The sequence below is a fragment of the Maribacter aquivivus genome (assembly GCF_900142175.1).
Taxonomy (GTDB): Bacteria; Bacteroidota; Bacteroidia; order Flavobacteriales; family Flavobacteriaceae; genus Maribacter; species Maribacter aquivivus.
Genome location: NZ_FQZX01000003.1, coordinates 221,760 through 337,102 on the forward strand (window position 1 = coordinate 221,760; position 115,343 = coordinate 337,102).

The 115,343-nt window shown below is 33.4% G+C and carries 104 protein-coding genes and 1 tRNA gene (2 of these 105 cut by a window edge); 54 read left to right on the forward strand and 51 right to left on the reverse strand.

Annotated features, from left to right (window positions below):
* On the forward strand, positions 1 to 785 hold the 3' portion of the coding sequence (locus BUC31_RS16610) for an McrB family protein (RefSeq protein ID WP_073246359.1). Its footprint begins 1,558 nt before the window's first position; only the last 785 of its 2,343 coding nucleotides appear in the window; the start codon falls outside the window, past its left edge; it ends in the stop codon at positions 783 to 785.
* A gap of 4 nt (positions 786 to 789) precedes the next feature.
* Positions 790 to 2,073, forward strand: a complete 1,284-nt coding sequence (locus BUC31_RS16615; protein WP_073246361.1) for an McrC family protein — start codon at positions 790 to 792, stop codon at positions 2,071 to 2,073.
* Positions 2,074 to 2,207: 134 nt separating this feature from the next.
* On the opposite strand, the gene BUC31_RS16620 is transcribed toward BUC31_RS16615, so the two are convergent.
* From BUC31_RS16620 to BUC31_RS16640, 5 genes are read right to left on the reverse strand one after another with little or no spacing between them, the layout of a single operon-like run.
* On the reverse strand, positions 2,208 to 2,513 hold the full coding sequence (locus BUC31_RS16620; protein ID WP_073246363.1) for a DUF6804 family protein: 306 nt from the start codon (positions 2,511 to 2,513) through the stop codon (positions 2,208 to 2,210).
* Positions 2,514 to 2,519: 6 nt separating this feature from the next.
* Positions 2,520 to 4,136 carry a hypothetical protein gene (locus tag BUC31_RS16625; RefSeq protein ID WP_073246365.1) on the reverse strand — a complete coding sequence of 539 codons (1,617 nt, stop codon included), beginning with the start codon at positions 4,134 to 4,136 and terminating at the stop codon, positions 2,520 to 2,522.
* Positions 4,126 to 5,097 (reverse strand): DUF4407 domain-containing protein, encoded by a 972-nt coding sequence (locus tag BUC31_RS16630; RefSeq protein WP_073246367.1) that lies wholly within the window; start codon positions 5,095 to 5,097, stop codon positions 4,126 to 4,128. Before BUC31_RS16630 ends, BUC31_RS16625 begins: the two co-directional genes overlap by 11 nt.
* Positions 5,098 to 6,318 (reverse strand): DUF4407 domain-containing protein, encoded by a 1,221-nt coding sequence (locus BUC31_RS16635; RefSeq protein ID WP_073246369.1) that lies wholly within the window; start codon positions 6,316 to 6,318, stop codon positions 5,098 to 5,100.
* A gap of 21 nt (positions 6,319 to 6,339) precedes the next feature.
* Positions 6,340 to 6,957 (reverse strand): hypothetical protein, encoded by a 618-nt coding sequence (locus BUC31_RS16640; RefSeq protein ID WP_073246371.1) that lies wholly within the window; start codon positions 6,955 to 6,957, stop codon positions 6,340 to 6,342.
* A gap of 132 nt (positions 6,958 to 7,089) precedes the next feature.
* Here BUC31_RS16640 and BUC31_RS16645 point away from each other — a divergent pair, with 132 nt between their 5' ends.
* Positions 7,090 to 7,917 carry an endonuclease/exonuclease/phosphatase family protein gene (locus BUC31_RS16645; protein ID WP_073246882.1) on the forward strand — a complete coding sequence of 276 codons (828 nt, stop codon included), beginning with the start codon at positions 7,090 to 7,092 and terminating at the stop codon, positions 7,915 to 7,917.
* A 50-nt stretch (positions 7,918 to 7,967) separates the two neighbouring features.
* Here the strand turns inward: BUC31_RS16645 and BUC31_RS20370 are convergent, their stop codons facing one another.
* Positions 7,968 to 8,132 (reverse strand): hypothetical protein, encoded by a 165-nt coding sequence (locus BUC31_RS20370; RefSeq protein ID WP_170861976.1) that lies wholly within the window; start codon positions 8,130 to 8,132, stop codon positions 7,968 to 7,970.
* A 379-nt stretch (positions 8,133 to 8,511) separates the two neighbouring features.
* On the opposite strand from BUC31_RS20370, the gene BUC31_RS16650 reads away from it, so the two are divergent.
* Positions 8,512 to 9,210: a hypothetical protein gene (locus BUC31_RS16650; RefSeq protein WP_073246373.1), complete on the forward strand. Its 699-nt coding sequence runs from the start codon at positions 8,512 to 8,514 to the stop codon at positions 9,208 to 9,210.
* A gap of 223 nt (positions 9,211 to 9,433) precedes the next feature.
* Here BUC31_RS16650 and BUC31_RS16655 read toward each other — a convergent pair whose 3' ends face one another.
* The 7 genes from BUC31_RS16655 to mnmE form a co-directional block, all read right to left on the reverse strand.
* The gene (locus BUC31_RS16655) at positions 9,434 to 10,633 is read right to left on the reverse strand and encodes a primase-helicase family protein (protein ID WP_073246375.1); all 1,200 of its coding nucleotides are present in this window, start codon (positions 10,631 to 10,633) and stop codon (positions 9,434 to 9,436) included.
* Positions 10,630 to 10,959 (reverse strand): hypothetical protein, encoded by a 330-nt coding sequence (locus BUC31_RS16660; RefSeq protein WP_073246377.1) that lies wholly within the window; start codon positions 10,957 to 10,959, stop codon positions 10,630 to 10,632. The genes BUC31_RS16655 and BUC31_RS16660 overlap by 4 nt, the downstream gene beginning before the upstream one ends.
* A 2-nt stretch (positions 10,960 to 10,961) precedes the next feature.
* Positions 10,962 to 11,288, reverse strand: a complete 327-nt coding sequence (locus tag BUC31_RS16665; protein WP_073246379.1) for a helix-turn-helix domain-containing protein — start codon at positions 11,286 to 11,288, stop codon at positions 10,962 to 10,964.
* Between the two features lie 176 nt (positions 11,289 to 11,464).
* Positions 11,465 to 12,283: a hypothetical protein gene (locus BUC31_RS16670; protein ID WP_139251998.1), complete on the reverse strand. Its 819-nt coding sequence runs from the start codon at positions 12,281 to 12,283 to the stop codon at positions 11,465 to 11,467.
* 100 nt (positions 12,284 to 12,383) lie between these two features.
* Entirely contained in the window at positions 12,384 to 13,523 is a 1,140-nt protein-coding gene (locus BUC31_RS16675) for a tyrosine-type recombinase/integrase (protein ID WP_073246383.1), read from the reverse strand.
* A gap of 10 nt (positions 13,524 to 13,533) precedes the next feature.
* Entirely contained in the window at positions 13,534 to 13,893 is a 360-nt protein-coding gene (locus tag BUC31_RS16680; protein ID WP_073246385.1) for a helix-turn-helix domain-containing protein, read from the reverse strand.
* A 242-nt stretch (positions 13,894 to 14,135) separates the two neighbouring features.
* Entirely contained in the window at positions 14,136 to 15,533 is a 1,398-nt protein-coding gene (mnmE, locus tag BUC31_RS16685; protein ID WP_073246387.1) for a tRNA uridine-5-carboxymethylaminomethyl(34) synthesis GTPase MnmE, read from the reverse strand.
* A 111-nt stretch (positions 15,534 to 15,644) separates the two neighbouring features.
* Between mnmE and BUC31_RS16690 the strand changes: the two genes are divergently transcribed.
* Both BUC31_RS16690 and BUC31_RS16695 read left to right on the forward strand, forming a co-directional pair.
* Positions 15,645 to 16,073, forward strand: a complete 429-nt coding sequence (locus BUC31_RS16690) for a hypothetical protein (protein ID WP_139251999.1) — start codon at positions 15,645 to 15,647, stop codon at positions 16,071 to 16,073.
* Between the two features lie 73 nt (positions 16,074 to 16,146).
* Entirely contained in the window at positions 16,147 to 16,515 is a 369-nt protein-coding gene (locus BUC31_RS16695; RefSeq protein WP_073246391.1) for a DUF4870 domain-containing protein, read from the forward strand.
* A gap of 67 nt (positions 16,516 to 16,582) precedes the next feature.
* Here the strand turns inward: BUC31_RS16695 and dnaN are convergent, their stop codons facing one another.
* Both dnaN and BUC31_RS16705 read right to left on the reverse strand, forming a co-directional pair.
* Complete coding sequence (dnaN, locus tag BUC31_RS16700; protein ID WP_073246393.1) at positions 16,583 to 17,701, reverse strand: DNA polymerase III subunit beta; 1,119 nt, start codon at positions 17,699 to 17,701, stop codon at positions 16,583 to 16,585.
* Between the two features lie 277 nt (positions 17,702 to 17,978).
* Entirely contained in the window at positions 17,979 to 18,809 is an 831-nt protein-coding gene (locus BUC31_RS16705) for an SAM hydrolase/SAM-dependent halogenase family protein (RefSeq protein ID WP_073246395.1), read from the reverse strand.
* 129 nt (positions 18,810 to 18,938) lie between these two features.
* On the opposite strand from BUC31_RS16705, the gene BUC31_RS16710 reads away from it, so the two are divergent.
* Together BUC31_RS16710 and BUC31_RS16715 are read left to right on the forward strand one after the other, a co-directional pair.
* Positions 18,939 to 19,892: a PhoH family protein gene (locus BUC31_RS16710; RefSeq protein ID WP_073246397.1), complete on the forward strand. Its 954-nt coding sequence runs from the start codon at positions 18,939 to 18,941 to the stop codon at positions 19,890 to 19,892.
* 8 nt (positions 19,893 to 19,900) lie between these two features.
* Positions 19,901 to 20,857: a phosphoribosylaminoimidazolesuccinocarboxamide synthase gene (locus tag BUC31_RS16715; RefSeq protein ID WP_073246399.1), complete on the forward strand. Its 957-nt coding sequence runs from the start codon at positions 19,901 to 19,903 to the stop codon at positions 20,855 to 20,857.
* A 2-nt stretch (positions 20,858 to 20,859) separates the two neighbouring features.
* On the opposite strand, the gene BUC31_RS16720 is transcribed toward BUC31_RS16715, so the two are convergent.
* From BUC31_RS16720 to BUC31_RS16730, 3 genes are all read right to left on the reverse strand, one after another.
* On the reverse strand, positions 20,860 to 21,516 hold the full coding sequence (locus BUC31_RS16720) for a 3'-5' exonuclease (protein ID WP_073246401.1): 657 nt from the start codon (positions 21,514 to 21,516) through the stop codon (positions 20,860 to 20,862).
* Positions 21,516 to 23,435: a DUF294 nucleotidyltransferase-like domain-containing protein gene (locus BUC31_RS16725; protein WP_073246403.1), complete on the reverse strand. Its 1,920-nt coding sequence runs from the start codon at positions 23,433 to 23,435 to the stop codon at positions 21,516 to 21,518. Before BUC31_RS16725 ends, BUC31_RS16720 begins: the two co-directional genes overlap by 1 nt.
* A gap of 89 nt (positions 23,436 to 23,524) precedes the next feature.
* Positions 23,525 to 24,949 (reverse strand): L-serine ammonia-lyase, encoded by a 1,425-nt coding sequence (locus tag BUC31_RS16730; RefSeq protein WP_073246884.1) that lies wholly within the window; start codon positions 24,947 to 24,949, stop codon positions 23,525 to 23,527.
* A 186-nt stretch (positions 24,950 to 25,135) separates the two neighbouring features.
* On the opposite strand from BUC31_RS16730, the gene dnaK reads away from it, so the two are divergent.
* Positions 25,136 to 27,037, forward strand: a complete 1,902-nt coding sequence (gene dnaK, locus BUC31_RS16735; RefSeq protein WP_073246405.1) for a molecular chaperone DnaK — start codon at positions 25,136 to 25,138, stop codon at positions 27,035 to 27,037.
* 102 nt (positions 27,038 to 27,139) lie between these two features.
* Complete coding sequence (locus tag BUC31_RS16740) at positions 27,140 to 28,069, forward strand: hypothetical protein (protein WP_073246407.1); 930 nt, start codon at positions 27,140 to 27,142, stop codon at positions 28,067 to 28,069.
* A 2-nt stretch (positions 28,070 to 28,071) separates the two neighbouring features.
* On the opposite strand, the gene BUC31_RS16745 is transcribed toward BUC31_RS16740, so the two are convergent.
* Together BUC31_RS16745 and BUC31_RS16750 are read right to left on the reverse strand one after the other, a co-directional pair.
* Positions 28,072 to 28,629 (reverse strand): GNAT family N-acetyltransferase, encoded by a 558-nt coding sequence (locus BUC31_RS16745; RefSeq protein WP_073246408.1) that lies wholly within the window; start codon positions 28,627 to 28,629, stop codon positions 28,072 to 28,074.
* The gene (locus tag BUC31_RS16750; protein ID WP_073246410.1) at positions 28,626 to 29,270 is read right to left on the reverse strand and encodes an alpha/beta hydrolase; all 645 of its coding nucleotides are present in this window, start codon (positions 29,268 to 29,270) and stop codon (positions 28,626 to 28,628) included. The genes BUC31_RS16745 and BUC31_RS16750 overlap by 4 nt, the downstream gene beginning before the upstream one ends.
* A 64-nt stretch (positions 29,271 to 29,334) precedes the next feature.
* On the opposite strand from BUC31_RS16750, the gene BUC31_RS16755 reads away from it, so the two are divergent.
* The 9 genes from BUC31_RS16755 to BUC31_RS16795 all read left to right on the forward strand — a co-directional run bounded on the left by BUC31_RS16755 (position 29,335) and on the right by BUC31_RS16795 (position 38,840).
* Positions 29,335 to 29,757, forward strand: a complete 423-nt coding sequence (locus BUC31_RS16755) for a PaaI family thioesterase (RefSeq protein ID WP_073246413.1) — start codon at positions 29,335 to 29,337, stop codon at positions 29,755 to 29,757.
* Between the two features lies 1 nt (position 29,758).
* A complete protein-coding gene (locus BUC31_RS16760; protein ID WP_073246415.1) occupies positions 29,759 to 30,871 on the forward strand; it encodes a chorismate-binding protein in 1,113 nt (370 codons plus the stop codon).
* A 49-nt stretch (positions 30,872 to 30,920) separates the two neighbouring features.
* A complete protein-coding gene (menD, locus tag BUC31_RS16765) occupies positions 30,921 to 32,672 on the forward strand; it encodes a 2-succinyl-5-enolpyruvyl-6-hydroxy-3-cyclohexene-1-carboxylic-acid synthase (RefSeq protein WP_073246417.1) in 1,752 nt (583 codons plus the stop codon).
* A gap of 34 nt (positions 32,673 to 32,706) precedes the next feature.
* On the forward strand, positions 32,707 to 33,051 hold the full coding sequence (locus tag BUC31_RS16770; RefSeq protein WP_073246886.1) for a DUF2853 family protein: 345 nt from the start codon (positions 32,707 to 32,709) through the stop codon (positions 33,049 to 33,051).
* A gap of 95 nt (positions 33,052 to 33,146) precedes the next feature.
* Entirely contained in the window at positions 33,147 to 33,983 is an 837-nt protein-coding gene (locus tag BUC31_RS16775; protein ID WP_073246419.1) for a CvfB family protein, read from the forward strand.
* A gap of 169 nt (positions 33,984 to 34,152) precedes the next feature.
* The gene (locus BUC31_RS16780) at positions 34,153 to 34,761 is read left to right on the forward strand and encodes an SPOR domain-containing protein (protein ID WP_073246421.1); all 609 of its coding nucleotides are present in this window, start codon (positions 34,153 to 34,155) and stop codon (positions 34,759 to 34,761) included.
* Entirely contained in the window at positions 34,761 to 35,669 is a 909-nt protein-coding gene (gene menA, locus BUC31_RS16785; RefSeq protein ID WP_073246423.1) for a 1,4-dihydroxy-2-naphthoate octaprenyltransferase, read from the forward strand. The genes BUC31_RS16780 and menA overlap by 1 nt, the downstream gene beginning before the upstream one ends.
* A gap of 32 nt (positions 35,670 to 35,701) precedes the next feature.
* Positions 35,702 to 36,466, forward strand: coding sequence for a LytR/AlgR family response regulator transcription factor (locus tag BUC31_RS16790; protein WP_073246425.1), 765 nt, complete (start codon positions 35,702 to 35,704; stop codon positions 36,464 to 36,466).
* A 403-nt stretch (positions 36,467 to 36,869) separates the two neighbouring features.
* Positions 36,870 to 38,840, forward strand: coding sequence for a sensor histidine kinase (locus BUC31_RS16795; protein WP_073246427.1), 1,971 nt, complete (start codon positions 36,870 to 36,872; stop codon positions 38,838 to 38,840).
* Between the two features lie 2 nt (positions 38,841 to 38,842).
* On the opposite strand, the gene BUC31_RS16800 is transcribed toward BUC31_RS16795, so the two are convergent.
* A complete protein-coding gene (locus BUC31_RS16800) occupies positions 38,843 to 39,637 on the reverse strand; it encodes an SDR family oxidoreductase (RefSeq protein WP_073246429.1) in 795 nt (264 codons plus the stop codon).
* A gap of 45 nt (positions 39,638 to 39,682) precedes the next feature.
* Here BUC31_RS16800 and BUC31_RS16805 point away from each other — a divergent pair, with 45 nt between their 5' ends.
* The 8 genes from BUC31_RS16805 to BUC31_RS16840 all read left to right on the forward strand — a co-directional run bounded on the left by BUC31_RS16805 (position 39,683) and on the right by BUC31_RS16840 (position 52,885).
* Positions 39,683 to 40,735, forward strand: coding sequence for an o-succinylbenzoate synthase (locus BUC31_RS16805; RefSeq protein WP_170861977.1), 1,053 nt, complete (start codon positions 39,683 to 39,685; stop codon positions 40,733 to 40,735).
* Positions 40,726 to 41,646 (forward strand): CPBP family intramembrane glutamic endopeptidase, encoded by a 921-nt coding sequence (locus BUC31_RS16810; protein ID WP_073246431.1) that lies wholly within the window; start codon positions 40,726 to 40,728, stop codon positions 41,644 to 41,646. Before BUC31_RS16805 ends, BUC31_RS16810 begins: the two co-directional genes overlap by 10 nt.
* A gap of 4 nt (positions 41,647 to 41,650) precedes the next feature.
* Complete coding sequence (locus BUC31_RS16815) at positions 41,651 to 42,721, forward strand: AMP-binding protein (protein ID WP_073246433.1); 1,071 nt, start codon at positions 41,651 to 41,653, stop codon at positions 42,719 to 42,721.
* A gap of 93 nt (positions 42,722 to 42,814) precedes the next feature.
* On the forward strand, positions 42,815 to 44,896 hold the full coding sequence (locus tag BUC31_RS16820; RefSeq protein WP_073246435.1) for a vWA domain-containing protein: 2,082 nt from the start codon (positions 42,815 to 42,817) through the stop codon (positions 44,894 to 44,896).
* A 97-nt stretch (positions 44,897 to 44,993) separates the two neighbouring features.
* A complete protein-coding gene (locus BUC31_RS16825) occupies positions 44,994 to 46,340 on the forward strand; it encodes a M24 family metallopeptidase (protein WP_073246437.1) in 1,347 nt (448 codons plus the stop codon).
* Positions 46,341 to 46,470: 130 nt separating this feature from the next.
* On the forward strand, positions 46,471 to 49,146 hold the full coding sequence (locus tag BUC31_RS16830) for a carboxypeptidase-like regulatory domain-containing protein (protein ID WP_073246440.1): 2,676 nt from the start codon (positions 46,471 to 46,473) through the stop codon (positions 49,144 to 49,146).
* A gap of 87 nt (positions 49,147 to 49,233) precedes the next feature.
* Positions 49,234 to 50,976, forward strand: coding sequence for a tetratricopeptide repeat protein (locus tag BUC31_RS16835; RefSeq protein WP_073246443.1), 1,743 nt, complete (start codon positions 49,234 to 49,236; stop codon positions 50,974 to 50,976).
* A gap of 178 nt (positions 50,977 to 51,154) precedes the next feature.
* Positions 51,155 to 52,885: a hypothetical protein gene (locus BUC31_RS16840; protein WP_073246445.1), complete on the forward strand. Its 1,731-nt coding sequence runs from the start codon at positions 51,155 to 51,157 to the stop codon at positions 52,883 to 52,885.
* 3 nt (positions 52,886 to 52,888) lie between these two features.
* Here BUC31_RS16840 and BUC31_RS16845 read toward each other — a convergent pair whose 3' ends face one another.
* Positions 52,889 to 54,517, reverse strand: a complete 1,629-nt coding sequence (locus BUC31_RS16845; RefSeq protein WP_073246447.1) for an acyl-CoA carboxylase subunit beta — start codon at positions 54,515 to 54,517, stop codon at positions 52,889 to 52,891.
* A 72-nt stretch (positions 54,518 to 54,589) separates the two neighbouring features.
* Here BUC31_RS16845 and BUC31_RS16850 point away from each other — a divergent pair, with 72 nt between their 5' ends.
* From BUC31_RS16850 to ettA, 3 genes are all read left to right on the forward strand, one after another.
* The gene (locus BUC31_RS16850) at positions 54,590 to 55,561 is read left to right on the forward strand and encodes a Gfo/Idh/MocA family protein (RefSeq protein ID WP_073246449.1); all 972 of its coding nucleotides are present in this window, start codon (positions 54,590 to 54,592) and stop codon (positions 55,559 to 55,561) included.
* A 76-nt stretch (positions 55,562 to 55,637) separates the two neighbouring features.
* On the forward strand, positions 55,638 to 55,814 hold the full coding sequence (locus tag BUC31_RS20375) for a CAL67264 family membrane protein (RefSeq protein WP_091904100.1): 177 nt from the start codon (positions 55,638 to 55,640) through the stop codon (positions 55,812 to 55,814).
* A 66-nt stretch (positions 55,815 to 55,880) separates the two neighbouring features.
* A complete protein-coding gene (gene ettA, locus BUC31_RS16855) occupies positions 55,881 to 57,572 on the forward strand; it encodes an energy-dependent translational throttle protein EttA (protein ID WP_073246451.1) in 1,692 nt (563 codons plus the stop codon).
* Positions 57,573 to 57,685: 113 nt separating this feature from the next.
* Here the strand turns inward: ettA and BUC31_RS16860 are convergent, their stop codons facing one another.
* Complete coding sequence (locus BUC31_RS16860; RefSeq protein ID WP_073246453.1) at positions 57,686 to 58,507, reverse strand: MBL fold metallo-hydrolase; 822 nt, start codon at positions 58,505 to 58,507, stop codon at positions 57,686 to 57,688.
* 10 nt (positions 58,508 to 58,517) lie between these two features.
* Positions 58,518 to 58,976, reverse strand: a complete 459-nt coding sequence (locus BUC31_RS16865; RefSeq protein WP_073246455.1) for a GNAT family N-acetyltransferase — start codon at positions 58,974 to 58,976, stop codon at positions 58,518 to 58,520.
* Between the two features lie 153 nt (positions 58,977 to 59,129).
* On the opposite strand from BUC31_RS16865, the gene BUC31_RS16870 reads away from it, so the two are divergent.
* Positions 59,130 to 60,017 (forward strand): hypothetical protein, encoded by an 888-nt coding sequence (locus BUC31_RS16870; protein ID WP_073246456.1) that lies wholly within the window; start codon positions 59,130 to 59,132, stop codon positions 60,015 to 60,017.
* A 68-nt stretch (positions 60,018 to 60,085) separates the two neighbouring features.
* Here BUC31_RS16870 and fumC read toward each other — a convergent pair whose 3' ends face one another.
* A complete protein-coding gene (gene fumC, locus BUC31_RS16875; protein WP_073246458.1) occupies positions 60,086 to 61,486 on the reverse strand; it encodes a class II fumarate hydratase in 1,401 nt (466 codons plus the stop codon).
* Positions 61,487 to 61,656: 170 nt separating this feature from the next.
* Here fumC and BUC31_RS20380 point away from each other — a divergent pair, with 170 nt between their 5' ends.
* Positions 61,657 to 61,830, forward strand: a complete 174-nt coding sequence (locus tag BUC31_RS20380; RefSeq protein WP_091609002.1) for a hypothetical protein — start codon at positions 61,657 to 61,659, stop codon at positions 61,828 to 61,830.
* 64 nt (positions 61,831 to 61,894) lie between these two features.
* Here BUC31_RS20380 and BUC31_RS16880 read toward each other — a convergent pair whose 3' ends face one another.
* The 7 genes from BUC31_RS16880 to BUC31_RS16910 all read right to left on the reverse strand — a co-directional run bounded on the left by BUC31_RS16880 (position 61,895) and on the right by BUC31_RS16910 (position 69,864).
* Complete coding sequence (locus BUC31_RS16880; protein WP_073246460.1) at positions 61,895 to 64,387, reverse strand: TonB-dependent receptor; 2,493 nt, start codon at positions 64,385 to 64,387, stop codon at positions 61,895 to 61,897.
* Positions 64,388 to 64,903 (reverse strand): hypothetical protein, encoded by a 516-nt coding sequence (locus tag BUC31_RS16885; RefSeq protein ID WP_073246461.1) that lies wholly within the window; start codon positions 64,901 to 64,903, stop codon positions 64,388 to 64,390.
* Between the two features lie 87 nt (positions 64,904 to 64,990).
* Complete coding sequence (gene arsC, locus BUC31_RS16890) at positions 64,991 to 65,335, reverse strand: arsenate reductase (glutaredoxin) (protein ID WP_073246463.1); 345 nt, start codon at positions 65,333 to 65,335, stop codon at positions 64,991 to 64,993.
* A gap of 62 nt (positions 65,336 to 65,397) precedes the next feature.
* Positions 65,398 to 66,499, reverse strand: a protein-coding gene (gene prfB / locus BUC31_RS16895) for a peptide chain release factor 2 (RefSeq protein WP_244534070.1) whose coding sequence is annotated in 2 segments (ribosomal slippage) — positions 65,398 to 66,432 and positions 66,434 to 66,499 — 1,101 coding nt in all. Because the reading frame shifts where the segments join, the coding sequence is not laid out codon by codon here.
* Between the two features lie 64 nt (positions 66,500 to 66,563).
* On the reverse strand, positions 66,564 to 67,415 hold the full coding sequence (locus BUC31_RS16900) for a transglutaminase-like domain-containing protein (RefSeq protein WP_073246464.1): 852 nt from the start codon (positions 67,413 to 67,415) through the stop codon (positions 66,564 to 66,566).
* A gap of 28 nt (positions 67,416 to 67,443) precedes the next feature.
* Positions 67,444 to 68,391, reverse strand: a complete 948-nt coding sequence (locus BUC31_RS16905; RefSeq protein WP_073246466.1) for an alpha-E domain-containing protein — start codon at positions 68,389 to 68,391, stop codon at positions 67,444 to 67,446.
* A gap of 9 nt (positions 68,392 to 68,400) precedes the next feature.
* Positions 68,401 to 69,864, reverse strand: a complete 1,464-nt coding sequence (locus tag BUC31_RS16910) for a circularly permuted type 2 ATP-grasp protein (RefSeq protein WP_073246468.1) — start codon at positions 69,862 to 69,864, stop codon at positions 68,401 to 68,403.
* Between the two features lie 194 nt (positions 69,865 to 70,058).
* On the opposite strand from BUC31_RS16910, the gene BUC31_RS16915 reads away from it, so the two are divergent.
* Together BUC31_RS16915 and BUC31_RS16920 are read left to right on the forward strand one after the other, a co-directional pair.
* A complete protein-coding gene (locus BUC31_RS16915; RefSeq protein ID WP_073246469.1) occupies positions 70,059 to 72,467 on the forward strand; it encodes a zinc-dependent metalloprotease in 2,409 nt (802 codons plus the stop codon).
* A 20-nt stretch (positions 72,468 to 72,487) separates the two neighbouring features.
* The gene (locus tag BUC31_RS16920; protein ID WP_073246471.1) at positions 72,488 to 73,510 is read left to right on the forward strand and encodes a threonine aldolase family protein; all 1,023 of its coding nucleotides are present in this window, start codon (positions 72,488 to 72,490) and stop codon (positions 73,508 to 73,510) included.
* Here BUC31_RS16920 and BUC31_RS16925 read toward each other — a convergent pair.
* Entirely contained in the window at positions 73,503 to 73,817 is a 315-nt protein-coding gene (locus BUC31_RS16925; protein WP_073246472.1) for a YegP family protein, read from the reverse strand. The two genes, BUC31_RS16920 and BUC31_RS16925, sit on opposite strands and share 8 nt — an antisense overlap.
* 191 nt (positions 73,818 to 74,008) lie before the next feature.
* Between BUC31_RS16925 and BUC31_RS16930 the strand changes: the two genes are divergently transcribed.
* A complete protein-coding gene (locus BUC31_RS16930) occupies positions 74,009 to 75,109 on the forward strand; it encodes an OmpA family protein (protein WP_073246474.1) in 1,101 nt (366 codons plus the stop codon).
* A 450-nt stretch (positions 75,110 to 75,559) separates the two neighbouring features.
* Here BUC31_RS16930 and BUC31_RS16935 read toward each other — a convergent pair whose 3' ends face one another.
* Both BUC31_RS16935 and BUC31_RS16940 read right to left on the reverse strand, forming a co-directional pair.
* Positions 75,560 to 76,012 carry a thioredoxin family protein gene (locus BUC31_RS16935; RefSeq protein ID WP_073246476.1) on the reverse strand — a complete coding sequence of 151 codons (453 nt, stop codon included), beginning with the start codon at positions 76,010 to 76,012 and terminating at the stop codon, positions 75,560 to 75,562.
* 41 nt (positions 76,013 to 76,053) lie between these two features.
* Positions 76,054 to 76,380: a YbaB/EbfC family nucleoid-associated protein gene (locus tag BUC31_RS16940; RefSeq protein ID WP_073246478.1), complete on the reverse strand. Its 327-nt coding sequence runs from the start codon at positions 76,378 to 76,380 to the stop codon at positions 76,054 to 76,056.
* Between the two features lie 126 nt (positions 76,381 to 76,506).
* On the opposite strand from BUC31_RS16940, the gene BUC31_RS16945 reads away from it, so the two are divergent.
* From BUC31_RS16945 to BUC31_RS16955, 3 genes are all read left to right on the forward strand, one after another.
* A complete protein-coding gene (locus tag BUC31_RS16945; RefSeq protein ID WP_084135079.1) occupies positions 76,507 to 78,564 on the forward strand; it encodes a S9 family peptidase in 2,058 nt (685 codons plus the stop codon).
* Between the two features lie 79 nt (positions 78,565 to 78,643).
* Complete coding sequence (locus tag BUC31_RS16950; RefSeq protein ID WP_073246482.1) at positions 78,644 to 79,684, forward strand: cysteate synthase; 1,041 nt, start codon at positions 78,644 to 78,646, stop codon at positions 79,682 to 79,684.
* 119 nt (positions 79,685 to 79,803) lie between these two features.
* Positions 79,804 to 81,063 (forward strand): cysteate-C-fatty acyltransferase, encoded by a 1,260-nt coding sequence (locus tag BUC31_RS16955; RefSeq protein ID WP_073246484.1) that lies wholly within the window; start codon positions 79,804 to 79,806, stop codon positions 81,061 to 81,063.
* A 55-nt stretch (positions 81,064 to 81,118) separates the two neighbouring features.
* Here the strand turns inward: BUC31_RS16955 and BUC31_RS16960 are convergent, their stop codons facing one another.
* Together BUC31_RS16960 and BUC31_RS16965 are read right to left on the reverse strand one after the other, a co-directional pair.
* Positions 81,119 to 82,237, reverse strand: coding sequence for a GTP cyclohydrolase (locus BUC31_RS16960; RefSeq protein ID WP_073246486.1), 1,119 nt, complete (start codon positions 82,235 to 82,237; stop codon positions 81,119 to 81,121).
* Between the two features lie 88 nt (positions 82,238 to 82,325).
* Positions 82,326 to 83,411, reverse strand: a complete 1,086-nt coding sequence (locus tag BUC31_RS16965; RefSeq protein WP_073246488.1) for a transporter — start codon at positions 83,409 to 83,411, stop codon at positions 82,326 to 82,328.
* Positions 83,412 to 83,498: 87 nt separating this feature from the next.
* Here BUC31_RS16965 and BUC31_RS16970 point away from each other — a divergent pair, with 87 nt between their 5' ends.
* From BUC31_RS16970 to BUC31_RS16985, 4 genes are read left to right on the forward strand one after another with little or no spacing between them, the layout of a single operon-like run.
* Complete coding sequence (locus BUC31_RS16970) at positions 83,499 to 83,753, forward strand: DUF4834 domain-containing protein (RefSeq protein ID WP_073246489.1); 255 nt, start codon at positions 83,499 to 83,501, stop codon at positions 83,751 to 83,753.
* Positions 83,754 to 83,785: 32 nt separating this feature from the next.
* On the forward strand, positions 83,786 to 86,221 hold the full coding sequence (locus BUC31_RS16975; RefSeq protein ID WP_073246491.1) for a YfhO family protein: 2,436 nt from the start codon (positions 83,786 to 83,788) through the stop codon (positions 86,219 to 86,221).
* Complete coding sequence (locus BUC31_RS16980; RefSeq protein ID WP_073246492.1) at positions 86,221 to 87,492, forward strand: glycosyltransferase family 4 protein; 1,272 nt, start codon at positions 86,221 to 86,223, stop codon at positions 87,490 to 87,492. Before BUC31_RS16975 ends, BUC31_RS16980 begins: the two co-directional genes overlap by 1 nt.
* The gene (locus tag BUC31_RS16985) at positions 87,492 to 88,946 is read left to right on the forward strand and encodes an oligosaccharide flippase family protein (protein ID WP_073246494.1); all 1,455 of its coding nucleotides are present in this window, start codon (positions 87,492 to 87,494) and stop codon (positions 88,944 to 88,946) included. The genes BUC31_RS16980 and BUC31_RS16985 overlap by 1 nt, the downstream gene beginning before the upstream one ends.
* Here BUC31_RS16985 and BUC31_RS16990 read toward each other — a convergent pair whose 3' ends face one another.
* On the reverse strand, positions 88,947 to 89,984 hold the full coding sequence (locus BUC31_RS16990) for an AI-2E family transporter (RefSeq protein ID WP_073246495.1): 1,038 nt from the start codon (positions 89,982 to 89,984) through the stop codon (positions 88,947 to 88,949). It abuts the gene before it with no gap.
* 142 nt (positions 89,985 to 90,126) lie between these two features.
* Here BUC31_RS16990 and BUC31_RS16995 point away from each other — a divergent pair, with 142 nt between their 5' ends.
* Positions 90,127 to 90,999 (forward strand): RluA family pseudouridine synthase, encoded by an 873-nt coding sequence (locus BUC31_RS16995; RefSeq protein ID WP_073246497.1) that lies wholly within the window; start codon positions 90,127 to 90,129, stop codon positions 90,997 to 90,999.
* A 70-nt stretch (positions 91,000 to 91,069) separates the two neighbouring features.
* On the opposite strand, the gene BUC31_RS17000 is transcribed toward BUC31_RS16995, so the two are convergent.
* Positions 91,070 to 92,278, reverse strand: a complete 1,209-nt coding sequence (locus BUC31_RS17000; RefSeq protein WP_073246499.1) for a hypothetical protein — start codon at positions 92,276 to 92,278, stop codon at positions 91,070 to 91,072.
* Between the two features lie 162 nt (positions 92,279 to 92,440).
* Positions 92,441 to 95,221, reverse strand: a complete 2,781-nt coding sequence (gene uvrA / locus BUC31_RS17005) for an excinuclease ABC subunit UvrA (RefSeq protein WP_073246501.1) — start codon at positions 95,219 to 95,221, stop codon at positions 92,441 to 92,443.
* Between the two features lie 243 nt (positions 95,222 to 95,464).
* Here uvrA and BUC31_RS17010 point away from each other — a divergent pair, with 243 nt between their 5' ends.
* The 4 genes from BUC31_RS17010 to BUC31_RS20390 all read left to right on the forward strand — a co-directional run bounded on the left by BUC31_RS17010 (position 95,465) and on the right by BUC31_RS20390 (position 97,461).
* The gene (locus BUC31_RS17010) at positions 95,465 to 96,046 is read left to right on the forward strand and encodes an RNA polymerase sigma factor (protein ID WP_073246503.1); all 582 of its coding nucleotides are present in this window, start codon (positions 95,465 to 95,467) and stop codon (positions 96,044 to 96,046) included.
* Between the two features lie 74 nt (positions 96,047 to 96,120).
* Positions 96,121 to 96,264 carry a hypothetical protein gene (locus BUC31_RS20385; RefSeq protein WP_170861978.1) on the forward strand — a complete coding sequence of 48 codons (144 nt, stop codon included), beginning with the start codon at positions 96,121 to 96,123 and terminating at the stop codon, positions 96,262 to 96,264.
* 400 nt (positions 96,265 to 96,664) lie between these two features.
* Positions 96,665 to 97,246 carry an RNA polymerase sigma factor gene (locus BUC31_RS17015; RefSeq protein WP_027066572.1) on the forward strand — a complete coding sequence of 194 codons (582 nt, stop codon included), beginning with the start codon at positions 96,665 to 96,667 and terminating at the stop codon, positions 97,244 to 97,246.
* 71 nt (positions 97,247 to 97,317) lie between these two features.
* Positions 97,318 to 97,461: a hypothetical protein gene (locus BUC31_RS20390; protein WP_167342516.1), complete on the forward strand. Its 144-nt coding sequence runs from the start codon at positions 97,318 to 97,320 to the stop codon at positions 97,459 to 97,461.
* A gap of 15 nt (positions 97,462 to 97,476) precedes the next feature.
* On the opposite strand, the gene BUC31_RS17020 is transcribed toward BUC31_RS20390, so the two are convergent.
* Complete coding sequence (locus tag BUC31_RS17020) at positions 97,477 to 98,139, reverse strand: endonuclease III domain-containing protein (RefSeq protein WP_073246505.1); 663 nt, start codon at positions 98,137 to 98,139, stop codon at positions 97,477 to 97,479.
* Between the two features lie 55 nt (positions 98,140 to 98,194).
* On the opposite strand from BUC31_RS17020, the gene bcp reads away from it, so the two are divergent.
* Positions 98,195 to 98,647 (forward strand): thioredoxin-dependent thiol peroxidase, encoded by a 453-nt coding sequence (gene bcp, locus BUC31_RS17025; RefSeq protein ID WP_073246507.1) that lies wholly within the window; start codon positions 98,195 to 98,197, stop codon positions 98,645 to 98,647.
* Positions 98,648 to 98,724: 77 nt separating this feature from the next.
* Here the strand turns inward: bcp and BUC31_RS17030 are convergent, their stop codons facing one another.
* Positions 98,725 to 100,179 carry a nucleotidyl transferase family protein gene (locus tag BUC31_RS17030; protein WP_073246509.1) on the reverse strand — a complete coding sequence of 485 codons (1,455 nt, stop codon included), beginning with the start codon at positions 100,177 to 100,179 and terminating at the stop codon, positions 98,725 to 98,727.
* 171 nt (positions 100,180 to 100,350) lie between these two features.
* Between BUC31_RS17030 and BUC31_RS17035 the strand changes: the two genes are divergently transcribed.
* Together BUC31_RS17035 and BUC31_RS17040 are read left to right on the forward strand one after the other, a co-directional pair.
* Positions 100,351 to 101,127, forward strand: a complete 777-nt coding sequence (locus tag BUC31_RS17035) for an MBL fold metallo-hydrolase (protein WP_073246511.1) — start codon at positions 100,351 to 100,353, stop codon at positions 101,125 to 101,127.
* Between the two features lie 2 nt (positions 101,128 to 101,129).
* Positions 101,130 to 101,624 (forward strand): hydrolase, encoded by a 495-nt coding sequence (locus BUC31_RS17040; RefSeq protein ID WP_073246513.1) that lies wholly within the window; start codon positions 101,130 to 101,132, stop codon positions 101,622 to 101,624.
* Here the strand turns inward: BUC31_RS17040 and BUC31_RS17045 are convergent.
* The 5 genes from BUC31_RS17045 to BUC31_RS17065 form a co-directional block, all read right to left on the reverse strand.
* Positions 101,621 to 102,280, reverse strand: coding sequence for an alpha/beta hydrolase (locus tag BUC31_RS17045; protein WP_073246515.1), 660 nt, complete (start codon positions 102,278 to 102,280; stop codon positions 101,621 to 101,623). The genes BUC31_RS17040 and BUC31_RS17045 overlap by 4 nt on opposite strands.
* Positions 102,281 to 102,284: 4 nt before the next feature.
* Positions 102,285 to 102,614 carry a hypothetical protein gene (locus tag BUC31_RS17050; RefSeq protein WP_073246517.1) on the reverse strand — a complete coding sequence of 110 codons (330 nt, stop codon included), beginning with the start codon at positions 102,612 to 102,614 and terminating at the stop codon, positions 102,285 to 102,287.
* A gap of 1 nt (position 102,615) precedes the next feature.
* Positions 102,616 to 103,875, reverse strand: a complete 1,260-nt coding sequence (locus BUC31_RS17055; RefSeq protein WP_073246519.1) for a dihydroorotase — start codon at positions 103,873 to 103,875, stop codon at positions 102,616 to 102,618.
* Positions 103,876 to 103,901: 26 nt separating this feature from the next.
* The gene (locus tag BUC31_RS17060) at positions 103,902 to 105,818 is read right to left on the reverse strand and encodes a BatA domain-containing protein (RefSeq protein WP_073246521.1); all 1,917 of its coding nucleotides are present in this window, start codon (positions 105,816 to 105,818) and stop codon (positions 103,902 to 103,904) included.
* A gap of 82 nt (positions 105,819 to 105,900) precedes the next feature.
* A complete protein-coding gene (locus BUC31_RS17065) occupies positions 105,901 to 106,908 on the reverse strand; it encodes a glycosyltransferase family 2 protein (protein WP_073246523.1) in 1,008 nt (335 codons plus the stop codon).
* A 158-nt stretch (positions 106,909 to 107,066) separates the two neighbouring features.
* Here BUC31_RS17065 and BUC31_RS17070 point away from each other — a divergent pair.
* Positions 107,067 to 107,151: transfer RNA gene (locus BUC31_RS17070), tRNA-Ser, on the forward strand.
* Between the two features lie 105 nt (positions 107,152 to 107,256).
* Here BUC31_RS17070 and BUC31_RS17075 read toward each other — a convergent pair.
* The 4 genes from BUC31_RS17075 to BUC31_RS17090 form a co-directional block, all read right to left on the reverse strand.
* Positions 107,257 to 107,496: a hypothetical protein gene (locus tag BUC31_RS17075; protein ID WP_073246525.1), complete on the reverse strand. Its 240-nt coding sequence runs from the start codon at positions 107,494 to 107,496 to the stop codon at positions 107,257 to 107,259.
* Positions 107,497 to 107,531: 35 nt separating this feature from the next.
* Positions 107,532 to 108,137 (reverse strand): hypothetical protein, encoded by a 606-nt coding sequence (locus BUC31_RS17080; RefSeq protein WP_073246527.1) that lies wholly within the window; start codon positions 108,135 to 108,137, stop codon positions 107,532 to 107,534.
* Between the two features lie 122 nt (positions 108,138 to 108,259).
* Positions 108,260 to 110,761, reverse strand: coding sequence for a DUF4268 domain-containing protein (locus BUC31_RS17085; RefSeq protein ID WP_073246529.1), 2,502 nt, complete (start codon positions 110,759 to 110,761; stop codon positions 108,260 to 108,262).
* A 34-nt stretch (positions 110,762 to 110,795) separates the two neighbouring features.
* Entirely contained in the window at positions 110,796 to 111,671 is an 876-nt protein-coding gene (locus BUC31_RS17090) for a phospholipase D family protein (RefSeq protein ID WP_073246531.1), read from the reverse strand.
* A 965-nt stretch (positions 111,672 to 112,636) separates the two neighbouring features.
* Here BUC31_RS17090 and BUC31_RS17095 point away from each other — a divergent pair.
* From BUC31_RS17095 to BUC31_RS17105, 3 genes are all read left to right on the forward strand, one after another.
* Positions 112,637 to 113,665, forward strand: a complete 1,029-nt coding sequence (locus BUC31_RS17095) for a hypothetical protein (protein ID WP_073246532.1) — start codon at positions 112,637 to 112,639, stop codon at positions 113,663 to 113,665.
* Positions 113,666 to 113,892: 227 nt separating this feature from the next.
* Positions 113,893 to 114,975, forward strand: a complete 1,083-nt coding sequence (locus BUC31_RS17100; RefSeq protein WP_073246534.1) for an HNH endonuclease — start codon at positions 113,893 to 113,895, stop codon at positions 114,973 to 114,975.
* Positions 114,976 to 115,195: 220 nt separating this feature from the next.
* A protein-coding gene (locus BUC31_RS17105; RefSeq protein ID WP_139252001.1) for a hypothetical protein crosses the window boundary here: on the forward strand, positions 115,196 to 115,343 show its 5' end (the start). Its footprint extends 509 nt past the window's final position; the window shows 148 of its 657 coding nt (coding positions 1-148); its start codon is at positions 115,196 to 115,198; its stop codon lies beyond the right edge, outside the window.

A 115,343-nucleotide genomic window follows, 5' to 3' on the forward strand; every position in this document is an offset into this window, starting at 1 on the left:
ATCATAAACTACCAACGAAATGGGATAAGTACTTATTTGGATATGACAGTATTTATAAAGGTTTAGTAAAATACGTTACATCAAATGAAAAGAATAAAACACAGGCAATATTACCAAAGGTTCTAATAATTGATGAAATAAACAGAGGAAATGTTTCGGCTATATTTGGTGAATTAATAACCTTAATAGAGAAAGACAAAAGACTTGGTGGTGATGAAGCCTTAATGGTTAAGTTACCTTATAGTAAAGAGTATTTTGGTGTGCCTTCTAATCTATATATTATCGGTACCATGAATACTGCCGATAGAAGTGTAGAAGCTCTGGACTCTGCTCTTAGAAGAAGATTTAGTTTTAGTGAAACGCCACCAATACCAGAATATATAAAAGAGTATGGTCATGCACAAAACGGATTTATAGAAGAAATAGATTTGGTGAAACTTCTAAGTACTATTAATAAACGTATAGAGAAGCTTTTGGATAAAGACCACGCTATTGGGCACAGTTACTTTTTAAAGATTAACTCTATAAAAGGTTTGAAGGCAGTTATAGCTAATAAGGTTATTCCGTTGTTGCAAGAGTATTTTTATGGGGACTATGGTAAAATTGGTTTGGTAATGGGTCCGGGTTTTATAGTTTCTAATGAAGAGGCTTCAGGTGATGAGTTTTTTGCTCCTTTTGATTATGAAGCAAGCTCACTTTTGGAACGTCAAGTATACACTGTACAGAACGCTGTAGATATGAGCAATGAAGAATTTAAAAAAGCTTTATTTGAATTATTAGGATAAAGATTTGAACAAAGACAACCACCTTACAGTATTTGAGCATGAAGTTTTAAGAACCGATAGGGGAGATAAAAAGCTTACCGATGTTCAATTGAAATCCATGCAAGAATTTTATGGTGAGTCTGGTGTGCCATATTATTCACTGGTACATAATGGGGTTAAATTTTGTGAGTATGTTGGTGTTTTACAAATAGGAGATACCTTAATCGAGATTTTACCAAAGATTGATAAAGGTTTTTCCGGTTCAGAAGATAGCTGGCGTATAGTGTTAATTGACATGTTGCGAGCTGCAGGTGTGTTTGATTTAAAAGCACCTTCATCTGGAAATCTAAAATTAAAATCTAATTCTATATTACATCTATACTTTGAACTCTTTATAAAGGAGGTGAAGTATTTACTTAGGCAGGGCTTGGTGAAAAAATACCGTAGGGCAGAAGGTAATAATACGAGTCTAAAAGGCAACTTAAAATTTGGTAAACATATCAGCCAAAATTTGGTTCACCAAGAACGATTTTATATTCAACATACAGTATATGATTCTACCCACGAACTTCACAGTATCCTGTTCAAAGCTATAAAATTATTAGTTCGTATAAATACCAACCAAAATATACACGGACCTTTGAAATTATTGGAGTTAGAATTTCCGGAGATGCCAGATGTAAAAATTACTGAAGCAACTTTTAATAAGTTGACTTTGAACAGAAAGACCCAGCAGTACGAAAAGGCTATACAGATTGCACGCTTATTGCTTTTAAACTTTCACCCAGACGTTAGTAAGGGCTCAAATCATATTCTGGCACTAATGTTTGATATGAATTCACTATGGGAACAATTCGTGTACGTTAGCTTGCGAAAATATAAAGATGTAAATACAACTATTGCCGCTCAGAGCAGTATGAACTTCTGGAAACCATCTAGGGGTTATAATTCTACTATGAGACCAGATATTGTTTTAAATAAAGGTAAGGAGGACTGCGTAGTACTTGATACTAAATGGAAGCATATTAAAAACTATAACCCATCACCGCAAGACTTAAGGCAAATGTTTACGTATATGAAATATTATAAAGCAAAGAGGGTGGCGTTGTTGTATCCTGCAGTGACTTTTAGTAGAAATCACGGTCGTTATTATGACCATAATGAGCGCAATTTTCAAAGATTAGGTGAAGAAGAGTGTAGTGTGATTTCTCTACCGTACAATACTGATATTAGACAATGGCAAAAGGAAATCTCAATGCAAATAACTAATTGGGTAAAAGGAAATGACATAACTATTGTTGACTGTTGAAATGTTCTTAAATTTTGACTTTAGGTGCAATGTTTGCTATAGATTTTAACTGCAACACAATTTCAACAACCTGTCAACAATTCAATTGTTGACAATAAGTTGATGTAATGTTGAATGGTTAAACGCCCGGCGGTCTATTTATCTCTAACTGATTTTTTGTTTTTAATAAATATAGAAATCAGTAAACCAATACCAACCACCACATCTACCATATTCCATATTTCCCTTCCCAAAGCAATTTTATAAAAAGGTTGAAAGAGTAGGGCAAGGGCTATATAAATAAATACCTGTTCGCTTTTGTCTTCTTGATTAGCCTTGTACGCTAAAAATCCAAAACTTGCGAAGGCTACAAAACGTACCAATTCATAATAACCATAAGGCATATTTAGTAGGCATAGGAAGAATAGAAGGGCTAGTATTACTTTGATTATTTTTTCCATTATATTTTATTTCTCTAATTCACATAAACTACGCCCTTGTCTTTCAGCTTCAGGTACATTCATTTGATAAATACTACTAGTGCAACTATCTAATGCCTTACAATTTTGATTTAAATGATAGCGTTCACTTGTGTCGCCTTTACATATGTAAATATCACCTTCTTGAAAAACGGTTCCGGTCATTAATGGTCGTATTTTTGGTTCTTTTCCTCGTTTTGTAATTGCCAGTGTGTCAGTAGTATATATTGGTATTATGCCTTCGTTTGAATTCTTGTCGTTAGTTTCTTTGGTAGCTACATCAATATTAGTATTATTTTCATTCTGTTCGTTTACAATTTGCTTAGTACTAGAGTTAGGGGCGGCTAAATCATTTGTCTGCACTCTGTTTTCTTGTGGAATAGAGCTTACGTAGGTATCTGATTTTTGCGAGTTAGAAGTAGGGTTAGCTACTAAAGAGTCTTGTAAAATTTGATTGGGTTCACTTTCTACTTGATATTCTTGCGTATATACATTTTCGTTTTGGAAACTCTCAATAGAATCATTATACAGAGTAACAGTTTGATCAATTGGTATTTCATCAGGGTTTTGTGCAGATTTTTCTTCTTGGTCAAAATCTAAGTCATCAATTTTGAAATTATCGTTTTTATTATTTCTAATTATTTTAAACTCCTCATCAGAATTAGTATTTGGTTGATGATTGAAATGTTCTTTACCTTTTTTGTTGGTATCTGAAATTTCAGTTTTTGATTTATTTAAGTAATTGTCAGATTGTTTAAATAAATTTAGAAGTAGACCTATAATTAGAATACCTGTAAAAGCATAGAGTAATTGTCGCCAATGATAAGATAGTGCAGGAAAGAATCTAAAAAATGCACCAATAGCATAAAGCAATGCTAGAAAAAGACCAGCTAATATACCTGGCAGACCAAATGAGAATAAAAATATTAGACTAAATAGTAATCCAATGAATCCAAGGCAACCCAACCCAGATGTTTGAATTTCGTTCCATAATTTGGTCCTATTTTCTTTATTAAAAGCCCTAGGAATACTTTTCCAAAAAGGCTCTTGAGCAATTTCTTCATGGATAATATCAATTTCAGCAACATCTTCAAATACTACAGGGGTAAACTCTTTACATGTGCATTCTTCTAGTATTTGACCGCAATTATCGCAAGTCTCAACTGGCATTTCATTGAAAATCGTTTCAAATTCTAAAAGATAACCGCTCACTAAACATGCAAGAGTGCCAAAGGTTTTATTACCATTTTTTACGACATCATAAATTTGAACCGCTTCTAATTTTGGTTCGATTATTTCTAAACGTACACTGTCATAACCTTGAATTGTAGTATTTAGATTTATAAGAACATTTTCAAAACTTTTTTGTGTTAATTGTGTTTCTGATACTATGGCATTATAAATTGTTTTATCTATAATTGCAGGGTGCTCTTTATTGTTCTTAAGATTGCTTATCTCTCCTTCATAAATGTAAATGTCATAAAGTTCAGTATTGGAAAGAAGAATTTTATCATTTGCGATGCCGTGATATTTGCCCGTAAATTCACCTTGAACATAGGTTCTTTTTTGGACTTGGCGTGAAAATGTAAGAGTTTTATAGCCCATTTAAGTAGTTCATAAAATCTAATTCAGTCCCCGTTTTACGAGTAATTGTCCTAGGTATTTGATTAAATGGAGGGTCTTCAAAACGTTCTTCTAATTCAATTCTTTTACCTATACTATTTTGAAATAATAAAGGATATTGCTTCTTGAAATTATCGTATTCGTCTAAAATAATATCTCTGTTTAGCTCTGATCTTACAATGTCATATGAGCTTGATCTAGATATGAAGTATTTGAGAAATAAAGGTGTAAGAAATAATATTAAAAAACCAATAGAGATTATCCAAACCCAAGGAAATTTATAATTTAAGAGTATCAATCCTCTAACATAATGAGGTGAAGCATCTATTCTATTTTCTGTATCTACGATTAGTATTTTTTTATCTAATAGTAGTTTTGCTTTTTTTGCTTCTAATAGTTCAACCCTATTTGAGTTGTTTTTTATTCTTCCGTCGGCTAGAAGTTGTTTTTGTCTAATTAACTCTTGATTGTTAGATGCTATTTCATCATCAAAATAGGCTGCAGTTTGTATTGTTGCCTTTTTAATTTCGTCAACCTTCAGATGAGCTAATTCTATATTTAGCGTCCTCTTTAAAAGTAACGTCTCAATAGGTTTTATTATCGTTAGACCTAGTAATAGCAAAATAGAAATGCGAATTAAAAATGAGGTTATGTAACCAACTCCCTTTCTATTCGGATTGGCAGAAATTGTAATTAAGCTAAGTTTATAAATATTAAAGATCATCAATGAAAATAGCAAGCTCCAAACCCATGATACATTAGGGATATTGAATATTTGCGAAAAAGTGTGGTGATAAGAGATTACTGCTGTTATAAACAATAGAACAATTAAGAACCCGCTTAATGCAAAGCGTATTTGTAAATGTTTTTCAGATTCTCTAAGTATAATTTTATCTTCTCCTGCCAATTTCCAAAAAGGATGATATATTCTTGTTCGTGACATCTATACTTCAGATATATAGTTTTCTATGTTATCGTCTATTTTCTTCTTTTCATTCTCTTTCCATCTTTCAATGATATAATCGCTCAATTCTGATTGCGCCTTCATTAGTGCTATTTTTTCATCAATTTTTCGCTCTGCATGATGGCTGATAATTAGGTCTCTTTCTTGCCCTTCTTTGTCTTTGTAATAGTCATATTTTATTTGGATACCATTATCTGCTTTTAAGAGTTCTTGAATATTATCTCCCATAAAATCGTACGGGCTTTTAATCAGCATCATTTTAAAGAAAATGGGAGTTAGTTCGATTACAACAAATAGTAAAGTAATAAAGAAGGTAATCCACATCCCTGCGATTTTGTGAGCCAATTTTATTCGTTCTAATAATCCATCAAGACCATTGGCTACTTCCTCGTTTTTAGCAAGTTCTTTGTCAAGTTCTTCAGTAAGCTTTAATTTTTCGTTGTTTAATCGTTCTAGCGCTACTTGGTGCGACTGATCGTACCCGTTTAAATCCCTTTCAACTTTATCCATTTGTTGTTTCAATGCCTTTGAGAGCGGTCCTGCACCTGCTCCTGCACCTGCTCTACCTTGCAGTTGATCTGTGTATTCTTTCTCTGCAAGCTTCAATCTTCCTACAACATCATTTCTTTCTCTCTCTATTTTCACAAGATCTTCTTCGATTAAATCAAATCTTGAAATGTAATTTGCTTTTGTAGCTATTTCATATTCTTTACGTTTAACTAACTGTTCTTGATGAAGTTCTGCATCAATCTCAGACTTAAACATTCTAATTTCCATTGGTTTAGAAATTGTGATAGCAATAACAAGCCCCATAATTATTCTTGGTACAGAATTAACAAACTCGCCCCAAGTAATTGCTTCAGTACCATCACCTTTACCTGTAGCAGCAACAATAAATCTGTCAATATTAAATATGATAAGACCCCATATGATTCCAAAAGCGCTTGCCATAATTGCAGTTGTTGTATCAGTACCACCATCAAGAGCGGAGCCCTTAGGTTCAAAGATTGTATAGATAGCATAACCGCCGGCTACGGCAGCCATAAAACCTGTAGCTACTACAATGCCACCTAAACAAGCATACTTTACTTGATCAGAGTAGGTGCTTCTTTTTAAAATGTAACCATCTGAACCTGCAGCTTTCCATAAAAGCCTCATTATTAGACCAGGTTTAGGGCTTGTATAATATTCTCTTTTCATAATTAATGTATTTCGGTTGGTTTAGTTAAGGTCAGTTTCTAATTCTAGTTTTAAATTTTTCAGCTCTTCAATTGAATTGGTAAGTCTAATTTTAGCGGACGAGTTTTTTAGAAATGGTGATTGATTTAATTCAATTTGTAATTGCTTAGATTGTTTAGGTTGTTTTGTGTTCTGAAATGATATAGTGCAATTTTTTATTTGCTTACTGAGTTCGACTTTCTTTTTGTTGACGTCAATATTTTTTGAAATTGTTTCTACTTTAGAAAAGTCTTTTTTGTTAAGGGCTATTACTTTAATTTTTGTAAAAAGTTTAGTTTTCTTTCCAACACCATATGCGGTTAACTGAAATTCTTTCTGTCCCTTTTTTACTTTAAATAGAAGCTGACCCGAATTAAAAAAGAGTTGAGATGAATTGCTAACAGTTATAAAAACAGCATTTCGTATTTCCCAGCGTAATTGATTGATTGTGCCATCAACACAGTATTCTGAATCTGGTTGAAAACTAATACTTTCCATTTTTTGACCATTAAATAGAAGTTTTAAAAATCTGAAAATGATTTTTAAAGAATTGGTGGTCAGTTTTAGAATCAATAATCGTTGTCTTGATGAAGATTCTTTTTTATTTGCTTTGTTAGTCATATTCTAAATAACTAAATGGTTGTATTTGGTTTGTTGGAAGTAAAAGTATTTAAACCGTTTATTTATCTTTTACGGTATCCCGTAATCAGACAAAATCTATTTGTATTAATTTCGTTTTTATTAAAATCTACTATGTTTAAAAAGACCATTTTTCTACTCTTATTTCTATTTCATTTTTCGGTTTCTTCTCAAGAACAAATCAGTCTTATCTCTTGGAATATTAGAGATTTTGGCAAAACAAAGAATAGTGAAGAGCTAGATAGAATGGCTGAAATTGTTCGCGATGCAGATATTGTGGCCATACAAGAAGTAGTTACGGGTTATGGTGGTGCCCAGGCAGTTGCAAAGCTTGCAGATAACCTAAATAGAAAAGGAGCTAAATGGGATTATGTGATAAGTAACCCTACCAATAGCCCTAAATATGTAACGGAGCGTTATGCGTTTATTTGGAAAACAAAAAACATTAAAATAAAGAATAGGGGAGCGTTAATATCAGAATTGGATTCATTGGTTGATAGAGAACCCTTCTTTCTTGATTTTTATTTTAAAGGGCGAAAACTTTCTGTAATCAATTTTCACTCTAGACCACATGATAAAAACCCGGAAAGAGAAATATTGGCGATTACCGACTATCTGAAATCAGATGACTTTCAACACCCTATAATACTTGCTGGAGACTTTAATGTGGACCAAAAGGAGGAAGTTTTTATTGGTTTGAGAACGCAGGGTTATAATGCTACGGTTATTGATGCAAAGACTACTTTGAAGCAAAGTTGTGCTACTACTGATGGTTATTTGAATTATCCTATTGATAATATTTTCTATTCAAATAAAATTGTACTCAAGAGTGGTTATGTGATTGATTTTGTGAAAGCTTGTGAGAACATAAGCAAAGCAAGAGAATTATCTGATCACCTACCAGTTTTATTGAATTTTAGTATTAAAGAACTTACTGAATAAAAAAGAGGATTAAGCATGCATTAGCTCAATCCTCTTTATAGAATATTGTATTAATTAACCGGTGGATCTGGCGGTGGTGGTGGAGGTGGAATATCTCCACCGTCACCACAGCAGGCTTGAAGTTCAACTTCATTCTCAGATAGGTCTTGTGGGTCACATGATATAAAGACAGAATTGAGGATTATCGTAAATACAACTATATAAATTTTCTTCATTTTGTTTAAGATTTTTGGACATACCAATGGCTGACCGAATTAGAAATCAGTGAATTTTTGCGATAGAAATCGCGTATTAAAATGAAGGGACGTCTCCCAGGTTTGAGAAGTGGAAATCCAAATACGGTAGTGCTTAGCTACTTCTCAATCGGGCTAATCACCGACCGTATTTTAGATTTCCGAGAGACTGGTTTATTAATAAACTGTGGTAGCAAATCATAGTCTTAAATCAATCTGAAACAAAGAAAAGGGATGTTGATGGATAGGAGCTAGACATAACCTTGACTTGTGTTGGACATATATTAGACACCAATGATAGCAGCGGTTAGAAAGAATCTTTGCTAGGAAGTAATAAGAATAAAATTGTAATTTTAAAAGTATGAATGAGGTGATAATTAATGAAATAGTTCAAAAGGTTTTTGCAAAAGCAAAAACTGAATGTGCAATTCATACTAATAATGCACTTAATAATCATATTGATAGTTCTACGGCAATAAGCTATAAAACTGCAGAAAGACTTTGCCAAAAGTATATTGATAAAAAAGAAAACATAGGTAAGCAATCTGAGCACACTATTAATGTGCTATGTCAATATCTGGGTTACAAATCATTTGCTGATTACGTTAAGCAAAATTCTAAGGGAAAGATTAGTGTTGAAGTTAATAAAGTAGGTGAGAAAAAAAACTGGAAGGTAATAGCGTTTATAAGTTTAATAATAGTTGTCGGATTGATTCTTGGTTTAAGCGAGAAGAATAAGGGGACCTCATGTATGGTATGGAAAGTAGACCATTTTGAAAAGGTTGCATGTTCCGTAAGTCATAAGGAAAACATAGTTCCTCTAGATGAAGTGAGATTAAATACCTTAAAGAAAGTAGAAGTTGATTTAACTACTAATTTTTTTGATGAAACCACTCAGAAACCATTGATATGGTACTATAAGTCTGGAAATAAGATTGAGTATTATACAGCTCCAGGATTGCATCCTGTGAATGGAAAAACCTTGAAGGCTATAACGGAGTACATGGCTAATAAGACTGTACCTATGCATACCTTTGATGAGAGTTCTTTTACTGAATGAATATTATAGCTACTTTATGGGCAAGTGCAGAAGGAAATGGCATAACTGTTGTTGACTGTTGAAATGTTCTTAGATTTTGACTTTAGGTGCAGTGTTTGCAATAGTTTGTAGCTGCAACAGAAGTGCAACATAAGGTCAACAATTCAATTGTTGACAACAAGTTGATGTAATGTTGAATGGTTAAACACCCGCCGGCTGGGCATTTAAAACCATATGCAACAAGTCAACTGTTATTTTCCATCTTTTCTCTAGTGAATGTGTAATGTCTACCCTTATGATGGGTGGTTTCTACGAATGGTTTTCGTGTTTCACGTAATATTGACATGTGGTGCTTTTTATAGCTACTATTTGTAGTCTCCAGTCCCATGTGTACTTTAATAGCCTCCGTAACTTTCGAAGACGAAACTCTAATGTTATTTTCAGATAATTTTTTAACTAAATCTGCATTAGAGTATTTAAGAACATCTTGGTCGAACATATCGAACTCATCAAGTAAAATTTGTTCTAGTTCTTTATGAATAAAAGTTTTATTCGACTTCACTAGTTTATCCAATGCAGCAGTATGTATTTGTTCTTTTGTGAACCACATACGTGTAGTTTTTTTCGTTGATATTTTTCTGTTGGTCAATAGGTGAATGAAATGAGGAATTTCTTTTTCAAGTGCCTCCAACATATCAGGATTGTCGCCATTCTTAGCTAGTTTAGGGATTTTGCGTACCCAGTAACGTATTTCCTCATTATCCACATAAATGAAATTTTCTTCGTTGTTAGAGCATAGTATAAATTTACCGTAGAATGGTATTTCCACACGGTCCTTGCCCTTAGATTCACTTTTGTAACTCTTGGCAGTGGATAAATTCTTAATACGCTCACTGTCCTCTCGTTTGTCCAACAGAACTTCATCTACCGCTATGATTAATTTAGCAGCCCAGTCAGCATTAAACCTACTCCTGAAATCCTCATTATTATTAATGGTCATATTACTCTGGAATACCATTTTTAGCCAATTTAGAAATGTCGATTTACCTGTGTTTCGCTCTGTGCTTACCAAACATAGAATTGGTAGTGTCTGTGTTGGCTTTTGCCATAGTAAGGTGAGGTAATCTAACCCTAACTCATATTGCTCACCAAAAAAGTGTTTTATGAATTGGGTAGTTACTTTTAATTCTCCCGGTAGGGGTTCATGGTCAACTGCATGGTATTGATTTAAGAATCCATCTATCACCTGTTTGTGATTAGTGTGTGAGGGTATTAAGCAAAATCCATCATACTTAGGGATGTTTTCCAGATACTCTTTTCCAAAGTCAGTTATTATTTCGCCCTTGTTCCATTTTAATAAAACTTTCATTTTATCACCACTGTGTAGCGGTAGGTAGGACTCTTTATAGTAGTCCGTACCTGCTCTCATATATTGTTCGCTCATGATTTAGCAATTTTTACTATTAGTTCTCCCATTTTACCATAGTCTGTATTTTGACTTCTGTTCATAAAAAGAAGATTTATGAATATTCCGTGCATATCAGGGTCTTCTTTGCAAGCAGTAATAATTTTTTGCTCTATTTGATTCCACGGAATTTTTGGGTTAAAGTTTAAATATTCTATTAATGAATATGATTTTCCAATAACTGATCTAAGAGATTTTTCTACTATTAAATCATTATTAATAGTTCTTATTCCTTGTAAATCATGGATAATTTCCTCTGTCTGTAAATGTCCGTCTGGTAAATAAATTTTGTTTTTAGTTTCCATATCTACATCTGATTTTTAAGTAAATATTCATCTACCTCGTTTTGAACAGAGGTTTTGTCTTCTTGTTTTCCTGTTTTTAGCCAAGTGATTAATTCAGATTTGAAAAAATACAAGTGTTTTCCTCTTTTATGAAAGGGTATTTCGTTTCTAGAGACTTTGCCGTATAGTGTATACTTACTTTTTTTGACAAATACAGAAGCTTCGTTGATATCTACGGGTATCTCTTGTTCTGATTGTTTTTCGACCATAATACCGTCTTTCAATTGGTCGGAAATTAACTTTGCTAGGTACTTAATACCTTCATCTGTGAATTTAAATAATGAATCCATTATAAATAAAAATTTAATTAATATTGAATTCGAAGGTAGAAAGGTAGGTGTGTTTAAAACTTAGATTTATATACTGAGTATATAGTCTTTATATTTTGTATTTAATTGATTATGTGGGTGTTGTGTTTTTGTAAGTCAATTTTATTGAGAAGATTTTATATATAGATAATTGATAGTTACTTAGTTTTATTAGTAGTATACCACTCTGCAATTAACCTTTGTAATTGGTTGAAATTTAACGAATCTAATTTTTTAGTTAAAGAATTTAGAAACATTTTTGACTTACCTGAAGGTGCAAGCTTTATTCCTCTTCTTATTGATGTGTAGTAAGAAATACTATTTGGTTCGGCATAAAAGATTTTTTCATCATATACCGACTTTGTAATTTCTAAAGCCATAAGAAATTCTGTAAAAGGTAATTTCTTGTCTTGTAAAATTGATTTTTCTCCTTTGTGAAATTCAGCTAAAACGTAAAGGATAAACTTTTTTTCATTCTCAGTAAAAGTTTTTATATGATTTTGATATTGTATTTGAGTTTCAGATTTTGCAGGTGTGCGTTTATTTGTTTCTACTGGGGTAGGTGATATTTGTTTATTTTTTTCATTTGAAGGATATACAGATTGTTTCATTTTGGCATATCTATTGTCGTTTAAGTAACCTTTCTCAAAACCCTCTAATTGAAAATTTTCCCACATGTCGGTTTTGTAAACTAAATCTAAATATTGGTAATGGTTGCTCAGATTCCTAACTATTTCATTAAGCGCTTCATATCGTGCTAATTTTTCAATTATACTTTCATAGCCAGAAAGGTTATACCCATTTTTAATGTATTGGTCTTTTATGTCATTTGATAAAACTGATAAAATTTGTTCATTTTCTGCTAGTTCAGTCCTATTGTTGAAAATCGATAATATTTCAGAATACTCTTTTTTTAGAGGTAATAATACTTCAGTGTTAAGTTGTTTTCTCGTTTGTTCAATAAATATTTTATGCACATATAGAAATGGTCTATTACTCTCTTTAGATTTCTTAAAATAATCTATTGCCTGAAGGGTCCTCTGGTCGATAACATTCTGCCAATACTTTAAATAAATATTATAGTAATCCATCTAGATCTAAATTTATGCGGTTAGCGGCTTCAATTTTGTTTTTATCCATGACCTTCGCATAGATTTGAGTAGTAGATACATTCTTATGACCTAATAATTTTGAGACTGTATATATGTCTGTACCGTTTGCTAGTTGTAATGTAGCGTATGAGTGTCTGAAATTATGAAAGGAAATTTTTTTATTTATACCAGAGTCTTCAATCCATTGCCTTAAAGGTCTAACCGTTTTAGAGTAATCAATATTATTAAATACTAAACCTTTGCTAGTAGCTTGCAATTTTAAAATACTGAAAGCAGTTTTTGGTATAGGGTGGTTACTTATATTGCCTGTTTTCTTTTCCTTTAATTGAACGTAGTGACCTTGGTGAGAATCTGTGAAAACGCTTTCCCATTTCAGTGAAACAATATCAGAAAATCTAAACCCCGTAAGGCTTGCGAATATCGCCATGTGCTTTACCTTTTCAATTTTTATTGCAGTTTTCCATAGAATACCTAATTCGTCTTCGGTTAAATATTCTCTGCGTGTTTCTTCAGCTTTTATATATACAGCATCCTTAGCTAGATTGGTATCTGTTAGGTTGTCCTTAAAAGCACTTTTTAGAACATTGATGAAATGTTTATAATATGTAGATGCAGTATTAATAGCTAATTTTTTCTCATTAGTGTTCTCTTTTTTTAATTCTAGCAGGTATTTTCTATAGTCGGCTACATGCTTTTTAGTAAACTGCTGCGTTTGCAATTTGTAGCCAACAAAATTTGAGAAATGTTGATACGATGCTTTCCATGCTAAATAATTGTTATGGCTTCCTGTATTTAGTTTTTCTTCCACAATACTGTTGTAGTATGCTGCAATTTTTACATTCAGCTTAATATTCTCTTTAAGTCCAAATTCTCTATCTCGCAATTGCAATAATCTCTTTGCCCTTACTATCTCGGCAAATTCATGTGTCTTTTTATTGTGAAGCTTTTCCATGTCATCTTTTGGAGTAACATGGGTGTATAGTTTCAAAAACTCTCTTCTAGTTTCTTTTCCAGTTTTCGGATGTATAATAGGAGGGTAGTAGTCTAAATACAGACTCCATTTGCCAGATGCTAATTTCTTTTTTCGGACGGTTACGTTTGCCATAGCGATTGTTTTAGATAGAAGTTAAAAGTTTGTCTATTGAAGTTCTTTTGATTCTAATTAATCTATTGGAGAGATTTACAGCTTCTAAGATTTCTTCTTTAATTAGTCTATAGGTAGTTCTAGTGGAGATATTCAATAAAGATGAAGCCTCCCTTACGGTTAAAAAATCTTTTACAGCAAGTACTTCATATGGTTGCAGTTTGAGCTTTAAAGTTTCCTCATAAGAAGATTTTACTTTCTTTTTTCGCTGTCTGGTTTTGTAGGCTCTTTTAGCGCAGACTGGTCCGCAATATTTTGTGACTGTAGTACGTGCTACAAACTCTATGTTGCAGTTTTGACAAATTCGTGAAACCTTAATATTTGAACTCATTCAACAATTGAAATTGTATGACATAAGGGTAAATAAGTGGAGATAAGAGTATTTAAGTGTAATTAGTCGCCATCATTTCCCCCTATGGTTCAAATATAAATTAAAAATGAGAACGAGGTACAAAATAGGTACAAATAATAGCTAAAAAACACTAAATATCACTAAGTGATACAAAATGTATTTATTAAGAATCTATATTTTATAGGGTTTAATTGATGTTTGGTAAGTGTAATTATGTGATGTTATTTGCCGATACAAAAATTAGCAAAAATATTCCCTAGCAATTCATCATTGGTTACTTGCCCAGTAATTTCTCCTAAATGGTATAATGCTTCCTTAACATCAATTGCCATTAAATCGCTTGAAAGATTTGCTTTCATTCCAAACTGTACCTTTTCTATTTCTTCAAGTGATTTAAGTAGCGAATTGTAATGACGTGTGTTGGTTACAATTGTTTCGTTATTACGAAGAGCTCCTGTATTTACAAATTCTAAAAGGCTGTTCTGCAACTCTTCAACTCCTTCACCAGTTTTTGCAGATAGATATTTTACGTCGTCTAAATATGCGCCTATTTTATTTTTATCGTCCTCAGAAAGTGTATCTGCTTTATTGACTAATAATACTAAGGGTTTTTGCGGATTCTGATTTTTTATCTTTTCAAAGTCAATTACAATATTCTTTAGCTTTTTATCGTCAGCTAATAGCTTTGAGCCATCAACCAATAATAAAACCACTTGTGCTTGCTCTATCTTTTCAAAAGTCCGTTTAATACCCATGCCTTCCACCACATCTTGGGTCTCTCGAATTCCTGCGGTATCAATAAATCGAAACCCTATTCCGCCTATAGAAATTTCATCTTCAATAGTATCACGGGTTGTTCCTGCAATATCTGAGACCAATGCACGCTCTTCATTTAAAAATGCGTTTAAAAGGGTAGATTTACCTACGTTGGGTTCACCTACAATAGCAACTGGAATTCCATTTTTAATTACGTTTCCTACTGCAAAAGAATCTATTAAACTTTGTAATACTTTTTGAATTCGTGTAAGTAGTTCTTTAAACTGAGTACGATCTGCGAATTCTACATCTTCTTCAGAAAAATCGAGTTCTAGTTCAATTAATGACGCAAAATTTAATAGCTCTGTTCGTAACTGTTTAATTTCATTACTAAATCCGCCACGCATTTGTTGCACAGCTATTTGATGGCTAGCGGCATTATCACTAGAAATTAAATCAGCAACTGCTTCAGCCTGACTCAAATCCATTTTGCCATTTAAGAATGCCCTTAGCGTAAACTCACCTGCATCTGCTGTTCTACAACCATTTCTAAGGAATAACTGAATAATTTGTTGTTGTATATATGGTGAGCCGTGGCAAGATATTTCAATTACGTTTTCTCCGGTATACGAATGCGGATCTTTAAAAATTGAAATTAATGCTTGATCTAATACATTTTTTCCATCCTTAATATATCCTAAATGAATGGTATGGCTTTTTTGTTTTGAAAGAATTTTACCTGAAACTGATTCAAAATGCTTGGAAGCAATAGTAATTGCATCTGCACCTGAAAGTCTAATAATTGCAATGGCTCCTGCACCTGCCGGAGTTGCTAATGCTATTATGGTATCGTTTTGAATCATGCTGCAAAAATAATCAATTAATAACTGTTGTAGTTTTCTTAATTTAATGACATTTTGTATTCAGTATATAATTATATAGTAATTTCGCATAGTATAAAATGTAATTAAAAAATGAAAAAAGTAATTGTGTTGTTTGTGTTTATGTTTGTTTCTTCTTTTGGTATGGCTCAAAGTGATGCTCCTGAAACTACAGATGAAATTTCTGTGACGAAAGAGAAAGAAATGGAAGATGTTAAGAAGAAAGTTGATAAAGCTGAAGCTGACGCAAAAAAAGAAAAAAAGGAAGCTGCTGAGCAAAAGAAAAAGGATAAAGCTAAAAAGAAAGAAGAAAAGCTTCAAAAGCAAATAGATTCTAAAACAAAATCTATTTCTAAAGAAGAAAAACAAGTTATAAAATTAAAAAGTCAACTTGAAAAGGGAAAACTAAAAGGAACGCTTTCTCCTGTCGATATTCAAAAAATAGAAGATAAGGTTGCAAAGAGTCAAATGAAGATTATGAAAGAGCAGGAGAAGCTTACAAAGTTGAACAGAAAACTATAATTTCTTTAAAAGTTGTAACAATTTGCGACTTTATGCGTCTTATTTGTAGTATTCATCATTAAATCAATCAAAAATGGAACTAGTAAATAAAAACGCAGTAGTTGTTAGAGAAGACCGTAATTTGTTGGTCATTACGCATTTGTCTCAATATTTAGATTTTGTAACAGGATTTGGCGGACTCGTAGTGCCGTTAGTTATTTGGCTAACGACCAAAGATTCAGTTATAGGTATGGATGAGCACGGTAAATCGGTAATCAACTTTCAGTTAACGTTACTCTTATATCTTGTAATTGGTATACCTGGAATCTTATTATTCGGACTCGGAATCTTATTATTAATATTTGCAGGAATTTTATCAATTGTAATGCCTGCAGTAAATGCGATAAAAGCTAGTAACGGAGAATCGCCTAGCTATTTTGGAACCATACGGTTTATATCGTAAGTATATTATAAAGCAAAAAAAGGGTCAGTTTAATAACTGACCCTTTTTAGTTTATAGATTTTAAGTACTAGCTGTTAAGCATAACAGGCATTACTAACATAGTTACAAATTCACCTTCATCTAAACCATCTGTAGGGGTAAGTATACCTGCACGGTTTGGCAGACTCATTTCTAAAGAAACTTCATCAGAGCCTAAGTTGTTCAACATTTCAGTTAAAAATCTTGAGTTGAAGCCAATTTGCATGTCATCACCTTGGTAAGAACATGTTAATCTTTCTTCTGCCTTATTAGAGTAATCAAGATCTTCTGCAGAAATATTTAATTCTGCACCTGCTATTTTTAAACGTATTTGGTGTGTCGTTTTATTAGAAAATATAGAAACCCTTTTTACAGAGCTTAAGAATTGATTTCTAGCTATAGTAAGTTTGTTAGGATTCTCTTTTGGTATTACCGCTTCGTAATTAGGGTATTTACCATCAATTAGTCTACAGATTAGTTCTGTTTCTTCAAAGCTGAATTTTGCGTTACTCTCATTATACTCGATAAGTACATCAGATTCACTACCTGCCAATATTCCTTTTAATAAAGTCAAAGGCTTTTTAGGCATGATGAACTCAGCTACTTGAGAAGCTCTTACATCTGTACGTTGGTATTTTACCAATTTATGAGCATCTGTTGCTACGAACGTTAAGTTCTCTGGAGAAAATTGAAAAAAGACTCCGCTCATTACAGGTCTTAAATCATCATTACCAGCAGCGAAAATTGTTTTGTTGATAGCAGTTGCTAAAATATCTCCAAGTAATGTTGTAGAACTAGGGCTAGTTAATTCAACCGCTTTTGGGAATTCTGCACCATCAGCGTATGCCAAAGCATATTTACCGTGGTTAGAACTAATTTCTACTGTATTGTTATCCTCAACAACAAAAGTAAGTGGTTGCTCTGGGAAAGTTTTTAAAGTTTCTAAAAGCAATCTTGCCGGTACAGCAATAGTACCTTCATTATCAGAATCTACTTTTATAACAGAACTCATGGTGGTTTCCAAATCGGAAGCTGACACGGTTAGTTTGTCCTTCTGCAAATCGAACAGAAAATTATCCAAAATTGGTAACGTGTTACTGTTGTTGATTACACCTCCTAATATTTGAAGTTGCTTTAGCAAATAGGTACTTGAAACTATAAATTTCATTCTTTAAATTTTATTGATATTAATCTCGAATTCACAAGAAAAATAGGTTTAAACTCCTTATTGTTGGCAGTTTTCGTTACCAACAAAGATATTTTAATTGCCCTTTTTAAGGAAACAAACTTATTAACAGTTTCTTGTCGGTCAAGGTAGTGTATAACACTAGGTATTACTAACTTAAGCTTTTAATATTTGTATTTGACCATTAGTTATTAACTTTTGCTGATTTCGTATTATTTAAAAATACGCTTAAATTTTCATGAAATTGATTTTGCCTTTACTATTCAAAATCTACCATAATAGTATCTCTGTAATCTAACCCTAATAGGGTAGAAGCGCCACCAACTGTGGTAAGATTGCTTTTGTAGATTGCCAATTCAATATAGTCAGATGAATTAAATATTGCCAAAAGATCTCCTGCGCTTTTGCGTTGATTTTTTTCTAAACTATAATCTATGAATTCATTATAAGCTTTATGAATCGTTTTTATTTTATGATTACGGGCAATAAGGGTATATCCACGGTCTTTACGGTAAGCATCAAATAAGTTTTTACGAATATTGGTGATGACATTGCCATAGTTATCAATATAAATGACACTACCAATTATCTTTTTGCCGTCTTCTGCGATTCTTGGCGAAAATTCTCTAAGGTCGTTTAGTTCTGTAAATGGTTTACCAACAATTTCTAAAGTGCCACCACGAGCAATATGGCAGGCTACCTGAATAAATACATTTAATACAGGAAACGAATTTGCTATGGAATCTGGTAAATTTATTTCTACCACTTTCTCTGGAGTCATTTCAGAGGTAATAAGCCCAATGACACCTGTATTTGCGCTAATGAAATAGTGTCCGTTTACCAGTGCTACAACATGCTTGTTCTCTGGGGTCTCTTCAGAATCTACCCCTACAATATGTATCGTTCCTTTTGGGAAGCTTTTATAGGAGTTGGATAGTATGTATGCACATTCGTGAATGTTGAAGGGCATGATATCATGCGAAATATCAACAATTTTGGCATCAGGCAATTCTGTATATATGGAGCCTTTCAATACAGCTACAAAGTGATCTTTTAATCCGAAATCTGTTGTTAGGGTAATTATTGCCATACAGCAATGTTGATATGTTTTTGGTTAGTCGAACTTAAAATTTGCTTAAATTTGATATACAAAATTAAACAAAAAACAGCGATTAGAAACTAATCTTCGCTAACTATAAATCATAATAAAACTGACTGTTTGAACGAGATAATTCTAGAACTTACCGAAATTAGCCCGAGAGAGTTTTTTGGGCAGCAAAATGAACATATTGATTTATTAAAAAAGTACTTTCCAAAATTGAAAATTGTTGCCCGTGGCAATAAGATTAAAGTCTATGGAGATGAAGAACTTTTGGAAGAGTTTGAAAAACGGTTCGATCTTCTAACCCAACATTTCATTAAATATAACAAGTTAGATGAAAACAGCATTGAAAGAATCTTAACAAGTTCTGAAGATGATCAGCCAAAATCATCTAAGAATAGTGGAGAGACATTGGTTCATGGTGTAAGTGGTAGGTTGATTAAAGCTCAGACTGCCAATCAACGTAGATTAGTTGATGCCTCAAAAAATAACGATATGGTTTTTGCTATCGGTCCTGCTGGTACGGGTAAGACCTATACAGGTGTAGCACTTGCGGTAAAGGCTTTAAAAGAGAAGCAGGTAAAGAAAATTATTTTAACTAGACCAGCTGTTGAGGCAGGTGAGAACCTAGGTTTTTTACCTGGCGATTTAAAAGAAAAGTTGGATCCTTATATGCAGCCATTGTATGATGCGCTTAGAGATATGATCCCTGCAGAGAAGTTGGTACATTATATTGAAAACGGTACTATACAAATTGCCCCAATGGCTTTTATGCGAGGTAGAACTTTAGATAATGCCTTTGTTATTTTAGATGAAGCTCAGAATACTACGCATGCACAGATGAAAATGTTTCTTACTAGAATGGGTAGAAATGCAAGGTTTTTAATTACTGGTGACCCCGGACAAATTGATTTACCTAGAAGAACTATATCGGGATTGAAAGAAGCTTTATTAATTTTGCAAAATGTTCCGGGTATAGAAGTTATTTACTTGGATGATAAAGACGTTATCCGTCATAAACTTGTGAAAGAAGTTATTGAAGCTTATAAAACTATTGAACACCACAATTAAAAAATCACATGTCAAAGAATACTATTTACGAAACAGAATTTAATTTTCCAGGTCAAAAAAATGTCTATAAAGGCAAAGTTAGATCTGTTTATACTTTAGAAAATGATATGCTAGTCATGGTGGCTACAGATAGGTTGTCTGCTTTTGATGTGGTTATGCCAAAAGGTATACCTTATAAAGGTCAAATTTTAAACCAGATTGCAACGCAAATGATGGCTTCTACCGAAGATATTGTGCCCAATTGGTTGACTGCTACTCCTGATCCAAATGTGGCTGTTGGTGTAGCTTGCGAGCCATTTAAAATTGAAATGGTCATTCGTGGGTATTTATCTGGTCATGCAGCTAGAGAATATAAACTAGGCAAAAGAATACTTTGTGGCGTTGCAATGCCAGACGGAATGAAGGAGAATGATAAATTCCCGAGTCCGATTATTACTCCTGCAACTAAGGCAGAAATGGGAGATCATGATGAAGATATTTCTAAAGAAGATATTTTAAGTAAAAGAATAGTTTCTGCGGATGATTATGCTGTATTGGAAAAGTACACTTACGCACTTTTTCAAAGAGGTACAGAAATCGCTGCCGATAGAGGATTGATTTTGGTAGATACGAAATATGAATTTGGAAAAACAAAAGAGGGTAAAATCGTTCTGATTGATGAGATACACACTCCTGATTCTTCAAGATATTTTTATTCTGACGGATATCAACAAAGGCAAGATGCTAACGAACCTCAAAAGCAACTTTCTAAGGAGTTTGTTAGGCAGTGGTTGATTGCTAATGACTTTCAAGGCTTAGAAGGGCAAACCGTACCTGAAATGACAGATGAGTATATAGAATCTGTTTCTGAGCGCTACATTGAACTTTACGAGCACATTACCGGTGAACCTTTTGTAAAGGCTGATACTACACATATTAATGATCGTATCAATAGAAATGTATTGAATTATTTAGAGAGTCTATAACGCTATCTAAGTAAATATTTAAGCGAGAAATTTTTCTTTTCCTTTAAGCGAGAAATGATTTTTAAAAAGGCGACTGCTGTAATATAGGCGTCGCCTAACGCTGTATGCCTATCTTTTCTAGAAATAGAAAATTTTTCAGCAAGTTCATCTAATGTATAATTAGATTTTGGTTGCACTAAGTAAGATTTGATCAGCGTTTTTTTATAGATAACCCCTGTATCTAATACTGTGTTTTTTAGTTTAGGTAAATCATTTCTTTCCAAAGCGGTGTTGAGCATTCCCATATCAAAGCCAGCATGGTGTGCCACTATGATGGCATTGCCAACATAGTCAAGAAATTTCACTAACGCCAAAACTTCACTTATACATTCTCGTTGCCCGTTTTTTAAGAGTCCGTGAACATGAACAGTTTCTTTATTAAACTTTTCTTGTTCTAAATAAATATCAAAAACCTCCTGTACGGAAATGCTTTCTTTTTTGATTTTTACAGCCCCAATTGATAGTATGCGGTCATCTTCAAAACTGAAACCTGTTGTCTCCGTATCTAATACTACAAATATTAAATCATTGAAATCTTTACTCGGAGACTCTTTAAAAAGGGAGGCGTATTTTATCCAGTAATCTGGTAGATTTTTAGGTGTTTTTTTGAATAATCCCATTACCCTAAAAAATTAGTGACCTTAAAGCGAAGTGTGATCAATTCTTGAATTTCTTTAATTGCTTTAAAGGTGCGCTTTAATTTCATTTTTTCTTGTTTGCTTAATTGTTCTAGTTTAATAAATCGTCCAGAATCATGATTAGCCAACCCTTGTCTTGTTCTAAATTTTAATAATGCCTTGGTGGCATAAGAGCACGCCAAGTATAATTCTTGGTTGTTAGGTTCAAGTTCTGCTAATTTCTCATAACGTTCCCAAGTGTTACTGATTGCTTTTACGGAATGCGATAGTATTAAAACTCGGGCAGCATCTATCAAGGGTCTTAATGCTCTGCTTTTTAAATCGAAAAAATCTTTGTGTTGCCCGTCTTGTTCTACAACAAATTTTCTAAAGAAACCTGTTGGTGACGGACTCTGTAATGCGCCATTTGCCAAATGCACTAAGAAAATAGGGTAATTCTGAACGGTTCTAAATATATGGTCAGACATGTTATCTAGCAAACTACGCTCACCAAATGCTAAACTATAATCGAAAAATATGGAGGACATCAATACCTCGTTCGGTCCTGGGTTACCAATCCAGTAAGATAGTTTGTTTTTCCATTCCTCTAGACTTAGGCACCATTTAGGGTTAGAAGCCATCATATCTGCTGGGCAGTATTCGTATCCTATAGTATGTAACCCTTTGGTTATAAGTTTTGAGAGTTCTAAAAAGTAAGTGGTCGTTTTTGGCAAATCTTCTTCTGGTACATCTTCAAATACTAAGGCATTATCTTGGTCTGTATGTAAGAGTTGCTCACTTCTACCTTGACTGCCTAAAGCCAGCCATGCAAATTTTACAGGTGGGGGGGTATCCATTTTAGCAAGTGAAATTTCTACTACTTGTTTAATACATGTGTCATTCAGTTCAGAAATTATTTTTGCAATTAAGCCTAATGGAATGTTTTGTTCCAAATACCCAGTTAAGAGTACCATCACGCTCTTTCTAATCTGCTTTATTTTTTTGATTTTAGAAGTACGTTTAATCGCTTTCACCAATACTGCAGGGTTATCACCTAAGGATACCATAACGTCATGTTTAGATAAAATACCTAATGCAGAAGAATTTGGGGTACCATCTTTTGTAATAACCAAATGGCTGATGTTACTTTTCATCATGGCCATTTGTGCCTGTGTAATCGTTAGGTTCTTTGGGTAGGTTATAACTGGAGTTGTCATTATTGATTTCACCGAAGCAGTTATAGGTTGCTCTCCAGATATTACTTTGTTTCTAAAATCTTTATCTGTTATAATACCAACTGGTAAATCTTTGCTAGTGATAAGTATGGATCCAATTTTCTTTTGAGACATGATGTCAGCAGCCTTTTTTATAGTGGTTCTTGTAGAACAGGTCACTAATTTTTTTGAATAGCTGGCTAATTGTAAGTCTGGTAATACGACCTCTTTATTAATTTCTTCTTCACCTTCGTGATCAAAGAGTTGTCCTTTTTGATTTTTAGCGTACGGATTACGGGTGTTGGAGGCAAAACTCTCCATAAGAAAAATAGTTACTTCTTCGTTCTGCTTTGCAATAGGTTTAAAAATGTCAATAGGAATTCCGTAAAGTATAGATTCTTCGTGCGCCCTAGCTTCTAGTTTGTAATTTTCATTGGCAAAAAGTGGTCGTAGTCCAAATATGTCGCCTTCATCGCAATAGTCAAGAATATTAGAATTAGCAGGATTGTTTAATGTTACCGCTCCTTTATGAACTAAATAGAAATGAGAATGCTGAGGTTCGTCTACCTTAAAAATTACACTGTTCTTTTCCTTATAAACAATAAGTACTTGTTCAGCTAACTGAAATAACGATTTGCTATCAAGAACATTAAAAGGAGGGTAGTTTTTAATAAAATCGGCTACCCTTTCAGAAATCAGATTTTTCATAAATTAAAGTTAGCTGAATATCGCCTTATAAAAAAAGGACATCCATTTATACAACTACAAATTAAAAGGAACTTCTTTTTGAAACAGATTTAACAATCACTCAAGAAAACACCAACAGCCAATCCGCCTTCAGAGGTTTCTTTATATTTAGAACTCATGTCTTTTGCAGTTTCCCACATGGTCTGTACCACCTTGTCCAAAGGAACTTTCGCTGCAGATGGGTCAGAACCCAAAGCAAGCTCAGCTGCATTAATAGCTTTTATGGCACCCATAGAGTTTCGTTCTATACAAGGTATTTGAACCAAACCTCCAATAGGATCGCAGGTGAGTCCTAGATGATGTTCCATAGCAATTTCTGCTGCCATAAGTACCTGTTCTGGTGTTCCACCTAATAGTTCAGTAAGTGCACCTGCAGCCATAGCTGATGATACGCCTATTTCTGCTTGACAACCACCCATGGCTGCCGATATGGTAGCTCCCTTTTTAAAGATACTTCCTATTTCCCCAGCAACTAATAAAAATTGTTTTACATGTTCAAAATTACCTGCATGGTTTTCAATGACCATATAATACATTAATACAGCAGGTATTACTCCCGCGCTACCGTTTGTAGGTGCGGTAACCACACGACCTAAAGATGCGTTTACTTCATTTACACTTAATGCAAAACAACTTACCCATTGCAATATTTGACGAAATTTTACTTCTGTCTGTCGTATGGTCTGTAACCATTCTTGGGGTGTAGCGTAGAGCAGGTCACTTTTTAACTTGTTGTGCATTTCAAAAGCACGACGTTTTACATTTAATCCGCCAGGTAATATACCTTCTGTGTGGCATCCGGTATACATGCATTCTAACATCGTAGACCAAATACGATTTAGTTCATAATCGATCTTCTCATCATCTCGTAAGGATTTTTCATTTTGTAATACCAGTTCAGATATTTTTAATCCTTCCTTATTACAAAAATCAAGTAACTCAGTTCCTTTCTGCACCGGAAAAGGAAACTTATTGAACATATCAACTTTGCGCTTGGCATTTTTTCGCTCCTCGCTAACAACGAAACCGCCACCTATAGAGTAGTATGTTTTTGAAATTATTCTACCAGATTTTAATTTTGCCTTAAACTTTAATCCGTTGGCATGAAAAGGTAAAAATTCTCTATTGAATATAATATGCTGTTTTGGGTTGAAGGTAATTTTGTACTTACCATCTAAATGCAAAACATGTTCTTTTTTTATTTTATTAATTAATGGGTCAATAGTTTCAATTGGTACTAATTCTGGATCGGCACCTAATAAACCTAACATAACGGCATAGTCAGTGGCATGACCTTTACCTGTTAGTGATAATGAACCATATAAGTGTACTTGAACTTCTTCAACTTTTTCGAGATTGTTTTTCGAGTTTAAACGAGCCAACCATCTTTCAGCAGCGCGCCATGGTCCGAGCGTGTGGGAACTTGAAGGACCTACGCCAATTTTTAGCATATCGAAAACACTGATACTTTCTATTTCCAAATCAATCTTATTTTAAGGCTAAGGTACAATGTTTCATACACCTATTAACTATACTAAAATGGCATAATTTTTAACGGTAGATGACGATTAATGACATCATGTCAGTTTTTCTTGCTTGGCATATTGTTTGTCAATTACTAATCGATTGTAAAATAAAGCACTTAATTTAAAACATATAAAATGAGTAAGATTATAGGAATAGATTTGGGTACTACCAACTCCTGTGTTTCTGTTATGGAAGGTAACGAGCCAGTAGTAATTCCGAATGCAGAAGGAAAAAGAACAACACCATCAGTGATTGCTTTCGTTGAAGGTGGTGAGATCAAGGTAGGTGACCCAGCAAAAAGACAAGCTGTTACTAACCCAGAAAAAACCATTTATTCTATTAAAAGGTTTATGGGTAACAAATATTCAGAGTCAAGTAAAGAAGCTGAAAGAGTACCTTATAAGGTAGTAAAAGGTGATAATGATACACCTAGAGTTGATATAGACGGTCGTTTATATTCTCCACAAGAATTATCTGCAATGATTCTTCAGAAAATGAAGAAAACTGCAGAAGATTATTTAGGTCAAGAAGTTACTCGTGCTGTAATTACTGTACCTGCATACTTTAATGATGCGCAAAGACAAGCTACAAAAGAAGCTGGTGAAATTGCAGGTTTAACTGTAGAGCGTATTATCAACGAGCCAACTGCTGCGTCTTTAGCGTACGGTATGGACAAAAAAGATACGGAACAAAAAATAGTAGTATTTGATTTTGGTGGTGGTACACATGATGTATCTATCTTAGAATTAGGTGATGGTGTTTTTGAAGTATTAGCTACTGATGGTGATACTCACTTAGGTGGTGATGACGTTGATCAAAAAATTATTGATTGGTTGGCTGATGAGTTCAAGTCTGAAGAAGATATGGACCTTAGAAAAGATGCAATGGCGTTACAACGTTTACGTGAAGCTGCAGAAAAAGCTAAGATTGAATTATCATCTTCTGCACAAACAGAAATCAATTTACCGTATGTTACAGCTACTGCTTCTGGACCTAAGCACTTAGTAAGAACTTTGACAAGATCAAAATTTGAGCAGTTAATTGCTGACTTGGTAAAAAGAACTATTGAGCCATGTGCTAGTGCAATGAAAGCAGCAGGTTTAAAAAATAGTGATATTGACGAAATTATCTTAGTTGGTGGTTCTACAAGAATACCTGCAGTACAAGAGGCTGTTGAGAAATTCTTTGGTAAGAAGCCTTCTAAAGGAGTTAACCCAGATGAGGTTGTAGCGGTAGGTGCTGCAATACAAGGTGGTGTTTTAACAGGTGATGTAAAAGACGTATTGTTATTAGATGTTACTCCGCTTTCTTTAGGTATAGAAACTATGGGTGGTGTAATGACAAAATTAATAGAGTCTAACACTACTATTCCTACTAAGAAATCGCAAGTATTCTCTACTGCATCTGACAATCAGCCATCAGTTGAGATTCACGTATTACAAGGTGAAAGACCAATGGCACCTGACAATAAAACAATTGGACGTTTTCATTTAGATGGTCTTCCACCAGCACAAAGAGGAACACCTCAAATTGAAGTAACTTTTGATATTGATGCTAACGGTATCATTAAGGTTTCTGCAACTGATAAGGCAACGAACAAAACTCAGGATATTCGTATTGAAGCTTCTTCTGGTTTAACTGAAGAAGAAATCAAGAAGATGAAAGCTGAAGCTGAAGCAAATGCTGAATCTGATAAAAAAGCGAAAGAAACTGCAGATAAGTTGAACGAAGCAGACGGAATGATTTTCCAAACTGAATCTCAACTTAAAGAATTTGGAGATAAATTATCTGACGATAAGAAAAAACCAATTGAAGATGCTTTGGCAGAATTAAAAGCTGCATTTGAAACTAAAGATTTGGCTGTTATTGCACCTGCTTTAGATAAAATCAACGAAGCTTGGAAAGTTGCATCTGAAGAGATGTACAAAGCGCAAGCTGACGCACAAGGTGGTGCTGCTCAAGGAGAGCCAACTGCTGATGGTGGTGCTTCTGAGGGTGATAACGTTGAAGACGTTGACTTCGAAGAGGTTAAATAATATAACTTTAAGTTGTTATAGAAAAGGGACGGTATATACCGTCCCTTTTTACTTTTATATGATATTCTTTTATCCCTATTATTAATAAAGTAATTTTGCAGTATGACTAAGAAATATCATTTTATTTTTTTAACGGTTTTTATAACAGCTTTTTCTATTGTAAGAGGACAAGAAATTCAAATCTTTACCCTTGAGGATTTTGACTTAATGGGAGATGTGAAATCTTGCTTGGTCAGTACTGATTATGGTAAAGAAGAATATGACTTTAATAAAAAGGGGTTCTTAACAAAGTCAGTTACGAGATACAATGACCAAGATTATGATGCTGTATATTACAAGTATAAAAATGACGATCTTTTAGAAAAGCGCTCAGAATCTTATAGAAATGGCGTTTTTGATGCAAGTACTTCTATTGCACATTTTTACGAAATTGACTCTACCGATAATTTAAAAATACAAGAACGTATTTTTTCATATGAAAAAGAGTTTTTAGATGAGTATATATATGGCTATGATGAGTTTGGTGATTTAATAAGCATTCAACGAATTAATAATAACGGTACAGATGTTACCCTTGTAGAGCACAAGAAGTTTAAAGGAGAGAACACTGTTACTTATCTATTGAATGATGCTCCTGTAAAATCTATTCGTACATCTACGCTAAAACCTATTAACAAGGCTGCTCAAAGAATTGTTTTGACCAAAGAGTATTTAAATGGTGAAGAGAATGATGCGTTTGAAGAAGTGTATACCATGGATGGTAGATTAATGGCGCAACAAGAATTTGAATATAATTCGAAATTGAAAAAATTTGAGCCCACCACACGTACTAGTTATGAATATGATGAAAAGGGTATGCTAATTTCTGAAATAGCAAAAAGAGGTGCTGGTATTATTAAGAAAGAATATATTTATCAATACGATAATTCTGAAGTTGGTAATTGGATCAAACAGATTGTAACGCCTGACAATACTTATACTACTAGAAAAATTACCTATTACCCCGCTGAAACTAAAGTTATTAAAGAGTAACACTATTTTTGATTGCTTAGCCATTCTTCTTTCAGAAGGCCGTAACAACAGGTATTTCTTTTAAAACCATTTAGCAAGTAAACATCTTTACGTAGCATACCTTCTAAGGTGCAGCCTAATTTTTCAACTGCTTTTCTTGATGCCATATTTCTTTCATCTACACGGAATTCTACTTTTTCAAAATTCATAGTATTAAAAGCATATGCTAGCATCAATTTTTTCATTTGGGTGTTTAACCCGGTACCTTGAAATTCACGTCCGATCCAAGTAGAGCCAATATGTAGGACTTTGTTTTTTGAATTTATATGCATAAAACGGGTGCACCCTGCAAATGCGTTATTCTTTCTGTCATAAACAATAAAGGGTATACTAGTGCCAGCTTTTTGCTGTTCTAATGCAGTTTCCACATAGTTTTTTAAACTTGTAGGTGTTGCAATATCAGAAGGGGAGTATTGAACTAATTTATCTTGTGATGCAATAGAAATAAGCTTTTCATAATTGTCTATTGTCAGCGGACTCAATATAACTCGTTCATTTTCTAAAGTTGGTGTGTTGTTCATTCTGCCAATTTATTTATAATTTCTTTTTTCACCTCGTGTCCGCCATCAAAACTTAAATATTGAATAGTATCGCCAAAAAGAATTTTAAGTTTGTTGTTCTCTTCTATTAATTTATCTGGAGTAAGATATTGATCCTTGTTTCCAAAAACCGAAACAATCTCAATATCCTTTTTTAAATGGGTAAAATCTGATTTTTTTAATTCTGTGGGTACTCCGCCTGCATAAAGAATCAATTTTGAGCAGTTCAATTTAGAATAAGCTAAGTAACGTAAAGCTATAGAAATGCCTTGTGAAAATCCGAAGAAAACAATTTCAGAATTCGTTGGTAAGTTTTCATGTGCCATAACAGCATCTAAATAATTGTAAAGGTTAGCTGTTTCAAGTGCCGTGTTTTCTTTTGTTAACCAACTTGCGCCTACATGCTTATATTCATTTTTTAAATAGTATTTAGAAGGAGCTTGTGGGGCAATGATATAATTTTCATTCTTAGGTAACTCGTTGAAATATTTAAGAAAGAATCGACTTAAGAAGCCAATACCATGAAAAACAACCCAAACACGTTTTGTTTGACTAGTTAATTTATTTAAAGTCTCATAGGTATTGGTAGTTTTATAAGTGACATTTTTTATTTGGTTCTCCATTAATCTATCATTTCGGTTCGGCTTTTCTGTTGGTAATGTAATGCTTAATTTTACAAAAAAAAGGATGAACGACTACAAAGAAAAAATTCTGAAGATTTGTAACGAAACTTCTAAGAATACCTTGATGGAAACCTTAGATATTGAATACATAGATGTAGGAGAAGATTTTTTGTTAGCCAAAATGCCTGTAACACCTAAAGTACATCAGCCTGACGGTGTTTTACATGGTGGTGCAACGGCTGCATTGGCAGAAAGTGTAGGTAGCGCGGCATCTTACGTTTTTTTAGACGGTAATAAGTACTTTGTTAGAGGATTAGAAATCTCTGCAAATCATGTTAAAAGTGTAAAAGAAGGATTTGTTTTTGCAAGAGCCACAATCTTACATAAAGGTAGAACTACCCAATTATGGGAGATTAGAGTGACCAATGAAGATGATCAATTGGTTTCTCTTTGTAAATTAACCACTATTACATTACCTAAAGCATAATATGGTTCAAGAACTTTTTGATCGAGCTGCAAATTGCTTGAAAGAGCAGTTACCTTTTGTATTGTATAGCAAACCCAATGAGACAGAATTGGTTGGTGTTTTTCAAAATAACGATACCATTCATAAGGTTAATGATTTTACTGAAACCGGATTCGTTTTTGCTCCGTTCGATTTGAATTCAGATGCTATATTATTGAAAATGGATGCTGTAGAAAAGGTTCCTTTAAATTTGCTTCATGAGATTTTGCCTATAGAGAGGGATTCACCTAAAAATAACACTGAAGAAAAGGTGAGATATGTCAAATTAATATCGAATGCTATTAATCACATCGATGAAGGTGATTTCAATAAAGTAGTTTTGTCAAGGAAGATCGAAGTTGATTGTAAAGACGATTACTTTGAAATATATCAACGAATTCTAAACGTATATAAAAAGGCATTCTGTTATTTCTGGTATCACCCAAAAATAGGAACTTGGATGGGTGCTACGCCAGAAATTTTAGTTAAAAGCAACGGTTCTCAATTTACAACAATGTCTTTGGCAGGTACTCAGAACTCTGTAGGTAATGATGCTCCAAAATGGGAAGAAAAAGAATTGCACGAGCAACAATTGGTTACCGACTATATTTTTGATGCCTTAAAGGATAAGGTAATTTCTCTAAATAGTTCTGAGCGAGAATCTGTAAGAGCAGGTCAGCTTTGGCATTTACGTACAGAAATGAAAGGTACTTTTGCCCCAAATAAATTTGGTGATGTACTAAAAGCACTTCATCCAACGCCTGCTGTTTGCGGTAGTCCGTTGCAAAATGCCAAGAAGTTTATTTTAGAAAACGAACTCTATGATAGAACTTTTTATACGGGATTTCTTGGGGAACTAAATATGAAATCAGAGTTATCTAGAAATAGAAACCGAAGAAATCAAGAGAACAGTGCCTACAGAAGTGTAATGAAAACTTCAGAACTTTATGTAAACCTACGCTGTATGCAATTGTTTAAAGATAAAGCTGAAATATATGTAGGCGGTGGTATTACTGCTGATTCTATTTCTGAAAAGGAGTGGGAAGAAACTGCTTTAAAAAGCAATACCATGTTTCGTGTTCTAGACGGTAAATAGATTAGTAACTTTTGGGTAATAACCCGCTTTGGTCGTATTTTTGAACTACATGAAATACTCCGCAATACCTACCGCACAATCTATTGTTCAACATTGCCAGGCAAAGAATATTTCTAATATAGTAATATCGCCGGGATCTAGAAATGCACCGCTTACTATAGCCTTTGCGGAGAATCCTTATTTTACTTGTTATAGTATTGTAGACGAACGTTGTTCTGCCTTTTTCGCTTTAGGTATGGCGCAACAATTGCAAAAGCCGGTTGTAGTTCTTTGTACATCTGGTAGTGCGCTTTTAAATTATTACCCAGCAGTTGCAGAGGCATATTTTAGTAATATTCCGTTAATAGTTATTTCTGCTGACAGACCTATTTACAAATTGGGAATAGGAGATGGGCAAACAATTAACCAGCGAAATGTATTTGAAAACCATATAAGATATTCTGCCAATCTAAAGCAAGATGTTAATCACGCTACGGCAAAGGTTTTACAATATAAACCTGAGTGGCTTTCTGATAGAGCTGTAAATGATGTGCAACAAGAAGTGCAGAATTACAATGATGGTCAATTAAACCTTGCTCTTGAAATTGCACTGACATCTAATACTCCTATTCATATAAACGCACCTTTTGAAGAGCCTTTGTATGAAACAATTTCAGTGCCTTCTATTTCTCCGCAAATTAGTGCGATACCAGCTGATATCGATAGTGTAATTGACTTAGAGCAGCACAGAAATATTTGGAAAACTTCGGTTCGTAAAATGGTTTTAGTAGGGGTCAACACGTCTAATGCTATTAAAGATATGGTTTTGGAAAAGCTAGCTAATGATCCTAGCGTTATAGTGTTAACAGAAACTACATCGAACATTCATCATCCTAATTTTTTTAATAGTATAGATTCCTTAGTTGCACCCATAGAAATGCATGTCGATACGGAATTGGAATTCGAAAAATTGAAGCCAGAGGTATTGATCACTTTTGGCGGACTCATAGTTTCTAAAAAGGTAAAAGCATTTCTAAGAAATTATACGCCAAAACATCATTGGCATATTGGTGGTCAATTTGCAAACGATACTTTTTTCTGTTTAGAGGAACATATTAAAATTTCGGTTAATGATTTTTTCAGTGAAATGTATTTAGACGATACGAATCTAAAAAGTGAGTATTTTTCTCATTGGAATAAGATAAAAGAGAAATATGAGCTTAAAAGAAATGATTATTTAGAAGAGATTCCGTTTTCAGATTTTTTAGCCTTTAATCATATTTTAGCAGCTGTACCTGATGATTATATGTTGCAATTGGCAAACAGTTCTACTATTAGATATACTCAGTTATTCAATGTTAACCCTACACTAAAAGTGTTTTGTAATAGAGGTACAAGTGGCATAGATGGTAGTACATCTACTGCAATAGGTGCATCTTTGGCTAGTAGCTCACCTACACTTTTTATAACAGGCGACCTTAGCTTTTTCTATGATAGTAATGCGTTGTGGAATAGTTACTTAAAGCCTAATTTTAGAATTATTGTTGTTAATAATAATGGCGGCGGAATTTTTAGAATACTTCCAGGGAAGGAGAATTCTAATGTTTTTGAAACCTATTTTGAAACCAGACATACCTTATCGTCAGAGCATCTTTGTGCTATGTATGGTTTCAATTATTTAAGGGCAAATTCATCTCAAGAACTTGAAGAAGAATTAAGTACGTTTTTTGATGAAACCGATCGTCCGCAATTACTGGAAATTACTACGCCTACATTAAAAAACGATAAAATTTTGATTGATTATTTTCGTTTCATATCTTAGTGGTGTATTAACCATTAATTATAACACATTTAACATGAGTAAAAGAGACGATTTAATCGAAAAGTATGCTGCGGACATCAAAGATAAATTTGGTGAAGATGCAGATATGGACTTGCTTAAAAAAGTAACTGTTGGTCTAGGACCATCTATTTACAACATCGATGCTTCTAAAGTATCTGGTAGTGATCAAAAAGAATTGGATACTGTAAAGAACAATTACTTGATCAAAAAGTTAGGTCTTCCTGATAATGCTAAATTAGATGAAGCACTTGCAACTGTTATGGACAAGTACGGTTCTTCTAACAGAAACAAGCATAGAGCTGTTATCTATTACAAGCTTTGTCAACATTTCAAAAAAGCATCTGTTTACGATAAATAGTCAGATGTCTAATAAATTAAAGACCGTTACCATTTTTGGTGACGGTCTTTTTTTTTACGTTAAGATTATTAATATTTAAAATGTAATTTTGCAACATGATAGAATTAGGACGTATAAACAACCTTGAGATTTTAAGAGACACTAGTGTTGGACTCTTTTTGGGTGATGAAGAAGGAAATGATGTATTGTTGCCAAATAAATATGTACCAACAACATATGAAATAGGAGAGAAAATTAAAGTTTTCTGTTATTTAGATTATGATGAAAGACCAGTTGCAACTACTTTAGATCCAGACATTATGCTTGGTGAGTTTAGGTTATTGCAAGTAGCTGAGGTTAATGAGTTTGGTGCGTTTATGCAATGGGGTCTTGAGAAACATCTTTTAGTTCCTTTCCGTGAGCAACGTGTTAAGATGAAAGAAGGACAGTGGTATGTAGTTCATTGCTATTTAGATGAACGTTCTGGTAGATTGGTTGCTTCAAATAAGTTGGACAGATTTTTAAGTAATGATACTATTGATCTTAAAGTATGGGAGAAGGTAGATTTAGTTGTTACCAGACAAACCGATTTAGGTTGGGAGGTTATTGTTAATGAAAAGCACAAGGGGTTAGTTTACTTTAACGAAGTTTTCAAACCAATTAATATTGGAGACGTTATACCTGGCTGTATTAAGACCATTAGAAAAGACAATAAATTAGATATTTCTCTTCAGCCATTAGGTACAAAGGTTTTGGAACCTGCTGCTAATAAAATATATGAAGTGTTGGTAGAAAGTGGTGGTTTTTTAGGGCTACATGATAAGTCTGCACCAGAAGAAATAAGAGATGTTTTTCAAATGAGTAAGAAAACATTTAAAAAAGGTTTAGGAACCTTATATAAAGAAAGAAAAATAAAAATTGAGTCTGATGGTATCAGCCTTTTAGATGACTAAATAAAAATGTAGGAATATTATTTTATATTTGATTTTCAACAGAATATCTCAAATAATCATCGTGTTTATTGTGATAAGTTACTTTTAATTTTATTTTTGTATCAATTAAAAAGTTATTAACAATTTTTAACTTACTTTTAGATTTTAAGCGTAAAAATTACCCCTGTATATGCCCTTTATAGAAGAAAGCGATTTACTAGAATTACATAAAGACGTCGATAAAGCACAAATTATCAATGAGCGTTTATTAGATCAAATAAAATTCAAGAACAAAGAATTAAAAAAGAGTAAGATTCAGCGTAATATTTTGGCAGGAATCACGGGTCTTTTTTTAATTGGCGGTTTGGCATTTACTTCATTTACTGCTGGTCTGTCAAGTTCAGGTGGTTTTAATAGAAAAGCTTCTAATGATTTAGTATTAACTTCTATAGATAGTGTAGATGCTATTAGAACTCGCTTAGAAAGTTTAAAAGAACAGAATGAAGAGCTAAGTCTTGTTAAAGAATTTTACCTAGCTAAAGAGTTCTTACAGAAAGAAAAAATATATTCGGTACAAGTAAAATCTTTCGTTGATAATAATGTCACTTTGGCTTCTGAAGCTTTAACAAATACGCTTTTCGTTAAAACCAATCCTTTTTACTCGTATTCATTAGGTAATTTTGAGACTTTAGAAGAGGCGCAATCGTTTAGGAAACAATTGGTAGATATTGGTTTTGGTGATGCTTTCGTAGCTTCTTACCAAGACGGTAAAAGAATTCAAATAGAAGATCCTTTTTAGTGACAAAAGTTAAAGCTTGGCTAAACGCAGCAAGACTTAGAACGCTTCCCTTATCAATTTCAGGTATACTTGTAGGTACTGCTATGGCAGCTTATCATGGGGTTACGAATGTTAGTATTTTTATTCTAGCAATCTTAACAACCATTGGTTTACAGGTTACCTCTAATTTTGCAAATGACTATGGTGACGGTGTCAAAGGTACTGATGGTGACGATAGGGTAGGGCCAAAACGAGCCCTGCAAAGCGGACTTCTAACTGCAGCGCAGTTAAAATCTGGTATCTATATCAGTATTGTAATAAACGCAATTCTCATTGTAGCTTTAATCATTACTTCTTTTGGTTTACAAGATATTCTATATCCTGTTTTATTCTTATTACTTGGTGCGTTCGCTATTTGGGCAGCGATTAAGTATACTGTAGGCAAATCTGCTTACGGGTATAACGGTCTTGGAGATATTTTTGTTTTTATATTTTTTGGACTGGTCAGTGTTTTAGGTTCTATGTTCTTGTATCTGAAGGCAATATCTTTTATGACCGTGTTGCCAGCAGTTTCTATAGGCTTATTAAGTGTAGGTGTTCTTAACCTTAATAATATGAGAGATATAAAGTCTGATGCCGCAGTTGGTAAGAATACAATGGTGGTTAAAATGGGGTTGCCAAAGGCAAAAAAATATCATTACACACTGTTAATTATATCGTTTTTGTGTCTGTTTTGTTTCTTACTTACAACAAATGGATCACAAATACGTTATGTATGTCTTGCAGGCTACCTTCTGGTGTTTATTCATTTAAGAAAAGTAGCTAGCACGAATAACGAGGCAGAACTTGATCCAGAGCTAAAAAAATTGGCTTTAAGTACCTTTTTTATCGCCTTGTTGTTTTTTATTAGTTATTATTATTTTTTGTAATTTTGAGTATAACCCACAAACCAATTTAAACCTTGGAACAACCCATAAAAATTCTAATTGTTGAGGATAATGTGATCATCGCTGATGATATGCAATCTATGCTAGAGGAAATAGGATATGAAATAGTTGACAACGTAATTGTATACGAACAGGCTGTTGAAGTTTTAAAAACCCAACAGGTAGATTTAGTTCTAATTGATATCATTTTAGCTTCTGATAAAACGGGTATTGATTTGGGTAAACACATTAGAGAGAATTATGATATTCCTTTCATTTTTGTAACATCGAACTCTGATCGTGCAACGGTTGAAAATGCTAAAACAGTGAAACCAAACGGTTATCTGGTTAAACCATTTGAACAACAAGATTTATATACTTCTATAGAAATTGCATTATCTAACTTTATTTATGGAAAACAGACTGCGGCTAATAATGGGGCTGCAAACGCTACCAATACGGAAGACGTTGCAATGTCTAATTCAATTTTAAAGGATTCTATATTCGTTAAGAAGCAACATCTTTATTATAGAATACAATTTGGTGATATTCAATTTATCAAAGCTGATAATGTCTATTTAGAAGTAAATACTGTAGATAAAAAGTTTTTGGTGCGTTCACCATTAAAAGATTATTTAGAGAAGTTACCACAGAATAAGTTTTATAGAGCTCATAAGTCATACATTGTAAATGTAGATCATATTGATGCTATCAATTCAAAAGATATTATGATCAATAATACGCTGATCCCAATCTCTAAAGATTTTAAAGAGTTTATAATCTCGGCTATGAATTCCTAATCCGAGTTAGCATATAAAAAAAACACCTTTTTAAGGTGTTTTTTTTTGCTTTTACCTCAGATGAAATGTAATTATTCATCGATAAAGTGTATCTTTTTACCGTTGAAATACATGGTTATGTAGTCTAAAATCGTTTCACTACAATAATTGAGGGTTACACAACAAATAATCCTAATACGTATGGCTTATTTATAATTTTGAAATATTAGAAATTGAAAGGCTTTTTGTCTAGAACCTTGTTTTGAAACTAAAATATGCTTCAATTTTTAATGAAATAGTAAAAAGTACGTAGAACACGCTTTTTGGGCTTTAGGTTATTTGAAAATCATTTAATGAGGGCTCACAACAAAAATTTAGTAGAATCGGGTATAAGTTATAAGTTTGATTCTGCTTTTATTGAGATATGAAAAAACATTTTATTTTGAGATTAATGTGCACTTTGATTTTTAGTGTATATACGTGCCTTGGTTTTGCGCAAGACGATGTAGAAACTCAGAATGAAGATTATTACGAACAATTTCAAGATTTAGAGAACGGTGAACTACGTTCGTTCTTCTTTTTTAATACTCCCAACCGCTACAATCAGAATTCTCCGTACGATTGGTTAGATACTGTAAAGGTTTATTTAAACAGTTCTGAAAAAACAAAAGATTCAATTTCTATACGAAACTACCAACTTATAGAATCTCAAATTTATTATGATTTGGGTAACTACGAGAGAAGTTTAGCAATTGCAAGACCACTTTATGATAATATATTAAAATTAGATGTAGAGTCTAAGCAGACCATTCTAAGCATATTAGATAACAATTATGCTATGCTTGAGTTGTATGACAAGCAAATAGAGATTAGAAGGGTAAAACGTGAATTAGGATTAACTGATAACGTTGCCTTTTATGATATTTACGCGAGTTTAGGTCAATATAGAAAGGCTATGCGTGATTACATGGTCGAAGAGAAAAAGGTGCTTAAAGATGACGACTACTATGGTCAGGCTATTTATAACAACACCATTGGTAATTATTTAAGATTAGATAAGTCTACATCAACTGCATTGAGTTATTTTAAGAAAGCAGAAGGACTTATAACGGTTTTTCTAAGTGATGTTACCAACCAGCATTCCGATAAGGAAATTGCAGATGGTAGAATTCTAAACGGATTGATTATAGGTAATATTGGTAAAAGTCACGTGCAATTAGGTGAATATGAAAAGGCTATTCCGTTTTTAGAAGAGAGTAGAGAAATCATCAAAAAATATAATAAAAGTAAATTTTCTTCTGATATTATTGAGAATACACTTGCCTTAGCAGAATGTTATTTGAAATTAGATGATTACGCCAAAGCCACAGATTATTTAAGTGACGACCTTAACCCTATTAAATCTGCCAATATTTTAAAGCGTAATAGAATTTATGCCGATTACTATTTTAAAACTGGCGATTTTAAAAATTCTACAGTTTATCTTAAAAAGAATATCAGAATTAGAGATTCTATTGATGCGTTGGAATCTAATATCAAAAACCAACAATTGACTTCTGTTGTTGCTCAAGATTTAGAGAATTCTAGAAAAACAATGGAGCACCAGAAAGCTCAGTTAGAGGAATCTAGAAAAGATATTAAGGCTAGAGATGATAAAATTAGTTTGGTGTTTGTATCCTTGATATTTACACTTATTGGTTTTGCAGGTTTAGTATACGCTTACTTAAAGAGTATCAAAAACCAACGCTTAATTGCCGAGCAAAAATTTATAATCGAAAACTCATTGGTAGAGAAAGATTCTCTGCTAAAAGAAATTCACCATAGGGTTAAAAATAACCTACAAATGGTTTCTAGTTTATTGAGTTTGCAAACTAAAAATACCCGTAGCAAGGCGGCAATTGCTGCATTGGAAGAAGGAAAGAGTAGAGTGAAGGCAATGGCTTTAATACATCAGAAATTGTATCAAAATGATGACTTATCGGTTATTGAGATGCAAGGGTATATTGAAAGTTTGATTAACAGTATTCAGTCTGTTTATAAAAAAGGTGGGCATAGTATTAATATTACTATTGATGCCGAAGGTGTAGAATTGGATATTGATAGGGCAATTCCGTTTGGTCTTATATTAAATGAATTGGTTTCTAATTCTTTTAAATATGCTTTTCCTAATGATGATAGCGATGGTAAAATATACATTCATTTACGAAAAATAGCAGGGCAAGAAGGCTTCTTTGAGTACACTGATAATGGTATTGGTTTACCTGAAGATTCAGATGAACGAGCAAGTTCTTCTATGGGTATTCGTTTAATGAGTAGATTGGCAAATCAACTTCAGACTTCATTGAAAACTGATAAAACACAAGACGGAGTTCGTTTTTGGTTTAATTTTAAATAAGGTTATCTAACCTTACTTTTCATAACCACTTTATGTAGTAGTTTAGGGAAGAATCTTTTAAGGTAAATTCCGAATTTCTCTTTTCCACCGACATAAGTTTCAAATCTTTTCTTTTTAATTGCAGAGATAATTTCTTCTGCACAATCGTTAACAGGCATTCCATTTTTCGTGGCATTATCTTCTTTTTGTAAAGCAGACCCATCACCGGTTAATGCATTTTTAGCAACGTTGGTTTGTATAAATCCAGGGCAAATTATCGATACATTGATATTGTCTTTCTCATGTTCCATACGTAGGGCGTCAAAGAAGCCATGCAGTGCATGTTTTGCACCACAATAACCCGAACGATACGGAGAGGAAAATTTACCCATTAAACTGGTAACGGTAACGAAATGCCCTCCTTTTTGCGCTATGAAATAGGGTAGTAGGTGTTTTGTTAGTTTAATGGTACCCAGATAATTAACATCAACCATTTGTTGATACACTTCAAAATTAGTGTCAATGATAAGTGAACGTTGACTTAGTCCGCCATTATTAATCAAAATATCTATTTTTCCGTAGATTGATATGGCTGTTTCAGTGATGCTTTCTAGCGAATCAAATGCTATTAAATCTAAAGGAAGGATTGTTGCATTTTCAGGAAATTTACAATTACTTTTTACTTTTAAAAGAACATCCGCTCTTCTTGACGAAAGTATAATTTTAGCTCCAAGTTCGTTTAACTGATATGCTAAAGCTTCTCCTATTCCAGAAGATGCGCCTGTTACCCAAATCACCTTATTTTCTATACTAGCCATTCCGTCGTATTTAAACTCAAAATATAGTTAAATTTGTGCGATATTATGAAGGCAACATTTAAAAAGTATCTCCTAAATTTTAAAAACCCTAGCGGAACTTCTAGAGGAATTCTTCGAACCAAAGAAACTTGGTTTCTCTTTTTAGAAGATGAAGGAAAATGGGGTGTTGGTGAATGCGGACTTTTTAGAGGTCTTAGTTTTGATGATGTTCCCGAATATGAAGATAAATGTGCTTGGCTAGCGCAAAACATCAATTTGGGTGAAACCGAATTACTGCAGCAGTTACAAAATTTTCCAAGTATTCAATTTGGTCTAGAGCAGGCTTTTATATCGCTGCGTTCTAAAAATCCTTTTCATCTTTTCGAATCTACTTTTTTAAATAACCAAAAACCCATATCAATTAACGGTTTGGTTTGGATGGGTGATAAGGAGTTTATGCATCAGCAAATAGAAGATAAGCTAAAGGATGGTTTTTCTTGTATAAAAATGAAAATTGGAGCAATTGATTTTGATACTGAAATATCATTGTTAAAATCTATTAGAGCTCGTTATTCAAAAGAAGATATCGAATTACGTGTAGATGCCAACGGAGCATTTTCTCCACAAGAAGCTTTATCCAAATTAGAAACGTTATCGAAACTTGATTTGCATTCTATAGAACAACCTATTAAACAGGGGCAAGTGGAAGAAATGAAATTACTCTGCAGAAATTCACCTTTGCCTATTGCTTTAGATGAAGAATTAATTGGTGTGGTAGATGTAACAAAAAAGGCAGCGTTGCTACAAACTATACAACCACAATATATAATTTTGAAGCCGAGCTTGGTTGGTGGTTTTGCAGGAAGCAGTGAATGGATTTCTATTGCAGAAAAGAATACTATAGAATGGTGGGTAACGAGTGCATTAGAAAGTAATATAGGCTTAAATGCCATTGCGCAGTGGACGGCAACATTGGGTAATGAAATGCCGCAAGGGCTAGGGACCGGATCTCTTTTTACGAATAATATTGAGAGTCCGTTAGAAGTTGATAATGGAGGCTTGTTTTATAACAGCTCTAAAAAATGGAATACAAATTTAATTGAAAGTATATGTATATAGAACAAGGGTATAAAGGTGATTTAGGTTTATGGAAATATTTAATTATTCCCGGTTGTTTTATTGGGTTTATGATATTGAATTATATCGCAATAATACTGTCACCAGTTAGTGTAGAGGATAGTATGGCGCAAATGATAGCTAGTTTAGGCTCTAATCTTGTATTGATTATTTTACTTGTTCCATTGGCTGTAGGTCTATTTGTAGTGCTTGGATGGACAAAATTAGTGCATTCTCAAAGTATTACTAGTTTAACGACTTCCAGAAAAAAAATAGATTGGAAAAGAGTTTTTTTTGCATTTGGTGTTTGGGGATTGATAACAATAGTTTTAACTTTTATAGGTATTTATTTATCTCCTGAAGATTACCTTTTTAATTTCAAGTTGATTCCTTTTCTAAGTTTGGCTTTGATTGGAATAATTCTAATTCCTTTACAAACTAGTTTTGAGGAGTATTTATTTAGAGGTTATATTATGCAAGGGTTGGGTATTGCTACAAAAAACAGATGGGTGCCTTTAGTTGTTACTTCTGTATTATTTGGATTAATGCATTTGGGAAATCCTGAAGTAGAGAAACTGGGTTATGGTATTATGATATACTATATAGGTACTGGTTTTTTTCTTGGTATTATAACCCTTATGGATGAAGGTTTAGAACTTGCTTTGGGTTTTCATGCCGCTAATAATTTAATTGGAGCGTTATTATTGACTGCTGATTGGACTGCTTTTCAAACTGATTCATTGTATAGGGATGTATCTGATCCAATTTTGGGTTGGGATGTCTTAGTGCCAGTATTTATAGTTTTCCCTATTCTATTATTAATCTTTTCAAAAAAATATGGCTGGACCAACTGGAAAGAAAAATTAACAGGAAAGGTGTTGTCTGAAGAAGAATTTCTGAAACTAGATAATTAGTACAATGTATAAAGCTTCAGTACACCCAAGTTTTTCAATTCATGGCAGGCCTATTTCTTTTGCCGATTTATCAGAGGTAAGCTATAGCTTAATTAAGGAAGGCGAAGAATTCGAAAAGAACATTGGTGAGTTCCTTTTAGATTGGATAGATGATTCACCTACAATTTCGGTACAGACCTCTGGTTCTACGGGTATTCCAAAAACCATTGTTTTAAAGAAAGTACAAATGGAGAATAGTGCTTTGGCAACAGGTAGCTATTTTAATCTATCACCAAAATCTTCTGCTTTATTATGTTTGCCTGCCACTTATATTGCTGGTAAAATGATGTTGGTTAGGGCTATGGTTTTGGGCTTAGATATTCATTTTGTTGAACCTACTTCAAATCCGTTAGAAGATATAAATAGGTCTTTTGATTTTGGAGCAATGGTTCCCTTGCAAGTTGCTAATTTACTACCTAAGCTTTCATTGTTACATAAGTTGATTGTTGGTGGTGCTCCTATTGCTGCCTCTTTAAGAAAGGAAATAAAAAGTATAGCCAATGCTAGTTATGAGACCTATGGTATGACAGAGACCATAACGCATATTGCAGTTAAGCCCTTGAATAATGGTGTAGCAGATGATGCGCCTTTTTCTATTTTACCAAATATTGAAATATCTAAAGACGACAGAGGTTGTTTAGTAATTAATGCACCAAAGATTGCTGATGAAACTGTGGTCACTAATGATGTCATTGACTTGGTTTCGGAAACTGAGTTCAAGTGGTTAGGTAGATTTGATAATGTAATTAATTCTGGCGGAATTAAACTTAGTCCGGAGCAGATAGAGTCTAAACTTTCAAATAGTATAGACCAGCCTTTTTTTATTGCTTCTTTACCAGATACAAAACTAGGGGAGCAGTTAGTCTTGGTTTTAGAAGGTACCGTGAAAGAGAAGGATGTATTGCAGAAAATTGCCTCAAGTACTCTTTTATCTAAGTATGAAATACCACGCCAAATTAAAAACATTCCGGTATTCTTACGTACGGATAGCGGAAAGGTTAAGCGGAAAGAAACCATGACCTTACTGAAGTCATAACTTCCCTCATTCTAAAGTACCCTTCCCTCATTTTTCGTTTTTTAAACGCTTCTTTCTTAATAGGTTTATTGCTCAAACTTTAAACCAATTATTATGAAAAATGCAACTTTCCTATTCTTTCTGCTCAGTAGTATGCTGTTGTCTTCGCAACAAGTTAAAATTAATGGTACTGTTTCTGATCATTTAGGGGATCCTATGCCTGGTGTAAATGTTAGGGAGAAAGGAACGACCAATGGTACACAGACAGATTTTGACGGACATTATGCTATAACAGTATCAGAAGGAGCTGAATTAACATTTTCGTATATAGGCTGTAAGAATATGATCGTAAAGATCAGAGATTCAGTGGTTGTTAATGTGTCACTTGAAGAAGATCTTCAAATGTTAGAAGAAGTGGTTGTAACTGGGTATGGTATTCAAAAGCGTCGTCATGTTACGGGTTCAGTTGCAATGATTAATATGCAATCTCCTAAATCCAATATTAGTAGAACCTTACAAGGTAAAGTAAGTGGTATAAATATTCGTGGTTTGGGTTCTGTGGAAGATAAAAATGTTGGAACTAAAATAAACAGCCCTCTATATATTGTAGATGGTGTACCTATTCAAAAGCAATATAATTCAATTGTTCAAAGATTTAAAAGTGAAGATATTAATAGTAGAAAAGAACTTAAAGCTTCTGAAGCTAAGAGGTTGTATGGTCAAAATGCTAAACACGGTTGTATCGTAATACAAACCGTAAATGGTAATTATGCTATTGAAGAAGATGAGAATTATGCACGAATTACTGAAAATCAGTTTCAGAATGTTGCCGTAAACCCGCTATCAACTTTTTCAATAGACGTTGATAAAGCAGCGTATAGCAATATTAGAAGATTCATTAATAACGGAAAAGAAGTTCCGGTAGATGCAGTTAAGATTGAAGAAATGATTAATTACTTTGATTATGATTATCCACAACCTACAAATGAACATCCTTTCTCTGTAAACACAGAGGTAGCACAAACCCCTTGGAATGTAGATATAAAATTAGTGCGCATTGGTTTGCAGGGTAAAGAATACTTGAATGAAGAATTACCGGCATCTAATCTTACTTTTCTAATAGATGTTTCTGGTTCTATGTCAGCAGGCAACAAATTACCGTTATTAAAATCCGCTTTTAAACTATTAGTAAATCAGTTAAGAGAAAAAGATAGAGTTTCTATTGTAGTTTATGCAGGGGCAGCCGGTGTTGTATTAGAGCCTACATCTGGTAACAATAAAGAGAAAATCATGAGCGCTTTAAATAATTTAGAAGCTGGCGGTTCTACAGCTGGTGGAGCAGGTATTCAATTAGCTTACAAATTGGCAGAGAAACATTTTAAGAAAACTGGTAATAATAGAGTGATATTGGCAACCGATGGTGATTTTAATGTTGGGTTGTCTAGCGATAAAGACATGGAAGATTTGATTGTTGAAAAACGAGAATCAGGAGTGTTTCTTTCTGTACTAGGTTTCGGAATGGGTAATTACATGGATTCTAAGTTGGAAACTTTGGCAGATAAAGGGAACGGAAATCATGGTTACATAGATACCATGCAAGAAGCTCAGAAGTTATTCGGGAAGGAATTTGGAGGTACTTTATTTACCATTGCTAAAGATGTAAAATTACAGGTAGAGTTTAACCCTAAGAAAGTGAAATCTTATAGATTGATTGGTTACGAAAACAGATTGCTGGCAGATGAAGATTTTATAGATGATACCAAAGATGCTGGTGAATTAGGAAGCGGACATAAGGTAACTGCGTTGTACGAGATTGTTGAAGTAGGTGTGGCAACTGACTATGTTAAAGAAACATATGACTTAAAGTATACTGAGGTTGTATCAGGAGATAAGTTCTCTGATGAGTTGTTCACTGTAAAATTTAGATACAAAAAACCTGATGGTAATAAGAGTATAGAGTTGGTTCATGTCCAAAATTCGAATACTCAAGAGATGTCAAAAGATTTTCAATTCTCTGCAGCTGTTGCTTTATTCGGTCAGCAATTAAGAAAATCTACTTTTAATAATAAAGCTTCATTAAATGATGTCATTGTATTAGCAGAGAACGGTAGAGGTGAAGATAAAAACGGGTATAGAGCTGAATTTATCAGATTGGTTAAAAGTATAAATGAGAAATTAGTAACAGACAACTATTGAATTTAACTAGAATGTAAAATTCTATTGATTTTAAAGGAATAGGGTATTTCTAATGTGTGTTATTTTGTATTTTCAAGGCTTAAACCAAACAACACTCATGAAAAAACTATTCCTTTTTGTATGCCTAATTTTTATAGGGGAAATTAACGCTCAGCAAATTCTAAATGAAAAAGAAAGAGCGCAGGTGATTGATGAAATATTAGACGACCGTTTCAATAATTTGTTGCCTGAACTTATGGATGCCGCAGATTTAGATATGTGGGTGGTTATCTCAAGAGAATATAATGAAGATCCAGTAATTAAGACAATGCTTCCGGCTACGTGGTTGAATGCGCGTAGAAGAACTATTCTTTTGTTTTATAGAGATAAGGCGAAGAATACTATAGAGAAGTTGGCTGTAGCCCGTTATAATGTTGGTAAGAATATAGTTTCTGCCTGGGATAAGGAGAAAGAACCAAATCAGTGGACCCGATTAATGCAGTTGATATCCGAAAGAAATCCGAAGAAAATCGGACTTAATTATTCTACAGACCACAATATTGCAGATGGTTTGGTAAAAACAGATTATGAAGAGTTCATGGCAAATCTTCCAAAAAAATATTCATCTAAAGTAGTTTCTGCACAAGAACTTGCTGTTCGTTGGATCGAAACAAGATCTGAACGCGAAATGGTTATTTATGACCAATTGGTAGATATTACACATGATATTATTGCAGAAGCTTTTTCTGAAAAAGTAATTACACCGGGGGTGACAACAACATCTGATGTAGAGTGGTGGATGCGTCAAAAGGTAACTGACTTAGGGCTTGAAACTTGGTTTCATCCAACAATCGATGTGCAACGAAGTAAAGAAGAATTGGTAAGTCATTTATATTCATTCTCTGGTAGGCCAGAGGATACGGTAATTCTGCCTGGCGACTTAGTGCATTGCGATTTTGGAATCACTTATTTACGTTTAAATACCGATTGCCAAGAGTTAGCCTATGTCTTAAAACCAGAAGAAACTTCTGCACCAAATTATTTAGTCAAAGGACTTAAAGATGGTAACAGATTGCAAGATTTTTTGACATCTAACATGATCAAAGGTAGGTCTGGTAATGATATTCTAGCAAAATCATTAAAGGAGGCTAAAGCAGCAGAATTAAAACCATCTATATATACGCATCCATTGGGTATGTATGGTCATTCTGCAGGTACTACTATTGGAATGTGGGATTCTCAAGGTGGCGTAATGCGTGACGATGGTGAAAACTATCCATTAAATCCAAATACGGTTTATGCTATAGAATTGAATACTACTATTACTATACCTGAATGGAATAGAGATATCAGAATTATGCTTGAAGAAGCTGGTTTTTATGGTGAAGATGGGTTTAGATATGTTAATGGGCGACAGACAGAACTTTTATTAATTCCACGTGTAAAAGGGCATCAAGGTAATTGATTTTTGATATGTAGGTTTGTTTATTGCTTATGTAATAAAATTCTTATTTATTTTTAAGATAGTATTATTTAATTAGCTGTTATTCATATCTTTAAAAAGCTTACTGAATAACAGCTAATTACATTTGTCTATGGTTCTTGAATTAAAACGCTATAAATATCTCTTTTTCTTCTGTTTTTTATGTGCATTAAATTTTAGTGTATTTGCTCAAGATCAGGTAAGAGGTGTTGTAATTGATTCTGATACTAAAGAGACACTTCCTTTTGTAAATATTGGTATTGTAAATAAAGGTGTAGGTACCGTAAGTAATTTTGATGGGAAATTTTACCTAGAAATTGATAAGGCTAATTTTTCTAATAATGATATACTACAATTTTCTTCTGTAGGTTATAAAACCGTACAGTTCAAAATTTCAGAAGTTAATTTTAATAATACCCGGTTTCAAAAAATTGTTATGCAACCTGAAGCAATGCAATTAAATGAGGCGATTGTAACCGCTAAATATTTAAAAAGTAAAAAAGATGATGTCGTTGGTTTTTCCTATCCCAGTAAAAACAAGTACGGGTATTGGAAAGGTGATGGTTCATTGGGTGCTGAATTGGTAACAAGAATAAGCGTAGATAAGAAGAAGCACTACTTAAAAGATTTTCATTTTTATGTAAACGAAAATTATTCTGATAGTGTATTGGTGCGCATTAATGTATATAAAGGTGGCACCATCTATCCTGAAGATAAATTATTGAAAAAGAACGTTACCAAAATGATAGGCAAATCTTCTGGAAAGGTAACCGTAGATTTAAAGCCGTACAACCTTATTGTAGATGAAGATTTTAGTATTGGTCTAGAATTATTGAAAGTATATGGTAAACGTGTGGGCTTGGTTTTGGCAGCAGATTATAGACCAAGTACTTCGTACAGAAGATATGTGAGTCAAGGACAATGGAAAACGTTCAGGGGAGATGCAATGACTTTTTATGTAAATACTTCTACTTTGAGTGATGGAGACATTTCTCAAATCTCAGATTATTCCAGAAACAAAACTCTTCAAAATTCTTTTAAAACTCCAATAATAAATACCAACCCTATTAAAACGCATAGATCAATTACAGGTTTTGTTTTTAATAATGGTAAGCCTGTTGAAAATGCTACCGTTCAAATAACAGCGTCTTTAAAACAGACCCAAACAGACGCCTATGGTAGGTATACCATTATGGCACAAATAGGTGATGTCATTAGTTTTGATTATTTGGGTTTCGAAAAAGTGGAACGTACCGTATTGGAGACCATACATAATATCAACGTCACCATGAATGTGATGGTTGAAGAACTAGCAGGTGTTACTGTTACTGAAAGAGCGCGTTTAAAGAAAACCGAGGCAGAAATGTTCTCTGAATATTTAACAAATGATGAATTCGCTAAAACTGCTTATGGAACTCTTGATAAAAAAACAATTGGTCATGCTATAACTATTGTAGATGGTAAGAGTTTAAACTTATCGGCACCAAATATTCTAGCAGCTTTAGATGGTAAAATAGCTGGAGTTCGTATTGGTAATGTAACCAATGGTAATACATATTTTGGATGTACTTTTACCAAAGTTGCTGTGTTTATAAGAGGAGGTAAAGGCTCTATTAATAATATTAGACCTGCAATATTCGAAATTGACGGAGTAATTTATGAAGATGTCCCGTATTTTTTAGATTTAAATGTTATTGAGCGCATAGCGGTAATACCTGGTCTTGCTGGCGTTGGAAGATATGGGCAGGTTGCCGCGGGAGGTGTAATTGCAATAAGTACTAAACATGCTAATTATGCTACTAAGAATAACAGAAATAGTGACCAAGCTCAAATTCGAAATAATATTTATGAACAAGATGCTATAAGTAAAGAACAAGCTAATAAAAATTTACCAAGCTACCTTCAAGCTCTTTTTGCTAGTAATAGTTTTGAAGCGGCTAAAAAAGTATACGAAGAAAATGAGAAACTTTATAGTAGTTCTGCTTCATTTTTTCTTGATGCCTATATTTATTTTACTACCAATTGGGAGCAAGAAAAATTCAATAATGATATTATTTCCAATCATCAATCATTATTTGAGAATAACATCAATGAAATGAAGGCATTGGCATATGCTTATCAGCGAGAGGGTGAATTTGAAAAAGCAAACAAACTATATACCAGTGTTTTTGTAAAAAGACCTAATTATGCTCAATCTTATAGAGACATGGCAAATAGTTATGTTGAGGTAAATGAGGTACAAAAGGCAGCTAATCTTTATAGTAGGTACACCAAATTATTGAACGATTCTTTTCTTGTGGCAGATACTATAGGATTGCATCCTATCATTACAACTGAGTTCAATCACTTTTTACAGCATAAAACCGATTATACCATAAGTTCAGAAGATTTAAAAGAAATGGCGGCTATGCGCGAGGGTACAGATACCCGTCTTCTTTTTGAATGGAATGATGATGAGGCTGAGTTTGACCTTCAATTTGTTAATCCAGAAAATCGTTATTTTGTTTCGAATACATCGCTAAACAATCAGAATGAATATTTTGGTAAGCAAGAAAATTCATCAAGCAAAGAGTTCTTTCTTGAAAGTGATATTCAAGGAGAATGGATTATAAATATAAATTATAAGGGGAATAAAAGCGGCTTGCCTACTTATTTAAAAGTGACTGCTTTCTCTGGCTACGGCACAGATAATGAAGAAAGTACTATTAGAATTTATAGGTTGTCTTTAAAAAATGTGAATCAAAATCTATTTTACTTACCCACTTTAGGGGTGGATAAGTTGAATTAATACATTGTTGATGTTTTTATTTCATAAAACTTTAATATGGTTTAATTTTTGATACTATAAATTAATGTAATCGTTAATAATATTTCTATGAAAAATATTCTGAATCTTCTAGTCCTAGTAACTTTTGTCACGAATATTCAAGCACAAAGTAATACTGTGAAAGGTAAGGTTACACAAATGGATAGTCCCTTGGCGAATGTTCAGATTTCTATAATAGATTCAGAAACTGCGACCAAGACAGATGCAAACGGGTTTTACCAGATATTAGCTGAGCCAAGAGATGTCATTCAATATACTTATCCTGGTCTAAATGATGTCCAAATTCTAGTTGAAGACGTTACGCGTATATTGAATATGGAAATGAGTCAGGAGATACATCAACTAGATGAGGTTACTGTAAAAGGTAGTAATAGAAAATCACAGAACGAGTTAGAAGAGGAGTATAAGTTTAAAGACAATTTAATAAAAACGGCTTTCGGTATTTTAGATAGTGAAACCGCCCCAGGGAATATTAGATTCTTGCAAGAAAACGAGATTAATGATGTTGGTGTATGTATTTTAGATATTGTTAGAAATGAATTTCCAGGAGTAAGAGTTTTTGGTGATTGTATGCGTGGTGGCGGAGTTTTCATTAGAGGATTAAACTCTGTAAGTCAAGCACCCCCTGCGGTTTATGATGTTGATGGACAAATTTTAACAGATACACCTACGTGGATCACACCAGCGTCAATTGCAAGATTAGCTGTTTTAAATAATTTGGCTATGACCACACGATATGGCTCTATTGGGGCTGGTGGTGTAATAGTAATTAATACCAAGACGCTTTTATATGCTGGTAATGCTGATGGTAAGCCTTATGATCAAGCAAAGCTTAGAAATAATAAATATGATAATTCTGCATTAAGTACAGTTGATTTTAAAGAAGATAAACCTTTGTACATCAATGAACTTTTGAGTGCGAATACAGAAGAAAGGGCAAAGGCTATTTATGCTGAACAAATTAAAAAATATAGTAGCTCTTTTTACTATGTTTTAGATGCCTACGATTATTTTTCTAATAGATGGAATAATCAAGATTTTGCTGATATAATTGTTGAGGATTATAAAAGCATTATAAGTAGTAATCCTATAGCTTTAAAATCTCTTGCGTATATTTATCAAGCACAGGGACAGTTTAAAAAGGCAAATAAATTATATGAAGATGTATACACCCTTAGAGCAGATTATGCACAGTCTTATTTAGATTTAGCTAATAGTTATAGAGAACTTGGTTTAAGCCAAAAAGCGGCGGCTATGTATTTACGATATGATTATTTATTGGACGAAGAATTATTGGATAAAGAAGAACAGGTGAAAACCATTATGGATCGGGATTTAAATAATTTAATATCCTTAAAAGGCGCTGATTTAGTTTCAACAGATAGGGTGAATGAAATTAAACTTGATGATGATTTTAAAGGAACACGCTTGGTTTTTGAATGGAGTGATAGTGAGGCTGAATTTGAGTTACAATTTGTAAACCCAGAAAAGAGATACTATAAAAGTAAGCATTCATTAGTTGCAAATGCTGAGAGAATTCAAAGCGAAAAACGTTCAGGTTTCTCTAGTGAAGAATATTTAATAGATGATACGCTTCGTGGTAATTGGTTGGTTAATGCTACGTATTTAGGTAATAAAAGTTTGACTCCTACATATTTGAAAGCCACTGTCTATTATAATTACGGTAGTGCATCGCAACGAAAAGAAACAAAGGTTTTTAAACTTGGTCTACGTAATGTAAATCAGCAATTGTTTTCAGTATCAAATGCTGTAAGTATGGTTGCTAATTAACCCCAGTTTACTTTTCTAGACAAAAAGTATAATTGTTTAGTATACAGATAAATTTAAATACCCACAATATGCTTTAAGTGTATTGTGGGTGTTTTTTTATAAAACTATTATATATAGCAACTTATCCGTTTCTTAAATTGCGTTTCTTATCTTTAAAGTATGGTCTAAAAATTTGATTATGAGAATGTTCGTTGTTTTTGGTTTTCTTTTAATATTTGTAAACCACTATGGACAACAGCAAATACAAGGACGTATAAGTACAGATGGTATTTCTTTATCTGATGTAAATGTTTCCAACCTTTCTTCGGGTGTGAACACTTTTACAAATAAGAATGGACAATATGTTATCATAGCCAAACCTAAGGATGAGTTAAAGTTTACTCATATTGGAATGGATACAATTTTAATTCTTATTGAAGATGTTACATCCATCTTGAATTTAAAAATGCAGCCTAAGGTAGAGGAATTAGATGAGATAGTATTAATAGAAAAAATAGGTAAACAAAAACGACTTGCGATAGATTATTTTACTGACCCTACAATTGTAAATACTTCTTTTGGGTATATCAGTCCCGCAACTATTGCCTATCATTTAAAAGTTATAGATGGGTCAGAATTTATGCCTGGATCAGATTTATTAAGTGCCATAGCAAGTAGACGCTCAGGAATTCGCGTAGGTACATATTTAGATAGGAATGGTGTTTCAACAAGAACCCTATTTCTGAGGGGAATGGGGTCTGTAGGGCAAAAATCATCAGCACTATTTGAGGTAGATGGTAATATTTTTATTGATCCGCCAGTTTGGATTGATATTTCTATAGTACAAAGAGTAGCAATTATACCTGGTCTTCAAGCGGTATGGCGATATGGACCTATAGCGAATGGAGGTGTAGTAATAATAAATACTAAAAATGGGGTTCACGGACTTAGAGAAGAAAATAGTTTAAAACGTTATGATCAAGCTCGATTAAGAAATAACTATGTAAATGAAAAGATTCTTAGTAATATAGAAAAGGAAGAAAATCTTCCTACTTATATGAGGTCACTAAATTCTTCAGCCAACTTAAAAGACGCTTTTAATGTTTATGAGGAGTATTCAGTACTGTTTTCTTCAAGCCCTCATTTTTATATTGACAGTTATAATTTGTTTTATGAAAAATTTGGAATAAATGCCGCTGATAATATAATTGAATCTAGTTTCCGTAGATTTAAAAACAATCCGGTTTGGTTAAAAGCCTTAGCGTACTATTATGAGTCCCAAAATAGATTTGAAAAAGCCCATGAACTTTATGAAAAGATATTTGTACTAAGACCTGATTATGCGCAGAGTTATTTAGATATTTCTAGAAGTTATCGAAATTTAAACAACCCAGAATCATCTATATCATTTTTGGCAAGACATAAATTTTTAATAGAAGAGGGTTATTTTAAAGGAGAGAGTGATGACTTTGAGACTTTGATTAAAAAAGAAACAGACAACCTGATTTTATCTAATAATTTTTTGAATGATAAGGGTATTGAAAGTGAAGTTTTGAATACGAGATTGGTATTTGAATGGAGTGATAGTGAAGCTGAATTTAATCTTCAATTCGTAAATCCGAATAATCAATATTTTAATTGGAATCACACATTAGAAAACATGCCTGATAGAGTAAGGCAAGAAAAGAAACTTGGGTTTTCTATCACAGATTTTGAGGTAGATGAAACACTTTTAGGTAAATGGCAAGTGAATGCAACATATTTTGGCAACAAGCAATTAACCCCCACGTACTTAAAAACTACTATATATAGAAATTACAACACAGTTAATCAAACTAAAGAAATTAAAGTCTTTAGGTTAGATGTTAATGGTGCGAATCAATATCTATTCGGTTTCAATGTTACTAATGAACCCTATAAAAGTCAGTGAAAATTAAACCTGCAATACCCCCATGTTAAAAGGCTTTTCGATAGGCGCATGGTCTGCAGCTTCAATTCCCATAGAAATCCATTTACGGGTGTCTTTTGGGTCTATGATAGCATCTGTCCATAATCTTGAAGCTGCGTAATACGGAGATACTTGATCGTCATATCGCTGCTTGATCTTATCATAAAGCTCCTTCTCTTTTTCTTCGGTAATGGTTTCACCCTTCTTTTTTAAAGATGCCTTTTCAATCTGTAATAATACCTTTGCAGCAGAGTTACCACCCATTACAGCAAGTTCAGCACTTGGCCAAGCAACAATTAATCTTGGGTCATAAGCTTTACCGCACATGGCATAATTTCCAGCACCGTAGCTATTACCTATAATAATAGTGAATTTTGGTACGACGGAGTTGCTTACTGCATTTACCATTTTTGCACCATCTTTAATGATACCACCATGTTCACTTTTACTACCTACCATAAAACCGGTAACATCTTGTAAAAATACTAACGGAATTTTCTTTTGGTTACAATTTGCTATAAAACGGGTTGCTTTATCTGCGGAGTCAGAATATATTACTCCGCCAAATTGCATTTCACCTTTTGCAGTTTTTACTACTTTTCTTTGGTTGGCAACGATACCAACGGCCCAACCATCAATACGTGCATAACCGGTAAGAATCGTTTGTCCGTAGCCAGCTTTATATTCTTCAAAATCAGATTCATCTACCAATCGTTTAATGATTTCCATCATGTCATACTGTTCAGCTCTAGAGCTTGGTAGAATGCCATATATATCTTCAGGATTTACTTTTGGCTTCAAACTTTTCTTACGGTTGTATCCTGCTTTAGGGAAATCACCGATTTTATCCATAATATTTTTTATGGTATCTAGAGCAGCTGCATCATCTTTCGCTTTATAATCGGTTACACCGCTAATTTCGCAATGCGTAGTAGCGCCACCTAATGTTTCGTTATCTATGCTCTCTCCAATGGCGGCTTTTACTAAATAACTACCTGCTAAAAAGATGCTAGCGGTTTTATCTACAATTAAAGCTTCGTCACTCATAATTGGCAAGTAGGCACCACCGGCAACACAACTGCCCATAACCGCAGATATTTGAGTAATACCCATGCTGCTCATTATTGCATTGTTTCTAAATATGCGACCAAAATGTTCTTTATCAGGAAAAATCTCATCTTGTAAAGGCAAATATACTCCTGCGCTATCTACCAAGTATATTATTGGAAGTTTGTTCTCAATAGCTATTTCCTGTGCTCTTAAATTTTTCTTTGCGGTAATAGGAAACCAGGCACCGGCTTTAACCGTAGCATCATTGGCAACAACAATACATTGCCTTCCTTTAACATAGCCGATTTTGATAACTACTCCGCCAGAAGGGCAGCCGCCATGCTCTTTGTACATACCATCACCTACAAAAGCACCTATTTCTATTTGTTCAGATTTAGGATCTAAAAGATAATCAATACGCTCTCTAGCGGTCATTTTTCCTTGGTCATGCTGCTTGGCTATCTTGGCTTTTCCTCCGCCTAAATAAACCTCATTAAGCTTTCTTCTAAGGTCTGATAATAACAACTTATTCCTATCTTCGTTTTGATTGAATTTTAAATCCATTCTATATAATTTCTATTCTTTCGATAAAGATAAGGAGTTAATTTTGGTGTTCATGCAACAAAAACAAAAAGTATGATTAAGTGGGGTATAGTAGGGGCAGGAAACATTGCTCATAGTTTTTCTAAAGATTTAGCCTTGGTAAATGACGGTAAGTTGGTTTCTGTGGCATCTAGAAGTTTACAGAAAGCTCAAGATTTTGCAAATGAATATGGTGCCCCAAATGCTTATGGTAGTTATGAAAAGTTGTTTAATAGTAAAACGGTTGATGTTATTTATTTGGCTACACCACATACTTCTCATGCAGATTTAAGTATTGCTGCAATGAAAGCTGGTAATGCTGTACTTTGTGAAAAGCCAATGGGTGTCAATAAAAGTGAAGTAGAGCAAATGGTTGCTGTAGCCAAGGAAAATAATGTTTTTCTGATGGAAGCATTATGGACACGATTTAACCCAACTATTAAAAAAGTAAAAGAATTAGTGGATAACGGTACCATTGGAGATATTGGTTATTTACACGCAGATTTTGCTTTTTATGCTTTAGATAGAGATGAAAACGGTAGGTTGTTGAATCCTGATCTTGCTGGTGGTTCGCTTTTAGATATCGGAATCTATCCTATATTTCTAGCTTACCTAATGTTGGGTATGCCAAAGGATATTAAAGCCTCAGCTAATTTTTATAAAACGGGGGTTGAGATGCAGTGCAGTATGATTTTTAATTATGATAATGCTCAGGCTATTCTGTATAGCGGACTCAATTCTAATTCCGAAAAGAAAGCTGAAATTGCTGGTAGCGAAGGTTCTATATTCATACATCCAAGATGGCATGAAACTACAGGGTATACCATAGAAAAAGATGGAGAATCAACTTCTAATGAGGTTGGTAAAAGGGGTAAAGGCTATGTACATGAGATTGAAGAAGTACAAGAATGTTTAGCTTCTGGGAAGAAACAGAGTGACTCTTGGAGCCATCAAAATAGTTTAGATTTAATAGAGATTATGGATTCTGTTCGTAAATTAACAGGTATTGTGTTTCCTTTTGAATAATAGCAGGGTTAATAGTGGACAAATATCTTAAATTTTACGATATTTGAAGTTCGCTAAAATTTTAATTGACTAGAAAATGAATAAGAATACTGTGCTCTCTTGGGCTACGTTTATAATGATCTTTGTAGGTCTGGCGCTTATTGCTTTAGGTGCTTTTCGCTATGATGATGTTGCCGGTTGGGGTTTTGCATCTGTAGGTATTGGCTTTTTTGCTATTGCTTGGGTGTTTAATGCACTTAAAGGTAGAGTATAATATATTTTATCGCTACCAGTAAATTCTTCTGGTTTGCTTTAATATTTCACTAAACACTATAATTTTATGTCAGACGATAAGAAGGTAATCTTCTCCATGTCAGGAGTTACGAAAACCTATAAAAATGCGAATACCCCAGTTTTAAAGAACATATACCTAAGTTTTTTCTACGGTGCCAAGATCGGTATATTAGGTTTAAACGGTTCTGGTAAATCTACTTTACTGAAAATCATTGCGGGTGTTGATAAAAATTTTCAAGGTGATGTTGTTTTTTCACCAGGGTATAATGTTGGGTATTTAGAACAAGAACCTGAACTAGATGAAAACAAAACCGTTTTAGAGATTGTAAAGGAAGGTGTAGCGGAGACTGTAGCTATTCTTGATGAGTACAATAAGATAAACGACATGTTTGGTCTTCCAGAGGTTTATGAGAACCCTGATAAAATGCAGAAGTTGATGGATCAACAAGCTCTTTTGCAAGATAAAATTGATGCTGCAAATGCTTGGGAATTAGATACCAAGTTAGAAATTGCGATGGATGCACTTCGTACGCCAGATCCTGACAAGAAAATTTCAGTATTGTCTGGTGGTGAAAGAAGAAGGGTTGCATTGTGTAGACTGTTGCTTCAAGAACCAGAAATTTTATTATTAGATGAGCCTACTAACCACTTAGATGCAGAATCTGTACATTGGTTAGAGCATCATTTAGCACAATATAAAGGAACTGTAATTGCCGTAACACACGATAGATACTTCTTAGATAATGTTGCCGGTTGGATTCTTGAATTGGACAGGGGAGAGGGTATACCTTGGAAAGGAAACTATTCTTCTTGGTTAGATCAGAAATCTAAACGAATGGCTCAGGAGAGTAAAACGGCTTCTAAAAGACAGAAAACTTTAGAGCGTGAGCTTGAATGGGTACGCCAAGGTGCAAAAGGAAGACAGACCAAGCAGAAAGCACGTCTTAAGAATTACGATAAGTTAATGAGTCAAGATCAAAAGCAACTAGATGAAAAGCTGGAGATTTATATTCCTAACGGACCTCGTTTGGGTACCAATGTAATTGAAGCAAAAGGAGTTAGTAAGGCTTTTGATGATAAATTACTTTACGAAGATCTGAACTTTAAATTACCACAAGCAGGTATAGTTGGTATTATAGGACCAAACGGTGCTGGTAAGACAACTATTTTTAGAATGATCATGGGTGAGGAAACTCCTGATAAAGGAGAATTTGAAACTGGTGAAACAGCTAAAATTGCTTATGTTGATCAAAGTCACTCTAATATTGATCCTGAAAAAACCATTTGGCAGAATTTCAGTGATGAACAAGAAATGGTGATGATGGGCGGTAAGCAGGTAAACTCTCGTGCTTATTTAAGTAGATTCAATTTTACAGGTAGTGAGCAAAATAAAAAAGTTAACATGCTGTCTGGTGGTGAGCGTAACCGTTTGCATTTGGCCATGACATTGAAAGAAGAAGGAAACGTTCTATTATTAGATGAGCCTACCAACGACTTGGATGTAAATACGTTAAGAGCCTTAGAAGAAGGTTTAGAGAACTTTGCTGGTTGTGCAGTAGTAATTTCGCATGATAGATGGTTCTTGGATCGTATTTGTACACACATCTTAGCTTTTGAAGGTGATTCTCAGGTATACTTCTTTGAAGGTTCTTTCTCAGATTATGAAGAGAATAAGAAGAAACGATTGGGCGGAGACTTAATGCCAAAACGTATTAAGTATAAGAAACTGATTAGATAATAAAGTAGTAATATAGAAAAAGCCCGCAATTGCGGGCTTTTTTAATTTCAGCTAACAGCTAACAGCTAACAGCTAACAGCTAACAGCTAACAGCTAACAGCTAACAGCTAACATTAATATTCGTCATTAGGATACCAATCTAATTGTACTACCTCAATGTCTTGATTGCCGGCATCTACTAATTGCTTAAATTTTACAACATCACTTACATCTGGTTTACCTCTATAGTGATATGGGTATATTTGCTTTGGTTTAAAATCTAAAACAGCAGAAGCAGCACTTTCAACTGTCATGGTGTATGGTAAATTCATACATACAAAAGCTTTGTCAATATTTTTTAAAGAACGCATTTCAGGAATATCTTCGGTATCACCAGAAAAATAAATTCGCTCATTATCGATATTTAGTACATAACCATTGCCGCGACCTTTTGTATGAAATTTAAGCGCTTCTTTTCTTAGGTTATACATAGGTATAGCTTCAATCGTAATTCCGGCTAATTTTTTGCTAGTACCGTTTTCTAAAATTTCTAATTGAGATGCATACTTTTCAGGTAATTCATCGGCAACTGCTTGTGGTACTACAAATGTGGTATTTGAAGTGTCTAAAGCATCTAGCGTTTCTGCACTTAAATGATCACCGTGTATATCTGTGATCAATATTAAAGTCGGATTTTTTTGACCATCAAAAGAAGCAACTCCTCCTGTAGGATCAATGTAGATAACTACATCGTTCCATTCGATTACGGCAGTAGCATGTTCTATAGGTATGATTTCAATCTCATCAGATTTACGCTCTTTTATGATATCGGTTACTGACTTACTTTCCTCAATTTCTGCTGAAGAATCAATCTCGGTATCAGATTGCTTAACTTCTTTACATGAAAAAGCTATGGTTACAGTGAATAGTAAAACAAGCAATTCTTTTATTCTCATTATGTTACGTTTAAAGTGTTAGTTCCATTTTAATATCGGATCGAAGGTACTCTAAATTATCTTCTAGAGGGATGTTTTTAAATCCGAATTTCTTATATATATGCAGCGCGGTGTCTAATTTTGTACTTGAGTATAATTCGAGTGTCTCCCAGTTTTTATTTTTAGAAAAAGTAATAGCATAGGATAGCATTTTTTGACCTATCTGCAATCCGTGGTAAGTTTTGTCTACCGCCATCTTACCTAATTCATAACGATTATCGGTTTTTTTTATCAAAGCAAAGCATCCAACAGGTACATTATTCCATAATCCTATGAAGATAAATCCGCCTTTATCAATAATAGTAGATTGACTATGTTCTAATAACTCCTTATCTTTCGCTTCAACCTTGAAATACTCAGTAATCCAAGCGATATTTAAGTCTTTAAACTTTTGAGTATATTTAGGCTCGTAAGGTACTATGCTAAGCATGATTTCTAGTAAATGTTATAGATTTCATCTAAGTTATATCATATATTACAGTCCTTACCAAGGTTTAGAAATTATTTTAACATTAAAAAATCTAAAATTTGAATTACCACGTATATAAACTGAACAAACAGACACTTTATTAAATTTAAAATTATGACTGAAACAAAAAACAACAATGGCTTAAAAGTTTTGACCGCTCTTTTAGGTGTTGTGCTTTTAGGTACTATCATTTACACAGTAAGTCTTTACCAAGATAAAAAGAAGACCGAAGTTGTTCTTTCAAAGGAGAAAGAATTGGTAGTTGAGGATTTAAATAGCTTAAAATCTGAATATGATAAGGCTATTTTAGAGAGCAATGCTACTAACGAAGAGTTAGTTAGCGCAAGAGATAATATTGCAAAGTATATTGACTCTGTAAGAACTATGAAAGCTGATATTGGATCTTTATCTAGATACAGAAGACAAGTTGGTGTTCTTAAAGCTGAAAGAGAGCAATTATTAAAACAAGTTGATTCTTTGACACGTTCAAATACTGCAATTGCAATGCAACGTGATAGTACGTATGTTGAATTAGAAAAACAAACTGTTTTTAATGATTCTTTAGTAGTACAAAATACAAACTTAGCTCAAGTTGTTGAGAAAGGTTCTGCGTTGAACTTATCTAAATTTAATGTTGATGCAGTAAAAGAACGTAACAGTGGTAAATTAGTTTCTACACAAAGAGCTAAAGCAACAGATAAGTTTAAAATCTGTTTTACTGTTGCTGATAACGTAATTGCACAAGCTGGTGATAGAGAATTTTTTATAGAGGTTTTAGATCCTCAAGGTAATGTTCTTGGTGGTAGCAATTCTATGACTAACGATAACGGAGCTTCAATTACTTACAGTAAGCAAACTGGTTTCTATTTTGAAAACAAGTCTTTAGATGTATGTGATTATATCAGTAAGCCTTCTGGTGATTTCAAAGATGGAAATTACATGGTGAACGTTTATGACGATCAATTAAAATTATTGGGTACTTCTAAATTTATGTTGAAGTAAAATTACCTTATTACATATAAAAAATGGCGACCAATTGGTCGCCATTTTTCATTTCTTCTAGTTTGGTTTTAGTCTTTTAAACTACCAACCATGTTTTCTGGTTTTACCCACTCGTCATAATCTTCTGCAGAAACATAACCTAAGTTGATTGCTTCTACTTTTAAGGTTGTACCATTTTTATGTGCAGTATTTGCGATTTCTGCGGCTTTGTAATATCCTATTTTAGTATTTAAAGCGGTAACCAACATCAGTGAGTTGTTCAATAATTGCTTGATTACTTCATGGTTTGGTTCAATACCAGCAGCACAGTGCTCTTCAAAGCTTGCACAAGCATCACCAATTAACTGTGCCGATTGTAAAATATTGGCAGCCATCATTGGCTTAAATACATTTAGTTCATAGTGCCCTTGAGTGCCACCAACGCTAATAGCGACATCATTACCCATAACTTGAGCACATACCATAGTAAGAGCCTCGCATTGCGTAGGATTCACTTTTCCTGGCATAATAGAACTACCTGGCTCATTTGCAGGAATAATGATTTCACCGATACCTGAACGTGGTCCTGAGGCCATCATTCTAATATCATTAGCTATCTTATTTAAAGAAACAGCCAATTGCTTTAGTGCACCGTGACTTTCAACAATTGCATCATGTGCGGCAAGTGCCTCGAACTTATTTTCTGCAGTAATAAAAGGTAAGCCAGTAAATTCTGCAATATACTTTGCTACTAAAACATCATAGCCTTCAGGAGTATTTAATCCGGTACCTACAGCAGTTCCACCAAGTGCTAATTCGCTTAAATGCGCTAACGTATTGTTTAAAGCTTTTAGACCATGATCTAGTTGTGATACGTAGCCAGAAAATTCTTGGCCTAAGGTTAGGGGAGTAGCATCCATTAAATGGGTACGACCTATCTTAACTACATTTTTAAATTCGATGGACTTTTTATGTAATGTATCTCTCAATTGAGTAACACCAGGAATGGTTACTTCAACAATTTTCTTATAAGCAGCTATGTGCATACCCGTTGGGAAGGTGTCGTTTGATGATTGCGATTTATTTACATCATCATTTGGCTGAATCGTTTTTTCGCCTTCACCTATTACCTTACCGGCAATTTCATGAGCTCTATTTGCAACAACTTCATTAACGTTCATGTTGCTTTGTGTGCCAGAACCTGTTTGCCATATTACTAATGGAAATTGGTCATCAAGCTTGCCTTCTAAAATTTCATCGCAAACCTGCGCAATTAAATCTCTTTTTTCAGCTGCTAAAACGCCAAGCTCACAGTTAGCGTAAGCTGCAGATTTTTTTAAATAGGCAAAGCCGTAAACAATGTCTAATGGCATTGAGGCTGATGGACCTATTTTAAAATTGTTACGAGAACGTTCTGTTTGCGCTCCCCAATATTTGTCTTTGGGAACTTCGACATTACCCATAGTATCTTTCTCGATTCTAAATTTCATGATTGTATATTTTAATGAATCTTAAGTTAACTTATTTTATAACTTCAAAAATAAGGTTTACATTTATTTTAATTGTGACAACATTGTTGAGATTATTGAAATTAATTTTGCAGAACGTTTGCAAAAAATAATTCGTTTATGGTATCTTTGCAATATATAAGTAATAAGATATGTTTGATTTTGACCAATATTTAGGATTTTTAGCGTTTTTAACCATATTAACCATTGGTTTTTGGCTAATGATGTTTTTGTTATTATTTGTTGTTCCTTACTGGTTAGGAGGTAACATTATAGAGTTATTGAAAGAAAGACGCGACAAGAAAAAAGCCGCAAGAGAAGCATAAATAATACAGTATAAAAAAAGGAGCCTATTGGCTCCTTTTTTTTGTGTTTTGTTTTGTCTGTTTTCTATCCTTCAATTTCTTCTCCACCTTCATTGCCACCATTTCCTCTAGAACCTCTATTGCGTTCTTTTGGTTGGTTGAAACGATATACAAAGCCCATTGTTATTTGGCGTCTTCTCCATTGAAATTCACTATCTGAGGTAAAGAACTCTGTTTCTGTATAAGAGCTTCTTTTTCTAGAGTTTAATAAGTCACTTACATTAAGAGATAGTGTACCATTATCACTTAAAATATCTTTACTGAATGCCAGGTTCAATGAGAATATTCCGCCATTTTCTGTTTGTGCTGTAGAAGAAGGACCTCTGTAAAAAGCATTCGTTTGCCAATCTACCTTTGCAGGTAATGAAACTTTAGTACTAAATCTTGCAAACCAACTAGTATTTGTAGTGCCATAGTCAACACCATTAAAGTCACCTTCTGTAGAGAACTGGAAGAAATTAAAACTAGAATTTAAACGTAACCATTTAGCTGCACTATATAGTACCCCTGCTTCAACACCTATTCTGTCATTAGTAGATAGGTTTATAGGAATAGATCTGATGATTTCTATACCATCAGTGGTTGTTTGTCCGGTTTCTTCTTGAACTCTCTCAAAAGAGTCTGTTTCTCTTTGGTAGTAAATAGAGGAAGTTAAAGTTATTTTATCCCATCTTTTTAAATAACCCACATCAAAAGCATTTGAAAATGCCGGATTTAAATCTGGATTTCCTTGAAAAATATTTGTTCTACTGGATCTAGAAGGAAAAGGGTTTACATATCTACCTCTTGGTCTGTTTATTCTTCTGTTGTAGCCTAGAGAGATGTTTTCATTTTCTGCTAATTCGTAAATCAAATTTACCGTAGGGAAAAGACCTAAGTAGTTTTTATCAAAATTGGCATCTACATCTACACCTAATTGATCTTCTAATTCGCTGGAGTCATAAAGTGAAGTTAGTTCTCCTTTTAATTGCGTGTTCTCTAATCGAAGTCCTAATAAAAAAGAGAACTTTCCAAACTTATTTCCGTACTGGGTATATAATGCGTTTACATTTTCAGTATAGGTGAATAAGTTGGTAAGATCTTCATTAATATTAAACTGACCTGTATCTTGATTTAAAGAGTCTAAACGGTAGTCAGTACCTGTTTCTTCAAAAGTACCTCTATAACCAACTTCAAATTGAGCATCGCCTATAGGTAGTACATAATCTGCTTGTACTAAATATTCAATATCCGTTTCTTTTTCATAAACATTTTCTAAAACAATTAAATCATCGTTCGGTAAGGTGTTATTTTCTTGAATAATAGAAAATTTATCTTCATTACCCTTAGAGTACTGAAGATCTACCGTTAATTTCTGACCATCTTCATCAAGGTCATTTACATAATTTAATGAGAATTGGTAGTTTTCGTCATCTTCAGTTTCATCTTCAGTTCTAAATGTTTCACTGTTTAAAGCATTATTGATAAACCTTTGATTGGTATTACCTGTTTCATCTTCACTATCAGATGTTCTATAAAATACGCTACCGGTAAGAGAGGAAGATTCGGTTAAAAAATATTCTAAACCTAAATTTGTATTGAAACCTTTGCGCAGCCTATTGTACTCTCTGTCTTCAATAATTCTGTCATAAGTACCAGAAGAGTAGGTGTTGTCATAAAACGCATTACCAGGCGCGTCTCTATAATTGTAACCCGTAGTATTGAACAAATTAAATTTATCTGTACGTAAATTGGCATTTACTGAAATACCACTATTAACAGGGTAGCCTATAGTAGTATTTACCGATCCATTAAAGCCAAGTGTTTTTTCTTTTTTAAGTACAATGTTCAAAATACCAGCGGTACCTTCGGCGTCATATCTTGCAGACGGACTCGTAATGACCTCAACTTTTTCAATAGCATCTGCAGGTAGTTGTGTTAAGGCATCGGTAGAACCAAAACCAGCAAGGGCAGACGGCTTTCCGTTTATTAATATTCTAACATTTGCATTGCCTCGTAAACTAATGGCACCTTCAACATCAACATCAACAGATGGTACATTGTTTAGTGCGTCGGTAATGGTAGCACCACTATTGGTTAGGTCTTTACCAATATTGTAAATCTTTTTGTCTAAGCGAACCTCTACGGTAGTTTTCTCGCCAACGACCTCAACAGCTTCTAGTTGAGCAACATCTAAAGCCAATTTAACAGTGCCTAAATCTTTTGAGGCTGTTAATGTTTGGTTAGGTAATTTATACGTTTTGTATGAAATATATTCGATGGAAACATTATACTTTCCAGGCGTAGTTTCTACCTTGAAGTTTCCATCAATATCTGTTATTCCGCCAGTAATTTTATCTGGGTTATTTACACTTTGTAGTACTAGTGTAGCATATTCTAAAGGTAGGTTGTCATCTTTGTCTACAACCTTACCTGTAATAACTATTGGACCTCTTTCCCGGTCTCCCCCCGGTCTTTGACTATATGTGTAATTGAATGATAGTGCTAGGAGTAGGAGTAAAGGGAAAAGTTGTTTCATTTAGTCGGTTTTAGATTTTTTTCGTTTGTCTTTTTTCTTCTTTTTATTCTTCTTGATAGTTTTTGAAACACCATCTTTTTGTAGTGCAACAAAAGCTTCATACTTTTCTAATGGCAAACCTGCTTTTAATTCTTCGTCTTGCCTTTTAGTAATATTCTCATATACCTCAGCCATTTTTTCTGGCGGTAGCTTTAATATTTGAGCTTCTATACGCTCTTGTACATATTTCTTTAAAACAGAACTTAATACAGCCTGTTCAAATTCATTTAGTGCAAGCGCTTCAGAAATTCTTGGCATTTCATCATCTACTAATTCTTCGGCAGTTTTAGGTTTTGGTGGTTCAGCAGGTGTTTGTGCCTGAGGTATTGAACTTCTTTGGTTACCATAACCATAGCCGCCACGTGATCCATAACCGTTATTGCCATAACCGTATTGTGCGTAAATTTCAGAACTTCCTAATAGAATTAATAGCAATGCTAATACTTTTAGATTGCTACATTTTATTACGTTTTTCATATGATTAGATTATAAAGTTATACTATGGTTTAACTGAAAATGGTTAATACTTTGTTAAGATAATTAACTGGGTAATTATAATGAATTCTATTTTAGCAAAGCATCAATGTTCGATGCCGGTCTGCCAATAACAGCTCTATTGCCTTTTATTATAATTGGCCGTTCTATTAATTTAGGATATGTTATCATAGCGTCTATTAATTCTTCATCTGATAAGGATAGGTTTTTAAAATTCTCTTTCCAAATTGCTTCAGATTTTCTAACTAGATTTATAGGCTTAATATCTAAACAACTAATAACATTTCTTAGTTCTTCTTTTGTTGGTATATCTTCTAAATATTTTACTACTTCAAATTTCTTGCCAGAATCTTCAAGTACTTTAAGTCCTTCTCTAGATTTACTACATCTAGAATTATGATATATTTTAATCATACTATTTAATTTTAATACTAGAAATCCCAATTCATAAAATAAATGAATTGGGATACTCTATGTTATTCTTCATCTCTTTGTCCCATCATCATTAGAAAGGCTTTAAGAAACTGATCAATATCGCCGTTCATTACATTATCGACATTGCCGGTTTCTTCACCTGTTCTTACATCTTTTACTAATTTGTAAGGATGCATTACATAGTTTCTAATCTGTGAGCCCCATTCAATTTTCATTTTAGAAGACTCAATTTCTTGTCGTGCTTCCATTTTCTTACGCAGTTCTATCTCATACAATTGCGACTTTAGCATTTTCATTGCCGTAGCTCTATTGTCATGTTGACTTCTACTATCTGAACAAGAAATCTGAATGCCTGTAGGGTGGTGGGTTAATTGCACTTTGGTTTCCACCTTGTTTACATTCTGTCCACCAGCACCACTAGATCTAGCGGTAGTAATAGTTATGTCAGCAGGATTTACATCTACCTCTATACTATCATCTACCAGCGGGTAAACGTATACCGATGCAAAAGATGTGTGCCTTTTGGCATTACTATCAAACGGAGAAATTCGCACTAATCTATGTACGCCGTTTTCACCTTTTAACCATCCAAAGGCATATTCACCGTCAATTTCTAATGTAACCGTTTTAATACCGGCAACATCACCTTCTTGGTAATTGAGTTCTTTGATCTTATAACCGTTCTTTTCTGCCCACATCATGTACATACGCATAAGCATAGCTGCCCAATCGCAGCTTTCAGTACCACCTGCTCCTGCGGTAATTTGAAGTACAGCTGGTAATTCATCACCTTCTTCAGAAAGCATATTCTTGAATTCCATCTTCTCTAGGGTGTTCAAAGCCTTTTCGTATTGGCTTTCAACTTCAGCTTCTGTAACTTCTCCTTCTTGTTGAAATTCAATGAGCACTTCTAAATCTGCAATCAAAAGTTCTGCCGCGTTATAATCGTCTACCCATTGTTTTTTAGACTGGATAAATTTCATATGTGCCTGTGCTTCTTGAGGATTGTTCCAAAAATCAGGTGCTAAGGTTTTCTCTTGCTCGTTCTCTATTTCTATTAATTTGGCATCAATGTCAAAGATACCTCCTTAACGCACCAAGGCGATCTATAAGACCTTTGTAATGGTCCATACTAATATTCATACAATTCTATTTTGGGTAAAAATAATACTCTTTTAAATAAGGATGGAAGATATTTTTAAATTACCTATTGATGGCTTTCTACAGTTACTGAATGTGCTGTCTTATGCTTGCCATGCGAGTGGATTATGCCTTTTAAAGGTGCGCAATCATTGTAGTCTTTGCCATGACAAACTTTTATATGGTTTGTATTGGCTAAAATATTGTTTGTAGGGTCAAAACCTTTCCATCCAATTTCTGGTACAAATGCTTCTGTCCATGCGTGCATTTGAGAATCGCCCATATAGCCACTTTCTTGATCAATATATCCAGAAACATATCTGGTTGGTACGCCATTAATTCGTGCCAGTGCAGAGAATAAATGAGCAAAATCTTGACAAACTCCTTTTTTCTTAGAAATGACATCTTTTAGCAGCGTGCCTACTTCAGTTACACCGGTGGTGAACTTAATATATTCAAAAATCCAATGATTTAATGCTTCAAGATTATCGAAAATAGAAATTGAAGTATTGAATTTAAATAGTTGCTGTTGTGCGCTATCTAACGTTGTAAACGAAGTGAATTTTAAATAACGCTCATGGGTTATTTTAAAATCTAAACTTTGCAGTTCGTTATAGGCTGTTGAAATATCCGGATTTATATTGAAATTGTACGGGTCAACTTCTTCCTTTTTAAACTTGAATTTAGCTTCAAAAGTTATTTTCTTAAATTTTTTCTTTGGATGTATTCGAAGGGTTTTAAAACCATATCCGTTTATAGATTCTTCAGTATGCGCAAATAACGAGTTTTCGAACTCAATCTCAACCTCGTATTGACTTTCGTTTTCTACCGGAATTATTAAAAATTGCCAATGCGCATCATGCACCCAATCATCATAAATATTCTCTGCATTATAAGTAATCTCAAATTCTCTCGGCATAAGAACAAATATACCTTATTTAACCCGTCTAATAGTTAAAAAATTCCTCATCTACCTTGTCACTAATGTCCACAAGACTTTTAAGAATATTCTCTATAAATGATTTAATATCCTTGTCTATTTCTTCAATGTATTTAAACTCATATTCAGACCTGACTCTGCCAATTAAAAAAGCAGTTGAATCTTTATTATATCGCTTTTCGGGGTTAAGCATCTTTACATGCTGATTAACCTGGTTTAAAGAGTTCATTACAGACCTAGGGCAATTAGGGTTTAAAATTAAAAACTCTAATGTAGAGATGCTTGTTGGGGTCTTTTTATAGAATCTGCGCATCATATCATAAGACTCTGCACATTTTAATAAAGTGGTCCATTCAAAACTTTTGCTGAATCTATCGTTTTCACCATCTTGAGAAAGTAATGCATCGTTATATTTTGCATTGATCATTCTAGTTATTTGAGTAGCTCTTTCTATGTTTATCCCCATTGAAATAACAGCATAGGTGGCATCATGTAAAAGTGTTCCTCTTATTTTACCTCTTAATATATCTGTCATTTCTGCTACATGTGTTGTAAAATCATGCAGTCCGTTTTTAACAAATATCTCTTTTGGGTAGTTTATTACAAAATGATAAAATTTGTTGATGGCCTCATATAGCTCTGTAGAAATAAGATCTCGTGCACTATTTGCGTTTTCTCTAGCAAACTTTATATTATTTATTATAGAGGCGCCATACGTTGGGTCAAGCCCAATTTTATAAAGTACATCTTCTTCTTTTAAAAATTTTTCTGCATCCTTTTCAGGGTCACCTACCATGAATAACATGGAGCGTAATACAAACTGCCTGTCTTGAGATTTTAGATTTGGTGCATCTAACGATGAAAAATAATTTACATTTAAATATCTTGCTACGTGTTCTGAACGTTCAATATAACGTCCCATCCAAAATAAGTTATTGGCTACTCTTGCTAACATATAGTTTCTTTATTTTTTTAGTACCCAAGTATCTTTAGATCCGCCACCTTGAGATGAGTTTACGATTAAATTGCCTCTTTTTAAGGCAACACGGGTTAATCCTCCTTTTAAAACAAATTCTTTATCCTTTCCTAGAACAGTAAACGTTCTTAAATCTACGTGTCTTTGTTCAAAAGATTCTGTGTCGTCTATATAAGTTGGGTGAACAGATAATGACATAATAGGTTGAGCAACATATTTTCTAGGGCTAGCTTTAACTTCAGCTTTAACCTTTTCTATTTCTGCTTTGGTGAGCTTGTTTCCTATTGAAATACCATAGCCGCCAGCTTCATCTACTGGTTTAATAACAAGTTCATGAATATGTTCAAGAACATATTTTAATTCATCGGATCTGCTACAATGGTAGGTGTGTACATTATTTAATATAGGTTCTTCGTCTAAATAGTACTTTATGATCTGTGGCATATAAGTGTACACCGCTTTGTCATCTGCCACACCTGTACCAGGAGCATTTGCTAAAGTGACATTGCCTTTTTTATAAGCGGCGAACAAACCTGGTACACCAAGTACAGAATCTGGGTTAAATTCTAAGGGGTCTATAAATTGATCATCTATTCTGCGGTATATAACATCGACTCTTTCTGGTCCCTTAATAGTTTTCATATATACAAAATCGTTTTCCACAAAAAGATCGCGACCTTCTACTAATTCTACACCCATTGTTTTAGCTAAATATGAATGCTCATAAAATGCCGAGTTGTACATGCCAGGGGTAATGACCACTACATTAGGTATATCTACCCCTTTAGGTTTAGCTGATTCTAAAAGCTCTAAAAGGTTTTCTGCGTAATTGGTAACTGTATGTGTTTGGTAGTGATTGAATACTCCAAACAGGGCTTTTTTAAGTGCTGTTCGGTTACATATAACATAGCTTACGCCAGAGGGGCATCTTATATTATCTTCAAGAACATAATATTTACCGTCGTTATGTTTAATAACATCTGTACCTGAAATGTGATTGTATATTCCGCCCGGTGGATTTACACCGTTCATTTGATCCAAGTAATTCGCAGAAGATGTTATAAGGTCTATAGGAACGACTTTATCTTTTAAAATTTTCTTGTCATGATAAATATCCCATAGAAATAAATTTAAAGCTTTACTTCTTTGTATAGATCCACGTTCTATAATATCCCATTCTACCGGGTCAATTATTCGAGGGAATAAGTCGAAAGGAAAAATTTTCTCTTGTACATTATTATCGCCATATACTTGAAAAGTAATTCCTTGATTAAAAAAAGAAGATTTGGCTTTGTTATTTAATGAGACATAATCAATAATCGAATGTTCACCATAAAGCTTAAATAGTTTTTGGTACACCTCCTTGATTTTTCCGTCCTTATCATAGATTTCATCATATAAATCTGGATTTCTTTGATAAGAAGAAAAAATTTGATTCTCAATGTTGGTCATAGATTTTCTTTTGTTAAAAGGTACATGATAAAAAGCAATAAACAATTGACATTTTTATAATAATCAACAGTATTTTTCTTTATTCTGTAAATATTCGATAGCTTTTTTAACAAGTATAGTATTTATAATTTAGTTGGGTCCTCTTGTTTTACATTCATTAGTTTTTCTATACTTTTAAGCAAAACTTATAGAAAATGAGAAAGAATTACGCACTTCTGCTTGTGTTGGTGTTACTATCCTTTAATACGCTATCAGCGCAGTTTAGTGATCAAAAGAAAAATTTTGTTAAATATGAAGGTCTTTATGATTTTTATTATGATGGCGATACCGACAAAATTTATTTAGAAGTTGATAATTTAAATGAAGAATTTTTATATGTCTACTCTTTAAGTAGTGGTATAGGAAGTAATGATATTGGTTTAGATCGTGGTCAATTAGGTGATGAACAAGTAGTATTTTTTAAGAAAGCAGGTAACAAGCTATTGTTGGTTCAGCCGAATATGAAGTATAGGGCGATTACCGATAATGAATTAGAGCGTAAATCTGTAGAGCAGGCCTTTGCTAAATCAGTTTTATTCGGTTTCCCAATTGTAGAAGAGAAAAATGGTACGTATGTTATTGATATTACTGATTTTTTAATGCAAGATGCTCATGGTGTGTCTAACCGTTTAAAAAGAACAGAACAAGGTTCATATAGTTTAGATAAATCTAAAAGTGCATTTGCTCTTGATAGAACTAAAGCGTTCCCTAAAAATGTAGAGTTTGATGTTACCATGACTTTTAAGGGTGAAGCTAAAGGAGGGTATATTAGAAGTGTTGCACCAAATGCAAATTTGGTTACGGTTGCAGAACATCATTCTTTTATTGAGTTACCAGATAATAAATATGAAAAACGTGTATTTGACCCAAGATCAGGTTCTTCTCCTTTTAATTATTACGATTACGCAACGCCAGTAGAATCTAATATATTAAAGCAATTTATAAGAAGACACCGTTTAGAGAAAAAAGATCCTACGGCAACAGTTAGTGAAGCGGTTGAGCCAATTATTTATTATTTAGACAATGGTACGCCTGAACCTGTACGCTCTGCACTTTTAGAAGGTGGTCGTTGGTGGAACCAAGCTTTTGAAGCAATTGGTTATAAAGATGCTTTTCAATTAAAAATGTTACCAGACGATGCCGATCCTTTAGATGTGCGTTACAATGTAATTCAATGGGTGCACAGGTCAACAAGAGGGTGGAGCTATGGTAGTAGTATTACTGATCCAAGAACTGGAGAGATAATGAAAGGTCATGTAAGTTTAGGTAGTTTAAGAATTCGTCAAGATTTTTTAATTGCCCAAGCATTAATGAATAAGGCTTTTGCTGAGCGAGATGATAACTACCAGCCAATGTTAGAAATGGCTATTGCGCGTATTCGTCAGCTGTCAGCTCATGAAATAGGACATACATTGGGTTTTGCACATAACTATGCGGCGAGCACTACTAATAAGTCATCGGTTATGGATTATCCGCATCCGCAGTTTTCATTAATAAATGGTGAAGTAAATTTTGCAAAAGCCTATGAAGTAGGAATGGGGGATTGGGATAAGGTTACGGTGGCTTATTCATATCAGAATTTTAATGAAGGTGAAAATGAAATAGAAGGTCTGAACAAAATTTTGGATAAAGCCAAGACTGACGGACTACGTTATATTACAGATCAAGATGCACGACCACAAGGTAGTGCCCATGTGTTGGCCCATTTATGGGATAACGGCACAAATGTTAGTAAAGAATTAGATGATATGTTAAAGCTGCGTAAAGTGGCTATAGCTAATTTTTCTGCGGATAATATTCAAGATGGTACGCCATATTCGGTTTTAGAAGATGTATTTGTACCACTTTATTTCTTTCATAGGTACCAGACGGAAGGTGTAGCGAAGGTTATAGGAGGATTAGAATACAACTATGCCATAAAAGGAGATGGACAAGAAGTTGTTGCTATTGCAGATAAAGCAATGCAAGAAGAAGCGTTAAAAGTTGTTTTAAAGACTTTGGATGCAAATGAAATAGCAATACCTAAAGATAAATTAAGCTTGTTTCCACCACGTGCTTTTGGTACGCCTAGAACAAGAGAATCTATTAATGGTAAAACTGGAGTTTCTTTTGATGCGCTTTCTGCCGTAGAAACTGCCTCAGATATGACATTAACTTTTTTATTACATCCAGAGAAAGCATCAAGACTAATTCAGCAAAAAGCAATTGCTACAGATAATGTTGGTTTGGATGAGGTTTTAGATAAATTGATAGCAGCTACTATTAATAAGAAGCAGAAAGATGCTTATTTGAGCGAAGCCCAGACCATCATTAATTTTAGAGTGCTATTTCATATTATGAATTTGGCAGGGCATACAAATGTTCATCCGCAGGTAAATGCGATTGCATCTCAAAAATTAAATGAGTTGAATATTCAATTGATTAAAGATTCTGGCTCAAATGCAATTAGTGCAGAAATGGTTAAAAGAATTAAAACATTTGGAGAGCATCCAGAATTGTTCAAAGTAATACCTTCGCCTAAGATTCCTGATGGTTCGCCAATAGGAATGAGTTGTTTTCATTAATTCAATTTTTACAATTTCTTATGCTAATTAATCTTATCAGTGATACGGTAACAAAACCTACACCAGGCATGTTAGATGCAATGATGTCAGCAGCGGTTGGTGATGATGTCTTTAAAGAAGATCCAACAGTAAATGCTTTAGAGGAAAAAGCTGCCAAGCTTTTTGGAATGGAATCTGCGTTATTTTTTCCTAGTGGTACCATGACCAACCAAACTGCTATAAAATTACATACGCAACCAGGCGAACAATTAATTTGTGATAAATATGCTCATATATATAATTATGAGGGTGGCGGAGTAAGTTTTAATAGCGGTGTTTCTTGTAGATTGGTAGATGGCGATAGAGGTACTATGACGGCTGCTCAGGTTGTGTCTGTAGTCAATCCGCCAGATTTTTATCATAGTCCGCTTACCACATTAGTATGTGTTGAGAATACAGCCAATAAAGGTGGTGGTACTTGTTGGGATTTTCAAGAGCTTCAGAAAATTAGAAAAGTCTGCGATGATCATAAATTAGGATATCACCTAGATGGAGCTCGGTTGTGGAACGCTATGGTAGAAAAGAATGAAACGGCATTGCAATACGGTCAATTGTTCGATACTATTAGCGTATGCTTAAGTAAAGGCTTAGGTTGCCCAGTAGGTTCTTTGTTAATAGGTACAAAAGAACATATGGACAAAGCGCTACGTATTCGTAAAATATTTGGTGGTGGAATGCGCCAGTCTGGCTTTTTGGCTGCCGCAGCAATTTATGCTTTAGATAATAATGTTGATAGATTGACAGAGGATCATAAGAAGGCAAAAGAAATTGGACTGGCATTAGAATCAAAATCTTTTATAAAAAAAGTAGAGCCTATAGAGACCAATATCGTCATCTTTGAAATAGATGAATCTTTTATGTCCAGTGATCAATTTGTTAATACCCTAAAAGAAAAAGATATTTTAATCATTGGAATGGGTCAGGGAAAATTAAGAATGGTGACCCATTTGGATTATACAAATGACATGCACCAAGAATTATTGAAGCAATTAGCAACTATATAATACCTAGGTCAATACTGTTAGAAATATTCAAAATTCCATTTTCCATACCGGCTTCAGAGGAGTAAAGTCCACTGGAGCCAATTATTTTTCCGGTAGAATTTTTTAATTCTACTAAAAATTTTCCGTCGGTATTTGTTCTGCGTTCAAAGAATTTTCCGTTGGTGTTTTTCAACGCTTTTATATCTTTTATAGTGTTATCTAATTCGTTCTCAGTACTGAACGATACACTTTTTAATAAAACGCTGCCATTGTCAGACTTTAAAATGAATTGGTAAAATCCGTCTTCCTTCTTGTCAATTTTAATCATATCATTAAAGATAATTAATATTTTCTCTGGTTTTTAGTGACTTTTTAAATAATGCTGTGTCTAAACTATTGAGAGGTTAATTCATTAACTTTTGATTAAGAAAAAGCTTACAAAAAGTAAGGCGTTTCTTATTGAAATGTTAAAATATTAACATAAATTGCCAAATATTAACTATTTAAATCCTTATCAAAATGAAAAAAGTATTATTCCTAGCAGTTGCATTTTCAGCTTCTTTTGCAATGGCACAAGATTTGCCGTCAAATCCAGAACCTGGTAAATGTTATGTTCGTTGTACAACTCCAGATGTTTATGTAAACGAGTCAACAACAATTACAACAAATCCGTCTTACAAGATTTTAAAAACGGTTCCTGCTACATTCAAGACAATTACAGAACGTGTATTAGTGAGAGAAGAAGAAAAAGTACTAACAGTAGTTCCTGCTAAGTGGGGAACAGAAACTGTAACGTATGTATCTAAAGGAGGTGGAAATTCTTTACAGGTGATCCCTGCTTCTTTTTCTCCTAGCACACAAACATTAGAAATAAAGCCAGCCTATGCACAATGGGAATTAGGAGTTGCTGCTCCTGATTGTGAGTCAGGTAATCCTGATGATTGTAGATACTGGTGTTACAAAGGGTATCCTGCACAATTTGAGACAGTTTCAACTCAAGTTCTTGCAAATGCGGCTTCTACTACAACTACTCCATTAGGTTCTAAAAATGGATCTTATACTAAATCAGTATTAATTTCTCCTGCACAAGTTGTTGAGAAAATTATTCCTGCAGAATACAGAGAAATTACTAAAACAGTTTTAGATAAAGATGCTTACACAGTTGAAGAATTGATTCCTGCTAAAACTACTACTATCTCTAAAGAGGTATTGAAAGAAAAAGGTGGATTAACTACTTGGAAAGAAGTAGAATGTGCATTAGTTGAGTACCAAGCTTTACCTATTAACTGGGAGTCTGGTAGCGCAACATTAACTTCTGAAGCAAAAAGTATTATTGATAACAGATTATTACCTGTATTAGCTCAAAACCCTGGTGTTAAAGTTGAATTAGCTTCTCATACAGATTCTCAAGGTGGTGCAGCTTCTAACCAAAACCTATCTGAAAGAAGAGCTAAGGCGGTGGCAGATTACTTAATTACTAAAGGTGTTAATTCTAGTCTTTTAGTAGCTAACGGTTACGGTGAGACTAAATTATTAAACAGATGTAGTGATGGTGTTTCTTGTACTGCAAGAGAGCACGCAGCTAACAGAAGAACTCAATTTAGATTAATTAATAACTAGTAAATAGGTTATTTAGTGAAAAAGGGCTTACGTAAAGTAAGCCCTTTTTTTATGCGTAAAACTTACTGCTTTCATATCTAATCAGTTCTATGGGTATCTCACGTAGCTATGTTTAATATTGATGCGACAAGATATAATAGAGGTTGTTGCTAATCTTATAGAGAGATAAACTCTTCTCCTTCTTCTTCCTCTTCTAATTTCTACTAAGCAATTGCTGATCTTGCTTTTTGACCTTAAATGAATTTAGCTTTAAATGGGGTAGAGTGTTACGGGTGCTAATGAAGGTAGTTGTTAAAGAGTATGGGTATTACTGCTGAGGTTATCTAGTTACTGTAGATGTTAGTTATGTAAACAACATGTATTATTTAATATTCATAATACAGAAGTATATAAAAATAAAAAGGGCTTACATGATGTAAGCCCTTTTTATATATTGGTAATTATTTAAAATTATTTGTTCTTTTCTAAGAGTTTAAGATGAGAATCTATAACACCGTTCATGCTATAACCAGATAATTTATCTAATTCATTTCCTTTAGCATCTATTACCTTAAACAATGGGAATACCTTTTTCTTATTCAATTTGGTCAACAATTCTTTGTTGTGAATCATTTGCTTCTCTGATATTAAATCTCTATTTCTAGGAACATCAACATATAGAAGAATGTAATTATTTGATAATTCTTGAAATTCGTTAGTATCGAACAAATCGGTTTTTAACATTTTACAAGGTGGGCACCAGTCGCTACCCGTAAAATAAACCAATACATTTTTCTTTTGCTTTTTAGCTTTTGAAATAGCAGAATCATAATTGGTAAGCCATTTAGAATCATCTACGCTGTTAAAGTCTGCTTGTGCTGAAGCAAAAAGCGGAATCATGAATAATAGAATAATATACTTCATAATTAATATTTAAAAGGTTAACTACAAATAACTTGCCAATCTTACTTAAATAACGAATCCATGCCAGGAATATTGGGCATTCCATCCTTGGCAACTGCTGCTAATTCAGTTTCGTTTACATTGGTTGCATTTTTTATAGCCTTATTTAAAGTTAGTATTAAATAATCTTCTAATTGCTCTTTGTCTTGTAAAAGACTGTCATCTATTGCAATTTTCTTAATTTCTCGGTTCGCAGTTATGGTAACTGATATGGTACCGTCATTAGACTTTTCTTCTAATGTTACAGTGTCTAATCTTTTTTTGGTTTCTTCTACTTTTTTTTGGGTCTCTTTAAGTTTCCCCATCATACCCATCATATCTCCAAACATAATATCATTTTTAGATTTAGGTTGTAAAAGTACTAAAAATAGGAGTATTTCAGTTTTTCATCCTAATAAAACGGGGGTCTATGAATTAGTCTTATTTTTGCCATCTTATTTAATAAAGAAGTTTATATGGCTCTTAAGCATCCGCCAAAGGCGAAAAAAGTTCCCAAAGAATTAGTTAAACATGATGATGTTCGTTTAGATAATTATTATTGGCTGAATGATAAGGAGAATAAAGATGTTATTTCATATTTAGAGGCAGAGAATACGTATTACGATTCTTTAACAAAGCATACCAAAGATTTTCAAGAGTCTCTATTTCAAGAAATGAAGGGTAGAATTAAAGAAGATGATTCTTCGGTGCCGTATAAGCTAAATGGTTATTGGTACAGCACCCGTTACGTAATAGGAGGGGAATACCCTTTGTATTCTAGATTTAAGAAAAATTTAGAAGCTACTGAAGAAATTATATTCAATTGTAATGATATGGCTAAAGGTCATGACTACTTTAGTCTTGGTGGTATAGCTATTAGTCCTGATAATAAATTGGCGGCTTTTGGGGTAGATACGGTATCTAGAAGGCAGTATACACTTCAAATAAAAAATCTTGAAACAGGTCTGATTTTAGATGATAAAATAGAGAATACAACTGGTGGTGGTGTTTGGGCAAATGATAACCAAACGCTGTTTTATACGCGAAAAGACCCTGTTACGTTGCGTTCAGATAAAATTTACAAGCATAAAATAGGCACACCTACGTCTGAAGATGTATTGGTCTTTCACGAAAAAGACGATACGTTTAGCACATTCGTATACCGTACCAAATCTAAAAAATATTTGGTAATAGGCTCATTTAGTACCTTAACTTCTGAATTTCAAATTCTTTCTACGGATAATCCTGATGGGGAGTTTGAAGTATTCTCACCTAGAGAAAGAGGGTTAGAATATACTATTTTTCATTATGAGGATAGCTTTTATATTTTAACGAATAAGGATAAAGCAGAGAATTTTAAGCTGATGCGTACATCTGAAGAGAAAACTACTTCTGAGCATTGGCAAGAATTTATTGCCCACCGTGAAGAGGTGCTCTTGGAGGATATTGATATTTTTAAAGAATACTATGTGCTTTCTGAACGTGAGAACGGACTAAACAAAATTAGAATTATTAAGTGGGACGGTAGCGGTGAGTATTTTTTACCTTTTAAAAGCGAAACATACACAGCTTATGTAGGTAGTAATCCTGATTTTGATACGGAGATTTTAAGATACTCCTACAATTCTATGTCAACGCCTAGTTCTGTTATTGATTTTAATATGCGAACTAAGGCTAAGGAAATCAAGAAAGAACAAGAGGTGCTTGGTGGTCTATTCGATAAAGATAATTATAAAGAAGAGCGTTTATGGGCAACGGCAAGAGACGGTGTGAAAGTACCAATGTCTCTTGTGTACAGAAAAGATACTGTTTTAGATGAAAATACACCCATTTTGCAATATGCATATGGATCGTACGGTTCAACAATTGATCCCTATTTTTCTACCGTTAGGTTGAGTTTGCTGAATCGCGGATTTGTATTTGCCATTGCTCATATTAGAGGAGGAGAATATTTAGGACGTAGATGGTACGAGACTGGGAAGTTGTTGCAAAAGAAAAATACGTTTACCGATTTTATAGATTGTTCTAAATTTTTAATAGCACAAAATATGACAAGTGCCAATCATTTATACGCTATGGGCGGTTCTGCTGGTGGTTTATTAATGGGAGCGATCATAAATATGCAACCAGATATTTATAACGGTGTTATTGCCGCTGTACCTTTTGTAGATGTTGTGACAACTATGTTAGATGATTCTATACCTCTTACAACGGGCGAATATGATGAGTGGGGTAACCCGAACGAAAAGGACTATTACGATTATATGAAATCATATTCTCCTTATGATAATGTTATTGCTCAAGAATACCCGAATATGTTGGTAACAACAGGTTTGCATGATTCTCAAGTTCAGTATTTTGAGCCTGCAAAATGGGTTGCTAAGCTAAGAGAGTTAAAAACTGATAACCATATATTGTTAATGAATACCAACATGGAAGCAGGTCATGGCGGTGCTTCAGGTAGGTTTGAGTCTTTACGTGAGGTAGCTAAGGAATATGCATTTCTTTTAGATTTAGAAGGAAAAATCGCATAGTGGAAAAAATTCAGTAAATTTGCATCAGAAATTTTAACAAATTTCGTTCATATATTAATTAAACATTGATATCCCCCTTATGAAAAATGAGATCAGGGCTTACAACAATATTTTAGAACTAGTAGGTAATACACCATTAGTTAAATTAAATAGAATAGCAGAGAACCTTACAGGTAATTTTTACGCTAAGGTAGAAGCATTCAATCCGGGTCACTCTTCTAAAGATAGAATTGCGATTCATATTATTGAGCAGGCAGAGAAGGCAGGTATTCTTACCGAAGGCAGCACAATAATAGAAACAACTTCAGGTAATACTGGTTTTAGTATTGCAATGGCAAGTATTATTAAAGGGTACGATTGTATACTAGCAGTTAGTTCTAAATCATCTCCAGATAAAATAGATATGCTTCGTTCTATGGGCGCAAAAGTATATGTATGTCCGGCGCACGTTAGTGCAGATGATCCTAGGTCTTACTATGAGGTTGCTAAGAGATTACACAAAGAAACTAAAGGCTCCATATACATTAATCAGTATTTCAATAAGCTGAATATGGAAGCGCATTATAAGTCTACTGGTCCTGAGATTTGGAAGCAAACTGGCGGACAAATAACGCACCTAATTGCGTGTAGTGGTACTGGTGGTACTATTTCTGGTACAGCTCGTTTCTTAAAAGAACAAAACCCGAATATTAAAGTTATCGGTGTAGATGCTTTTGGTTCTGTATTAAAGAAATATCACGAAACGGGTAAATTAGATGCCAATGAAATCTATCCGTATAGAATAGAAGGTTTAGGTAAAAATCTTATTCCTGGGGCAACAGATTTTAGTGCTATAGATGAGTTTATAAAAGTTACTGATGCGGAAAGTGCGCATACAGCTAGAGAAATTTCTAAAACAGAAGGTATTTTTGTTGGGTATACTAGTGGTGCGGTTATGCAGGCTATTAAGCAGCTTAATGAGCTAAATACATTTGACGAAAATAGTAATGTAGTTTGTATTTTTCCAGATCATGGTTCTCGTTATATGAGCAAAATATATAGTGACCAGTGGATGGAAGATCAAGGATTCTTGAATACTGAAACAGTTGAAGAGGCTCAAGAGATTCAATATATTAAGTAAATAATATACAATAGAGTATAAATTAAAAAGTGGGTTTATAGCCCACTTTTTTGCATTATAAATAATTTATGAATTTTTATCAAAATTATTTACTTTTGCAGACAGATCCAAATTAAACAATGAAAGACTTATTTGATAGAATTTTAGCGAATAAAGGCCCTTTAGGTAAATGGGCTTCACAAGCAGAGGGATACTTTGTGTTCCCTAAATTGGAAGGTCCTATTTCTAATAGAATGAAATTTCAGGGGAAAGATGTTATCACCTGGAGTATAAATGACTATTTAGGCTTAGCAAATCTTCCAGAGATAAAGAAGGTTGATGGTGAGGCTGCAGCTGAATATGGTTCTGCGTACCCAATGGGGGCGAGAATGATGAGTGGTCATACTGAGTTTCATGAGCAACTAGAGCAAGAATGTGCTGCTTTTGTGCAAAAAGAAGCTTCTTACTTACTAAATTTTGGTTACCAAGGTTTTATGTCTGTAATTGATGCTCTTGTTACTAAAGACGATATTATAGTTTACGATGTAGATTGTCACGCTTGTATTATTGATGGTGTGCGTTTACATATGGGTAAGCGTTTTACGTTTGTACATAACAATGCAGAAAGTTTAATTAAGAATTTAGAGCGTGCTACTAAAATGGCCGAGCAAACTGGTGGGGGTATTTTAGTTATCTCTGAAGGTGTTTTTGGTATGCGAGGCGAGCAAGGTATTCTTAAAGAGATTGTTGCTCTTAAAGAACAGTTTAATTTCCGTCTTTTAGTTGATGATGCTCACGGTTTTGGTACTTTGGGTGAAACTGGTGCCGGTGCAGGTCAAGAGCAAGGTGTACAAGACGGTATAGACGTTTACTTGGCTACTTTTGCTAAGTCTATGGCTAGTATTGGTGCATTTGTTGCTGCCGATCAAGAAATTATAGATTATTTAAAATACAACCTACGTTCTCAAATGTTCGCTAAATCATTACCAATGGTTTATGTAAAAGGAGCATTGAAACGTTTAGATATGTTACGTACACAACCAGAGCTTAAAGCTAAACTTTGGGAGAATACAAATGCACTACAAAACGGATTAAAAGAAAAAGGTTTCGATATTGGTACAACAACTAGTTGTGTTACTCCAGTTTACCTTAACGGTAGTATTCCTGAGGCAATGGCTTTAGTTAAAGATTTACGTGAAAATCACGGAATCTTTTGTTCTATCGTTGTATACCCAGTAATACCTAAGGGATTAATTCTTTTACGTTTAATACCAACTTCTACACATACATTACAAGATGTAGAGGAGACTTTAACAGCTTTCTCTGCAATACGTGAGCGTTTGCAAAATGGTACTTATAAAAGATTATCAGCAGCAGTAGCTGCGGCAATGGGAGAATAATAGCTCATTACCTTATATTAAAAAAGCCCGAAATCATTTGATTTCGGGCTTTTTATTAAAGTGATTTTCTATACGTTCTCCTTCTCTTATACACTACCGGGTCAAAGTGCTTCCACATTTGCTTAATAGCCAGGTTTTCTTCCAGTTCAGGAGTTCTGTAGCACATGTCAATACCTTTCTCATTGAATGTTTTGTGATATTCATTGAATATAACAGCTGTAACTCCTTTGTTTTGATATTCAGGGTCTATACCTATTAAATAGAAAATAACGTCTTTACTATTCTTTTTTGCCTTTAGTAAATGAAACAGACCAAACGGAAATAACTTTCCTTTTGCCTTTTGCAATGCTTCTGAAAATGATGGCATAACAATCGCAAAGGCAATTAGTTTATCATTTTTATCTTTTACAAACTTTATATATTCAGGATTTATAAAGCTGATATATTTTTTCTTGAAGTATGCTTTCTGTATTTCTGTAATTGGTACAAATGAAGAAAGGTTAGCGTAAGTTGCATTAAAGAGGTCGAACATTTCATCTGCCATAGGCATTACCTCTTTTGTTTTAGTGAAATTAACTTCTTTAAGTCCGTAGCGTTTTTTTACCAAATCATTCAACCTGCTAAATAAAGCAGGATCGGCGTTTTTTGCAGGGAACTTATTTTCCATGTATTCCTTTTCCTTTACAAAGCCTAAATTTTCGTAGTGGCTTTGATAGTAAGAATGGTTGTACCAAGTGATCATTGTACCAATATGGTCGAAACCTTCTACTAGAACCCCAACCTTATCTAGATTTGAGAATCCAACAGGGCCTTCCATGTATTCAAGGCTGTGTTCTTTGCCTATTTCGGCGACTTTGTCTAAAAGTGCTTTTGAAACTTCTGGGTCATCTATAAAGTCGAACCACCCAAAACGCATTTTTTTTACGTTTTGTTGATTGATTTCTAGGTGATTGATAACTGCAGCTACACGACCTACAATTTTATCTCCGTCCTTCGCAAGAAAGAACCATGCTTCGGCATCTTTAAATACCGGATTTTTATCTTTATCAAAGCTTTCTAGCTCATCATTGATAATGGGTGGCACCCAATACTTATTGTTTTTATATAGCGAAAACGGAAAGGTTACAAAGCGTTTTAAGTCTTGCTTTGTTTTAGCTTCATGTAGTGTTATCATTGAACTTCTTTAGAAGTGCCAATATTAGTGATATTAATCAACAAATTAAAGTGGTTGAGAATGAAAAATGGGGCGGAGTAGTGGTTCGTTAAAAGTCTATCTCGCTACTCTCTTTCTTTTTCTTCTTTTCTGCTTTCTTTAATTTTTTAAGTTGCTTTTTAGAAGGTCCAAGGTCAATATCTTCAGCGCCGCTTCCTTTGTCTTTATCTTCCTTCTTTTTCTTTTTCATTGCCTTCTTATCAATAGCTCCACCATTTTGGTCAGCCTCTTGATCTTCAATTGCTTTTAGGCTGTCTTTATGAAAATCCATTCTATATGAGCCTCCTATTCCAAAGAAAATACGAGTTGGCGTATTTTTTAAACTAGCACCCATGTTAAAGTCTAACTGAAGGTTTTCTTTAAGTAAATGTGCAATACCACCACGAATCAATAAATCGGAATAACGATCGCTATCTATACCTTGGTGCTCAACAAAAACACTCCATTTAGGATTTCTAAAAGCGTGCGATAATGAAATTGTGTAACTTAATTCTGGGTCATCTGTAGTAATACGGTCATACGCTGTATTGGTAATCAATACAAACCTTGGTGTTAATCTACTTTGAGTAGCAATCATACCTCGGTAAGATATTGTTGGCTCGCCTATGTAAAACGGATTGTCACCTAGTACAAAGTTTGCGCCACCATAAAGTGATACAGCAGGTAAAAGATTTTTCAATTGAAATTTGTTATTCGCTCTCCAGCTATACAGATTTGGTTTATTTGCTTCCGGATTTTTGAATGGATCATAAACAAGAAACTTTAATCCTAATCTATTTCTAGAAAAATCTCTACGCTTTGCAACTAATTCAAAATTCAGATAAGTAAGGTTCTGGTCTTGAAAAGTACCTTCGTAATTCAATTCTAGTTTTTCAAATAGTAAGCCGTATCGCAAAGAAATATCGGTTCCCCAAATATTAGATTCCGTATTTAATAGTGTATGATCTTTCTGCTCGTAAAACAAGCCCATTTCTGCTTGCACCACGTTTTTACCAACAGCGTAGGCACTTACAGAAACTCCAGGTCTGTTAGAGTTAATAACATCTGTGTACTGAGAAATAGCTACAAATGGTAGTAGAAAAATGAAGCTTAATACGTATTGATATGATTTAGAGTAGGCAAAAAGACTATTCATGAACACGATTTTATAATTATTTTAATAGTATGATTCTTTATATACAACGTGATAATTGTATTTTTGATATATCTTAAGTAAGAATAAATGGCTTTTTTAAAAACTATATTAATTATTCTTTTGGTGTATTACTTGCTAAAATTTTTGGCAAAGTTATTTGCACCGAAAATATTGAACTACGCCGCCAAGAAAACCGAATCTCATTTCAGAGAAGCTTTTGATAATCAACGTCCTTTTAATCAAGAGGAGGAAGAGAGTGTAATTATCAATAAAAAACCATCTAGAAAAAAGAACGATTCTGAAAAAGTAGGTGAATACATTGATTTTGAAGAGCTAGACTAGTTATCTTTGTCAAAACACTACTTATTTAGCAAATGAAGCAAGGCTTAAAATTCTTTTTCATCCATTTTTTTGTTGTCGTATTTTTTATCATTGCTGCACTAGCATATTTCAGCCCGGTTCTACAGGGTAAAGTAATGTACCAGCATGATATTGCCCAATATACGGGTATGGCAAAGGAACAGAACGATTTCAGAAAATCTAATGATCAAGAACCGTATTGGACAAATAGTGCATTTGGTGGTATGCCAACATATCAACTAGGGGCAAATTATCCGCACAATTATATTAAAAAACTAGACCGTTTAATTCGGTTTTTACCAAGACCTGCAGATTACTTATTTCTGTATTTTATAGGTTTTTATATTCTTCTTTGTTGTCTAAAAGTAGATTATAGATTAGCTGTTGTAGGAGCTTTGGCCTTTGGTTTTTCTACATATCTCATTATTATTTTAGGTGCCGGGCATAATGCAAAGGCGCATGCTGTCGCATATTTACCGGTGCTATTAGCAGGTATAGTACTCGTTTTTAGAAAAAAATATCTCTGGGGCTTTGTTTTGACAGCGCTGGCAATGGCTCTTGAAATTACTGCCAACCACTATCAAATGACATATTATTTTATGTTATTGGTGCTCATTTTGGGCGTAGTTTATTTGGTGTATGCGATTAGAGATAAGCAGTTAAAACACTTCTTTGCATCTGTTGGTATTTTATTATTAGCTGTTACTTTAGGTATTGCGGCTAATGCTACAGGGCTAATGGCTACTAAAGAGTATGCCGATTGGAGTACACGGGGTAAAAGTGAATTGACCATAAACCCAGATGGATCGCCAAAAGAAGATACTGGTGGATTGAGCAAAGCTTATATAACTAATTGGAGTTACGGTATTACAGAATCATTGAACTTATTTGTGCCAAGACTTTTTGGTGGCGCAAGTCAAGAGAATTTGGGTGAGAATTCTAAATCTTATAATTATTTAATTGATAAGGGCTTGGCTAGAACAAGTGCTTTAGACTTTGTTAGCGGTTTACCATTATATTGGGGTGAACAACCTGGTACATCGGGTCCGGCATATTTAGGTGCGGTTATTTTCTTTCTGTTTATTTTAGGATTATTCTTAGTTAAGGGCAAACATAAATGGTGGCTACTTTTCGGTTCACTTATGTCTTTAGTATTATCATGGGGTAAAAACTTTAGTTCGTTGACCGATTTCATGATAGACTATTTTCCTTTATACGATAAATTTAGGGCAGTATCATCTATACAAATTGTATTGGAACTTTGTGTGCCCGTGTTGGCAATTTTAGCTTTAAAGAAATTATTTAAGGATAAAGTTCCACAAGCGGATAAAATGAAATCTTTAACTATTGCTGCAGCAATAGTTTTGGGATTAGGTGTTGTTTTATTCATATTTAAAGGTGCTTTCCACTTTGTAGGCGTTAATGATGATAATCTAAGAATGACCGGTCTAGAAGAGTTGCCAGAAATGCTTCGTTTAGATCGTAAGAGTGTTTATACTAGCGATTTATTACGCTCATTAGGTTTTGCATTAGGTACGGCGTTATTGATTTGGTTGTATTTAAAAGAGAAATTGAAAATGAATCTCTTGATAATTGCAATTGGTTTGTTGGTTGTGGTTGATTTAGTAGGTGTGGATTTACGATATGTAAACAAGGATAATTTTGTGTCTAAACGTAAAATGTTAGAGCCTTTTAAAGAAACTACGGCAGATAAAATAATTGCTAAAGATGACGGAGTATTTCGTGTTTTTGATCAAACCGACGGATTCGATTCAGCTAAAACAGCATATTTTCACCAAAGTATAACGGGCTACCACGCTGCCAAACCTGCTGGTATTCAGGACTTGTTCAATTTTCATGTGTACAATGGTAACTTGTCGGTTTTAAATATGATGAACATTAAATATGTTATCAGACAAGATCAAGAGGGTAATGCTTTTCCTATTGAAAACCCCAATGCAAATGGTAATGCTTGGTTTATTTCTCAATTACAACCGGTTGCAAATGCCAATGAAGAAATAATGGCATTAGATAGTTTAGATACTAAGAATGTGGCGGTTGTTAATTCTTCTAAGTTTTCTGACATTTATCCATTGACTTATCAAGTAGATTCTACGGCTTCAATTACTTTACTTGATTATGAGCCTAATCATTTAACATACACATCTAAAAATAGCAATGAAGGTGTTGCTGTATTTTCCGAGATGTATTATGAGAATGGATGGAATGCTTATATCGACGGAAAAGAAAGTGATTACTTCAAAGTTGATTACGTACTAAGAGCCCTTAAGATTCCTTCAGGCGAACATAAGGTAGAATTTAAATTTGAACCAGAAGTAGTTGTAACAGGAAGTAAAATTACCTTAGCGAGTACTATTTTATTAGGATTGGTTATTGTTGGCGGATTTGGTTTCTCTTTTTGGAGGTCTAAAAAAGAAGAGGAAGCATAATGAGAAAGGTGCTGGTCATTACTTATTATTGGCCACCTGCTGGCGGACCGGGAGTTCAACGTTGGCTAAAGTTTGTAAAATACTTTAGAGACTTTGGTATTGAGCCGGTACTATATATTCCTGAGAATCCTCATTATCCACTTTTAGATGAATCTTTTTTACAGGATATTCCTAATGATTTAAAAATCTATAAGCATAGTATAAAAGAGCCATATCGTATTGCTGCTATATTTTCTAGTAAGAAAACAAAGCGTATTAGTTCTGGAATTATTCAAACTAAAAATCAATCTTTTTTAGAGAAAGCTCTTTTGTGGATTAGGGGTAATCTCTTTATACCTGATGCAAGAAAATTTTGGGTGAAACCATCCGTTAATTTTTTAAAAGATGTTTTAGAAAAGGAGGGGATAGATACCATAATTACTACAGGTCCTCCGCATAGTGTACATTTAATAGGATACTATTTAAAGCAAGCAAAATCATTAAAGTGGATTGCCGATTTTCGTGATCCATGGACAACAATAGGGTATCATAAAAAACTAAAATTGACATCATATGCAGAAAAGAAGCATAAGCAGCTAGAGTCTGATGTTCTAAACACCGCTGATAAAATTATAGTTACTAGTACTACTACAAAACATGAATTTCAGCAGCTTACGAATAAACCAATTAAGGTCATTACAAATGGATTTGACGGTGATATGGCAGTAAGTGATAAACTAGATTCTAAATTTACCCTTGCGCACATAGGATCCTTGTTAAGTGGTAGAAATCCTAAGAACCTTTGGAAGGTGTTGTCAGATTTAGTGAATGAAAATATTGATTTCAGGAATGCTTTGCAATTACGCTTTATAGGTGTAGTCAGTGAAGAAATACTTGCATCACTCGCTGATTTTGATTTGCAAGATTTTATTGAAATTGTAGGTTATGTTTCCCATCAAGAGGCGCTATCATACCAAAAGTCTTCACAAGTTTTATTATTAGTGGAAATAGACTCTCAAGACACCATTGGTATCATACCTGGTAAACTATTTGAATACATGGCGGCTAAGCGTCCTATTTTAGGTGTGGGACCTGTAAACTGGGAGGTTGCTGATATCATCAATAAAACGGAAACAGGTAGAATATTTGACTATGCTGATGATATTGCGTTGAAAAATGTACTTTTAAGTTGGTTTCAAGATTATCAGAAAGGAGAATTACTAATTAGTTCTGGTAGTATTGAGCAATACAGTAGAAGGGAACTCACCCGAATATTGGTCGAATATATTTAATGGGTATCGTACTAAAACAATCGTTGAATAATACAATTGTAACCTATTTTGGTTTTGCAATTGGGGCAGCGAATACATTGTTTTTATATACGAATTTTATGCAACCAAGTAATTACGGATTAATACAGGTAATTTTATCTGTATCTGCTGTGCTAACGCCCATATTGGCATTTGGTGTACCTAATAGCTTAGTTAAATTCTACTCTAGTTTTAAAAGCGAAAAAAGTCAAGACTCTTTTTTGACCTTGATGTTGTTACTGCCCTTAGTATTAATTATACCAGTTGCTTTAATAAGTTATTTAGCTAATGATGCTATAGGTAATTTACTTTCAAGACAGAACGATATTGTACGAGATTATGTTTGGCATATCTTTTTAGTGGGTATGGCAATGGCGTATTTTGAAGTGTTTTATGCTTGGGCGAGAATTAGAATGAAATCTATGTTCGGTAATTTTATGAAAGAGATTTTTTGTAGGATTGGTCAAACCATTCTGTTGCTCCTTTTATATTTTAAAATTATTGATATTGAGTTTTTTATTAACGCCTTAGTTGGTTTTTACCTAGTACGGACCGTAATTATGAAACTGTATGCGTATTCTTTACGTAAGCCAAAATTAAACTTCACCCCATTACAAAATAGGAAATCTATTGTAAAATATAGTGCTTTAATTATACTAGGTGGTTCTACTGCAATTGTTCTTATGGAGGTTGATAAGGTTATGCTGAATAACTTTCTAGAATTGGAGAATGTTGCTTTTTATGCCGTTGCAGGTTTTATAGCATCGACCATTGCGGTGCCTTCAAAATCTATGCATCAAATAACGTATCCATTAACAGCTACTTATTTGAATAACAAGGATACCTCTGCACTTTCGCAATTATATCAAAAAAGTTCATTAACCTTATTCATAGTCTCTGGTCTTCTTTTCTTGCTGATATTATTAAATTTAAATGAATTGTATGAGCTGCTACCAGATAAGTATGCTGGCGGATTCATGATTGTCTTTTGGGTAGGTTTAGTAAAAGTATATGATGCGCTTTTAGGTAATAATAATGCTATATTATTTAATTCAGATTACTACCGTTCTATTTTATTTTTTGGAGTGTTACTGGCAGTATTGGCTATAGTATTCAATCTTTGGTTAATTCCAAAATATGGTATTGACGGTGCTGCTATTGCTAGTTTTAGTGCTTTCTTTATTTACAATACGCTAAAATTAGGGTATGTAAAATCAAAATTTAAAATGCTACCTTTTACCAATGAAACTTTAAAGGTGCTAGCCTTATTAATAGTGGTTGGTGCTATTTTTTCAACCTTTTCATTTTCTTTTCACCCTATAATAAACATCGTTTTAAAAAGTATCCTAATGGTTATTTTTTATGTTGGTGTTCTTTATCGTTTCAAGATATCTGAAGATGTGTACGGATTTTTAAATAGGTTTTTAGGTCGTTAATTACATTGGACTTGCCCTTTGTTTATTTGGTTTCTGAATGCCATATTGCTGCTTGTAAATTTTCACGATTACCAAGAAAAGGTTTATAATTAAAGGACCAAAAATCAATCCAACAAATCCGAATAACGGAATACCGATTAGTACTCCTATCAAGGTTACCAAAGGGTGGGTGCTATCTAATTTTTTAAGTACAAATAGTCGAATGAGATTATCGGTCATACCCACTACTAAAATTCCGTAAAGTAGAATTCCCCAAGCTTGAAAATCATCTCCACTTGCCAGAGTTAAAACAAATACGGGGAAAATACCTATGAATGTTCCTATAAAGGGAATCATAGATCCTATAGTGACGATTACAAACCAAAAAAGTGGATTGTCTACTCCGAATATATAAAAACCAATAAGTGCTATAATTCCTTGAGCTATTGCAACTAAGGGTATCGCTATCGCATTAGATCGAACTACATTATCTATTTCTTTACCTAGCGCAACCAGATTTTTATTGCTTAATGGAATATATTCTAATAAAGATTCTTTTAGTTGTTTAGGACTCTTTAGCATGTAATACAGTAGAAATAGTAGTATACCAAATGAAATGAAAATATTAAAAGTGCCACTTGCAAAACCCGAAATGTTATCTGTTAACCAACTTGAAGCTTGTTCTGGGTCAATTGCTGAAGAAACATCATACTGTACATATTTTTCTACTTGTGATAGTTGACTTTTAAAGGCTTTGGTAACTTGTTCAGATTTATCTGCAAAATCTCCCAGTTGTGAACTTAACATGAAACCAGCGCCGGTCAATGGAATGAAAATACCAATGAAAGCTGCGAAAATTAGCAACATGGCTGCCCAGGATCTTTTTAATCCTTTATTAATTAGTTTCAACATCCACTTTCTTAAAACTACATATAATGTGAGTGCACCAAGTACGCCAGAGATATAAGGTAGCATGTATTTTATAATCAATCCGCCTAGAAAAATAATTAGGGCTAATATGATTAACTGTCTAAGAATTTTATGGTTTATCTTTTTCATTATGGTGGTTTCTGTAGCAGTTAAGAATCTGTTGAAATTTAGGTTTATATGCTAAAGAACATTAACTCACTTCAATTTTTTACTAGTCCAAAAGTTTGTCTAGTAGAAATCACCTAAAACCTAATTAACTTTGAGGAATACTATGCAAGTAAAAGAAACACATATTGTAAATAAAAATGTAACTCCTAAAAGGTTGCAAGAATATGGGGTAGGGGTGTTTCAACGTATTTCAACAAAATCTGCTTTAAAGAAAGCGATTAAGAAAAAAATGATTTTAGTTGATGGATTAATTGCTTCTACAGCAACGTTTATTGTAGGAGGGGAAACTATTGTATACCAACATCTGCGAGAGAACGAAAATAATACTCGGCTTATTTTAAAACTAGATGTTGTTTATGAAGATGAATACCTAGCGGTTATCAATAAACCTGCAGGAATTCTAGTAAGCGGTAACGGATTTAAAACCGTAGCTAATGCACTAGCCCAAAATTTACAAAAGAGTTCTGCTACAGATGCTGTTAGTCCACAACCTGTTCATCGTTTAGATTATGCTACAACGGGTTTGTTGTTAGTAGGTAAAACAAGTAGGGTTATTACCAGTCTCAATCAATTATTTGAAAACAAGAAAATTGAAAAGGATTATTTTGCGGTAACTATTGGCGGTATGGATACCGTGGGAAGTATAAATAGTGATATAGATGACAAACCTGCTAAGTCTTCTTTTAAAGTTTTAGAATCAATTGTTTCAGATCGCTTTGCATATCTAAACTTGGTAAGGCTGAGTCCGCATACAGGTAGAAGACATCAATTGAGAAAGCATTTGTTATCTATAGGGAATCCTATTTTAGGAGATGCCACTTATTATTTAACCGGACTTCAATTAAAAGGTAAAGGACTGTATTTGCATGCGAAGTCACTTAGGTTTCAACATCCTGTTACTAGTGAAAAAATGTTTATTGAATCTAAATTGCCTAAAAAATTCGCTAAACTTTTTCCTGATCAATTAAATCTATAGGAATAGAAAAAGCGCCGTAATGAATTAAATCACTACGGCGCTTTACAACTAACCAACCTAAAAACTTATTTTAATTTCTTCTGCTACTTCTAGTCGCTGAACTTGATCTTGAACTTGAGCTTCTAGCAGGAGCTTTACTAACTGATCTTGAACTAGAACTTCTACTTACAGTACTTCTAGACGGACTACTAGTCGTTTTTCTAGATACAGTACTACGCTGAGTTCTTGTATTTGTTGCAGTTCTAGTATTTGCACTTCTGCTTACAGGTTTTTTATAAGTAGTAGTACTTCTTTTTACAGTTGTACTTCTTGGTGTACGAGAAACTTCTCTTTTGGTAACCGTTCTATTTGGTGTGTTACGCACTGCAGAACTATTACTTCTTTTTACCGTACCATTATTAGATGAACTTCTTGTTGCAGTTCTGCTTTGAGTAGTTCTACCACTATTTGTATTGTTACGTCTAACAGTTGTTGATCTGTTTACAGTTGAGCTTCTATTTGCTCTTGCTGTATTATTAGATGCCAATGTTCTGTTCGTTCTTAAACCATTATCTCTTTTAGCAACAGTTCTATTACTTCTATAGTTATTGTTTCTTACCGCAACACGCTTATCATTTCTATAAACGGTAGATCTGTTATTTCTAACTTTATTGTATCTATACTGATTACCAACATTTACATAGGCTTTTCTATAGTTGTTTCTGTAAGGACTATAGTAAGAATATCTAACAGGAGTATAATATCTTCTGTAAGGGCTATTGTATACAAAGCTAAAACCAACTGCAGGTCTTACGAACCATCTATGAAATGGACGGTAAACATAACTTCTGTTATATATATTGATGTAACCTGTGTGGTAATCATAGAAACCACGGTTGTTATAATAAACATTCATGTTACCTACACTACGAACTCTGTTATTTGAGTAATTGATATTTACATCACCAATTTCGCTTACACGACCATAGTAATCATAAAAGATAGGTACATTCTCTACCTGAATTACTGCACCATAATCATCATACTGAGCAAATGGACTGTAATCGTAACCAGAGTTAAATGTTATTCCGTTTTTTCTTCCCGAAACTTGGTTTTCGATATAAAAATCGAATTCACCATCTGGATAAACAGAAAATGTTATTCCGTTTTCTATAAAAATAAATGAGTTGTCGTATCTATAAGTATTGCTGTTTGCAACCTTATCTTCATTAATACCTGTAGCGAATACACCTGTGGTGCTAAAAATAACCGCTGTTAATAGTAGTACTAAGTTTTTCATAATATAAGGTTTAGATCTGCCCCTTAGGCAGTTGTTCTAAATGTAATTATTTACATTCTCTTAGTGTATTACAAACAGCGTGCCAAAAAATGAAAACCTTGATTGAACTATTGATAATCAAGGGTTTATGTATAAATTTTTTATTGTGCTTATTAAAATGTTTTAATTTAATTTCTCTTTTAGGTAGCTAGCGGTATACGATTTTTTACTTTTCGCGACCTCTTCTGGTGTGCCCTCGGCTAATAGCTGACCGCCATTTTCTCCACCACCTGGTCCGAGGTCAATAATGTAATCGGCACATTTTATTAATTCTATATTATGCTCGATGACTACAATTGAATGTCCTTTTTTAATAAGGGCATTAAATGATTTCAATAATTTCTGAATATCATGAAAGTGTAGTCCTGTGGTTGGCTCGTCAAAAATGAACAGTGCTTTATCTTTTGTGCTACCTTTTATTAAGAAGGATGCCAATTTAATACGTTGCGCTTCACCACCTGATAGGGTAGAAGAAGACTGACCTAAGGTTACATAGCCCAAACCTACATCTTGTAAAGGTTTTAGTTTGGTAACAATTTTGGTCTGTTCTCCAGTTTCAAAAAACTGAATAGCATCGTTGATGGTCATATTTAGGACATCATCTATATTGGCATTATTGAAAGTAACTTCTAATACTTCTTTCTTAAATCTTTTACCACCGCAAGTTTCACACTCTAAGTGTACGTCGGCCATAAATTGCATTTCTACAGTAATTTCGCCTTCGCCTTTACATTTCTCACAACGACCACCATCTACATTAAAAGAAAAATGTTTTGGTTGATAGTTTCTAATTTTGCTTAGTTTTTGCCCAGCATATAAACTTCTAATATCATCATATGCCTTAATATAAGTAACAGGATTAGAACGTGAAGATCTACCTATTGGGTTTTGATCAACAAATTCTACATGCTTAATATGTTCAAAGTTACCTTCTACAGATGTATACTGACCAGCCTTTTCACCATAGCCTCCTGTTTCTTTTAATATAATAGGATACAGCAGTTTTTTTACCAAGGTACTTTTACCACTACCAGATACTCCTGTAACTACAGTAAGCATATCTAGTGGAAAAGTGACATTGATATTTTTAAGGTTATGTTCACGTACACCTTTAATGGTAATACTGTTTTTAGAAGTTCTACGTTCTTTTGGAACTTTAATCTCCATCTTACCATTTAAATACTGTGCGGTAAGAGATTTAGATTTTAGAATTTCTTTCAATGTTCCTTGCGCCACAACTTCACCACCATGTGTACCAGCTTCCGGACCTATATCGATGACCATATCTGCGGCTTTCATGATATCTTCATCATGCTCAACTACAATTACGGTGTTGCCTAAGTTTCGTAACGATATTAAAACTTCTATTAGGTTTTCTGTATCTCTTGGGTGTAAACCAATACTAGGTTCATCTAATATGTACATAGAACCCACCAAGCTACTACCTAATGAAGTTGCTAAATTTATTCGCTGACTTTCCCCACCAGATAATGTGTTCGATTTTCTATTAATGGTCAAGTAGTTTAATCCTACTTTATTTAAAAACCCTAATCTGGTATTTATTTCAACTAAAAGTCTTTTCGCAATTGTAGCATCATTTTCATTTAATTTAAGCTCATTAAAGAAAACAATCAATTTTTCTATAGATAAACCTACTAATGAAGAAATAGATGCTCCACCAACTTTTACGTAATTAGTTTCTTGGCGTAGACGTTTTCCATTACAAATATTACATTTTGTTTTGCCTCTATATCTAGAGAGCATCACCCTGTTCTGAATTTTATAGCTTTTCTCTTCTAACATTCCGAAGAACTTATGAAGACCTATAAAATGTGCATTGCCATCCCAAATTAATTGTCGTTGCTCTTCAGAAAGTTCAAACCAAGGTTTATGAATAGGAAAATCATACTTGTAAGCAGAGTTTACTAATTGATCACGATAAAAACTCATGCTTTCACCTCTCCACGGGAATATGGCATTTTCAAAAACAGATAACGCAGTATTAGGTACTACCAAATCTTCATCTATACCTATAACATCACCATAGCCTTCACATTTAGGACACGCACCATAAGGATTGTTAAAACTAAATAAGTGAACATTTGGCTCAAGAAAAGTCATGCCATCCAACTCAAATTTATTACTGAAAGGTGTTTGTTTACCATCTGCCAATTCTTCAATAATGCATTCACCCTTTCCTTCAAAAAATGCAGTATCTACAGCATTTGCTAAACGATTATAAAAATCTTCGTCGTCTTTGGTAATAATTCTATCGATTACCAAGTAGAACTTTTTGCCGATATCTTCAGGTGCTTGATCAATACGAAGAACCTTATCATTATACTTTATACGTGCATAACCTTGTTTAGAAAATAATTCTAAAGATTTTAAAGCATCTCTGTCTTCACGAATAACTATTGGTGCTAATAATAATAGTTTGGTTCCCTCATCATATGTTTTTACATGATTTACAACATCTGTAACGGTATGCTTTTTTACTTCTTTACCTGAAATAGGAGAGAAGGTCTTGCCAATACGTGCATATAATAGCTTTATGTAATCATAAATCTCAGTAGTTGTACCTACCGTAGATCTTGGGTTGGTAGAGTTTACTTTTTGCTCAATAGCAATTGCAGGGGCTATACCTTTTATGTAATCGACCTTGGGTTTGTCTAACTTGCCCAAAAACTGTCTTGCGTATGAAGAAAGACTTTCTACATATCTTCTTTGACCTTCGGCATAAAGAGTGTCAAAAGCTAAACTAGATTTACCAGAACCAGATAAACCTGTAATTACGACAAGTTTGTTTCTAGGGATAACGACATCAATATTTTTAAGGTTATGCAGTTTTGCACCTTTAATTATGATGTTTTCTTTCGGATTTACTTCGGTGAGTGTAGGCATACAAATATCTAAGGCTACAAAGATACGCTTTGACTTATTTCTGAACTAAAAAATGCAGTTTATCTAAAAATAGTAGAAGAAATTTTCACATTATTATAAGACTATTTATTTTTTTATATCTTTGGGATCTCATAAAAATTCAATTAGCCTATAACGCAACATTACTTTTAAAAGTTAGAATTTAACCATTAGACCCTTATTCATTAGAATCTGGGGCTGCTTTTTAACCCTACAAGTAACGTTATGGTAGTACAAATTGAAGATTCCCAATTAGTAAAAAAATACATTCAAGGAGACGAAAGAGCTATTGAAGCTCTAATTAATCGTCATAATTCTCGTCTTACAGGTTTTATCTATTCTAAAGTAGGTGACCGCGAACTAACCGAAGATATTTTTCAAGATACATTTATGAAAGTTATACGTACCTTAAAAAGAGGTGCATATAATGAAGAAGGTAAATTTTTACCTTGGGTAATGCGTATTGCGCATAACTTGGTTATTGATCATTTTAGAAAGCATAATAGAATGCCAATGTATAATAGCAAAGAGAGCTATAATATATTTTCGCTATTAGGTGATGATAAGTTGAATGCAGAAAAGCAATTGATCAAAGAGCAAATAGATTCTGATTTACTTCGTATGATCAAAGAGTTGCCAGAAGATCAGCAAGAAGTTTTAGAGATGCGTATATATAAGGATATGAGCTTTAAAGAAATTTCTGATAATACAGGTGTTAGTATTAATACAGCATTAGGTAGAATGCGCTACGCATTAATTAACCTTAGAAAGCTGGTAGAGGCCAATAATATAGTTTTAACGAATTAATAGGTCGCAGGTCGAGTGGATCTACTATCTTCATACATCTGTCGTTCTTTAGATGAACCTAAACAACACCTAGCATGGAAAAGATATACACGAAAGACCAGAATAAAACTAAATTAGTAAAAGCTAAGCCTGAAACAATTCAGTTTTTGCTTTCTTATTCTAAGTCTTTAAATATTACTGAAGTAGACGGATTGCAGTTTGAGAGTAATTTGAACTAGAATAATCCTACAAATATATATAAACCCTTTAGGCATTGCCTAAGGGGTTTTTTGATTTTAAATGGGTTTAGTACTGCTATTTACTGCTTGTAGCCAACTTATTACTCGTAGGAGAACTAGGTTTTCTATACTACCTTATATATAGGTATAGTAATGTAGGGCTAATAATAGAGGGCTTTTAGGTCATTTTTACCTATCCTACATTTCCCTGTCGAACTATCTGAAATTGTATTTATTGTGTAGAAATATACTTTTTCGATGTTTCACATCATAAATACGTGTTTTGACAACATACTTTTTCCTACAGCGACCCTTTTCTCTAGTTTTATATCAGAAATAAGAAACAAACCAATTAACTAAAAGATTTCCCACGCTTAACCAATTAAAGAAAGTAACTCGTATGAAACTACAAATTGAAGACTCAGAATTAGTTAAAGATTATATCAGCGGTAACGAAGGTGCCCTTGAAATTTTAATTAACAGACACAATCAGCGTATTACTAGTTTTATCTATTCTAAGGTTTTAGATAGGGATATTACAGAAGATATTTTTCAAGATACTTTTATTAAAGTGATCAAAACTTTAAAAAGAGGTAAGTATAGTGAAGAAGGTAAATTTTTACCTTGGGTAATGAGAATTTCACATAACTTGATCATTGACCACTTTAGAAGAAACAAAAGAATGCCAATGTTTGAAGGCAGCGATGACTTTAATATTTTCTCTGTAATTGGAGATGATAAGTTAAATGCCGAAAAACAACTAATTAAAAATCAAATAGATACTGATCTTAGACAATTGGTAGAAGAATTGCCAGATGATCAAAAAGAGGTTTTGTTAATGCGTATCTATAAGGATATGAGCTTTAAAGAAATCTCAGAAAATACAGGTGTAAGTATAAATACAGCTTTAGGTAGAATGCGTTATGCTCTTATTAACCTTAGAAAAATCATTGAAAAAAACAATATAGTTCTTACGAATTAATAGAGGGTAAAAATTAAATAAACAATATTTCCAAATTTGCTGCGTTATTTTATTGTAACAACGTAGGAAGTATGGAAAAAATTTACTCAGATTACCAAGAACAGACAGGATTTAATAAAGTATGTCCTAAAACAATCAATTTCTTGTTGAGCTATTCACAAGCGCTCTTTGAATTTGAATACGAAGATTTAGAATTCGAAACATTTTTGAATTAATAAAAAAGCCCGCAATTAGCGGGCTTTTTTATTTTTATAGTAGTCATTTAGTACTGTTTTTCTGCCAATTGTCTTTGTAATTATATCTTTCTCCATATCCCAGCCTCTTGCTGGTGAATATTCACGACCGTACCATATTATTTGTAAATGAAGATCGTTCCAAATTTCTTTAGGAAATAATCGTTTTGCATCTTTTTCTGTCTGTACCACATTTTTTCCGTTGGTAAAACCCCAACGATATAGCAATCTATGAATATGCGTATCTACAGGAAATGCAGGTATACCGAAGGCTTGCGATACTACAACACTTGCCGTTTTATGGCCTACAGCTGGTAATTCTTCTAAATATTCAAGTTCTTTTGGAACCTGACCATTATGTTTATCAATTAATATATGTGATAAACCATGAATACCTTTTGCTTTCATTGGCGATAAACCAACAGGCTTTATAATTTCACGTATTTCTTCTACGCTTAATTTAATCATATCGTACGGGTTATCAGCTTTAGCAAATAGGAGGGGAGTAATTTTATTTACTCTCACATCAGTACTTTGTGCTGACATTAAAACTGCAATTAATAAAGTGTAGGGGTCTTTATGATCTAAAGGCACAGGAATTTCTGGATAAAGCTCTTGAAGAGTAGAAATTGTAAATGCGATTTTTTCGGCTTTCGTCATTAATTGTTTAATTTTGATTGAAAATATTTAAACACAAATTTATAAAACTTCGTTTATGAATACGTTAAAAGTTGGTGATAAAGTTCCTTCATTTTCTGCTAAAGATCAAGATGGTAATACTATTAAATTAGAAGATTATTCAGGTAAAAAACTTGTTGTTTTTTTCTATCCAAAAGCAAGTACACCTGGTTGCACGGCTGAAGCGTGTAATTTAAGGGATAATTATAAAGAATTACAATCTGAGGGCTATGAACTTTTAGGAGTTAGTGCAGATTCTGAAAAGAGACAGGCAAAATTTAAAGAGAAATATGAATTTCCATTTCCACTATTGGCAGATGAAGACCATACCGTTATCAATGCTTTTGGCGTATGGGGATTAAAGAAATTTATGGGACGCGAATATGATGGTATTCATAGAAAAACCTTTGTTGTAGATGGTGATGGTATTGTAACTAAAGTTATTGATAAGGTGAAGACTAAAGATCACGCAGCGCAGTTATTAAATTGATATCTAGTGTTTTACAAAATAAAAACGCCCATTTAAAATGGGCGTTTTTTGTTGCTGCTTTTTTAAAATCCAAATACCTATTCGGTTTCTTGATTATCTGCTTTTCTAGTAAACAATTGCCTTTCTTTAATGATTTCAGCAATTCCTTCTGGTAGCATTTTTTCCCAACCTTCGTCATTGTTCATTAATTTCTTAAGAACATCTCTAGAGAAAATATGCATTACTTCTGGTTCGTAATCTATGATGTCCATAACTTTGCCGTTATATTTAAAGAACTTGTATAATTCTTTCATACGTGGGTGAACCTTAACATTATTACTTGTCATTATCTGACCAGTATCTGGATTCTTCATTGGGTATAGATATACTTGTAAATCTTTAAAGAATAATTTACCAAATGCTTCTAGTATACCACCACTTAAATGACGGTAATATTTTTCATCGAATATGTCTACCAGGTTATTTACGCCCATGGTCAGACCAATTCTGTTTTTGGTATAATTATTAAAGTACTCTACTAATTTATAATATTCTTGAAATTTAGAAATCATTACTGAATGACCAAGAGAACATAGCAATTCTGCCCTATCCATAAAATCTTGTTCGTCAATTTCGCCAGAAGCTTTTAAGTTAGATAGCGTTATCTCAAAAATAACGATGGTGTTGTTTTGGTCAACACCTTTATCACGAATGAAAATGTCATAAGACTTTTCAAACATATCTAAATTCACTTTGGTTACAGGTCTAAAACTACCACGTAAAGCTAAAATATTCTTTTTGTAAAGTACGGCTGCAGGCAATAGGTTATTACCATCAGGACCGAACATTACGGCATCTGTCATGTCATTTTTAATAAGCTGTAAACTCATTAAACGGTTATCAACATCTTTGAAATTTGGTCCAGAGAAGTTGATCATATCAATTTCTAGGGTATCCTTATCTATATGGTCATATAGATATTTCAACATTTTCTTTGGCTTATGGTACTTGTAAAAGGCACCGTATATTAAGTTAACACCAAGAATACCTAAAGTTTCTTGTTGTAATCGTGCTTCGTTTTGTTTAAAACGAATATGAAGAATAATTTCGTCAAATTCTTTCTGTGTTGGGTCTAATTGATATCTAATGCCGATCCAACCGTGACCTTTGTAGCGTTTAGAGAAATCAATCGTCGCAACTGTATTTGCATATGAAAAGAACAATCTATCTGGGTGGTTTTCGCGACTAATACGCTCTTCCATCAATTGCATTTCATAATCAAGCATGGTTTTTAATCTAGCTTGGGTTACATATCGCCCATCTGTCTCAATACCATAAATCGCATCACTAAAATCTTTATCATAAGCACTCATTGCTTTTGCAATAGTACCAGAGGCACCACCAGATCTAAAGAAATGACGTGCGGTTTCTTGACCGGCGCCAATTTCTGCGAAGGTTCCGTATATATCCGGATTCAGATTTATACGTAGGGTTTTTGCTTTTATTGAGGGAATATTTTCAAAAACACTATCTCTTTTTAATACCGATGCCATTTTTTTACCTGTTTAGCTTTTAACAAAGTTATAAAGAATGGTTGTGACAAAGGGCAATAGCGGTAAAAAAAAGGTATAAGTTTCGGTTATTGTTTTTATTCCCTTTTAAATACAGCGATCTTATAATTTAGAACTACCTATTTTATTAAAAAGGAATTAAATTTGTAGCACATGATGAACAAATTACGTGTAACATTTTTAGGAACGGGAACTTCTCAAGGTATTCCAATTATTGGTAGTACGCATCCGGTTTGTTTGAGTGATAACCCAAAGGATAAAAGACTGCGGGTGTCGGTATTACTTTCTTGGGATGATTATAACTTTGTTATTGATTGCGGTCCAGATTTTCGTCAGCAAATGCTTACTCATAATGTTAGACATCTTGATGGTATTTTATACACTCATGAACATTCTGATCATACTGCTGGTTTAGATGATATTCGCCCCTTTTTCTTTAGGCAGGGTAATATTCCTATTTATGCTCATAAAAGGGTAGTGGAGTCTTTAAAAACCCGTTTTGCGTATATATTTCAAGAAAAGAACAAGTACCCGGGCGCACCAACAGTCGATATCAATTTAGTTAAGAATAACGAGCCGTTTAAGATTGGTAATAGCGAGGTTACGCCAATTAATGTCTTGCATAACCAACTTCAGGTATTCGGCTTTAGGTTGGGAGATTTTACGTATCTCACTGATGTAAAATCTATTGAAGACAAAGAGTTAGAGAAAATTAAAGGTTCTAAAGTTGTTGTGGTTAATGCATTAAGACTAGAACCCCATATTTCTCATTTTAATTTAGAAGAGGCGCTTGCTTTTATAAAAAAAGTAAACCCAGATAAAGCATACTTAACACATATTAGCCACTTGCTTGGTTTTCACGAAGAAGTAGAAAAAATACTGCCTAAAAATGTACATTTGGCGTACGATAATTTAACAATTACTATTTAACTATGAAGAGCAAAATATACCTTTATTTATTTCTATTTGTATCCTTAATCTGTTTATACTTAGTGGTTAGCAGTGGTAATATGACTAAAGCTAATGCTGAAACAATTACAAGGCTAGAAAGCAAGGTGGAAAATTTAAAAGACTCGCTTCAGAGATCTTCTTTGAAGGTACTTGATATGCAATATTTCTCATTGGAGAATAATGATGACGCTCTTGCATATTTCGAGCATTTAAATATGAATAATCCTGCAGCTTATGTTGCTGATAAATTATTAGAAACCAATGCTCAAAAAGGTGATAACCCATTAGTGCCTTATGAGGGAATGCAGAATGATTTCAAAATCAATAAAATCAAAGTATTGAACCATAAATGGATACTTACCGATTTTTCTGATGGTAAATATTGGGGTGAGCTTTTGATTATGTATGAATTAAAAGATGACCTGGGTGTAGATTTCACCTTAATTGATCACTTATTATATACCCAAAGCAATTAGATTTTATCTGATATCCATTTCTTAAGAGAGTAGAAGTTCTGCGGTGCAACACCATGCCCTGCAGGAAATTCTTCATACACATGTTTAATACCTAACGTAGTTAATAATTCTGGTGCTTTTCTAGCCCAATCTACTGGTATTACTTGATCCATATCGCCATGAGAGCAATAGAAATTAAGGTTGTCGAAGTTATTATCCTTATAAGAATCTAGTAATATATCTACATTAATATATCCGCTTAAAGCGATGATATTTTTTACTTTTTCAGGATATGATAATGCTACTGCATAACTTAAAATGGTACCTTGACTGAAACCTAAAAGGTTGACATTATTTTCATCTAACCCATAAGTAGAACAGGCTTCAACAATGAAATTCTTGATTTTGTCACGAGATTCAATAGCTTGCTCATTATCGCTCCATTTTCCTTTTTCATCATCAAAATTGATGGCGTACCATGCATAACCATAAGGTTGTAATATATAAGGGGCGCGAACGGCTATGATACATAATTCTTCTGGCAATTCTGATGCGAAAGAAAATAAATCTTCTTCATTACTACCGTAACCATGTAGCATAAAAAGTACTGGTGGTTTTTTATTGGTTAGGCTAGAAGGTCTAATAATGTGTTCTAAAGATAGGGGAGCTGTTGTCATTATATTATTTTATAAAAGTGAACCATTTTTGAAAGTAAGGTCCCAAAACGGGAACTGCTTGTTCTTTGTTTGCCAATAGGCCTAAAAAGGCGTAAAACCAAAGTACGATATAGAATATATAAAGTCCATAAAAGCCGTACTCATTACCCCATTGTGCATTTAATATTGCAAAACCAATAAAGATAATATGAAGTCCGAAAGCTTGTCTAGTGTGAAAACGAGCAAATTTGTCATTTGGTTCGGAATTCATACTAATCGCAATTAGTGCTCCTACAACTGTAAGATAGGCTATAATGGCAGTTGTTTTTCCGGGTATTTCGGGAGCTTTCTCCATATTACTTGTTTAATACTAATTGGTTATTTGCAATAGATCCAATTACTTTTCCTTTCATTGGTTTGCCAATTGCGATGGAGTTTTTGCTTGAGCTAAGGATCTGATCTTCTGAAAACTCATATGCGTCATCTGTAGTAAAAAGAGAAAGGTTTGCTGGTTGTCCAACTGTTAATTCTGGCTCTTTAATTCCGAAAACTGATCTTCCTTTTGTTAACAGTTCAATAGTGTCTTCAATACCTAATAGTTCGTTCAACATACCAAAAGTGCTTTCTAGACCTATAGAACCAAAATCAGCATTATCAAACTCTACATGCTTCAATTCTATATTCAATGGTGTATGATCAGATGTTACAAAATCTATAGTGCCATTTTTCACTCCTTTTTGAAGTGCCTTTACATCTGCTGCAGTTCTCAGTGGCGGCATAACTTTATATTGTGTGTCAAAATCTTCTAAGGTACTATCTGTCATAACAAGGTTGTGAGCTGCTGCACTACAAAATACCTGTAACCCTTTTTTCTTGGCAACAGCAATCAATTTAACAGAACTTGCCGTAGAAATGGTAGGGATGAATAATTTTCCGCCAGTGTATTCTAAAATAAATAAATCTCTAGCTATCTGTAATTCTTCCGCTAGGGAAGGTATCCCTTTTAAGCCTAATTTAGTGCTGGTAATGCCTTCATTAACGATGCCTTTGCCAGATATGCTTTTATCCAACGGAAAAGAAAATACGAGTCCGTCAAAATTTTGAGCATACTGTAATGCAATTTTTAATAAGTTGGCATTTGCCATCGGGTGCTTGTAGTCATAAAAGCCCAGTGCACCGGCATTCTTCATATCATAAAGCTCAGCGAGTACTTCGCCATCACCTTTAACAGTTAGGTTACCTAAAGGATGCAAATCTGTCAATTGATCTTTGGCAGCATTTTTTAAATAGACAATATCAGAAGCTGAATCTGGTGTAGGGTAGCTGCTTGTATTTAAGATGACATCTGTAAACCCGCTTTTTGCCGCAGTTAATAATCCGTTTTCAATAGTTTCTCTCTCTTCATACCCAGGCTCGCCAAAACTAACGCCGCTATCAAACCATCCTAAAGAAACATGTAGGTTCTTTATGTCTATAACCTTTGTTTTGCCACTTGGTTCAATAGTAGTTTCAATAGCGTCTATAACTCCGTTTTTAATAAGAATATCCCGCTTCTTTAAATGAAGATTCTTTGTGTTCCCATTTACTATCGTAACTGATTTTAAAAGTATATTCATAGGGTTATGGCTGGTTAGTTACTAGTTTATTTTAAGAATCTTTGAAGTGCCGTTTCTATTAAAACAAATGCTAATGCTAAAATAGCAAACCATTTCCAAAACTCGTTTATGGCATTGTTTTTTTGACTTTCTAAAAAGAAACTTGATAGTGATGTATTGCTGTTATTTTCTGGTAATGAGGTGTAAATTAATGCACTCTCTTCTCTGTTATTATTAAAACTTATATGTCTACTATTTTTATCATTGTGCATGATTTTATAGATGCCAGCTTCTTTAGGGTTTTCTATAAAATTGACCTGTACTTTTTTAGGTAGTACGCGCTGTTGTGGTATGAACTCATTGGTTTCGTTAGCAATTTTAATAATATCATCTTGCTGTAAGGTAATCGGTAATTCTATTTCAACGTCAGTGCCAATAGTTGCATACAGTGGCGGTAGCTTTAAACTATTCATGCCCATATTGTAAAAGGCAGGAACTATTAACGGTGAATTTTCAAAATTTGAATTTTTGTTACTGATAGCTGCAGTAAAGAAATACCCATTTTTATTACCTATTAAAAACGGTTCTTTATTCTGAAAAGAAAGCGCTATAGGTGCTTTAGTATTTATTTTGAAATATTTTTTTACGTTCGGAAATTGAAAATCGCTAACCTTCTTATTAAACACATTTGTAAATAACGGATGTGCTATTTTTACCTCAGAAATTGCAATCTCTTGAGATACTCCGTTTAAGAATTTGCTGTTAAAATATGCGGATGCTAATTCGTTATAAGAAGCTATATCGCCATCAACTGAGGGAATCAAAACAAAACTGCCGCCATTGCTACTTAGAGCCTTGAGAGCTGTATTAAGAGAGCTAGGTAATTTTTGAATCTCATTCAATATTACTAGGTCTTGATTTTCTAGAGTACTGTAATTCAATTGATTTAGTGTGCTTACTGTAAAGTCAAAATCATTTTCAGTGTAAATACGACGTAAGAAGTCTGAAGATAAATCACCGATTGCCAACACCTTGATTTTTGATTTCTTATCAATGTTAAAGAAGAATTGATTGTCATAATCCAAGCCGGTATCTGTGATGGTTACCTTGCCTAAAATAACCTCGTTGGCGTTTATGGTAAACCGAACTTCAGCGGAACCACCAGTATCAAATTTAGCAGATGTTTTAGCAATAAGCTTATTATCGTTGTATAAAGAAACAGGTATAGTTTCATCTTTAGCATTGGTTGATAGTAGTGCTACTAATTCTATATTGTCATTAGAGCGTTCAGCAATAAAGACAGAATTAATAGACGTATTAATTATTGATGCGTTTGAGGGCTTTATGTACTGAATATTAATGTTCTTTGTAGAATCAACCTTGCTAAGGTCTCCCATGCGTTGCTGAAAATCTGAAATAACCACTAGGTTTTTTTGAGATGCAGCATTATCGCTGAAATAGGTATTTCCTTTTAAAACAATTTCGGCAACACCCAACTGATTGGCAGCTACGCTGAGATTCAATAACTCGTTTTGAATATCTTTTACTTCAACATCTTTAAACACCTGTTTGTTGGTGAATAAGGTAAAGCGTTGGTCGGTAGGTATGTATTTTATGAAATCTTGTATCGTGTTTTTAAAGAGATTGCCGTTTTCAATTTGCCCGTTCATACTAAAAGAATCGTCTAAGTAGAAAACAGTTTCTTTTTCTTGAAGTGCTGAGTCATTGGCAATAAACGGTTGAGCAAATGCTATTACTAAAGCTGCTAATATGCCCATTCTAGTAAAAAGTAATAACCACTTTTTTAATGTGCTGCTTTTTCTAGATTCAGAAACTACTTGTTTTAAGAACTTTACGTTGGTAAAGGGCGTTTTTTTAAATCGGCGTAATTGAAAAAGGTGAATAATGATAGGAATGAGTAGTAGTAAAAGACCCCAAAGAAGTTCTGGATATTTAAATTGCATTCCTGATTTTGCTTATGCCAAAGATAATTATTTTGAAATTAGAAGCTTGTGAGAATGCAACTATTATTTTTATGAAGATTAGTTAGCAAAAGAAGAAATAATCTACGGCCGGTTTTAAATTCAATTCTTTAAAAAAAGCGATGATACTTATTTGGTCTTCTACATTGGCAACAGTAATAATACACTTTGTGTTTTCTATATTTTGCAGTGCTGAGTAATGTTCAAGCAATACACCATAAATATCTTTTCCAATTTTCTTTTCATTATCACAAACCCAATGAAAGGGTATATTGTTTTCTACAAGCAAGCTGGCAATAGTTTTTCCTTTTTTACCAGCACCCCAAACCACTAAGTTGTCTGTTGGTTTAAACTCTAATTTTAAAAAGTAATGCAATTTTATATCTAAAAAATAATTCTGTGCATAGTGCTCGCTGGTTCGCGATGTTCTATTGTCGTAATCACGCCAATAGTGTAGGGTAGTGGTGCAGGGTATACATTTTAATCTGTATTCATAGAAACGAAAAGCAAGGTCATAATCTTCAGGATACCGGTCTGGCGTAAACGCTCCGCATTTATCAAAGTCTTCTTTATGAACCATCCAACAGGGAGATGGTATTACGCATTCTTTATATATCTCTTTAAAGTTTTCTCCGGTAGCAGTTAGTTTGTTGAGCCATTTCTCATAGCGATCATAACCATTATTTACTCCCGTTTTAGAAAAATACTTCACCTTACCTACGGCGAGAGTTCCTTGACCTTCGTTTAATAAAGAATCGACCATTATTTTAATGCGGTCTTTGGTCATATGGTCATCGGCATCCATACGAGAGATGAAATTACCAGAACTATGTGTGTACGCTTTTCTGAGAGCGGTTATAATGCCCGATTCATCATTAGAGAATATTTTAAATCGATCATCTTCAGCAGCAAATTGGTTTGCAATTAATAAGCTATTGTCACTAGAATTATCATTAACGGCAATGACTTCCCAATTTTTATAGGTCTGATTTTGGATGGATTTCAGACATTCTTCAAAATAATCTTCAACATTCTTAAAAGGAATCAATATGCTTACTAGCGAATTTACCATTGCGGCAAGGTAATAAATAACTGAATTTCAACCTTTTCATTTCGTTTGAAAAGTATAGAAATAAATGAGTTGAAAAATAATTAAGAAAAGGCTTTAATAGATAAGAAAACCTTTATATATTTGCACCCGCATTCAGGGAATACCTGATGAGGCACTCAGGAGAAATGGCAGAGTGGTCGAATGCGGCAGTCTTGAAAACTGTTGAGGGTCACACCTCCGGGGGTTCGAATCCCTCTTTCTCCGCAGAAAAGCCTCGTAAACACAATGTTTATGGGGCTTTGTTTTTGATATTGCCAATTTCGTTGCCAATGATGATATTTCTAACATGAAGAAATTCTATTAATGGTTTTATTTCTCTCCTATTCGAGATAGTATTAATGCCCCTGATATAGCAAATGCAGCAGCCAAGAAAGGTAGATTGGAAATTGCAGAATTTGGATATAGGGTGTATGCAAAGATTCTTACTTTTTTATTTTCACTGTCAATTATTGCAAGGACAATTTCAATAAAAGGAATTAGAGAGCAAATAATTAGTGTAATACCAATTGTTATTTTTAAAAGTTTGAAGAAATTATATTTATTTTTCATTTTTTCTGTTTGTATTGTTACTCAAAATCATTTAGTTAATGTCTACCACATAATGGATTTAATATTTTTGCCATTTTCTTTTCAATTACATTTAGATAGTCGCTATTTAAATTTTGAAATTCATAAACCTTTAAAGTTATTTCAAAATCTAGACCTTTAGTATAATGATATAACTGAAGTCCTTGAGTACTGCCATTTTTATAATATCCCAAATGCTGATTAATTCTTCCAACAATATGTGTTAGACCTGATTTGTTTGGAGCTCCCTGTCTAACTCCTAAGTAAAAAACTTTACTTTGTGCATTATCATATTGATTCATTGTTGGGACTACTCGGTATTCATTTGATGATTTATCAATAGACTTTCTGTAATTATCTAATTTTTCTTTTAATTTATGAGCAGTTTTTATGTCTTTTAATTCAAAATAGTAAAGTGAATTATGTTTTATATTATCCAGACCTTTAAAGAAGTATCTCATTTCTGGAATTACATTAGGTGCTTTGGATTTAGCATAATTATGATGGTATGGTAGATTTTTGGTGTTAAATACCTCTTCATAATTCGGAGAAGAACTTATTATGTCAGTTATTAATTCTTGAAACGCTTTATCAATTATAGATGTGTTTTCTGAATGAAGCATAATTATTTTTTTCTATTAGATAAGGATTATTAGATTCAATTTTGATTTGGTTCCCTTCTTAAAATATTATTGCCGTCAATATCATATAGCTTTTTGTCCAATTGCACAAAAGATAATTTTAGCTATTTTAAATTCTTGATTACAGATTCAAAAGACTTCTCAAATTCTGGTAAATATTTAATTAGAAATCTTGTCATTTCTTCCCAATCATCTCTATCAAATAAATTAACACCAGTTAGCTCATATTTAATTCGACTCATTTTATGCTCTGCTAATTCTTCCCACTCAAGAGGTTTTCCAAAATCATTTTCAATACTCTCCTTTTTACTTAACAATTTTTTGAAATACTTTTTATTTTGTTCCTTACTTGAAGATATTATGGATAATTCAATACGGGCATATTTCCCTGAAACTACAAAAGCATAGTTAATTCCAGAAATACCAGCACCTGCGCTTAACCAACCATCTTTTGAAGGGTTGACATTTGAATATAAATGAGTGTTCTTTAATTGTGGCAGTAATTGTTTCCAAAATTCTTTTCGTATAGAAAATCTATTTTCAGAACTATCATTTTCAATATCTGCATACTTGATAAGTAATTCGTCTTCTAGTTCAAATAAGGGTAGTAATTTCTTCAGAATACTAAACTTTGAATTACTATCTAAATTAGCTTCAATGAAATAACCATTTTTTAGATCTTGTGCTGATCTAAAATCTTCAGGTAATCTGGACAATTTTAATATATCTGTAGCACCTAGAAGAAGCTGAGTGTTTTTCTCATATAATTTCTGGATAACGTATACGTACATTTTAGAAATTACTTCCTCATCTATTTTTGTGTTTTCAAATATAAAATACTCTAATTTTTTATGGGTAGGTGATTCGGCATCAAATATGCTTTGCTCGTCCGTTTTTTCAAACACAGGGACAGTAACATTTGGATGCTCCCAAATATTTAAAAAACGATTGTAAATTAATTCAAAGCGTTCGTTATATTGCTTAATATTCCACGCATCTATATTTTTTAAATAATCATTCAACCAAAGTCTACTAAAATTATAGCCTTGTTCATTACCGCTTTTATTCATATTCTTTTTTTCTGAAAAAGACTTATTACTTAAAGCTCCGTTATTACCAGATAAAGTGAGATTTGCTATTGTATTCAAGTACTTCTCCTTGAATAAAAAGTAATCGTCCGGCACTATATCAGTACTCCAGGTATCATTAGGATTTTGCGGAAAAATATGTTCTATGGTAATATTTTCATTTGAAGTATCTACATGTTCTCTATTGTTAAAATTCTCCAACAACTCAAACATATACTTTCTGTTTTTTGATTGAATATTATATAAGTCTTTATCTCTTAATGCAGTCTTTAAATCTTCATCGGTTGGAAATTTAGCACTACCTCTTTTCTTAATCAAAGCTAAGGCAATTGAATCAAAATATTCTTCAGTATCTACCTCAGAATACAATGACATAAATATTTTATTTAAGGCATTTGTTGGTAAGCCTACTACAAACCTTCTCCAAGTATAAGACTGAATTAGTTTTAAAATTCTAATTAAATCTTCATCCGATACAAGACCATTATCTGCATCTTCAAAAACTTGTAATAGAAAAGGAAAGGCAACATTTATCTCCAAGCGAGAAATATATACTAATTCTCTTCTGATTTTTAGATCCTGAACTTTAGTTGGGTTTATTAGCTTTTTGTAGTGTACAGATAGTGATTTTATATTCTCTAATTCTTGATGGTATGCTTCATTCTTAACTGAGTAGAGTTTTTTAAACTCTTGATAGACTTTACTCTTATTTGGTATCTTCTTATTAAGTAAAGTTAAATAGTCTCTTATATAATCTGAAACCATCGACTTCTGCTTTATTAAATCCCTGGCATTTTCTTCGATAGGATTCCAAATTTGTTCGAAAATTTTGTTTTGATTTCTAGGGTCTAAATCCATTAGAATATAATTCCGTATTAAATCTGACTGAGATAAATCTAAGCCTGTAGAATTTAAACTCTCAAAAATGCGCTGTGGGTCATCTTTACCGCGTTCCAAAGAAATTTCAACAAAAATTAATCGTTTTAAACCATTTAAAATATTTTGAAAATTATCTTCAGTAATTTCACTTTTGAAAAAACTGAAGTTTTCGATTACATTAGAAAAATGATTAAATTCATTTTCCGTACCATTCATAATGGCATTAAAAGCTGATGAATTGGTATCCGTCTGTTTCAATTTTAACTTACTGGATTCATTTTGAACATATTGATTTGTTAGAAACATGTTTAACAGCATATCAGCTTCTTGCTGTAAACTAGCTTCTTTTGCATATCTATAAAGTGCAACATATAAGATATTAATTGTCGTGAGACGTTGTTGCCCATCAATAATTACCAATTCTTTTACTTCACTAGTACTATAGGCTCCTTCATGAATGAATACTATGCTACCTATAAAATGCGTACCTCTTTTTGCAATTTCTACAGCTATAATATCATTTAGTAACTCCTTACATTCATTGTTAGACCAATCATAGTTTCGCTGATAAACAGGAATTACAAATTGAACGTTAGGTGCTTGTAAAAAGTTAATTATAGGTAATTCGTTTGCTTTCATATGCGTTGTAAACAGGCTGTTATTTGTCTTTCAATTAAAGTTTGTGCTTATCTTTTGCAGCTTTCCAATTTTTTCTAAGAATTGGTTTTGCAACACTCGTCTGCTTATTAGAAGGTTCACCAGAAAAGTGACAGAATTTCTCACCATAATCACTATCTCCAAATTTGCTCCAAGATTTATAAGCCTCTGGACTTAATGGTTTTTTGGGGTTAAAAGGAACTGAAACACCCGTTCTAATACAATATCCCATAGACACCGCACTATTAACATCTATAGTATGTTTTTTGACAGGAGGTTTTTTAGAAACTCTTGCTGTAATCACTCTATTCTCAAAAAACTCAGATAGTTTATCCTCTTTAGTCTTTGATTTGATATAGGTTTGTCTCAATATGCCTTTGTCAAATTTAGGCTTGCGATGAAATAAAAGTTCTGATTGTTCGATTACTCTTTGAAAATAATCTGAAGCTTTTTTATCGTAACTATCCTCACCGGTTACATTATTAAGTAAATCCTTTGTGAGACTACCTATTAAGGAACTTTTACTTAATACTCCAGCTTCTATATTATTATTTTGAGAATAATCATATAAATTCATTGATGTTAAAACTGCAGCAGATTCATTAGCGTAATATTTTGCATGTAGATTCTTTTCATACCGGATTTCAATATTTGGAAATTCTTTAAAAAATTCAAAGTCTTCTTTTTTCATGCTCTTAGACATATCATGTTCGTTCTTTCCAAAGACTACTGTAATCTTTAATTTTTGATTATTGAATTTTGATTTTAAAATTGAAGCATACCTATCATGTAATTTTATATATGGTGATATAAGAATTATTTGACTTTTTGCATTCTCAAAAATATTTCCAATTTCTGAATTTAAATCTGCACCCGTTAAAAATTGAGCCATTTAATTGAAGTTTAAAATTTTGATTATTAGTTATGTTTATTATTCAGTTAAATCATAAAATTATAAAGCATTCTTTATAATTCAATCGTTAATACTCGGGTAGCATTTTCTACCTCAGATGTGTTTAATAAAGCTAGATGTGATTTTAGTACGGAAGATTGAAATAATGCCATATAATTTTTAAAGATGCTTGTTCAGCTAATGTAACAGAAGAATAAACTTTTTAAGAAATATTTTTCTCACAAGTTATACATTTATATAAATATACAATTACGGAAAACCGTAAAGTAGGCTTAGAGTTAATTTATAACTTTGGAATAAACCTTGGGGTCGATACTCCTTATAGTATTTGCGTAAAGTCTTTTTTAAGGAATCGAGAAAAGAAAATACTCGATCTCTCCTTCGCTTAGTATTTTAATCATCATCATATTCCGATCGCTATCCAAATCAGCAATCTTAAGATTAATCAATTCGACACTGAGAAAACTCAATGCGTAAATAGTGGTCAATATGGTTCTGTGTGTGTTTTTTTTCCGTTTTTGTAAGCAAGAGTTTAACCTTGTTTAGCGATAGTTTTTCGGGTAGAATGCGCTGCGGTTTGCGCGCTCTTGCGGCATCGACATCCAACTGAACCTTGTGAATTTCCTTCAGATAAAGCACAAGGGCGCTGAGCAATTATTTCTGATTGGTATATGCGTATTTTTATCGATGACTATTTCCCTGATTTTCTTTAAAAGAAATTTATTATTCAGGCGGTGTATTTCCTGTTGAAATCCTATATACTTATCAAAAGAGACTAACAGGTCCAGATAGGCGGTAATGGAGTTTTCGCTATATCACTTAATTTTAAGCAGGGAAATAAAATCTTCAAAAGTTTTGACATACAACTTATTCAGGTAGGATAAACGCTATTTTTTGATAAATTGCGGTTATATAATAGTTCCCAGCAATTCAAAAAAAACCGAATGAAATGTAAATTATGTGGTTTAGATAAAGTACCAAAGAGCAATACACATTATCTAACTGATTTTGTAATTAGAACTGCTTTGAACGAAGATGGTTCTAAATTGAGAGGAAAAGGTTCTTATTGGAGTATAGACCCTAACAAGGCAACTGTTGATTATAAATTTCAACAAGAAATATCGATTCCTAACCTTGAAAATCTTTTAGGACGCCAAAGTACCGAAGAAGAAAATTTAGATGCAGAAGAAAATATTGATTTTACAGTTAGCGATTCATTCTGTCAACAATGCGAGGATATATTCACTAAAATTGAAGACGAATTCGCAAGTAAAATTATTCAAAAGTTTAGGGATACTAATCTAAATGGAATTGACCAAATTGAGTTAAACAAAAACGATAGTCAAATATTAAGATTATTCTTCTTGTTACAATTTTGGAGAACTTCAGAATGCGATGATACTTTTAAATTATCAAAAGAATTATCTGAACTACTGAGAAATAAAATACTTGAGAGAGATAAAGAGGATTTAGATAAAATAGCAATGTCAGTTACATATCTTCAAACTTTAAAAGATGATAATGACGAAGACCCTGGGGAAAAATTTAAAACGGAAAATATGATAGCACCCGTGGAAGGCACGAATCCAACTATCATAATTATGAATGATTTTATTATTCAGCTTTACGAGAATACCGATTTTCCATTTGAGTCATTTTATGGGTATAACGAGAAAAGTAATTACATTGAGTTTATTAATTATGAAAAGGACACATTTTCTGTAAAGATTATTTCCAATGATAACAGAAAAAAGATTTTATATAAAATAAACCATAAGTCTGTAAAGCATATTTTATCTAATCAAGCAGAATTATTCATAAAAAAATATTCCGACAAGTTCAAAGCCCAACCAACAAATGAACAAATTGCAGGCTGTATAAAAAAATTATCCACAATCGAAGACATAATGAAATTTTCAGAAGAAAAATTAAATAGTTTTATGACTGAGTATATTGATAAAACTTATATGTAAAAGAATTGCTGGCAACAATGTATATAAAAAATAACGTAAATCTATTCTAACACTATGGTTTGGGTATATTTGGATAATCGCCAAATTTTTAAATTTGACGATTATCAATAAATAAAATAAATAGCAAAATTTAAAAATCCGGCTTGTGTTTCATCAGAAAAGTAAACGAATATTTTTAGCGCTACTTTTTATATACGAGAACGTTATGCCCATTAAGACCAGCCTATATGCCATTTAACGCAAATACAAAAGCAAGAATGTTCATAAAGTCAGCGAGAATATGTTGTCTATGCTATAAGCCCTGCGGAACGAATATAGAAGCAGCACATATTATTGCAGAAGCTGATGGAGGTAGTAACGCTGATGATAATGGAATACCATTATGTTTTGATTGTCATCAAGAAATTGGAGGTTATGACGTTCGACATCCAAAAGGGAATAAATTTACAGATATTGAACTAAAATCTCGGAGAGACAAAGTTTATGAACTTGTAGAAAATGGAGTTTTACAAGCCCAATTAGTAACGAGCCAACTCCGAACAAATTCAAATTCTGTACATCAACATAATTCTAATATTGAAATTAATACATATAAACCGACAAAGGAAGTTAAGGTAATAATCGAATTAGCCCTAAATCAGTCAACCAGACCGGAAAACATACCTCTCAAATTACAATTATTAAACGAAAGAGAGCAAGCTTTTGTAATTGATACTCTAACAGAAAAGTTTGATAATAGCGAATCTCTAAATTCATTATTTGCAATTATTATAAGTGAAAATTTTAACGAAAAGTCATTGGTAATATTAGAACAAATTTTAAGAAAAGTCACCATTTTAATGGACATTGATTTGAAAAGAGATTTTATGTGCAATGTTCCAATAGACATTTTAAAAACCACAGACGAAGGATTAAGAATAGCCTTTTTTACAGAACTTATAGGGATTTTAGAACAAAATCAATTTGCCGAAGTAAATAAAATAACAGGTTGTTTAACTAAAATACAGGAATCTATACCAGAGGTTTTGGTAGATAGATACTTTAAGGCATTAATTAGAATGACTGATTCTGGAGCTTGGCAAGCACAACCAATTGCCAAACGAATTTTACTTTCTCTTGACAAGGAATTAGCGAAAAGAGCTTTATCTCAAATAGATAAAGAACTTTTAATTTATGATTATAAAAAAGATTATTATCCTAAACTTATAGAACAGCATAAGAAAAATTGGCCAAAAGACAAGAAAGAATTATTTGACAATTATCTGATTTTGGAAAAACAAGAATTCAATATCAAATATATGATGCAATAAAATCATTGGTCATAATAATGTATATAAAAAAATAGCGCAAGTGGTTGTAAACACGATGGTTTAAGCATTTTTGGAAAGTCGCCAAATTTTAAATTTAATAAATTTCCAAAAATAAAATAATTAGTAAAATTTAAAAATACGGTTTGTGTATTATCCGAAAAGTTATCGCTACTTTTCATATATGAAATGTTGGCAACAAGCTAAAAAAATATTGTATAATTTGAAAACTGACAGAGCATTAGGAATAGTTTTGGACTTCAAAGGAGACTCTTTGAAAGGAAAATTGTCCAAAATAAAATCCGAAACAATCGGCAAATCCAAATCGGAGATTGTTGCAAGTGAGGACTTGTTTGATGCTGCGTTAGTAG

Bases quoted from the DNA above. Each gene is read 5' to 3' on its own strand.
- BUC31_RS16985 (WP_073246494.1), top strand. From the start codon at position 87,492: ATGGGTATCGTACTAAAACAATCGTTGAATAATACAATTGTAACCTAT.
- BUC31_RS16910 (WP_073246468.1), bottom strand. From the start codon at position 69,864: ATGACCAACATTGAGAATCAAATTTTTTCTTCTTATCAAAGAAATCCA.
- BUC31_RS16835 (WP_073246443.1), top strand. From the start codon at position 49,234: ATGAAAAATATTCTGAATCTTCTAGTCCTAGTAACTTTTGTCACGAAT.
- mnmE (WP_073246387.1), bottom strand. From the start codon at position 15,533: ATGATTCAAAACGATACCATAATAGCATTAGCAACTCCGGCAGGTGCA.
- BUC31_RS16870 (WP_073246456.1), top strand. From the start codon at position 59,130: ATGACTGAAACAAAAAACAACAATGGCTTAAAAGTTTTGACCGCTCTT.
- BUC31_RS16745 (WP_073246408.1), bottom strand. From the start codon at position 28,629: ATGAACAACACACCAACTTTAGAAAATGAACGAGTTATATTGAGTCCG.
- BUC31_RS17050 (WP_073246517.1), bottom strand. From the start codon at position 102,614: ATGGAGAAAGCTCCCGAAATACCCGGAAAAACAACTGCCATTATAGCC.
- BUC31_RS17100 (WP_073246534.1), top strand. From the start codon at position 113,893: ATGCCATTTAACGCAAATACAAAAGCAAGAATGTTCATAAAGTCAGCG.
- BUC31_RS16930 (WP_073246474.1), top strand. From the start codon at position 74,009: ATGAAAAAAGTATTATTCCTAGCAGTTGCATTTTCAGCTTCTTTTGCA.
- BUC31_RS16865 (WP_073246455.1), bottom strand. From the start codon at position 58,976: ATGCTTAGCATAGTACCTTACGAGCCTAAATATACTCAAAAGTTTAAA.
- BUC31_RS17065 (WP_073246523.1), bottom strand. From the start codon at position 106,908: ATGGTAAATTCGCTAGTAAGCATATTGATTCCTTTTAAGAATGTTGAA.
- BUC31_RS16995 (WP_073246497.1), top strand. From the start codon at position 90,127: ATGCAAGTAAAAGAAACACATATTGTAAATAAAAATGTAACTCCTAAA.
- BUC31_RS16620 (WP_073246363.1), bottom strand. From the start codon at position 2,513: ATGGAAAAAATAATCAAAGTAATACTAGCCCTTCTATTCTTCCTATGC.
- menD (WP_073246417.1), top strand. From the start codon at position 30,921: ATGAAATACTCCGCAATACCTACCGCACAATCTATTGTTCAACATTGC.
- arsC (WP_073246463.1), bottom strand. From the start codon at position 65,335: ATGATTAAAATATATCATAATTCTAGATGTAGTAAATCTAGAGAAGGA.
- BUC31_RS16805 (WP_170861977.1), top strand. From the start codon at position 39,683: ATGAAGGCAACATTTAAAAAGTATCTCCTAAATTTTAAAAACCCTAGC.
- BUC31_RS17095 (WP_073246532.1), top strand. From the start codon at position 112,637: ATGAAATGTAAATTATGTGGTTTAGATAAAGTACCAAAGAGCAATACA.
- BUC31_RS16635 (WP_073246369.1), bottom strand. From the start codon at position 6,318: ATGAAAAGAGAATATTATACAAGCCCTAAACCTGGTCTAATAATGAGG.
- BUC31_RS16935 (WP_073246476.1), bottom strand. From the start codon at position 76,012: ATGAAGTATATTATTCTATTATTCATGATTCCGCTTTTTGCTTCAGCA.
- BUC31_RS16975 (WP_073246491.1), top strand. From the start codon at position 83,786: ATGAAGCAAGGCTTAAAATTCTTTTTCATCCATTTTTTTGTTGTCGTA.
- BUC31_RS16750 (WP_073246410.1), bottom strand. From the start codon at position 29,270: ATGGAGAACCAAATAAAAAATGTCACTTATAAAACTACCAATACCTAT.
- BUC31_RS16900 (WP_073246464.1), bottom strand. From the start codon at position 67,415: ATGCCGAGAGAATTTGAGATTACTTATAATGCAGAGAATATTTATGAT.
- BUC31_RS20375 (WP_091904100.1), top strand. From the start codon at position 55,638: ATGAATAAGAATACTGTGCTCTCTTGGGCTACGTTTATAATGATCTTT.
- BUC31_RS16920 (WP_073246471.1), top strand. From the start codon at position 72,488: ATGCTAATTAATCTTATCAGTGATACGGTAACAAAACCTACACCAGGC.
- BUC31_RS16990 (WP_073246495.1), bottom strand. From the start codon at position 89,984: ATGAAAAAGATAAACCATAAAATTCTTAGACAGTTAATCATATTAGCC.
- BUC31_RS17000 (WP_073246499.1), bottom strand. From the start codon at position 92,278: ATGAAAAACTTAGTACTACTATTAACAGCGGTTATTTTTAGCACCACA.
- BUC31_RS16665 (WP_073246379.1), bottom strand. From the start codon at position 11,288: ATGGATTCATTATTTAAATTCACAGATGAAGGTATTAAGTACCTAGCA.
- BUC31_RS17020 (WP_073246505.1), bottom strand. From the start codon at position 98,139: ATGACGAAAGCCGAAAAAATCGCATTTACAATTTCTACTCTTCAAGAG.
- BUC31_RS16845 (WP_073246447.1), bottom strand. From the start codon at position 54,517: ATGGATTTAAAATTCAATCAAAACGAAGATAGGAATAAGTTGTTATTA.
- BUC31_RS16955 (WP_073246484.1), top strand. From the start codon at position 79,804: ATGAAAGACTTATTTGATAGAATTTTAGCGAATAAAGGCCCTTTAGGT.
- BUC31_RS16825 (WP_073246437.1), top strand. From the start codon at position 44,994: ATGAAAAAACTATTCCTTTTTGTATGCCTAATTTTTATAGGGGAAATT.
- BUC31_RS16715 (WP_073246399.1), top strand. From the start codon at position 19,901: ATGTCAAAGAATACTATTTACGAAACAGAATTTAATTTTCCAGGTCAA.
- BUC31_RS17055 (WP_073246519.1), bottom strand. From the start codon at position 103,875: ATGAATATACTTTTAAAATCAGTTACGATAGTAAATGGGAACACAAAG.
- BUC31_RS16630 (WP_073246367.1), bottom strand. From the start codon at position 5,097: ATGTCACGAACAAGAATATATCATCCTTTTTGGAAATTGGCAGGAGAA.
- BUC31_RS16780 (WP_073246421.1), top strand. From the start codon at position 34,153: ATGCCCTTTATAGAAGAAAGCGATTTACTAGAATTACATAAAGACGTC.
- BUC31_RS16675 (WP_073246383.1), bottom strand. From the start codon at position 13,523: ATGGCAAACGTAACCGTCCGAAAAAAGAAATTAGCATCTGGCAAATGG.
- BUC31_RS16770 (WP_073246886.1), top strand. From the start codon at position 32,707: ATGAGTAAAAGAGACGATTTAATCGAAAAGTATGCTGCGGACATCAAA.
- BUC31_RS16940 (WP_073246478.1), bottom strand. From the start codon at position 76,380: ATGTTTGGAGATATGATGGGTATGATGGGGAAACTTAAAGAGACCCAA.
- BUC31_RS16650 (WP_073246373.1), top strand. From the start codon at position 8,512: ATGAATGAGGTGATAATTAATGAAATAGTTCAAAAGGTTTTTGCAAAA.
- BUC31_RS16690 (WP_139251999.1), top strand. From the start codon at position 15,645: ATGAAAAAAGTAATTGTGTTGTTTGTGTTTATGTTTGTTTCTTCTTTT.
- BUC31_RS16860 (WP_073246453.1), bottom strand. From the start codon at position 58,507: ATGAGAATAAAAGAATTGCTTGTTTTACTATTCACTGTAACCATAGCT.
- ettA (WP_073246451.1), top strand. From the start codon at position 55,881: ATGTCAGACGATAAGAAGGTAATCTTCTCCATGTCAGGAGTTACGAAA.
- BUC31_RS20390 (WP_167342516.1), top strand. From the start codon at position 97,318: ATGGAAAAAATTTACTCAGATTACCAAGAACAGACAGGATTTAATAAA.
- BUC31_RS17030 (WP_073246509.1), bottom strand. From the start codon at position 100,179: ATGGCATCGGTATTAAAAAGAGATAGTGTTTTTGAAAATATTCCCTCA.
- dnaK (WP_073246405.1), top strand. From the start codon at position 25,136: ATGAGTAAGATTATAGGAATAGATTTGGGTACTACCAACTCCTGTGTT.
- BUC31_RS16680 (WP_073246385.1), bottom strand. From the start codon at position 13,893: ATGAGTTCAAATATTAAGGTTTCACGAATTTGTCAAAACTGCAACATA.
- BUC31_RS17035 (WP_073246511.1), top strand. From the start codon at position 100,351: ATGATGAACAAATTACGTGTAACATTTTTAGGAACGGGAACTTCTCAA.
- BUC31_RS16705 (WP_073246395.1), bottom strand. From the start codon at position 18,809: ATGGCAATAATTACCCTAACAACAGATTTCGGATTAAAAGATCACTTT.
- BUC31_RS16815 (WP_073246433.1), top strand. From the start codon at position 41,651: ATGTATAAAGCTTCAGTACACCCAAGTTTTTCAATTCATGGCAGGCCT.
- BUC31_RS17080 (WP_073246527.1), bottom strand. From the start codon at position 108,137: ATGCTTCATTCAGAAAACACATCTATAATTGATAAAGCGTTTCAAGAA.
- BUC31_RS16905 (WP_073246466.1), bottom strand. From the start codon at position 68,391: ATGTTAGCAAGAGTAGCCAATAACTTATTTTGGATGGGACGTTATATT.
- fumC (WP_073246458.1), bottom strand. From the start codon at position 61,486: ATGAAATTTAGAATCGAGAAAGATACTATGGGTAATGTCGAAGTTCCC.
- BUC31_RS16885 (WP_073246461.1), bottom strand. From the start codon at position 64,903: ATGAAAAACGTAATAAAATGTAGCAATCTAAAAGTATTAGCATTGCTA.
- BUC31_RS16925 (WP_073246472.1), bottom strand. From the start codon at position 73,817: ATGATTAAAATTGACAAGAAGGAAGACGGATTTTACCAATTCATTTTA.
- BUC31_RS17040 (WP_073246513.1), top strand. From the start codon at position 101,130: ATGAAGAGCAAAATATACCTTTATTTATTTCTATTTGTATCCTTAATC.
- BUC31_RS17060 (WP_073246521.1), bottom strand. From the start codon at position 105,818: ATGCAATTTAAATATCCAGAACTTCTTTGGGGTCTTTTACTACTACTC.
- uvrA (WP_073246501.1), bottom strand. From the start codon at position 95,221: ATGCCTACACTCACCGAAGTAAATCCGAAAGAAAACATCATAATTAAA.
- BUC31_RS16960 (WP_073246486.1), bottom strand. From the start codon at position 82,237: ATGATAACACTACATGAAGCTAAAACAAAGCAAGACTTAAAACGCTTT.
- BUC31_RS16970 (WP_073246489.1), top strand. From the start codon at position 83,499: ATGGCTTTTTTAAAAACTATATTAATTATTCTTTTGGTGTATTACTTG.
- BUC31_RS16950 (WP_073246482.1), top strand. From the start codon at position 78,644: ATGAAAAATGAGATCAGGGCTTACAACAATATTTTAGAACTAGTAGGT.
- BUC31_RS17085 (WP_073246529.1), bottom strand. From the start codon at position 110,761: ATGAAAGCAAACGAATTACCTATAATTAACTTTTTACAAGCACCTAAC.
- bcp (WP_073246507.1), top strand. From the start codon at position 98,195: ATGAATACGTTAAAAGTTGGTGATAAAGTTCCTTCATTTTCTGCTAAA.
- BUC31_RS16820 (WP_073246435.1), top strand. From the start codon at position 42,815: ATGAAAAATGCAACTTTCCTATTCTTTCTGCTCAGTAGTATGCTGTTG.
- BUC31_RS20370 (WP_170861976.1), bottom strand. From the start codon at position 8,132: ATGAAGAAAATTTATATAGTTGTATTTACGATAATCCTCAATTCTGTC.
- BUC31_RS16760 (WP_073246415.1), top strand. From the start codon at position 29,759: ATGGTTCAAGAACTTTTTGATCGAGCTGCAAATTGCTTGAAAGAGCAG.
- BUC31_RS16740 (WP_073246407.1), top strand. From the start codon at position 27,140: ATGACTAAGAAATATCATTTTATTTTTTTAACGGTTTTTATAACAGCT.
- BUC31_RS17010 (WP_073246503.1), top strand. From the start codon at position 95,465: ATGGTAGTACAAATTGAAGATTCCCAATTAGTAAAAAAATACATTCAA.
- BUC31_RS16655 (WP_073246375.1), bottom strand. From the start codon at position 10,633: ATGAGCGAACAATATATGAGAGCAGGTACGGACTACTATAAAGAGTCC.
- BUC31_RS17045 (WP_073246515.1), bottom strand. From the start codon at position 102,280: ATGACAACAGCTCCCCTATCTTTAGAACACATTATTAGACCTTCTAGC.
- BUC31_RS16660 (WP_073246377.1), bottom strand. From the start codon at position 10,959: ATGGAAACTAAAAACAAAATTTATTTACCAGACGGACATTTACAGACA.
- BUC31_RS16915 (WP_073246469.1), top strand. From the start codon at position 70,059: ATGAGAAAGAATTACGCACTTCTGCTTGTGTTGGTGTTACTATCCTTT.
- BUC31_RS16945 (WP_084135079.1), top strand. From the start codon at position 76,507: ATGGCTCTTAAGCATCCGCCAAAGGCGAAAAAAGTTCCCAAAGAATTA.
- BUC31_RS16800 (WP_073246429.1), bottom strand. From the start codon at position 39,637: ATGGCTAGTATAGAAAATAAGGTGATTTGGGTAACAGGCGCATCTTCT.
- BUC31_RS16775 (WP_073246419.1), top strand. From the start codon at position 33,147: ATGATAGAATTAGGACGTATAAACAACCTTGAGATTTTAAGAGACACT.
- BUC31_RS17075 (WP_073246525.1), bottom strand. From the start codon at position 107,496: ATGAAAAATAAATATAATTTCTTCAAACTTTTAAAAATAACAATTGGT.
- BUC31_RS16840 (WP_073246445.1), top strand. From the start codon at position 51,155: ATGAGAATGTTCGTTGTTTTTGGTTTTCTTTTAATATTTGTAAACCAC.
- BUC31_RS16720 (WP_073246401.1), bottom strand. From the start codon at position 21,516: ATGGGATTATTCAAAAAAACACCTAAAAATCTACCAGATTACTGGATA.
- BUC31_RS20385 (WP_170861978.1), top strand. From the start codon at position 96,121: ATGGAAAAGATATACACGAAAGACCAGAATAAAACTAAATTAGTAAAA.
- BUC31_RS17015 (WP_027066572.1), top strand. From the start codon at position 96,665: ATGAAACTACAAATTGAAGACTCAGAATTAGTTAAAGATTATATCAGC.
- BUC31_RS16965 (WP_073246488.1), bottom strand. From the start codon at position 83,411: ATGAATAGTCTTTTTGCCTACTCTAAATCATATCAATACGTATTAAGC.
- BUC31_RS16795 (WP_073246427.1), top strand. From the start codon at position 36,870: ATGAAAAAACATTTTATTTTGAGATTAATGTGCACTTTGATTTTTAGT.
- BUC31_RS16645 (WP_073246882.1), top strand. From the start codon at position 7,090: ATGTTTAAAAAGACCATTTTTCTACTCTTATTTCTATTTCATTTTTCG.
- BUC31_RS16830 (WP_073246440.1), top strand. From the start codon at position 46,471: ATGGTTCTTGAATTAAAACGCTATAAATATCTCTTTTTCTTCTGTTTT.
- BUC31_RS16625 (WP_073246365.1), bottom strand. From the start codon at position 4,136: ATGGGCTATAAAACTCTTACATTTTCACGCCAAGTCCAAAAAAGAACC.
- BUC31_RS17090 (WP_073246531.1), bottom strand. From the start codon at position 111,671: ATGGCTCAATTTTTAACGGGTGCAGATTTAAATTCAGAAATTGGAAAT.
- BUC31_RS20380 (WP_091609002.1), top strand. From the start codon at position 61,657: ATGTTTGATTTTGACCAATATTTAGGATTTTTAGCGTTTTTAACCATA.
- BUC31_RS16980 (WP_073246492.1), top strand. From the start codon at position 86,221: ATGAGAAAGGTGCTGGTCATTACTTATTATTGGCCACCTGCTGGCGGA.
- BUC31_RS16880 (WP_073246460.1), bottom strand. From the start codon at position 64,387: ATGAAACAACTTTTCCCTTTACTCCTACTCCTAGCACTATCATTCAAT.
- BUC31_RS16810 (WP_073246431.1), top strand. From the start codon at position 40,726: ATGTATATAGAACAAGGGTATAAAGGTGATTTAGGTTTATGGAAATAT.
- BUC31_RS16725 (WP_073246403.1), bottom strand. From the start codon at position 23,435: ATGAAAAATCTGATTTCTGAAAGGGTAGCCGATTTTATTAAAAACTAC.
- BUC31_RS16695 (WP_073246391.1), top strand. From the start codon at position 16,147: ATGGAACTAGTAAATAAAAACGCAGTAGTTGTTAGAGAAGACCGTAAT.
- BUC31_RS16850 (WP_073246449.1), top strand. From the start codon at position 54,590: ATGATTAAGTGGGGTATAGTAGGGGCAGGAAACATTGCTCATAGTTTT.
- BUC31_RS16640 (WP_073246371.1), bottom strand. From the start codon at position 6,957: ATGACTAACAAAGCAAATAAAAAAGAATCTTCATCAAGACAACGATTA.
- BUC31_RS16755 (WP_073246413.1), top strand. From the start codon at position 29,335: ATGAACGACTACAAAGAAAAAATTCTGAAGATTTGTAACGAAACTTCT.
- dnaN (WP_073246393.1), bottom strand. From the start codon at position 17,701: ATGAAATTTATAGTTTCAAGTACCTATTTGCTAAAGCAACTTCAAATA.